This is a genomic window from Halegenticoccus tardaugens (assembly GCF_004116405.1).
Lineage (GTDB): Archaea > Halobacteriota > Halobacteria > Halobacteriales > Haloferacaceae > Halegenticoccus > Halegenticoccus tardaugens.
Genome location: NZ_SDIC01000002.1, coordinates 518,661 through 633,755 on the forward strand (window position 1 = coordinate 518,661; position 115,095 = coordinate 633,755).

A 115,095-nucleotide genomic window follows, 5' to 3' on the forward strand; every position below is an offset into this window, starting at 1 on the left:
CGTCTCGACGCTCCACGAGTACGAGATCGTGCTCGACACGCCCATCGAGTTCGCGGACGGCGGAACCGCCCGCGCAACGCTGATCGGCGAGGCGATACCGCTCAGAGAGGCGCTGGACGCCATCTCCGGGCTCGTCGAAGTACGCCTCGAAAGGACTGGCGCGTACCATCCCGATAGACGGGACCTCGGATCGCGGTTGACCGACCGCCAACACCAGATACTTTCGATCGCGGTCGACTGCGGCTACTACGAGGTACCGCGTCGGGCCACGCTCGAGGACATCGCCGCAGAAGCAGGACTCAGCCGAGCGACGGTCGGTGAACACCTCCAGAAAATCGAGGCGGCGGTTCTCTCCCGGGTCGCCCGGTAACTCGTGCGGACTCGAATCCGAACGAATTCGAACACCCGCGTTCCGTACACGCGAGAACCTTCGTTTCTCAATTAGTTCGCCCCGAGGCGGTTCACTCCCCCTTCCGGGGAAGCCACGGACGAGGCGCGAATTCGAAGTCCGCGACGACGGGGAGGTGATCCGATCGGTACTCCCCTGCCCGGACGTCGAGGGTCCGATACTCGTGAACCGAGGCTTCCTCCGTCGTGAAGACGTAATCGATTCGATCCTCAATCTCGGGGGTGAACCCGTGGAACGTCCCCCAGGGCCCGTGCACAGAGCGCGTGGTCGTTTCCCTCCGCGGATCGACGAGCGGACTCCCGGTACCGCCGGCAATCCCGGTCAGCAACTGGTACGGTTCGTCGCTCGGTTTCGAGTTGAAATCCCCCGTTATGACGACCTCCTCTTTATCGGCTGCGCGCTCGTGTGCGCGCCGCTTGAGGAGCCGCGCGGACTCGCGGCGGGCCCGCTCGCCGACGTGTGAAAAGTGGGTGTTACAGAACCACACGCGCTTTTTCGTCTCGCGGTCGGACAGGCTCGCCCAGGTCGTCACCCGTGGGAGATCGGCGTCCCAGCCGACGCTCGGCTCGCGGGGCGTCTCCGAGAGCCAAAACGCGCCCGTTTCGAGCGCCTCGAATCGGTCTTTTCGCCACGCGATGGGGACGAATTCGCCTTCGCGGTCGCCGTCGTCGCGACCGACGCCGTACCACTCGTAGTCTTCGAGCTCCTTCCGGAGGTAGTCGTACTGGTTGGGCTGCGCCTCTTGAACCCCGAGGAGTCCCGGATCGAGCGTCATGACCGTTTCGACGACTCGGCTGCGCCGTTCGTCCCACGGATACTCGTCTTCGGGATTGTCGTATCGGATATTGAACGAGCACGCCCGCAGAGCGTCCGATCGAGCACCGGTGCTGGGCCCGCGAGCGCTCGCGCGAGTCGTCGCTCCGAGTGTCGTTAGTCCCCCGAGTATGAACCGTCGTCGTGACGTGGTAAGCGCGAAACGCATCAATTCGTCCAAAACGAGTTTATTATATTTAATTTGCTATGAATAATATATTATACTCTGTACGGCTCTTCTTCGCCCGGGAGCGGCTTCGAAACGGCCGGACGCCTCTGTGAACCACCCTGCCCTGTCCCTACTCACACTCCTCACGGTCTCTCTGAGTTGGTGTTGTGAGTGAATAGGTGAATAGACGTATAGGCGCATAGTTGTCTTGTTGATTTATTCACCTATGTCTGACATACGTTTTTGTCGATGGATACGAACAGTCGTCTATGCGCCTATGCGTCTCAAACCAAAAAGGCGGGACGGGAAAGACGACCGTCGCGGTCAACGTTGCAGGAGCGCTTGCAAACCGTGGCAACGACGTCCTCCTCATCGATCTTGACCCGCAAGGCTACGCTACTGAGGGGACTGGACTCGGCGATGCGTATGATGAAGACTCGTTGACGCTCCATGACGTTCTTCTTGAATTGGACAATATCGGGCGTCTCGGCGAGCTCATCCGCGAAGGTGTCGAGTTCGATGTTATCCCTTCAAACGCCACACTGACAGCAAAGAACACACAAACCCAACTGCAACAAGCAAAGGGAGGGGAACGTCGCATCGGAATGGCTCTCGATCGCCTCGACCGAGAGTATGACTTCATTGTTATCGACTGTCCTCCTGGTCTTGGCGCGCTCACTGACAACGCGTTACTCGCGACCGGTCATGTCTTGATTCCAGCGGAGACGAAAGGGACGTCCATGCGAGCACTTGAGCTGCTTCGCGATCAGATCGATAGTCTCGCCCTTGTCTTCCCTGACAGCGAGATCGAGCCAGTTGGTGTCGTTGCGAATGAAGTCCGAACGGATGGCGTCTCTGAACAAATGCTCGAGTGGTTTAGCGAGGTCTTTGGAGATGCAGTCCCGATCTACGAGGTTCGAAAGCGTGTTGCCCTTCAACGAGCGCTAATGGCAGGACGGTCGATTCAGACTCACGACGAAGAGTGTGATATGGAAGCGGTTTTTGATGAGATTGCCGCGGATTTGGAGGTGAAAGTACATGAGTGATAACGACCGCGCCGAGAAGCTTGCTGGTCGGTGGGGTGGCAGCAACACGCCCGATGACTCAAGCGTTGAAGACGCCGCAGACGAACAGGCATCACAGACGAATAGTCGAATAGACGAACAGGCGACTCAGTCGAATAGGCACATAGACGAACAGGCAGACGGTTCATCTCAGTCGTCTTCTACTCCCTCACAGACGGCTGAGCAGCTTTCGACGCGAGAAATGAAGTCGCAGATGGTCTATCTTCACCCCGACTTCTACCAGGAGCTGGATCTTGCGTTCGACGAATTGAACCTTCGATACAAGCGCGAGCACGGCGAGACACTTGAGAAGAACCGCCACTACTTCGCAGGTCTCCTCCGTCTCGGGTTTGAACAACTTGGTGATGTTCGTGAGCGTGAGCTTGCTGAGCTCACTGAGGATCTCAATATCCCACATCGCTAGGCACAAATCGCAGCCGATCCTTTCACCGAAGCCGTCTGCTAGGAGAATCCAGGTTAGGCGTGTGGAAGGGCCGTAAAGCCGAGTGTGCGGAAGCCTGCGTCGTAGCTGAAGATATGATCGATCCCATAATCATCTGCCTGGACTGCAATCACATGATCGGTGAGTGAAATGGCTTGGTCCTCATACTCGCGGAATTGATCGAGTGCACGGTCGACCAGTGATGGTTCGGCGTCGAGAACGCGAACGGTCTCGGTTTCAAGCACTCGTTCTACCGCTTGATGGGCAACGCGCGCGTCCGCGTGTGAGAGTAACAACGAGATGATTTCATCGAGCACGTACTGATTCGTGACTAATGGATAATACGGGAGGTCGTTACTTCCGATCGCTTGGATTACTGGCCGAACTTCCTCGTGCTTTGCTGAGCGGGCATAGAGATGAGCGACGATCGCGTTTGTATCGATGAAGAGTGGAACGCGCCCATGAAAGTCGTCTGCCGGTTCAAAGCGTGGAAACTTAGATGACGTCACGACGCTCCCTCACTCGTCGAACTCGCTGAGCGCATCGCCAAGTATCTCATCAGTATCGGCGACCGGAATTGGCTCGCCATGATCACCTTCGAGGCCAGATTCAGCAAAGAAGGGATCATCACGATTGTGCTCGCCACCGTCATTGAGCAGTGGTTCTTCTTCTGTGAGCCACCAGACGACCGCTCGAGCCCCGACTTTCCGCCGAGCAACTCGGCCCTGGTCGTGGAGAACAGTGAGCTTCTGCCTGACGGCTTCTGGCGTACAGTCAAGTATCTCCGCAATATCTCCTGCGGTGGCGACTGGATCGTCGACGGTGCGCAGTACCTGTAGAATGCGCTCTGGCGTGACCGTCTCGACGAATTCACCGGCGTCGTTCCGCACTCGTTCACTCATGCTTCTGTCTTTGAGTTCAGGCGACTTAGGCCTATTGGTACGTACGAACAGGAAATTGCTTCTTACCTATTGGCACGTACAAATTGGTAAGAAGGACTAGTCTCTCGGGGCGTGGAAACGTCCAGGTGCGCCAACACCCGAACTGGCTTTCTCTATGGCAGGAAGACCATGTCAACGAACCCGTCCACCACAAAGAAGCTGGGAGTAGCGGTGGGCTCAGTGGGCGCCATGTGGTTGGATTGTGGTACAGTGTGGGGGTAGATAAATTCACTGTACATTACGCGTCTAACGCATAGTACCATCTCAAATATCCCTTCTCCCGATATCGCCACCTACAGGCGATCTACCTTCCTTGTAGCCAACTATAAATACAATAATGATATATGGAATCTAAACGTCTAAGACGCAGAGTTTCGGAGGATGAGGTTCTGATGCGTGCCTACCAGCATGGTATGTAGGGTATTGTTCGAGTGGAGAATCAACAGACATAGACCAAATCATGCGACGAGCTATGAAAAGAAGGCAGGCATCATCCGGCCAAACTTCGAACTTGTGGTTCAGTCAGTGGTTACGTGTGGAGAGGAGATAGTTCACATCTCTAGTTCTGGTGCACCGCGGAACCAGTAATAGAGTGGTCCCCCAGCTAGCGCTGTGATACTGCCAGCTGCAAAATACGTGACTGGATTCATAGAATTGGTCCCATCCCAGTTCTCTCTCTTAATCGATGGCACCATCGGAGGTGAGGTAATTGGCCTTGACTCGGTTAACCTCACTTCCCCATTACCATTCGTGTGTACGATGGCTCCGACTATACGTGTACCACGACGCGTGCGGCCCGCCAATTACGAAGCAGGACGACCACAGCAAACGGTGGGTGAGTATGCGTTCAACCTGTAAGCCATTGTTTGGTTGGAGTTCCGACTCCGTTTCCAGTCTGTATCGGTGTATCGCCGACACCGAATACTTATTTAGCTCTTGGTTCAGTATGGTACCATGTGGCACGCAGAAACATGAGCCAGCAGTATTACGATATTGTCGTGGTAGGGTGCGGTATGGCCGGTCTCACGGCCGGACTTCGAGCAGCGGAACTTGGACAGTCCGTGGCGGTTTTGGAAAAGTCTCCAAAAGCGGAGCGCGGAGGACAGACAGGGTACAGTGAGTCGTTCCGCGTCCCATCGGCTGACACTGACCTCACTGAATTTGGCTATGAGTTTGCAGTCCCCGACTACACAGCCGACCAGTTTTACGATGATATCATGGCGCGTACCGACGGTCAAGCAGACCCCGACATCGCACGCACACTCGTTGACAACGCAGGTAGGACAATCGAGTGGCTGACTGAACACGGCGTCGAGTGGGATATGGAGCCGCTTGCGGTTGGATATACCGTCGGCCGGACCTGGTTCGACAACGATCAGCTGGTTGCTCACCTCATCCACGAAATCCAGGACCACGGTGGTGACGTCTATTACGAGACGAGCGCGAGGCGACTGCTTCAGGATGATGCATTTCGGGTAGTCGGACTCGAAGCAGCAAGCGGAGACGAGTGTGTCCGTTTCGACTGCGGAGCAGTTGTCCTCGCTTGCGGCGGGTACGAGTCAAGCCCTGAGAAGCGCGCACGGTATTACGGGGCCGGATTTGACGACATGAAAGTTCGCGGCAGCGGGTACAATACTGGTGAAGCCATTGAAATGGCGCTTGCTGCGGGCGCCAACGCCACCGGCCAGTGGAGCGGGGCCCATATGGCGCTCATCGACGCCAACTCGCCCGACGTCGGCGGAGGTGCGAATCGTGTCGATGGCTATCAATACGGCGTTATCCTGAACGTTGACGGAGAACGCTTCCTCGACGAGGGCGAAGATGCTCGCGCGCACACCTACGCCAAGTTCGGCCGAGAAATTTTCAAGCAACCGGAACACCTTGGGTTCATTGTCCTTGACTCGAAGACGCACGGCCTCGTCCGGGCGACAGGTCCCTCTGAGCCAGCGGTCGCAGACTCTCTTGAGGATCTCTTTGCGCAACTCGCTCTCGATGCGTCTGTTGCACAATCGACCATCGAGACATTCAACGCCGCCTGTGCTCCCGACGAGTTCGATCCACATGTGCTCGACGGCAATGCGACCGAGGGCGATCTCCGTCCGCGAAAGTCGAACTGGGCACTGCCGATAGACGATCCGCCGTACTACGCCTACAAGGTCACCGGCGGTATCACCTTCAGTTTCGGTGGTGTTGAAACGAGCAGCAATGCGGAGGTGCTTGACGACCGACGGCGAGTCATCCCTGGCTTCTACGCGGCCGGCAACGCCACTGGAAAGCTTTTCTACAATAACTATCCTGGTGGGACAGGGCTGACGAATGCCGCCGTCTACGGGAAAATTGCGGCCGAACAGGCCGACACATATCTCGACCAGCGAACCGGCTCCAATTGACGTTGTCCGTCGGTTGGCTCCCCACCATCGGTTTTGTGTCGGTTCGTTACGTTGCGTCTCGATTACAGCCTCTGATCCTTCCCATTTCAGTTGGTCGATACGGACTGCGAGGTTCAGTGACGGGCGTGGTCAGACGGTGGAGCCGACACCTAGGTCTTGGGTCACAGATCAAAGATCGAGATCGGCTAGCTGGTTCACTACGATGAGCAGTACGGAGAACGCCAGGAGTCCGGCAACGACTCCGTAGGCCATCATCCAGCCCTGCGTTTGGGCAACAGTGCCAGTGACGAGGCTGCCTAGTGCACCGAAGAGCATGTACACCGTCCGAACCAATCCAAATCCTTTGCTTCGATCGGTGTCTGGGAGGACGTAGAGAAACCGGCTTAGAACAACAGGGAACCAGCTCAGTCCGATTCCCAAGAGAAGCACCGCGCCGGCTACTCCGAACCAGGGCGTCTCATACAGCAGGAGTAGTAAACCAGCCATCGCAACTAGCATTGATCCGGCGATGACGATGTCGTGACCGACTTTGTCCGAAAGACGACCGGTGAGTGGCTGTGCCATAGCTGACAGAAGAAAAATTACTCCGAATAGCAATCCGGCACTCTGCGTCGTTAGGTGTCGCTGTTCGACGAGAAAGGTTGGGAAGAAAGAGATCACAGCCTGAAACGCAAACGTTCCCGCGGCGGCAAGGAAGATAGTGTAAACAACGCTTGGAGCGGTGAGAAACCCGACCATCGTCGAGAGTGTGACTTGCCTGCGAAGCGACTCGTTTGGAGATTCAGGTCTTGTCGGACGGACGCGCAGTCTGAACAGAACTAGGAGTGGAAGCGCGATCGCTGCACCGAGTAGCGCCGCGACCCGCCAGCTGTACTGAGTGCCAACGTACGCTCCAACAACCGGCGCAACGAGCCCAGCGAGGGATCCAGCGGCAGTTGTAAACCCAATGGCCTGCCCGTGCTTCGAGAAGAGCTTCGAGAGGAGGTTCGCTGCTACCGAGAAGTATAGCCCCGCACCAGCACCCAAGAAAAATACCGCACACCCGAAAAACACGAACGACGGAGAGACTGCCAGCCAGATGCTGCCGACGGCGATTAGGCCGAGCGAGACAGCGATTACTCGCCGTTCACCAAACCGAGCACCAAGCACTCCACTAGGGAACTGAACCAGCGCGTAAGCCACCCACATTCCTGTAAGCGCAAGTCCCACAGCGGCCTTCGACGTTGAGAATGTGTCAAGGATGTCTGGGACAAGTGGACTGATGACGAGTCGGGACGCCATCTGACCGAGGTTTGCGAGCACAACGAGCGACAGAACGGTATTGCGGTATTGCCATTCCACAGATGCCACTGGTTATCTACCTCGGATCTTAATGCGCACGATGGATCCTTCTTCGCCGATGATGCCGGCAGCCGCATGCACATGAGCGATGTATCGTGCTTTCAAGGGCGTATGAACTCGATAGCAGCGCCCTGACCATATCCAACGCACTGCGTCGAAAGGCCACGTTCGGCGCCAGAGCGGCGCATTGCGTGAATGAGTGTCACTGGGAGGCGGGCGCCACTCGCTCCGAGCGGGTGGCCGAGAGCGATGGCACCGCCGTTCACGTTAAACCGCTCATCGGAAATCCCGAGTTCGCGCTGGCAGTAAAGCGTCTGCGATGCGAACGCCTCGTTCAACTCCACAAGATCGTAGTCAGCAACTGTGGCATCTGAGCGCTTGAAGAGGCCTTTGCAGGCTGGGATTGGGCCAATACCCATGACTTCGGGTGGGACGCCAGCAACGTTGTTATTGCCGATCTCGGCAGCGATGTCGAGCCCATAGTCGTCAGCAAATGCACGAGAGGTGATCATGAGGGCCGCTGCGCCGTCGGAGATTTGGGAGGCATTCCCAGCGTGAACCGTTCCGCCATTCTTGAATGCGGGGGGGATTTCCGCCAGTTTTTCCTCGGTGGTGTCTGGGCGGAGCCCCTCGTCCTCGGTGACAGTGCCACCGTCTGTCTTGATGGGAACGATTTCATCGTGGAAGTAGCCCGCCTCTGTAGCCTCAACGGCGCGCTGCTGCGAGCGGGCGCCATATGCATCCTGTTCCTCGCGGGTAATACCATACCGCTCGGCGACCGTCTCCGCGGTCATTCCCATCTCTAGGTGTTCGACAGTGTAGTTGTCTTGCATCCCGGGAATGTCGCAGACGTTGACGTCACGCTGGACACGCGTCATCGATTCTACTCCTCCAGCAATGAGACAGCGCCGCTGGCCAGCACGGACCGCGTCGGAGGCCATCATGAGCGTTTGCGCAGACGAGGCACACATACGGTCGACAGACGTCGCCGGGACGGATTCACCGAGGTTAGAGAGCAGTGCGATGATACGCGCCAGGTTATTCCCTTGTTCCTTGACCTGGCGAACGCAGCCCCACATGAGGTCATCGACCTGCTCGCCAGCCAGTCCAGTTTCATCGAGTATTTGGTTTATCAACGGTATCGAAAGGTCCTCGCTGCGGACATCGGCAAAGACGCCATTGTACTTCCCCTGTGGGGTTCGATACGCCTGGACAATAACCGGATCAGTGTCTAACATGTGAGGGATGGTGAACGTGATTATTTGAAGGAAGATATTCCAGTAAGATCCTGCCCGAGGATGAGCGAGTGGATGTCGTGAGTCCCCTCGTAGGTGTACACCGTCTCCATGTTCGCCATGTGGCGCATCGGCGAGTAGTCGACGGTGATGCCGTTGCCACCGAGCATCTCGCGGGCGACCCGCGTTTGGTCCCGCGCCGTGCGCACGTTGTTTCGCTTCGCCATCGAGACGTGCTGCGGGCGCAAGTCTCCCCGCTCTTTCAGCTCAGCGAGACGGTAGGCGAGAAGCTGGGCAGTCGTAATCTGCGTTGCCATCTCTGCTAGCTTCTCCTGCTGAATCTGGAAGCGCGCAATCGGACCGCCGAACTGCTCGCGGTCCAGCGCGTACCGGCGGGCGGTCTCGAAGCAGTCGCGGGCCGCGCCGACGGCGCCCCATGCGATCCCATAGCGTGCCTGCGTGAGACATGAAAGGGGCCCCTTCATCCCTTTTACGTCTGGGAGCACGTTCTCCTCCGGGACGCGGACGTTTTGAAGAGAAATTTCACCCGTGATCGACGCCCGCAGCGAGAGTTTTTCTTTGATCTCGTTAGTCGTCACCCCGTCGCGATCAGTCTCGACGAGGAAGCCGCGGACTGGTGCCTCCGGTTCTGATTTGTCCCGTGCCCATACGAGTGCTACGTCTGCGATGGGTGCGTTTGTGATCCACGTTTTGGCTCCCTGCAGTACGTAGTCACCGTCGTCGCATTCGGCGAGCGTCTCCATGCCTGTGGGGTTCGATCCATGCGCCGGCTCAGTAAGCCCGAAGCAGCCAACAACATCTCCCGTCTCGAGGACTGGCAACCACTCTCGTTTCTGCTCTTCCGATCCGTATGCGTGAATTGGATACATGACAAGTGCTCCTTGCACGGACGCCATTGAGCGTAATCCTGAATCGCACGCTTCGAGCTCCTGCATCAACAGACCGTAGGCGAGTTCTGAGACGCCCGGAAGGCCGTATCCCTCTAAGTTCGGTGCGAAGAAACCTATCTCTCCAAGCTCGGAGATGAGGTCAGTCGGAAACGTCCCACTGAGCCAGTGGGCGCCAATATTGGGGCGCGCGCGTTCGGCGACGAAGTCGCGGGCCGTATCGCGGATCATCCTCTCCTCTGGAGAAAGCTCCGCCTCTAACCCCACGTAATCGAGCATACTGTTAGCACGCGCCGAAGCAGTCTTAACGCTGTGGAAATCGGTGATTCTGGCGTTTCTTTCGCTTCTCGGCTCCGCGCGTGATCTACCTCACCACAACCGATATGGATGCGTCAGTTAATTCGTAGATGATGTACTCCATTCACCCGATCTGCTGTGGAGCGCTGACCGCACCGAAGTCGTCGCTTACGTATCGAATAGATCGGGGGCGTACGTTCACATTCCCCGTTTTCTCGTTCCTTGTATTACCTGCTGATCCTGACACCGATTCGGTCGTTTTAGTCGACACCGGCCTTAAGGGAACTGACTCCGAGTATATGCGACGCCGGGGGCGGACAGTTGGGGCTCCGGGTGGCGGGCCGGAGCCACTCTGCGCTGGGCTCGACCATCACGGTGTCACCCCGGACGACATCGACATGGTCGTGCTCACTCATCTCCATCACGATCACGCGGCAAACATTGATCTGTTCTCGAATGCCGAATTCGTCGTTCAGCGGAAGGAGGTGGTAGCCGCCAGAAATCCGCTCCCTATCGTCGCGAACGCATATATCGAGGGAACGGTTGAGCGGCTCCACGAATATGAACTCCTACTCATCGACGGTGACGCTCAGCTTCGAAAGGGGATCGAACTGCTGTTCACTCCCGGCCACACCGAGGGAATGCAATCTGTTGTTGTTGAGACGATGGATGGGCCGTACGCGCTGATCGCCGACCTGGCGTACAATCAGCACAATCTCGCCCCGTCTACGTCGTCGATACCTGACGCTGATGGCCGCATGCAGGCGGTGACCTCGATGGACATCGACTATATTCCTCCAGGGACGCATATCAGTATCTTGGATTGTTACGAAAGCATAGCGAAGGTACGGGCGCGAGTCGACAATGTATCAGACCGACTGCTATCGAGTCACGATGCCGAAGTGGTAGACGTACCAGGCTGAGAGCACGCTACGGCTACTGTGTCTAGGAAATACTTATTGAGATTGCTGAAGCAGAGGACTTTGAAAGCCAATGACACGCCATGGGCTGCTAGACGGAGACGTAGCGATCGTGACGGGAGCGGGGCGAAATATTGGACGTGCGATCGCAGCGACATTCGCTACGGAGGGTGCGAAGGTTGTTGTCGTCGATCTGAATGAGGAGCGTGCACACCAGACGGCTGAGATCCTACGTGGTGACGACGCCGAGGCGATGGCCGTAACCGCTGATGTGAGTTCAGAGGCTGATGCTGAGGCAATGGTTGAGGTAGCAGAGGAGGAGTTCGGTGGCGTGGATGTCCTGGTCAACAACGCTGCAGTCACCGAGCGGACGGATTTCTTCGACCTCTCGGTGGAAGAGTTCGAACGGACACTGCGTGTGAACCTTCTGGGGACATTCCTGTGTACGCGCGCAGCAGCCGCGTCGATGCGGTACTCAAGCGGTGGTCGGATCGTGAACTTTGCCTCTACCTCCGCTCACGTTGCACGGCCGAATGCAGCTGCGTATGCATCCTCGAAGAGCGGAGTGCTCAGTTTCACGAAAACAGCTGCTAACGCTCTGGCTGAGCACGGCATTCGGGTGAACGCTATTAGTCCGACGCGAACAGGGTCCCGCGTCGGTAATAACGAGCGGCGATCGGGAGACCCAGATGCTGATATTCTAGTCGGGCGGTGGGGAAGACCAGAAGACCAAGCGAATGCGGCGCTTTTCCTGGCTTCGCCCATGAGTGCGTTCGTAAACGGCACTGAACTCGTTGTGGACGGCGGTGCGCAAGCGAGCACCTACGATAGATGACTGGTTGGTCTCCGTGAGTATTTGACCCTGAGAACGTGACGAACGAATTGAGTTCTTCGAGAGACGACGGGGCTCATAGGTGTGCCAGGTGTGAGGATATATACCGTCTGATCGTCGTATGCGTGCTCAATCGCGTGGTTCAACTCTGTGAGTGTCTTTCCATCCACCGCGTTGAGCACGTCCGGTCGGTCAAGAATGATCTCAGCTCACACGCCAGCGACTGATACGCGACATTGTCAAACGACGTCACGCCCTCGCTTCTGCCAACATTGGTATTAATCTTCCTCGAGAAAGGTGGTCTTTGCAGCAGTCTCAGAGCTACGCCACACTCCGAAGCTATTCGTCCGAGAGAGCGACGGTGCCATCGTGCTCTGGATCTCGGATGACGATAGAAATGTGCCTGAACTCTTCAGTGTCAGTTGCGACGTGCCAGTGTGGTTCGTCTGGAGGGATCGAAACCCAGTCACCTTCGGAGACGACGAATTCCTCGTCCACAGTGGCAACAATGCCTGTCCCGCTAGTTATATAGATCATCTGACAAACTGTGTGCTGGTGGATATTTGTTCGCTCCCTAGGGGCGAAGACGACTTCCCCAGTTGAAAGCACCTTATCGTCAAACGGTTCAGAGAAACCAGCCCGCTTGTGGGCCTGTGTTTCGAACACTGCACCTGTGCGACGCTCGGTCTTGAGATTTGCTGCTCGCCTGATCTCCATGCGCCGGGTAACTCATTCCATTGCCATATAGATAGTCAGTAGGTAGGACCTCACTTGAACGGATCAGTCGTCGACGCGGCCTCCGGTCCAAGTTCGCTGAACTATTAAGACGTCGCTCGTCTTGGTGGCGGTCATGAACGCAACCAACGACTGGTACGAGATCCGAGTGCTCGATGATGGATGCTACGCCATCTGGGAACTCGATCGGTACGCAATGTATCTCGTTGAGGGCGACGAGGAGGCACTGCTGATCGATGCTGGATGCGGGGTCGGTGATCTCCGCGGACTGGTCGACCAGCTGATCAACGTCCCGGTACGCCTGTTTCTTACCCACTCACACTGGGATCACATTGGCAATGCCGCCCAGTTCGATGATGTGTCGGCACACCCCCGCGAATGCACACCAGACGGGACGATCGCCGTCGATGGCGTCTCTGATGACCTCGCTCACCGTCCTACCCAAGCGATCGTCGGGTGGGAGAAAGAGCAAGACGTGACGTTCCCGGACGGGTTTACCCCCAGCGAGTATCGTATCCTCCCAAAGCGTGACGTTCAGCCTGCCTACGCAGGTGATATTGTTGACCTCGGCAATCGGCAACTTGAATTGCTCGCGCTAGCCGGCCATTCGTCGGGCCAACTCGGTGTTCTCGACCGGGATCGGGGCCTGCTCTACGGTGCAGACGTGATCGGTAATGATCGGCGGCTCCTTGCCCACTTTGGTACCGCGTGTCTCCCTGAGTACCTCGGATCGATGCAGCGTGTCCGCGATCTCCACGAGGCTGGAGCATTTGGTAGGCTCGTTACCGGACACAACCGACCTATGGGGAAACGTGATCTGTCGGTGCTTCAGCCGATGGTTGGTGGATTGGAAGCGGTCGTAAACGGCGATGTGAGTGGTGACCGGGTAGACACACGGTATGGGTCAGCGCGCGAATTTGCATTCGCGGAGTTCTCCATTGTCACTCGTGACTGACTGCGTGGGAATGGCCGCGGTAGACACAATACCGGGTGATAAGGTTCTCATCAGAAATAAAGTCAAACTCGCCGACAACTTGGCGGGAAAACGGACCTGACGATGATTTTCCACGAACCTCGACGGTACAGAGCGTGGCGGTGTCGCCGTGATATCGCTGCTGGATGCGGTGATCAGTGTGTGCCACCGATCGCTCTTGCTCATAGTATTCACGGACGGCGCCTCCTCCTATGAGGAGGCCCTGACCAGGCCGCACATGGTGCGCATCGTCGCTGAAGAGCTGCTCAAAAGCGTCGTAGTTCTCTTGGTCGACCGCCCGGTAGTACGCGTCGATAAGTCGGTCGCGATTGTCAACGTTCATACTTCGTTAAAGGAGTGGTGTGGTGTAATCGTTTCCCGATCAATAGTTGCGCGTTAATTCGAGCCGATCGACGGCTGTGTAGTAGGGCCCTCCGAGGCGACCGACGACGTCGAGCTTCTTCATGTCAATCTTACCGTCGGTTAGTACGTCTTCAGAGATGTGGAAATACTCGACCTCGCCGAGAACCATCAACTTATCGTAGATCTCAATGGAGTCGTAGAGGTTGCACTCCATGCTTACGACGGCGTCGGCCACCCGTGGCGGTGACACCCGCCTGCTCTTCGCTCGTTCAACCTCAGCGAAGTCGAACTCGCTCTCCTCTGGCGGAAGTGTTGCCGATGTCTGGTCCATCTGCCGTGCTAGTTGCTCGGTGACGACATTGACAACGAATTCACCCGTGTTCAGGGCATTTCGCGCCGAGTCTTTTAACTCGCCATTCTCCCGGTATTGGGCGTTGAAGAGTACAACCGGGTGCGACGAGGAGACGTAGTTGTAGGAGCTGTACGGCGCAAGATTGTCGACACCGTCTTCGCTCACGGTACTTACCCAAGCAATGGGCCGTGGGGTCACCGCGGACTTGATAATGCGACCGTTCTCGCGGAGAGTAAGTTCCTCAACATCGAATTCTTCCATTTCTACTGAGGATGGACGCGGCGGCTATATGTACGTTTAGGTGGTCAGTCCCCAAGACTCTCAATATGTGCCGGCTCTAGTGTACCCCTTGTAAACCGAGGAGGATGAAGGAATTTTGTCGGCGGAAACGCCGGCTATGCCTTCTCACCGATGGGGGAAACCGCCCGATTGCGGAATATCTGCAAGAAGAAGATGGCCAAAATCACGGCAAATGCGGTGACTCGAAGGCCGTATAGTTGCATATTAGGCAGTGGAAGCGCCGTTCCGAGGCTTGCCACGACTGAGCAAACCACGAGGACGACCCGTTGCACAAGTGAAAGACTGCCGAAAAAATAGTCGATGCTGGCCGCAGAGAGTGCGAGGAGCGATACAAACAAAATGACGAAATTGATTGCTGTCAGCGGAAACTCCCAGTAGAGGATATCTGGATTGATGACGAACAGGTAGGGGAGAATGAAAAGCGGGATTCCGATGAGGACCGATTTATAGCAAGTTCTAAAGAAGTTCGCTCCACTAATTTCTGCAGTGATAATATTAGCGATAGCGACAGGGGGTGTGAGCGCTGAGAGGACTGCGAAGTAGAGGACGTACAGGTGGGCAGTTTCAACACGAACACCGAGATCAGTCAGTGCTGGAGCAATTAGTAGCACAGCAACAATGTAGGCCCCAGTAGTCGGCATGCCGAGTCCGAAGAGGATGGCCGCCAGCATCGCAAGCGGCAGCAACAATAGCAGCATGCCTCCCGAGAGTGCGACAAGCTGTTGGGTGAGTGTGGTAGTAAATCCAGTGACGCTGAGTACCTCAACAAACAGGCCCATCAAGGCCGCAGCCATGGCGATGCCGGCAGCGTTCTGCGAGCCAAGCCGCATCCCTTCTGCGGTATCTGCAACGAACTCGACGAACGCTTTGCGGTATTCGTCGGCGAAGTACATCTTGTGAAACAGCCCAGACACGATAGCGGCACCAATTGCCAAGACGCCGGCATACAGAGCTCCATACCGAAGGAAGACCAATGTATAAACGAGAACCCCGACAGGGAACCACAAGTAGATGCCGCGGATGAGCGTGTTCAGGATCGAGGACGACTCTTTGGTAGCCTGAGTGATATCTGCCAAATTGATTTTATTTGAAGATCCAATGGAGACCTCGTTTAGCCAGTCGTCAGTGTCTGCTCTGCTCGCGTCACTGTCGGATGGTTGATCAATATCACCTTCGAATATCGCCTCGGCGTTCGCCCCCTCCTTATCGGTGATGAAGTAAACGGCTGTGGCGACGGTGAAGTAAAACAGAAGCGCGGGAAACAGACCAATGGTGATGACGTGAAGATAGCTTGTTCCTGTGATTTCCGCCATTAAAAATGCGGACGCTCCCATGATTGGCGGCATAATCTGTCCGCCGCTAGATGCGACTGCCTCGACCGCAGCGGCCGTATCCTTCTTAATCCCCTGCTCCTTCATTAGGGGAATTGTGAGCGCACCGGTCGTTGCGGCGTTGGCGGCTGCGCTTCCATTGACCGAACCCATACCGAGACTTGAGATAACGGCTGTCTGTGTGATCCCTGATTTCATTCGCTTGCCAACACGGGCGCCGAGCCGGATAAAATACTCAAGTGCGCCGTAGGCTTCGAGAAAGCCAGCGAAGAGGATGTAGATCAGGATATACGTCGCGGCGACCTCAAAGATGATGTCGTATAGTCCGGAGAACTGTACGGTGAGCGCGGCGATGAGCGACCGAAGGTCAAGCGACGAAGATTGGAAGATGCCAGGCCAGTAGCTCGCAGTCAAAGCATAAAAGATGCCAAAGAAGCCGACCAATACAAGTACCCAGCCGAATGTTCGTCGAGAAAGGTCAAATACTAGAAACAAGAGTATGAATCCCACCAGTATGTCGATATCGGTGAAGATGCCAAGGCTCTCGATGTAGAGTCGCTGGTAGTTGGTGTACATGTAGACAGAAGCGACGACCGCAGCCACGAGTTCAACTGGGATGAGGCCGTAGTTGTCGAGTACTGTGAGCAGTCCATCATCGCGAGAAATTCTAGGGTTGAATGAATAGATTGCTGCTACGCACATCATGAGCCCCAAGCTGATGACAAGATGGAGGTTCATTTGTAGGGCGTACGTGTAGGCGAACCAGATGTGGTATATCGCTGTGATTATTCCGACTAGAAGAAGCGCCCAGTACTTGACCACAACTAGGCGTTCCTCGGAGGAAGTACTCGCTAAGCCTGTCACAGAGTTCAGCATGAAGTTGGATAGTGTGCCGTATGATCATTAACGTTCTGGTGGATGTCAACATACAACATGAACGCCGACCTCGTGGAGCACCGATTCTACTAACCACCAAAATTGGTCGTTCCGTACACAGATTTATCCCATTCGAACCGCTCACTCCCCCAATGGACGTTATTGACGGTAGACGGGAGTGAACGGGCCAAAAAGATACTCCGAGAGGCTGACCGCCTGGCCAATGCCTTCAACGACGAACTGCATGTCGTCCACGTTATCGCGTACGACGATACTGACCTTGATATCGGCGTAACCTCGACGGCAACCGGTGAACGGCTGATCGACATTGCGGTCCAGCAGGTCCAGGACATCGTGGGCGACACGATCTCCGAGTATAAGGCGGTCGGCCTTGTCGGCAAGGATGTGAAGGTGGAACTGAATGATTACTTGGAGGGAAAAGATGTACGGTACGCCGTCATTGGCGGACGCCGTGTTCATCAGTTGGAAAGGCACTTCTCGGAAGTACCACGCAGTCGATTCTGTTGAGTGCTCGGACCCCGGTCGTCATCGTGGTGTGACTGTTCGGGAAGAACTCTTTCTCGAATATCATCGAATGTGGGCTGGATAGGTTAGTTCGAGAACTCGGAATTCTCAAAGTCTTTGAGAGTTGCAAAGCTATCGTCCCAGACATTCTCCTCCTTCATCCACTTCTCGGAACCAGGGTGGACAGGAACCGAGGGATCCTTGACTAACCAGGCGGTAGCAAATTCGGGACCGAAGGGCTCAAGAGCGCTGTGATAATCACGGACCTCTTTCTTATTATCCATCAAGGTCTTTACGAATTCGTAGGTAGCTTCCTTTGGGTGATCCGGGGTGAAATATGTGCTGTACCCCGTGGAAAGAGCAGGGAACTCCTCGTAGGAGAGGTCATTGCTGAACCCTTCAGCAGAGATCGTGGCGTACGATAGCGGTGTATTGTAGTTCTCGACTGCCTGCTTATCCCATGGCCACCTGATTACGTCGATTTCGTTGGTTGAGTCGAGATCTTGGACGTAACCAAGCAGGCCATCCTGGTTGACGGTCAGTGACATGGCGATGTCGATGCGGCCTTCCCGCATCGCTGCTGGCATGTCGCCAAAGTCCATATTCTTGAGATTGTAATCATTTGGACCTCCAGCTCCAGCGATCTTGAAGCCGGTTTGTGCAACCGAATACCCACTGGCACCTGGCGGACCCCATGTCATCGAAACGTCCGAGGGAATGTCATTAACCGTCTCGACGTCGCTCAGCTTGTCGCCCTTTCGCTTGAACATTATAATGTCGACGGTCATCCATGAAATAGATTGACATAGCGTGGTCTCCAGTTTTGGGTTCGTATATGGGTCCAATCCGCGGTTTCCACGCCAACCGTTCATATCGGTGCTTTGTCCGATATCAATTTGTCCTTCGGACATCATTTGTGGATTTGCGGTTGTTCCGGGCGTTGTCCGTGGATTGACCGAGACCATATCGGAATGTTTGTCGAGGACGGAGCTAAACGCGACACCGACCGCATGCGTACCCGTTTCCTCGCCTGAGGTACCGAGTGTCCACGAGTATGTACCATCGCCACCGCTTCCATTGCCACCGTCACCTCCACCGCCCCCATTGCCACCGCCTGTACATCCAGCTATTCCCAATACCCCAGCAGCTCCTACCGTCTGGAGCACATTTCTGCGGCTAATCCGCTCTTTCGAAGGCATACGAATGCGTGTGATTCCCACACAAACATATAGCTTTCTATTGCTTCCTTTTCTTTTTTGGGGAGCGGGTGTGAAACTATACAGTGGACCTGAAAGTCACGGCTTAATCATGAGCTTTCCGACGAAGCTGTCCTCCATAACCGCCCGGTGGGTCTCGCCGACCCCGTCAAGATTGTAGGTTCGAGCGACTTCGATGGTAAGGGCGTCACGTTCGAGGAGGCGGGCGACCTTCCTAAGTACTGTCGTCATTTGGGATAGCTCCCCCGACACCGCAAGATTCGACATACTCATCGTTGAGACGGTGAGTTCCTTTCCTCGCGCAACCGCGGAGTCGGCAATAGTAGCGGACCCTCCACCGTAAATAACAACAGATCCGCCAAAGGCGGCGACATCTACGTCCAACTGGAAGTATTCATGGACTCGATGGTCGAACACTACATCCACACCGGCTGGCGCTTGGTCACGGACCGCCTCGGTTAAGTCACCGCGGCCGTAATCAAATACGACGTCGGCGCCCAGCTCCCGCACAATATCCCGGTGAGACTGAGTACCCGCCGTCGAGATGACTGTTGCACCGACTTCGGCAGCAAGTTGCACCGCGACGTGGCCGACACCGCCGCTGCCCCCGTGAATAAGACAGGTGTTTGCTGGATCGAGACTCGCGTGATCGAGTAACCCTCGCCAGGCCGTCACGCCGACAAGCGCGGCGCCCGCGCCTGTTTCGAAGGAGACTCCCTCAGGAAGCGGAGCGATGATATCCACGGGAACGGTGACGAACTCTGCGGCAGATCCCTGGTGAAAGCGTTCTGTGTGGAGGCCCGTTCCAAATACTCGGTCACCCACTGAGTACTCCGAAACGTCATCACCGACCTCTGCGACTACGCCAGCGAAATCCGAGCCAGTAATCTGGGGAAGAGGATTTGAACTCCCGCGACGGCGCTTGGCATCAACGGGATTAATGCTGGCTGCTCTGATCTCAACGAGGAGTTCCCCGTTACTGGGTGCTTGCTTTTCGACGTCTTCGACCCGAAGAACCGAGGGATCACCGAACTCGTGGTAACGTACAGCACGCATGTCTGGGTGGTTCCACCAAATACAGCTTATATCTATCGTTCAGGTCCCCGAAACCTACTTTGTTGTTGCATGCTCGCATACTCATATGGCCGACCAGTTCGAAGTGAGCGACACGTACGGACACTTTATCGACGGAGAGATGCAACCGGCTGACGGCGGGACGTTCGAAACGATCGATCCAGCAACGGAGGTCCCAATAGCTGAGGTAGCTGCCGGCAATGCTAATGATGTGGATGACGCCGTCGCAGACAGCATCGCAGCACTTGATGAGTGGCAGAAGATGCCTCCGGCAGAGCGTGGCCGGATCGTCAGTGCAATCGCTGAGGCGATTCAGGCCGATGAGGACCGACTCGCCTATATTGAAACCCTTGACAGCGGCAAACCGCTTTCCCAAGCGTTGACTGATGTCCGACGGTGTGCTCGTTACTTCGAATACTACGCCGGCGTAGCCGACAAAATTCATGGAGATTCCATTCCCCGGACGCGAGAGTACGTCGATTACACCGTTCGCGAACCACTCGGTGTGACAGCTCACATCGTTCCGTGGAACTTCCCTATTGGTATCCTCGGTCGCGGAATCGCCCCTGCGCTGGTCACCGGAAACGTCGCGATTGCCAAGCCCGCAGAGCAAACGCCGCTTACCGCGGTCGAAGTTGCGAAACTCGCTGTTGACGTAGGGCTCCCCCCTGGCGTATTGAACGTTATCACCGGGTTTGGTCCAGATGCGGGTGAACCACTGGTGACTCATCCTGATGTTGAGGGGATTACGTTCACTGGATCCGTTGAGACAGGCCGTCAGATAGCCAAGCAGGCAAGTGAAAAGCTAGCACACGTTCACCTCGAACTTGGGGGCAAGAACGCGAATGTCATCTTTCCCGACGCTGACCTTGACGACGCTATTGAAAACACAGTTCGGTCGATCTTCAGCCGAAATACGGGCCAAGTGTGTACCTCCGGGTCGCGAGCCATCGTCCACCAGTCGATTCATGACGAGTTCATCGAACAGTTGGCTCGGCACACAGATGAGTTGACGATCGGCCCTGGGGTCGAAAATCCTGATGTGGGTCCGCTCGCCTCGGCAGCTCAATTCGAGAAGGTAACGAAGTATATCGACATCGGGCGAGCAGAGGCTAGCGATCCGGTCATCGGTGGGTCCATCCCTGATCGCAAAGGCTACTTCGTCGAACCGACCGTGTTCACCGACGTCAACCCTGAAGCACGCATCGCGCGAGAGGAGATTTTCGGACCGGTACTGGTCGTCATTACCTTCAGTGACGAACGGGAGGCGCTCGCCATCGCCAACGAGAGCGACTATGGGCTCGTCGCAGGAGTCTTCACGTCAGACATCGGGAAAGCCCACCGGTTCGCCCGAGATGTTGATGCAGGCCAAGTGTACATCAATGAGTGGTTTGCCAGTGGCATTGAAACGCCCTTCGGCGGCTACAAGCAGAGTGGCCTTGGTCGGGCGAAGGGGCTTGAGGCACTCCGTGAATATACGCAGGTGAAGACCATCTGTGCGCGAATCGACGATTAGACAGTGGACGTCTGCAACTTCGAATCGATTTTAGCCTGATCTTTCAAAGTTATCATCCATTCGGCTGGTTTGAGTACCTTTATAATAGATCCTGAAGATTGTGAACTCGTCGCATGGTAGATATCAATTTCACGAACCTCCCTCCGCAACAGGGGTTCAAGGTAGACGTGCGTAAATTAGGCGGATACAGCCTCCATCCTGAAGGAGAAGAATACGAACTCGCGGGTGACGAACCGCAATTCGATATCGTCACACGCCCATTCGGGTCGAACGAGTTCCACATTGCCTACATCGAAGGTGATCCTGGCGCCGCAATTCCGTGGCATACTCACACCCCGATTATGTACCAGACCTACATGCCGCTCGAAGGCCACGTAGAAGTCTCGTATAAAGATCATGACGGAGAGGCCCATAGCATCGAAGCAGGCCCATTTGAGGTCGTTTACCTCCCAGCGGGCGCTCACAACAAAATAAAAGCCATTGGTGACGAGCGGCTGAAAATGTACGTAATCGAGCGCGAGACGCTTATCACGCGGGTCGAACACCTCGTTGGCGAAGCAAAGGGGATCTACGACCCAAAGTCGGATCCTGAGTACGGCCTCGAATTAGACACGCTGCGCGGGAACGTGCTTGAAGTGGACGAGGAAGCCGTTAAGGAGTACTGAGCACGCTACGCTCTTTGCTACCATCGGATTTTTTATGAGTGTCGCCTCCCTGCATACTCTCATGGATCTTACTCACTGGAGTAATCCGTTTAAAAAAGAAGAAGCGTATGAGGGCATCACTCGTCGAGTACTCTCGTTCGACGAGACGCTCATGTTGGTTCACTACACGGTCGAGGAGGGGGCTGTCTTCCCTGCTCATACACACGATGAGACACACCAAGGGGTATTCGTTATTGAAGGACGCATTGAACTGTTCGGCGATCACGAAGCGACGCTGGAAGCCGGCGATACATTCGTCGTTGGTCCAGAGGTTGAACATGGAATCCGTGGTCTAGCGTCTAAGTCTACGCTGATTGACTCCTTCACACCGCCTATTGAGGCATACAGGTAAAAGTCTGAGTGAGAGGCCAGTTCCTGATTGTTAGGTCCCTTCCTCTAGGTACCCTCGTTCAAGCCCTCCAACAAGACTCGTCACAGCGGCATTGCAGGGAACCTCGATATCCTCCTCTTTCGCAAATTTCACGATCGCACCATTCGCATCCCCAATCTCCGTTTTCCGTCCCGAGTTGACATCTTGAAGCATACTCGACCTGTGCTGTGGATTTTGCCGTCCGAGAGCTCGAACTTTCTCAAAGACATCGTCTGTCGGGATGTCGATGCCACGAGATTCAGCGACTGCCAGTCCTTCCTCGACGAGTTCCTTCATTAGCGCAGCTATCAATTCGTCTGCTACCAATTCGCCGTTCGGCAGGCCTGTGAGCGCGGCAACCGGTTTGAATGCGATGCTCACGAGTTGCTTATCCCAGATGTGGGGGCGTGGATCGCTGACGGCGGTAACGTCGTTGAACCCTGCCCTCTCAAGACCTTCGGCAACCTGCCCCGTGAACAACTCATTCGGTCCTCCGACGACTGTCTCCCCTGTTCCGGTACGCTGGACGATTCCTGGTGAGACTACCTTCGCACTCTGATAGGTTACTCCTGTGAGGATGCGATCGCCAGAAACAACCACTTCAAGCGTGCGTCGGAGCGTTAGACCATTCTGTAATGTCAAAACGTACGTTTTTGGGCCTATACAGTCTTTATGTTGTTCCACTGCCGTTATCGTCTGATAAGATTTCACAAACACAAGCACGAGATCGGCAATGCCAACGTCGCTTGCCTCCGTCGTTACGTTGAGGTTATCTTGCCCAGGCCCGACAGAGAGCTCTTCACTCCCATCCATGCTACGGATTTGGACGCCCTCTTGTCTCATCTTCTGCGTCACTGATTCGTCGTGGTGGAGCAACCAAACGGTCTCTCCACTGTCTGCGAGCATCCCACCGAACAACGTACCAAGTGCACCAGCACCTATAATGGCGATTTGCATATTGTTTCCAAGAAGTGAGGTATCGTATATGTTGCGACAGGGGAGAATCCAGCCGAACGTCGCCTGCACAGCTCCTTCCTCCCTCACTCGCGTGGCCTTACTCAAGAATATCTTCGAATACCGGTGTGAGTGCTTGCCTGAACACGTCGGGGTTCTCGATCTGGGGGAAGTGGCCGACGCCCTCCATGATGTCGAGGTATGCACCGTCGACTTTCTCCGCGGTCCGACGCGTCTCCTGGGGAGTAGTCGAAAAGTCATACTCCCCAGTTAGGAAGTAGACGCCGCACTCGTCGGTATTGACGGTCTTTATCTCTTCGCGGATGTCCATGGTTCCACTATATGGGAGGTCACCGACATAGACATCGGTGCCACCCTGACTGTAAATCCACCACGATTCACGCTTGTTTCGTTCTGGACTTTGAGGCGCCTGTAGCGCGTAGGTCCACTCTGGACGGACGACTTCTTGATTGATGTCCGGACGGGACAGGTAGCCGAAGTCCCGTGATCGCGGACGGTGGTCTGCTCCTTCAACGCTTATTACCGCCTCGAGTTCGTCGGGGTATTCAATGGCGAGTTCAAGGACGACCTTCGCTGCCATCGAACAACCCATGAGGATTGGCGAATCGAGACCGAGCGTTCTTACGAACGTCATGATGAAGTCTTTGAAGAACGGACCAGTGAGCGTATAGTCCTTGATCCACCACTCTCTTGATAGAGGGGGATAGGAGTTACCATGCCATGGCATATCGAACGCGTAGATCGTCAAATCATCGTGGAGGCTGGCGTCGTTTAGCAAATGACGCCATTGACGGACATCGCCGCTGGCTGTGTGCAGGCAGACAAGGGGAATATCGCCGTCTCCAGCGACTTCGTAGTGAGTCCGGTAGGTTTCATCGTGGACATCAAGCCAGACGTAGCGCCCGGTGATTGGCTCGTGGGTCCCATGTGGTGGGAGCGATGCCTCCTCTTTGGGACTATCTGATTCGCCGTTTCGAACGCGTCTAAATACGGTGAACAGTCGCTTTATTGCGGAGGTGTGTCGGAGCGCGAGCGGCAGGTCGCCCTCGATGTTGAGATCTCCAGCCTCTAGCCAGGTCGCAAGGGGGTCGTGGTACAGCGGAGGTGGCGTCTCGTCGAGCATCTTTTCCCAGGTTTCAACCGAGGCACGTATCGCGATGTCCCAGGCCGTGAACCGGGGGTCAATCTCGCGAAGGTCGATGGATCCACCCGTAGCATCGACAATGTATTGATCGTCACCGAATTCCAATAACAACGTCGCGTTGAAGTGCTTGCTAAGTCGGGCGAATTGATTGTCGTCATTTACTGCGTCGCAGGCCGTTGCGAACCACTCGTTATCGAGGGGCGTTAGCATGTGACTCGAAGATTCCACCCTGGCGTATTAAAGAATTCGTCACTCCGGAGTGAGTACCGTGACCAAACGTACCACCTGACCCCATGTATGGGGTGCAAAAAAGTGTGTGCGACCGCCGCGTACACGAGACGAAGAACTAATGACGAGTCTCATCGTTGCTTCCGTATGGTTCGTCCATACCGTGCCGATAAGGTTCCGTCAGTCTACAACATCTCCAAGATGCCCGTCCACGAGCGGAGCAAGGGCGTATCGCAGCGTTATTTTCGCGGGATCGATACGTTGATCGGATTCACAACGATCACCTCGGAAAAGACGGCCGAGCCTCACTCCCATCCGTGGGAACAGATCAACTTCGTTCTTGAGGGGGAGGGGGAGTTCCGGATCGGCGACGAGACTGTTTCAGTAACCGAGGGCGATGTGTTTCTCGTCCCTCCGAACGTCCCCCACTGTGCAGAACCACCCGAGGAGTCATGTACCGTCATGTTCGTTGGCCCGCTCCGTGAGGACTATGCCGACCTTACGGACTATCAGTCGGAGTTTTAAGACGCACTCTGTCAATTGATTTGCCGTTCAGCACCCTCCCAGTATGCATCTCGAAGCTCCTTCTTGTCGACTTTGCTGTATGGCGTCTTCGGAAACGACTCAAGGAAGTCGACGCTCTTTGGCTTCTTGTAGCGGGAGAGCCGCTCGTCTGCGTACGAGATGACAGAGGCCTCGTCGACGCTGTGTCCGTCCTTGGGGATGACGAGAGCCTTTACAGCTTCTCCCCAATCATCGTCCGGAACGCCGATGACAACGACATCTCGTACCGCGGGGTGGTCCGCCAATACGTCTTCAACCTCATTGGTGTAGACGTTCATTCCACCGGTCACGACTACGTCGCTCATTCGGTCGAGTAACGTCACATACCCCTGTTCATCCTGCTTTCCGATGTCGCCCGTCCGCACCCACTTGCCGGCTAACGTCTCTCGCGTCATCTCTGGCCGCTCAAAATATTCTTCCATTACATACGGGGCGGTTGCTAGAATTTCGCCCGGACTTCCTGGGGTTTGTGGTTCCCCGGTATCCGGATCTACGATTTTCACATCTGCCATGAGACACGGCTGACCGGCCGAGGAAAGACGCTCTTCTTCGTCGTGCCTGATGGCGGTCTTATGTTCTTCTTTCCCGAGAGTAGTGATGAGATTTGGAATCTCGGTCTGGCCGTAAAATTGCTTGAAGATTGGGCCCAATCGGTCGAGCCCTTCTGTGAGTCGAGCCGGTGTCATGGGTGCTGCACCGTATACAACCGTCTCAAGTGTGGAGAGATCGCGTGACTCGATTTCAGGATGATCGAGCAATCGATAGATCATTGTCGGTACCATGAATGTCCAGGTAATCCTATGCTGCTCAATATCGTTGAGGATCTGATCCATGTCAAATCCGGATCGCACAACTGAGGTCGCCCCTATGAGAAGCGAGCTCCGAAAGAAGGAGCCCGCCGAATGTGGAAGTGGGGTGGTGAAGAGTAGGCGATCGTCTTCAGAGATATCGAGCTCAGCGAGAGCAGAATAGTACAGCATTGCCCGACTTCGATGGGTGTGTAATACGCCCTTTGGATTCCCAGTTGTTCCGCCTGTGTATGCGTGGAATACAACGTCGTCTGGCGAGACATCTACGTCTGGAGGGACGTCTTCGGTGTATCCTCTGTAGAATTCATCGAGTGCGACGAACCTGTTCGGTTGGTCTTCCACGTCGTCGTTAACGCAGACGACGGTCTCAAGATGTTCGAGCGAGGAGGCAAGCTGCGAGATAATCTCGACAAAGTCTGGGCCGCAGATGAGGATGTTCGCACGCGAGTCGTTGAGAATATATTCAATCTCATCTCGCTCGAGCATGCTATTCAAGAGCACCTTTGTCATGCCAGCCTTCGTGACCGCAAGTTCAGATATGACGTATTCCGGTCTATTTTCCATCAAAATAGCAACGCGCTTCTCTTCTTCCTTCCCTTCGTATTTGGCAACCAGCGCGTTCGCGAGAGCGTTCGACTGCTGGTCGAGCACCCCATAGGAAAGGTGGATTTCGTCGAAGATGACCGCGGTCCGGTGTTGATATTTGCGCAAGCTCTTTTCAAAGAGTTCTTTCAGGTTGAACGCACCGTCGGCTCGTGATAAGGGGGCAATCATGGTAACTGTGAAAGTGGTGTAGCAGTGGTTCGCCTATATTCTATTGTACTTTTCGGTGAATTCAGCAAACCCACCGTCAAGCAAGCGTTTCAACCTTTTCGCCGATAGTCGCCACCAGTTCTGTGTAGTCTGGGCGCTCATCGTTGCACCGGACCCATCGATATTGAATTGTCCCGTCGGCGATGACGAACACGCTACGTCGTGCGACACCGCGAACACCATACAACTCCTCACGAATAGTTCCGTACGCCTCAATTACATTCTGTTCGAAGTCACTCAAGAGGGCGAAATTCAGCCCCAGCTGCTGGATAAAGATGTTCTGCGCAGGCGGAAGATCTACGCTGATCCCATATACCTTGGCGTTACATTCGTTGAAGCGCCTCATCGAGTCTCTAAATGAGCACAATTCCTCGGTGCAGCCACCAGTGAATGCGGCTGGAAAAAACGCTAAGACGACTATGCCCTCGTCTATCACTTCCGCGAGGTGGAACTCACTCACGTCGTTGTATGCGTTACCGCAAGCCATGGGGACCGTAAAGTCCGGTGGTTCATCGCCTATCTCAAGCATGTGTTGATTCAGGGTTTCAGTCGGTATAAGACCGTGTGCTTCGAGTAGATGTTTCGTTTCGATCCTTGCTGGCTATGAGAACTGGGCGAGGATGTGGTCGTTCCAGAGCTCCAGTTGCCGATCAAGTTCACGAGGTTCATTGGCGGCGGGGTGGAGGATGACCTGATCGGTACCCGCGGCCTCGTACTCACGCAGCCGTTCAACAATCTCGTCGATCGTCCCCATTGGATGGTACTTCTCCGCCCACTCAACGCCGCGTTGAGGCGTCAAGAAATCTGCAAACGCTTTGCGTTGCTTTTCCCGTACTATGTCTCCATCATCTCCAGGCACGACGTGGATGTGTTGGAGAGCAACGCGGTCTGTGGCACTCGGGTTCCCACCATTCTCTGCGATGTATGTGGAGATCTCTGCCCAGTCTTTCTCTACGGAGGCACTTGAGGACGCAACCCAACCGTCAAGGGTGTTGATACGCTCTTTCACCGCCCGTGAAACCTTCCACTCCCCATCACGTTCTCGCCCTCCGCCAGCTGAGAGGATCCGTGGAGACCGCGACGACTTCGGTTCGATGCGGAGATTCTTGACTTGATAGAACTCACCATCAAACGTGACTTCATCCTCGTTCAATAGTCGGTACAACAGCGTGAGTGCCTCAGTAAATCGCCGGTGTCGCTCCTTGTAGGGAACGCCGACCGCGTTGTACTCCTTCTCAATGTACCCTTGACCCAGTCCGAGCGTTAGCCGCTGTTCGGAAAAGTACTGAATCGTGGCGGCGCGTTTGGCAACGAGGACCGGATGACGCATCGGAAGGATGAGAATGCTCGTGCCGAGGTTGATACGCTTTGTCTCTCCTGTGAGCGTCGCGAGCGTCGTAAGTGGATCGTGGAACGATGTCTTGTACGAAGGCGGGCGCGTCAAATGTTCAAGTGCCCACGCTCCGTCGAATCCGTACTCTTCGGCCTTTTTCACAAACCGCACTGCGCGGTCCGGGGGGATGCGGTACTGGTCGGTCGCCTTGGCTGGAATGCCGACTCCCAACTTCATACCTATGTCACTGAAGAGAACCCTCTTAAACTGTCGGATCCCGCCGATTCTCGTCTTGTTGAGTCCTCCTTACAGTCAATGAGAAAGCAACCAGCGCGAAACTCTGTATCTCTATGTTCGACCATGGAAAACTTTATATTTGAACACCCAGACTAGCCCCACGAACAATGATGAAGGATGATGAGCGCTCTCGGACGAATGGAAAAAAGCGAGATACTATCAAATCCGTCGAAACGACGTTCACTATCGTCGAATCACTAAAAGCACGTAACGGTGCTCGGGTAACGCAGATCGCCGCCGATACCGGGCTCTCGAAGGGGACAGTTCACAAGCACCTAACTACTCTTATGCGACTCGGCTTCGTAGCGAAGGAAGGCGATATCTACCGCGTTGGATTCCGTTTCCTTGATCTCGGAGGATTCGTCCGAAGTCAGGTCCCAGCTTACCGTATCATCAAGGAGAAAACACGAGAACTTGCTGAAGAGACGAACGAAATAGCGTTCTTCACCACCGAGGAGAACGGACGGCCCGTTATCCTCTTCCGTGAAGTCGGACAACAGGGTGTTCCCACCCGGTCGCGGGTTGGTCAACGGTTGTATATGCACCAAATCGCCGCGGGAAAAGCGATCCTAGCGGAGTATCCTCACGAGCGTGTACGGGAAATCATTGACCAGCACGGTTTGCCGAAGGCGACCGAGAATACAATCTCCGATGAAGAACGCCTTTTTGAGGAATTAGAAAGAATTCGTGAACAGGGATTCGCCTTGAGCATTGAGGAGGCAACGATTGGCCTCCAAGCTGCCGCTGTAACCGTGTCTGACCCCAAGGGAGACGTGTTGGGTGCCTGTGCGGTTGGTGGCCCCGTTCACAGGATGGATGGTGAATACTTCGAGATCGAAATCCCGGGTTTGCTTCGAAGCATCGCTAACGAACTTGAGCTCAGCATTGCATACGCGTAACTCGCCCAAGTCTCTAATTGCCTAGAAATCTGGAACTCACACTCTCAAACCGAATGCACATGAGTACCGTTTCTGCTTCGTTCGAGCGTTGCCGATACCAACTCATATTACCATTACAGACCTAACTTTGTAATCTCTTGCTGACTAAGCGTTCGATCTAGTGAACGAGTAATGATAACATGATCGAAGCAGGCTCGTGCCTCTCGGTTAGGCTTTTGCTCCAGCGGTAACTTGTAGTAATTCTTAATCCTGATTGAATATTATGAATGTGACGTATTTTCTCTGTCGAGAGGTCTCGGATTCTCACCTTCGTTCTCGCACTCAACAATTCAGTACCTGAAACCCCGTTTACTATTAGTGAACGGGATCCTATCATTTTTTCAAACAAATGTATTACTGTCATGGCTTGAGGGACAATGTCTAGGTAAGGAGTAAGCAGGTCGAAGAGCTAGTTGTTCTGCTGCTTGTAGACATGCTCAAAGAGAGTTTAGAACAGCTTCGCTTGAATGTTGGCAGCGTAAGCAGACGGCGAACGCCCTAACGGGCGTCGCCGTCCGCTCGGTCTCCTAAGATTCTTTTAAATCCGCATCGCAGCTTTCGCTGAGCAAACAAATGAGCATTCGAGCCAATTTACTCAACGACTTGTTCGTTCCTCAAGCTGACTCAACTAAACAGTGGCTTTACCAACCCACTATCGCGTCGGACTACATATCGGAACATAATCCTCCCAAAAATAACTATTTATCTGATAGTCACAATATTGAACTTAATAAAGAATTTTCTAATAGTTTCGAAGGTTCAACTCAATCCGGTTTGAAATCTGTTGTAGAATATTTGGAATTTCTGATGAATATTTTTCATCAACTAATTCAGTAGCAGGACCGGACACACTAATTGCACCGATGACGACCCCACCTTGGTCGAGGATTGGGACTCCGACACACCGCAATCCTTTACCGTACTCTTCGTCGTCAAATGCGACGCCGCGCTCGCGGATCTGCTGTAATTCAGCGAAAAGCTCCTCCCTATCGGTAATAGTATTTTCAGACAACCCCGGAAGACCATGCATTTTGAGAATCGACTCAACTCGTTCCGTGGACAGCTGTGCAAGTATTGCCTTTCCAGTTGCAGTGCAGTGGAGTTCGTGTACTTCTCCCGCTCTCGTCGAAAGTTGAACCCCGTCATCAACTCTCGTTCGATACAGATAGACTCCACGACCATGCTCTTCAACGGCAATGTTCCCAAGGAGTTGGGTTTCCTGCGATAGCGCATCAACGTGCTGCCGCGCGACGTCATAAATCTCGGTGTCCATTCGAACACTCTCACCGAGTTCTAAAAAGCGTAGACTGAGTTTATAGCCCCGATCGCCTTTGACAACGTATCCATGTTGACGAAGTGTGCTGAGGTGGTTGTGGACGGTGCTCTTTGAGACGCCTACTTTCTTAGCCAAATCCCCAATACTCGGCTCGGTCGCCGTCTCGAGTGCTTCAAGTATCGAAAGCAATGTTTCGTCTGACTGTATCGGCCGGGTCGCTTTTTGGGTCATATTGTCTTTTTCGTGGTCGGACCCAATAGAGCGTTACTCAACCGGCAATCGTTCGATGCCGTAGAACGCTCAGTGGACTCCCGAACTCAGGGTACCAATCGCTAATCTTGCATGTCTATAAGACCACTCTACTCAGAGCCCATACGATGGTTACATCTATAGTACTGTAACGGCGTGAGGTTTCACCGAAGTTGACGTAGAAATGTAAGCCGTTCGTTGTCGTAGAACGAGAGCTGGAGTAATGCGTACGTGCCAAAAGTGATGTCTCAGTTCGTCAAGAAAATGGAAGAAGATGGAGGCGCTACCCCTGAATAGAGCGCTAGTAGTTGAGATACACTGTCTTCGTGGTAGTGAAGAAATCCATCCCTGCGTCGCCCTGTTCACGATACGTCTCACTCGAAGACGCTTTCATCCCGCCGAAGGGAACGTGGAGTTCGAGCCCAGTTGTCTTCTCGTTGACTTTGACGACACCTGCTTCGACATCGTCGACGAACCGGTGAGCCTCCCCGAGTTCCTCAGTAACAATGCTCGCAGCCAGGCCAAATTTCGTATCGTTCGCAACGGCGACACCCTCATCATACGAACTCACGGGGATAACGGCCACGACTGGTCCGAAAATTTCCTCCTGGGCGATGCGCATCTCCGAGGAAACGTCCGAGAAGACGGTCGGTTCGACGTAGAACCCCGACTTGTGGCGTTCGTCCTGCGGCACGGATCCGCCAACCTCAAGTGTCGCACCCTCGGACTGACCGACGTCGATGTACTCGAGCGTCCCGTTCAGTTCGTCCTGACTGATGTGTGGCCCCATATCGTATCCATCGAGTGCTGGGCCGATACTGATGTTCTCCGCGTGTTCGACCAGCGCCTCGACGAATGTTTCGTAGATATCATCGTGAACGATAGCTCGCGATGTCGCGGTGCAGGCCTGTCCAGTGACTCCGAACGCGCCATCAGAGACGATTTCGGCCGCGGTATTGACGTCCGCACTCGGCATTACGAGAGTCGGGTTCTTCCCACCCATCTCAAGTTGAACGCGCTTCCCACCAGCCGCCGCTGTCTCGCCGACCAACTGCCCAACGGACGTGCTCCCCGTGAACGAAATGGCGTCGACGTCCTCGCTCGTTGTGAGGGTCTGGCCGACCTCGCTTCCGGGGCCGGTGATAACGTTGAGAACGCCGTCAGGGAGACCCGCTTCGTCGAGACACTTCGCGATAAGGGACGCAACAATTGGTGCCTGCGATGCAGGCTTTAGAACGACGGTATTACCAGTTGCAAGCGCGGGCGCGAGTTTCCACGTCGGAATTGCAATCGGATAGTTCCACGGTGTGATGAGCCCGACGGTCCCAAGCGGTTCGGTCTTCGTCTGGAGGCGGGTATCTCGGGAACTCGACGATTTGACCTCACCGCCGAGGTCGTTGGCCTTCTCACCGTAATAGTAGAGGATATCGACTGCCCGAGCGACTTCACCGGACGCCTCCGGGAGTGCCTTCCCCTCCTCGCGAGAGAGCGTTTCAGCGAGTTCGTTGGCTTGACCTCCAAGCAGGGACGCAGCACGGCGAAGAATCGAGCCGCGCTCCGGTGCTGGCGTTTGCTCCCATTTCGGTTGTGCTTCGACTGCGGCTTCGATAGCGCGCTTTGTGTCGGCAGCAGTTGACTGGGGGAAGGTCCCGACCACGTCGCTCGGGTTTGCTGGGTTGTGTACCTTGAACCGCTCGCCTGATTCTGAGTCCATCCACTGACCGTTACAGTAGTTCTCGTAGGCTGGCATCAAAACGAACAATCTGAGTTCGAACACTAATAGTTACTGGTGAAGACAACATCTGCAGGAAGCGCGGCAGGAGTATTTTAGCGAGCGTTGTAGTTGAGCTCGATGATGTTTACAGACGAGAGTAACTTGTCTCGGAGTTCTGCCTCCACTTTCGGCTCCTCTAACCGATGCGCGGGCCCCGACACACTCAATCCGCCGAGTACCCGTCCGTTATCGTCCAGTATCGGGGCTGAGATGGTCTGCATCCCGGTATTGTACTCACCGCGTTCGAAGCTGACACCACTTTCGCGGACCTCTTCGAGCTCCTGTGAGAGTTCTTCTCTGTCAGTAATGGTATTGTCGGTACGTGCAGGAAGCCCGTGCGTGTCGAGAATATCTTCGACTCGTTCGTCAGAGTAGTTCGCCAGCATCGCTTTGCCAGCACCTGAGCAGTGCATATGAAAGTACGACCCCGGACTCCAGTCGTACTTGATACTCTCGTTACTCTGCACAGCGTCGAGGGCGACGCACCTTCCGTTTTCCTCGACGCAAAGCGTCACACTCTCACTACTCGACTCTTCGGCCAGTTTCTGGATCTCCGGACGCGCGACTTGATAGAGCGGAATGCGGTCACGAACTCTGCCGCCAAGTTCGAGATAGCGGAGCCCCAGTTCGTACTTGCCGTTCGTCCGGACGATGTACCCCAGCTGGGCGAGTGTACTCAGGTAGTCGTGAACTACACTCTGTGGGCGGTCGATTTGCTCGGCAATCTCGGTCACGCCCGCTGTTCCGATAGTGTCTAGCGCACTGACGATTTCGTCCATCGTCAATAACGCTTTCACGGGCCTGTTTGCGTCGTCGGTCATGAAGGTACCCATGCGATGATGTCACAAAAATCATTCGGAATTATCGAATTCGTAGATTCTCGATTTCCACACTACACGGGGGTTGGCCGAGTTTCGAACTTTCATATTGCCTGAATCGGGCATACTTCGGGGCTCTCTGTCGAATATCGATTATCCTCAGTGTCGATTCGGCTATCGTGAATTACGTAGCTATGATTTAAGTATGGATCGAGGATTCAGCGATTCTCGAACCGACCGAATTCTCGGTCAGTATCTCCTCTCCCCACAGAAATCGAAATCGAGCTATGCCAAGATTTATATGGAAGATCATGTAATAGGGGAACGGAACCATGGGAAAGAGTAACCTAGGGGAGATTGTCCATCCAGACTCGGGTACTGAGATGATGCTAGTCGATGCAGATATCCATCAACGGTGGGCCGACGACGAAGCTATCGTCAAATATCTTCCCAAACGGTATCAGGACGACGGAATCGTCGCTCCGGAACTACTCTACCGGAATCCAGGGGGATTTTTAAAACAGGATGAAATACCGGAAGATGGTGGAAAACCGGGGTCTGACATCGAGAAAATTGTTGAGGATCACCTCGACAAGCACGGTATTGACTACGGGATTTTCACCGGTAACTCGTGGTTCAACCTCGCAGCACTCCCAAACCGTGACTATGCCAACGAACTAGCACGGGCATACAACGAATGGTTGATCGAAGAATGTCTCACGGTTGATGAACGGTTCCTCGGCTCGATGTACGTGGCCCCGAAGGCGCCAGAGAAAGGCGCCAAGTTAATCAGAGAGTACGGGTCTCATCCACAAATTCGTCAGGTGATGCTCCCGGGTGGTGCAGAAGTTCCATACGGTCGGCCACAGTACTGGCCGCTGTACGAGGCCGCAGAAGAGATGAACCTCGCGATTGCTGTCCATCCCTTCTCCGAAGGCCACGGGACGAGTAACGCACCAACCGGTGCAGGCCACCCGAATTCGTATATCGAGTGGCATACACTTCTCGGGGCGTACTACATGGGCCAGCTCGCGAGCGTCGTCACTGAAGGTGTGTTCGTCGAGTATCCCGACCTCCGCTTTGCGTTCATCGAGGGCGGTTACGGGTGGCTTCCGCACTTTATGTGGCGTCTCGATAAGAACTGGAAAGGCCTCCGCTCACAAGCCCCCTGGTTAGAAGAGAGACCGAGCCACTACATCCGCAAGAACGTCTGGTTCGCGACTCAACCTATCGAGGAGCCCGAAAAGCCAGAGTACCACGACCAGATCCTCGAGATGATGCACGCGGACGAAACTCTCATCTTCGCGAGCGATTACCCCCACTGGGACGGCGATGACCCGATGTGGGGGCTCCCGCCCATGGATGAGGAGATGGAACGCGCCATCAAATACGAGAACGCGATGGAACTTTGGGACCTTCCCGCCGACCCCTCAGAGCTGAACTAACGATGACGAAAAAGCGCTTCGAACTCTGTCCGGCAGACGAACTACCGCCCGGCGACCGTCGTATCGAAACCCTCGATGGGTTCTCGGTTGGCGTATTCAACGTCGATGGCGAGTACTATGCGATGAAGAACGACTGTCCTCACCAGCGTGCTCCTCTCTGTGAGGGGAAGCTAACAGGAACGAACAGGTCTGACACCGCCGGCGAGTACAACTGGGAACGTGACGGGCAAATCGTCACCTGCCCGTGGCACGGCTGGGAGTTCGACGTGACTACCGGTGAGTCCGTGTTCAACCCCCACCGCGTGAAGGCCAAAACGTTCGAGGCAACAGTCGAAACATCCGAGGAGGATACTGGATATAGTGCAACCTCGACCAACGGGAGCGTGTCCGACAGCAAGGCTGATATGGTTTCCGATGGGGGGAGCTGTGACGGATGCGGTCACCATATCGAAGGGTCGGAACCTCCCGTCGAAACGTATGACGTCGAAGTCGAACAGGGTACCGTGGTGGTGTACGTCTGATGTCGAGAGAGAATCGCTCACTCATCAGTACGTTCCGTGAGGAGACAGATGGCATCGTCTTCGGCATTGGTGCCCTGTTGACCATCCTCGCAATCGGTGCAATCGCAATTCGTCCGACGGCGACTGGAGACGTACTTACCGCCGCCAACACGTTCCTGTGGAAGGAAGTTGGCTGGCTGTACCTCTGGGCGATGTTCCTCGCTGTTGCGTTCTGCCTGTGGCTCATGATCGGGCCGTGGGGGAAAATAAAGCTGGGAGGCCCCGACGAGAACCCCGAGTTCACGTTCTACCAATTCTTCGCGATGCTGTTCTCTGCGGGGCTATCGACCGGTCTCGTGTTCTATGGGCCCGCGGAGGCGCTCTTCCACTACGCTTCGGGCCCACCGTTCCTGTCGGCAAGTGCGGAGAGCGGTGCGATAATCCCCGGCGCGGTCCAGTACACTCTGCTCCACTGGGGTATCTCCCCGTGGTCTGCGTATCTTACGATCGGTGTTACTATCGCGTACTACGTCCACCGCCGCGACGCCCCGATCAAACCCTCAACCATCTTCGCACCCTTCATTGGCGTCAGTAATCTCGACAAAGACTGGGTGAAGTTCCTCGACATCGGCATTGTTGTCGTGAGTGTCGGCGGCGTCGCCGTGTCGCTCGGGTTCGTCGTCACGCAGTTCATGACCGGACTATCGTACAACTGGGGATTACAGTTTGGTGACCTCGGAACTATTCTCATCACGGTCGGGCTGACCGTCGGCTTCACCGCCTCGGCAGCCCTCGGGGTCAAGAAAGGCATTCGTCGCGTGTCGTCGTTTAATATGTACCTGTTCGCGGCTCTGCTTGCGGTCGCGTTCATTTTCGGTCCCACCGCGTTCCTGCTTAACCTTGGGTCGGAAGCGTTCGGCGGCTACGTCACCGAGTTTATTGAAATGAGCCTCTATTCGAACGTCGAAAACGGCTCAGAGTGGGTCGGTGCGTGGACCGTGTTCTACTGGGCGTGGTGGTTCTCGTTCGCTCCCATGATCGGTATCTTCATCGCCCGTATCTGCCGCGGACGGACGATCAGACAGGTCGTGTTTGCCGGCATAGTCGGGACGAGTGCAGCGTCCTTCCCGTGGTTCGTCGTCATGGGGGGCTCGTCGCTGTGGGCACAAAACAGTGGGCAAGTGAACATTCTAGGAGTCGTCTCGGAGTACGGCATCGAAGTTGCAGGGTTTCCTCTGTTCGAACACATAATGCCGTTCGGGCAGGTGTTCTCCGCGCTGTACCTGCTGTTGGTGCTTACGTTCCTCATCACCACTGTGGACTCGACGACGCTCAGCCTCGCGATGTTCACCACGGGCGGTGACTCGAACCCACCGACTGCGAACCGAATCGCGTGGGGTATGCTCGTCGGCCTTCTCACGTCTGTTCTCCTCATTACGGGAGGTCTCGCCGCACTGAAAGACCTCGTGGTCCTGGTGGGCCTTCCCATCGCAATTGTGGTGGGGTGCTGTATCGTCGGACTCACGATGGAGTTGGAACAGCAAAACCCTGTTCTCTTCACAGAGCGATACGGCTCAGACACGGGTGAACAGCCTGAAAGCGTCAGCCTCGTCGACTACCTGTCGACGCGACGATCCGAGAGTTCGAGCGATTGAATGCTCACCTTCGTATCGCACTTGTTATTGGCCCTCTTCGATGGAAAATTCGAGCGATGCCGATTGGGTCGAATCAGCAGAGTCGTGCTCGGTTGAGCTACGACACACCGGATGTCGACAGCGAATCCGATGCTAACGGCCTTCGTTGAGGGCAAATTAGCACGAAACCGTGCCGTCTCCAAAGATTATATACCGTTTTGCATGAACATTATATGTGAACCGCTGACAGCCAACTGGATCCGTGATGTGAGCGTCCCTCACGTGCTGACAGATGTTCAGATGCTCACGAAGAGTATACTAATGTCGGTGATAGCCACCACTACGAATTCGATGAATAGACGAAGCGTTCACCAGAACAACCAGCACAGGTCTCAAACAGGAGGTCGAGTATGCAAATAGAATCGATTGATGTTTACCAAGTTGATCTTCCCTACTCGGGTGGCGTCTACCACCTTTCCGGCGGCCGAACCTACTCGGAGTTCGATGCGACCGTTGTCCGACTCGTCACCGACGACGGCTTGGAAGGGTGGGGAGAATCGACTCCGTTTGGGCCGAACTACATCGCCGCCCACGCACGCGGCGTCCGGGCTGGCATCGAAGAGATGGCAGACTCATTGCTTGGGTGTGACCCACGTCACGTTGACCGAGTGAACGAGACGATGGACCGGTCGTTAGTGGGCCACAACCATGCAAAGACTGCTATCGACGTGGCGTGTTGGGACCTGTTCGGAAAAGCGGTCGATATGCCGGTATGTGACCTTCTGGGTGGCAGTACGAACGCGAGTATGAACCTTATTTCCTCTATTCACGCTGGCGACCCGGAAGACATGCGTCAGAGAGTCGCCGAATACCGCGACAGAGGGTACAAGGGCCACTCGGTCAAGATTGGTGCACCGCAATCGGAAGGTGGTCCCAGTCTGGATGCAACTCGGATCGAGCAAGCGCTGGCGGACGCCGAGAATGACGAGTTCTACATCGTTGACGGCAACGGCGGATTGGCAGCCGAACATATGCTACGCGTACTCAATCTCGTACCTTCAGGCCTTGACTTCGTACTGGAGAATCCCTGTGAGACGTGGCGAGAAAACCTCTCTCTACGGCGTCGAAGTAACATTCCGATGTTCTTCGACGAACTGGCGGACGGCGACGAGGCGATTATACGGGCGATCGCGGATGACGCGGTCGACGGTATCGGGCTGAAAATATCGACGAGTGGCGGGTTGACGCGAGGTCGCCGACACCGCGATATGTGTCTCGCCGCCGGTCTCCCAGTCAGTGTCCAGGCAACGACGGGCTCAGAAATAGCGTTCGCTGCGCTCGCCCATTTGGGTCAGACTGTGCCGCCGGATATGCTGCGGTGCGTTCTCGATTCGAGTGACATGGTGACTACCCAAATCGCTGAGTTCGATGCCAACGTATCTAACGGCGAAGCGACGGTGTCCGAGACGCCCGGCTTAGGGATACAAGTCGACCGGAGTGTCCTCGGTGAGCCGACGGCTTCGTACTCATAGATTATCGTAGGCGATCGAATTGTGATTCGAGAAAATAGTTTTTCCGAATAATCTTCGGTGATTTGTCCCCAGATCGTTCTAGGTTAGAAGCTCCCAAATTACCGACTCACATAAGAATTATTGCGCCGGAGCGAATGTCGTGAAGCGTATGGTATCAGAGACCATGGCAGCAGTATTACTCACCGGACACGGTGGGCTAGACAAGTTGGAGTATCAACAAAACGTTCCAGTACCCCGAATTGGAGCCGACGACGTTCTAGTTAAGGTTGAAGCATGTGGGCTAAATAACACGGACATCTGGACACGAGAGGCGGCATACGGGGAGAATGATGCTGGCTGGAAAGGGTATCTCGACTTTCCAATCATTCAGGGTGCAGATATCGCAGGGGAAATCGTTGATATCGGACCAAACGTCTCAGAAGACCGAATCGGAGAGAAAGTTCTCGTCGATAACGCTCTCTACGCCGATGCCGCGGACGAGTTCCAAGCTCTCGTGAACGCAGACCTCATCGGGAGCGAGCGGAATGGTGGATACGCGGAATATGCGGCTGTTCCTGCTGAAAACGCACACCAAATCGACAGCTCTTTCTCCGCTACTGAACTCGCAACCTTTCCGACAGCGTACGTGACCGCTGAGCGGATGTTGAATCGCGCGAACGTCGGCGCTGGCGACGACGTCTTCGTCACCGGCGCCTCCGGAGGAGTTGGTACTGGACTCATCCAACTCGCACGGCGGCGCGGTGCACATGTGCTCGGACTAACTAGCAGCGAGAAAGCGGACTCGGTTCGTGAGTTAGGGGCAGACGAGGTCGTCGCACGTGACGAAGAAACTGTTCCAACAGTGATAGAAAACTGGACAGGTGACGGGCGAGTTGACGTCGTGGCCGACGTTGTCGGTGGTGAGCTATTCCAAGAGTTTGTCGAGACGCTTCGACCGGGTGGCCGACTGGTGACTGCTGGTGCCGTCGCCGGCCCAGTCACTGAAATAGACCTTCGAACGGTGTACCTGAAGCAAGTCCATATCGTTGGGTCGACCATGGGGACACGGAGTGAGTTCCAAGACCTAGTTCGCTACATCGAAGACGGGGACATCGAACCACTACTAGCTGAGACGTACCCTCTCCCCGAGATTCACGAGGCACAGCGTCACTTCTGCCGAAACGACTACGCTGGGAACATCGTCGTAGAGCCGTAAACGGATACTCGTACCCTAGTCGACCGAGCAGCTGCATTGCATAGACTAGGCACCGGTCTCCGGTCGAGTACAATCTTGGCCGATTTTCAGCTAAGTCAAAAATAATCACATCGATCCGCTCACGGCGAGTTTCACGGGGATTCGGTCAGCACCTCGGCTCGTATCAGCGGTTTGGGATTGGGACGTTGAGCACAGGCACTGACGCAGTGAGTATTACTCGCTGTGTAACGCTCCCAAACAGTGCTTTTCCGGTCGGCGTCCGGCGACGGCCACCGACGACAATGTACCGGGCTGTGACCTCTTCTGCGTACGACCGGATCTCTTCTGCGGGATCGCCAACCCGGACGATGGTCTCGATATCTTTGTGGTCGTGAACAGTGCCTTCGGTAGCTATTGCTTTCATGACGATTCTCTCTCCGGTGTACTTTACCTCATAATTCTCGGTGACTGCTTGTCCTTCGACCTCCTTTTCGAGGACGTTTACCAGGTCAGCGCGGCGGAGGACGTAAATCGCATGGAGTGGTTCGCTGAGATCCGATGCGAGTGAAGAAGCGTGTGCTAACACCGTCGACGCTCTCTCCGAGTCGTCAACCGCGGCCACGACTGTCATACAATCGTATGGGGAATCGGGACGTCAAATTTCCTCGGAAGGCGGTGTCAGTGGCCGCGACTCACTGAGCGAGAAGAACTACCGCCCCGACCGCCAGCGCGATTCCTACAATCTTGGTCTGACCAAGCGGCTCGTCGAGGAAGACGACCGCGAGAAGCGTGGTCCCAAGGAGATACAGCCCACTGATGCTCGTCGCGACGGCTACCGACCCCTGACTGAGGGCAATGTAGTACGTAATCGTCCCTAACCCGAGTAAGAGACCGCCGGCGAGTGCGAGTCCGATTCCTCTGGTGGAAATAACGACTGGGCCGTCTTGCCAGAGAAGATACCCGGTCGCGGCGGTGAGTCCGGCGACGTACGTGTAGATGACGGCCTGTTCTGCTGGCAGGGTTCGTGTCGCAAGTTTGGCGAAGAATGCCCATCCAGCATACAGTGCCATCGCTGCGAACGCAAAGAGCGCTATTTTCGACATGGTGTATGTATATCCACTACGTCACTGAGGGACACTATAGCCTCTTTGGAACCTTCCATCGTGTCGCCGAAAACGTGCACTTTGACGGATAAACTCCCGAAAAGCAGGCGATGGATGGTACGGTGACATCCCATAGTATTAAGACGGTCAATCATGTGTATCCATTCGTATCATGAGCGGCAAGACCGTTGTCCTCGGTGGGTCAGGAGCAATGACCTCGGCCTGTGTGTACGACCTGTACCAGACAAGCGACTTCGACGAAATCGTCGTCGCGGACGCTGATGAGAAGAACTCTCGTCGGCTCGTCGAACTGATCGATGATGATCGTGTGACGTTCGAGCCTGTCGATGCAACCAGTACGGAAGACATCGTGCGCGCGCTCAACGGCGCAACGTACGTGGTAAACGGACTTCCGTACCAGTTCGAAGAGAACGTCCTCGACGCCATCGTCGAGGTTGGGGACCTCCTCGGCGTCGACCTGAACGCCTTCGACTTCGACGAAGTGCTCAGTCGATCCGACGAGTTTGCGGAGTCAGGATGCTCGCTGTGGTTCGCTAACGGTGGTCTCGTCAGTACCATCGCGCTCGGAATGGTCGGGTGCGAAGAGTTTGAGGAAGTCGAGGACGTAAACTTCTACTGGGGTATGTGGCGGTTGCTCACCCAGACGACGGCCGGCCTCACCGATACCGTCACCTACGAACACGATCCGAACGTCGACGAACGCGCTCGCTGGGAGGACGGCGAAGTCATTAATGACCTGCCTCCATTTTCGCAAAAGCGGATCTTCGAGTTCCCCGAGCCGATTGGCGAGCAGGAGACATACGTCATCTCTCATCCCGAACCAATCACGTTCCCGAAGGCTCCTATCGCACAGGAAAAGAACGTCGATCGTATTATCACCCGTGGTGTCTGGCACGATGAGTGGACCGAATATGAGCGGACGCTCCATGCGATGGATGCGTTCGACGCGGACTCACTCGATATCGAGGGCGGAACAGTCGACCCACTCGAAGTTGCTCAGACGCAAGTCAAGCGTGCCGGTGACGAACGAGACGCCGAGTGGCGTTCGCCTGAGAAATTGTCGAGTGAGACGGAGTGGACCCCACAAACGGTTCTCTCGTCGGAAGTCACCGGGACGAACGCCGGTGAAACTGGGACTGCCATCTTCCACTTCACTCAGCCGTTTCCCTTCTTTGACGGCAATGACATTTCAATGATGCGTGAGTACGGTTGTTATGTCGGTGTCCCACTCTCGGTGACGTTACAGCTCATGGCAGACGGTGCCGTCAACAAGGACGGAATCTTCGTAACGGAGACCAGCGAGTTCGATGTTCAACGATACTTCGAAGAGATGGAAGCACGAGGCTTCGAACTCATTGAAGAACAAACACCAACTCAGCTAACCTCCACGCCGAGGTGAGGAGATGGAAATCTACTGCAATTCCGTTTCTCTGGAATGGTGAATCATGGGTAACTGAAGGAGAAAGTGGAGTGACAAACGGTGGTGGTAGTAGCAAGTGATTCATAACAACCACATCGATAGGAGAACCCGTTCCTCACTTACCAGCCGAAAGAAATCTTTGTCCGGATAGTCAAGCCGAACCTCTATGAAGGAAATATTCACACGAACTGCAGATGAACTCTCTATCATGATATTCTTCTAAAGCAATGAGGCTCTCATCGCACTTAGTGCATCGCATGTAAGCCTATGCGAGGTGTTTGACTGCCTGGATATGGCTGTCTGGTGAGTGCTTCTTAATCTCTTCGTGTCCTCCCCTCCGACGAACGGTGTCGTCGACATTGACGCGTCGGGCTTCAACTAGGGTCATGTATCAAAGCACTACACGAAGAAAATCAAGAGTAGGAGGTATTCATGTGGTTAGCGTCCTGCACCTGCCCGACGAGGTTCATCACGTCCTCTCTCGCAGATGCCGCCCCTGGCTTTCCCGACAACCGGTGCGAGGAGGATGCGAATCTGTGCTTTGCAGCTGGTACCTCTATCGAACACAATCTGGTATACTAGTAGGTGGTAGTACCACTCTCCTTTGGCTGATTCCTGCTTGACGAATAAAAGTAATTGAATAAATCTCTTCACCGCTCTCGGATTTCGCAGGATGGGTCTCTCCGTTTTCAGGACGGAGCGTCTCATCGATGAGAATTTGTGTGGCAAACACCTAGTGAATCCTACACTGAGAATGAGCACGAATGCGGATTTATCCCTGACCGAAAAGCAAGCGTACGACTGATTGTTGCCGAAGGCGGTCTCCTCCAAAGCCAGTTGTGGAAAGAGCTCGACGTGTCGAGCCGCACAGGCAGCCGCATTGCGACAGCTCTTGAAGAGAAAGGACTCCTCTCACGAGAACAAACGACCAAGAAGGGCCAACGGACCTACCTGCTGGAGCCGACGAACGGGCACGCGACAACGCCTTCGGAGACAGCAAGCGAATACGCAGAGGAAGAAGTCAAGGACGGTCCGGACACTGCCCTCACTGCTCGTGAAACGCGTGCGTTAGCACTCATTCGCGAGCGAGGAGGACTCTACCAGAGTGAGTTCTGGAAGGAACTAGGGGTGAATAGTCGGACAGGAAGCCGTCTGGCGACCGGTCACGAAGCAAAGGAGTTGATTCGCCGAGAAGAAACCACGTATAATGGCCAGCGAACCTACTTGCTCCTTCCAGCGAAGAAGGAGCTTGACTTCTCGGTACTGATGGCTGGGGACATGTTCTCGCCGCTAGTCGGCACCGAGGAGATAGATCCAATCACTTCTGATGCGTTTACTCAGTGGATTTTACAACTCGCACAGGAAGAGACCTAACTGCTCAGCTACGAAGGGCCAGACATCTCCCCGACTGGTGATTATCACTGAGAATCGATCAAGAGAGGCACTTGACTGAGCTACCCGACCAACGAACATTGGGTCCAAGTCGTAGGCTGATGTCACACGGTGATATGAGTGAATAACAAGTATTGTTGTCTATCTAACCTCTTTTCAATGGTTGAGTTGAGTGGGTTCCAACGAGACCTCTTGGTCGTCATCGTCGGTCTCGACCAACCATCAGGCCAAGACGTCAAAGAGGAGCTTGAACAAGTGTACGATAGGGAGATCAACCACGGGCGGTTGTACCCGAAGTTAGATACGCTCGTCCAGAAGGACTACGTCGAAAAGGGGACGCTTGACCCGCTGACAAACTCCTATGAGATCACTGAGCAGGGCCAAGACGCGATGGATGAGTGGATTGAATGGAGTCAGAACGAGATGCCACAGCTCTCTCAGTAAAACCCTCAACTATCTGATTCTGCGTTCCGTGAATGCGGGGGATTGAATCTCTTTATACGAGTGACCAGCAAGATGGTAAACGTCTGGGTCGAATAGTAACTGAAATCGAGGATTCTTCCGCTACTTGGATTCCGTTGTCGACCTCCTAATATGCGGACTCAGCGTTTCATCGAGTAGAAATCTAATTCGCTAAAACTGAAGCGAGGTGCCTACTTTGCCGTTGGGAGGTGGTCTTATCGAGCCCGGAGCTCGAGCCAGCCAGCGCCAATCGCAAGCGCAACAACTCCGAACCAGACCAGAAGTAGCCGGTGAAGAGAGTTGTGGATTCCCGACGACCACTACGTAGCCAGTGAGTGTGAGTGGGGCGACGAGAGCACCGACCACGGCTGCACGCCGAGATATACTCGTTTAGATGATGATCCATCCTAAATATCTAGGCACCAATACGCTACGAGAGCCCCCAGAGGACATCTCCTACCTTCTCGGATGGACTACCGAGTCAAGTGCTCTCCGGAAGGAGCAGCGCTTCGGCTTCTAGCCTCGAGTGGATTCGAGACAAAGCATTTACCGAAAGCGCGATAGGTGGGGGTAGATGTCGTTCACGTCCACGTGGTGTCGAAATCTCTGCGTTGGGAAGAACAGAAAGCTCCTCGGCGCGGCACTGATCGGAGCTCTTGGAGGGCTGATCGTGACGTCTAATCCGATCATTGCGTATGATCTACCACTGTTTGGCCTTGTTCTCGCGCTGGCTTTTGGCGGTGCTGTTTTCTTTTCGTATTCAGGGGGCGGCCTCCTCGAAGCAGTCACTCTCTTGTTTGGCCCAGCAGTTGGGTTCTATGCGTACAATTGTTCTGGGGGATGGGGCGGTGACGTGTATCTCCTTCCGTTCCCGGAACTGCTTTTTATATGTCCTGTCGCCTATGCTCCCCCACCAGCGCTTGATATCGTCGCAAGTATCTCCATTGGAATCGCACTCCCACTCGGTGCTGTAGCGGTTGGTTGTGGACGGTACCTCCAGAAACGACACTAGGGGTGCAGAGGTAAGTCCTATCCTTTGGAGCTGCGATATAACAGTCAGAAGCCCCGCTTGCGGTTCATTTCAGCTTGATCAGCCCATTACGTTTGGACTCCCTATGGTGGATTTCGGAAACCATTTCGGAAACCGACAGAAAGTGCAAAAAATCGCCTGACTGGGCGACGAAGTCCCATCGCCGAGACGGATTTCGGAAGCATTGGAACTGACACGCTGAGGCTTATTCCACACTCCGTTGTGGTCTCGACCATGCAATCGACGACTGATCCCCCGCCAATCCCCGAATTACCGGCACTTGAACCCGGTCTCCAACTCCTCGAAACCCCAGAACAGCTACTTGGACCGCTACACGCACTCGTCGTCGATCATGTCTCACTCAACAGCGGGCCGGCCTATTGGGTGGACACCCATGGCCACGCCCGAACCAATCCGCTCGCCCAACTCGCTCTTGATCGCCGTGTGCGTGAGCGGATTCAGGTCGCGCGCGCCTTTACACCGTTCCAACACACTGCCCTCGTAGAGACCCTTACCGCAACGGTCGATTCCAACACGTCGCTCCTCGTTCTGCCGGCGTTGGATGGCATATATCGGCACGATTCACTGCGAGCCACCGAGGGAACAGAGATGCTTGTGCGTGCGCTCGCCATGCTCGCTGGCGTTGCTCGCAAGTATGATCTTCCGATACTCGTCACTCGGAGTCAAAAAGACGAATTTTCAGAGCCGATCAAGACAGCAGCCACGGAGATCATCGAATGCGAACAAACGCAATTTGGCCCACGGTTCGTCGCGGACTCGTTCGAAACGCTCGTCTATCCGGTTGGTGGCGGCCACCTCCAGACGACGCTTGCATTCTGGGAGCGCATCCTCCAAGCGAGACAGCCGTTGTACGAAACGGCGCAGACTGGACCGCAGACGCCGGGAGTGATCGCGAATGGGTCGAACTAACCCGACGTACCGGGATACCATTCGCTCCCTTGAACACGAGTGGGCAGCATATCGACGCGGACTCCGTCGCGAAGACCAACAGCGATTCGACCAGTTATTCGAGCACATCCGGGCACACGCAGACGCCAGTGGCTATCTGAACCACACGAATCCGTTCTATCCAGCGATGATGTCGATCGGCTCCTTCCCGGAGTTGTCGGCGCCTTCCTCGACGATGTTTACGTGCGTGCTGAATGCGCTGGCGTACTGGCGTGGGTCGAGCGCCCACGCGGCTTGTTGCTGTTGGGTCGGTGCGTCGGTGTCTCCCGGTGAGGGACCGGCGAGACTGCCACCGCCCCCGCTGCCGGTACACCCGGCGAGGGAGAGTGTCGCGGCGGCACCGAGGCCGCGAAGGACGGTCCGGCGGCTCGGCGTGCGTGCGTGGTCGGTCATGGCTCGTTCTGCGGAAATGTGGTGTTTGGTTCGCTGACGGTACCGGGGGGATTAGTAGGCGATCGCGACGCCGGCGCCCCAGAGGGCGATTCCGGCGCCGAGGACGTCCATGAGAAACCCTCGAACCCCGCCGTTGTTCTGTGCGGTTCGGGTGAGCAGGATCGCGCCGCCGAGGAGCAAAAACGGCGTGGCGTACCAATCGCCGTCGCCAATCACGAGGATCCCCGCGACGATGGCCACGACACCGAATATCTGCGAGAGCCGCGCGTTCGTTCGGCGGAAGTAGACAGCCATCGGTCTACCCGTCCTCTTCGCCGATATCGCCGCTCCCGCGGTCGGCTTCACTGTCGGCGGCCGGGTCTGGTTCGGCGATCTCCTCCGGCTCGACGTCTGGTTCCTCGCCTTCGTCTTCACCTTCGCGCTGCTCAACGGCCGCGAGTCGGCGTTTGATCTCCTCGATTTCGTCCTCGACGTGATCGAGTCGCTCCTCGAGTGGCTCTTCGCAGACGGCGCGCTGAAGCTCCCCGGCTAACTCCGGTTGATGCTTGCGAAGGAGCCGCGCGTCTTCTCTCATGATCTGGATCTTTTGCTCAATCCGAGACATGAGCGTTGACCGTGTGGTCCGATTCACGTCGTCTTTCTCTTCTACAACGTCGCGCTCGCGGTCCGTGAGGAGTGCACGCGGCATGTTTCGTACCTTGGGTGCCGTATACATATTTGATTTGATGGGCCCCTTGTATACAAGTTTATTGCTCAACAACTTTACGACTCTTACCGCAACGTATTTGTATACAGTAGTCGCACAGAAATGTATGCCACAATCAACAACAAATGTCGTGGAAGAAACGGCGGAGCGGCTATACGCGCCCCTTTCGGGGGTGATCGCGGCTGTCGGGTGTCACCGCGCACCGGCCGTGACGATCGCTGTCCTCGCAACGATGTTGTCTACATTCGTCGGGACAGCGGCGGCGACCTCGGTGGCCGGGAGTGCGGTGCTGTTGCAGGCGGGAGGGGACTTTTGCGACACCGGCGCCGGCCAGCTCATGTCGTCCTCCATCGGGATCATCATGGGAATCACGGTCGTGCTGCTGCTCGCCGGAATCCTCGTCGGCATGGCGCTCGAGGCGCTCCCGCTGACCGGAAGGATCGCCGCGATCGCGCACCGGATTGTCGGCGGCGTGTTCGTCGCGCTGTTCTTCGGTGTGATCGCGCTATCGTTCCTCCAGTTCGCGCTTGGATTCTCGGTGATTGATCCGAGCATGGCGTGCACGCCGGTGACGAACTAACCCCGCCGGAGCCTCGCACCGGCATTCACCCATGTCCCGATTTTCGACGGCTATCACGCTCCTCGCGCTCGTCTGCCTCGTTAGCGGCGGCGCCGTGGCTCCTGTCCTCGCGCTCGCGCAGCCGCCCGATACGGCCGGCGAAGAGCCGGCGACAGCGCTCCAGGTCGGCCAGCCGACAAACGAGACGGATAGCAACAGCATTGCGAACGCCAGCGACCCGCCGACGGGTCACTGGCTGAGTAACGGAACGAACACAAGCGCCGACGGTGGTGGGTCGTTCCCCGGACTCGGCGTCTCTTCCGGGTTCGGTATCGGGAACGGCCAGACGATGATGGACGACATCGTTGAGTGGATTCAGGAGACGGCCGTCGACGTCATTAGCGGGCTCCTCGGCGGGACGATGCACCTGCTTATCGGCACGCCCGTCCCGGATAACAGCGGCTGGATGGGAATCTTTGGGACGCCGACGAACCACCCCTACCAGAGCATTCACGAACCGATCTACGAGAACCAGGTGTTCCCGTTCGCGCTCGCGATTCTCGTCCTCGCGATGATTCTCCTGACGGGCTTTCTCCCCTACTCGTCGATCATCGGCAGCTACCGCGCGTATCTGTGGATTCTGCGGACGCTCGTCGCTATCTTCGCACTCATCTTTGCGTGGCCGCTGGCGACGTGGCTACACCTGATCGCGAACAATGTCGCGCACGCCTTCGCGCCGGATCCGCGGGCGATCATTACGTCGTTCGAAGGTGCGTTGACGATGGGGACGACGGCTGTGCCGATCGCGGCGACGATCTACCTCTTCGGGTGGATGAAGGTTGCCATTTATGCGTTCATCTACCTCTTCCGCTATCAACTGCTGTTTTGGGCGCCGTACGCACTCGGTCCGCTGCTCGTCCTCGCACTGATCGGTCCGCACAAGAAATTGCGACACTTTGCGAGCTTCGGTCTGTGGCAGTACGTCGGCCTGTTGATTATGACATGGCCGAACGCACTACTGTTCGGCGCCGCCTACGAATTGGGGTGGTCGTTCAGCAGCGACGCGCTCGTCAACGTCGGTCTCATTATGGGGATGTTTCTGACGGGGATCTTCCTCCCACTGTTCATCATGTACGCGATGAGCCACGGTCCGGGGCTCATCTCCGGCATGGCGACCGGAATCGCGACCTCCGCAGCGCACGGCGTTTCCCGGCGGAGTGAACAGGGCTGGCGGCCCGAAACGCCCCGCCGGGCGTGGCAGGGAGCGAAACGAGCACGTGCCGGCGCCCGGACGACTGTCGAGCGGACGCGGGAGCGTCTCTCCGCCGCTCGCGAACGCTTCCCCTCGCGCCGGCGGCTTGCGACCGACGGCGGCACAGACACGGCCAAAAGCAGCAGCTCGTCCTCGAGCTCGAAGGAGATCAAGGAGCGCGACCGCGCTCGCGACGCTGACGATTCAAATCACATTTCACCTCAGGAGCGACGCAACCATGCGAAAGAGCAGCGACGCAAGCGCCAGGCGAAGAATTGGAAGGGAGGCGCCTGAGCATGGCGTCTGAACCCGACGAGCCGAGACAGCGCCAAGTACTCGGCAGTTTCTCGGAGAAACCCGACTGGATGGGCTTCTCGATCTTTGGGCTCTTAGCGTTTCTCTCGCCGGCACTCGCGCTGTTTGTCGCGTCGTCGTTCGCGTTCCCCGACGGGCCGTGGCAGATCATGCTCGTTCTGACCGGGCTCGCTGTCGTCGGCGCGTTCGTCGCGATCGCTATGACGCCGGATCATCTCTCTGCCGGTCCGTACGTCCGGAAAATCGTCGAGCACCACACTCAGCAACCGACTGCTTTGCACGACATGAATCCTGAAACCAGTACTATCGAACAGCCAGAACCGAACAGTCTCATCAGAAGATTCGCTCGTCTGCCTGCGGTCCGCGGCTATCCGATCATCGGCAGCGGCGAGTATGAACCGACACAAGAGCTTGTCCCGGTAAAGAAACCGTATCGCCGTCGCTACGCGGTCGAACGCGACGACGGAGCGCTCATCGGCGCCGTTCGAATCACGCCGGCGAACATGAGTCTGAAGGAAGAGGACGAGTGGCAGCGGCAGGTCGATCGCCTCGCTCGCGTGCTCGCCTCGACCGTCGAGTATCCGGCACAGTGGTACAACCCCATGCGGTCGGTCGACTTTTCGGACCGCCGCGCTCGGTTCAAGCATCGTGAGCGCGATCTCCTCGAGGCCGCGACCGACGCCACGGACGCCGATAGTGAACTGTCCCGGCGCTTGCTCGCCGACGTGGCGGGCGAGAGAGCGGCGGTCATCGGCTTGCACCAGGATACGACGATGCAGCGCGAGCACTACTTCCTCGTCGCCGTCGAACCGAAGGAAGCGGTCACAACAGTCTCCAGCGACGGCGGCGGAATCGCGAACGTCCCGGGTGTCGGCGCGATCGTGGAATGGCGAAAGCTCCGGAAACAACGGGGGGACCCGGAACACGTCCGCGAGCTGCTCGACGAGCTTCAGCGGCGCGTCGAGGACGTCGCGACGAGCGTCCAAAGCCTCGAGGGAATCAAAGCCACGCCGCTGTCGTCGACGGAGTTCTCCCGCGTGCTCGCGAACTACTATCGAACAGACGACGTCTACGAGTTCGCCGACTTTAGCGCGACCGTCCGGGAGAGTCCCGTCCCGCTGCTGGAGGACGACGTCGACAGGGGGGACGTCCTCGCCGGTGATCCGGACCCGAACGTTTCGTATGCTCACCTCGCGAAGAACGGAACGGGGGACGACGCCGGCGGCGACAGTGTCAGTCATTCCTTCGCCGCGGAACGGGCAGCCCGTAACGAACGTCCGTCCCCCGACGCCCGGCGCCCCATCGCCGGGCCAGTCTCTCCGCCTTCCGACGCGAGCCCGGACATGATCGCCGCTCTCACCCCGGGTTCGACCGCCGAGGATGGCATTGCACTCGACGACGATGCACTCAAGGCTAACTACCGGTCCCTGCTGGCGCCTGAGATAGTCGACCGCTCCTCGCCGTACCACCTCGCGCTCGACGGCGATACCTACTCGGCGACGCTCGTCATTCGTGACTGGCCGGCCCGGCCGCCGATCGGCATGCTCGAAAGTCTACTCACCTACGACGAGCCGGGCGTGCAAGTGACGGTCAGCACGCATTTTGAAGGGAAGAATGTCGCCGACGAGCTGCAGAAACTCAAATCGGCGGAGACGTCACTCAGACTGAAAGCCGAACACGCCGAAGAACGCGACTCGCCGCTCGCTGACCGCAAGCGCGACCAATGGGAAGCGGCGCGAGACGTGAAGCGATCCGTCGAACGTGCCGATACGGGACTCTTTGAGACGAACACCTACATCGAAATTCGCTGCGGTGACACTGACCGCCTTCGCGACGTCGTCCGGAAGACGAAGAGCCGATTGAAGGAGTTGAATGCCTCCGCGAAGGAGTTGACGTACAACCACCTGAAAGGGTGGCAGACGGCCGCTCCCGCGTGCAAGAACGATGTGCACGACGATGTGAAGATGACCGGCGACGGCCTCGCCGCACTCCTGCCGTGGGTGTCGGATAACCTCGTCGAGCCCCGCGGCGTCGAGATCGGCACGCACGCCGAACGGAACGAGCCGACAGTCGTCGACCTCCGGCAGCGCTCAACCGGCTACAACATGGGAATCTTCGGAACGATCGGCTCCGGGAAGACAACGACGCTCAAAACGTTCCTGCTCAGACAGAAACTCCTCGACGAGGACGTCCGGCTCGTCCTCTGTGATCCGCTCCAGGAGTTCGCCGGACTCACGGAGGCACTCGACGGTGAGCGCGTTATCATCGGCGGAAACACGCACATCAACCCGCTACACATCGAAGCGGAATCGGAAGAGGCCATGAACCGCCGCGCTGCGGACGACGAGTACACGCCCGTCAGCGACGCGAAGGTGCGCGCCATGACGTTCGTGAAGACGTTCTACGGCAACGAGGCCGGACTCTCACTCGGTCGGAAACAAGGCGTGTGGCGGAAGGCAATCAAAGAAGCGTACGACCGGGCCGGGTACCGCGAGTACGAGGACGGAACGGTCACATTCGGCGAGGACCCGCCGACGCTCCAGGATGTCTTTACGATCATTCGCGAGATGGTGAGCGATCCGGGGAAGTTCGTCGACGATACACTCGACGAGGACACCGAGACGGTGTCTGATTGGAAGCAACGCGCCATCGACGTGATTAACAACGATATTCAGGCGTTCGAACGGGGCGAGGTCTACCACAATCTGACGAAGCCGACGGATATCGACCTCGAGGGCAACGACGTCGTCTACCTCGACCTCCAGCGGTACAATTCGGACGCCAATCGCGGGCTCATGATGCAGTTGCTCGTTTCGCAGATTTACGAGCGCGTCAAGTCCTCCAGCGTCCCGACGCTCTTTGCCATCGACGAGTCGCATTATATGACGAAACACTCCTCCGACCTCGCGTTCCTGAAGCAGACGGTCCGCCATTCTCGGCACTACAATCTGTCGGTGATCTTCTCGACGCAAACGGTGAGCGAGTTCTTCGCGACGAACGAGGACGGGGGACTGACCGATACCGCGGAAGTGATTCTCGACAACATGAGCATCCAAATCTACCAGTACCTGAAGGAAATGGACGCCGGGTTCGCCGACGAACTCGATCTCACCGAGGCGGAGGTCGACTACATCAAAAATGCTGCCTCCGGGAAGGAGGGACAAGGCTACTCCGAGGCGCTGCTCCGCGTCGACGAGGAAGGCTCCTATCCCATTCGTGTGGAAATGTCGGACTCGCTCAATCCGTGCGAGTTCGCGCTCGTTCGCTACGACCCGACGAAGCACGGCGACGACCTCTATCGGTGGCTCGCCGACCAAACCGACGATTGGCGCTGGCAGCGACCGCCTCGAGGGGCGACCGTTGACCACGGCGGCGCCGATGACACCGACGGGCAGACAGTGGACGCACCGGAGGACCGCGCCGATCGCCGCCCCGTCGAGGCCGACGACTAACCGGAGGAGCGAGCTATGGGACTCTTCAAACGCAACACACCCGACGCCTACAAGGTCGACGAACAGCTTTCTGAGAGCCTTCGCGAGCACGTCGAACGGGAGAATCGGCCAGTGCTCGGCATTCGCCCGTACCGCGGCGAGGACGGCATCGAGCGCGGGGAGCGCTTGCTCAATTCCCTCCACGACGTCCGCCGTTCCGGCTTTCTCAATCGGAAGAACGGCTCACCGCCCCAAACGTTCGAACTGCACTATACGGACGACAGCGAGATACTGCAGTTCCGCTTTGTCCCGGGGGACACGGAAACGAAGCGTCGCCTGCTCCGGCAGCTCAAAACGTACTATCCCGACTCGGATATCCTCGAGGCCGCGCCGACGTTCATGGACATCGAACCGGGGATGTACGTCGCCGGGGCGCGCCTCTCACTCCGTGATTCGGACTACTTCAAGCCGATCAAGCATTTCCGAATCGACCCGGATCACTTTGCTCAGGACCCATACGACTCGATTACATCGGAAATGGTGGGGGCTCCCGAAACGCCCGACGCCGACGTCCTCGTGCAGTTCGTCCTTCGCCCGGCCTTCTCGACGGAAGGCCGTGAGGGGAAGAACTGGTTCGCCGGAATCGAGCAGACCGTCGAGCGCATGACGAAGCCGCAGACAACGTTCGACAAAGGAGCGATCCTCGACGAGATCGGCCGTGCCTTCACGCCGGGCGAGAGTGAGGGCAAAGCCGACTTTTCGAAGCACATGCCGGCGACGAACGGACACAAGAAAGCCGCTGCTGTCGTCGCCGACCAATACGGGAAGAAAGGCTACCACTTGAACATTCGAATCCTCGCTGTCTCGGAGGACGCCGACGAAGCCGTCTCTCGCGTGCAGGAAACGGCGGGGATGTACCGCAAGTTCTACAACTCGAAATATGAGCAGGGCTTCGAACCGACGTTCTACTCGGCGAAGAACCTCCCCGGCCTGTTCGAACGCGCCGCAGCTCGCGAGTGGCGCGATCGTGGAATGGTGTTCGCGACGGACACCCTCGCCGGCGTCTGCCACGTGCCGACCGATCTCAACACCCAACAGGCCGACTACTCGATGACAACCGCCGGGAAGGGCGTGCCACCGCGCACTCCCCGGTTCGACTTTGACGCGGTCGGACTCGACCGGGCGACATCGCCACGGCAGGACAAGCAGCGGGCGCTCCTTTCGGATACGGACCCGTCGGCGCCCGTGTGGTACGGCTTTGGGACGCGGAACGGCGTCGAGGCCGGCGTCTACCCGGACGCGCTGTCGGTGCACCAGTTCATTGGTGGGTCGACCGGGATGGGGAAGACGACGCTCCTGAAGAACTACTTCCGTCAGATCATGCAGCGAGGACACGGCGGGTTGTTCTTCGATCCGAAGGGCGACGACGCCGACGCGGTCGTTTCACTCGTGCCGAAGGGTCGTGAGGACGACCTGATTTTCCTCGATATTGGTGCGGACGCCGAGTACGAGGTCGGCTTCAACTTCCTCGAGGTGCCGCTACGCGACCCGGACCCGGATTCGCAAGCGTTTGAGTCAGCGGTCGAATCACTCGCCGACGACCTCGAGGCGCTGCTCGCACAGTCGACCGGGCCAGACGCGGCATGGGGAGCACGTATGTCCGGCGTTACTCGGAACGTGGTTCGCGGGCTCGCCGAGTGGCAGGTCCGGACCGCAGAGGACGTGACGCTGCTCGACATGTACTACGCACTCCTCGACGAGGACGGGCGCCAGCAGTACGCCGACATGCTGAGCGACGCACGCATTCAGTGGATCGAGGACTACGCCCAAGACGTCGTTGCGGACATGAGCCAGGACGAACTGGAGCCGCTCATTCGCCGACTGAAAGAGTGGGTCGAAAGTGGAACGACGCGCTCTATCGTCTCACACCCGAAGAGTACCATCTCGATCGAGGACGCCGTTTGCGACGGGAAGATTATCGTCGTCCGGAATCGCTCGTCGTCGGAATCGGCGAAGCGGATGATCGCCACGGCGCTCATTCGCCGGATATGGGTCGCGATTCGGGAGCAAACCTACTCCGATACCGAACCAGACCCGCCGAACTTCTACGCGGTGATCGACGAGTTCGACAAAATCGTCAGCAAAGAGTCGAAGATTCACAACATCCTGCGAGAAGCCCGGGCGTTCGGGCTGTCGCTCACCCTCGCTGCGCAGAACCTCGAGACGGGCGGCGACGATACGATCGGCATTCCGGAGGGGATTCGCCGGGCCATCCACGGGAACTGTAAGACCTTCCTCACCTTCGACCCGGGCGACCCGATGGACGCGAAGGCGATCGCCCCACAGCACTCGACGGACATTACGCCGGAGGATATCGGCGAGCTGTCGAAATACCGGATCTACATGCGGACGTACGACGAGAACGACGAGAAGACGGATTCGTTCAAAGTGCAGACGCTCGAGCCCGCGGTCGACGTCCTCGACGTTCGCGACGAGGCGGAGACGGAGGCACTCATCCACGCGGCTCAGAAACGCTACGGTCGAAAGCGACGGTCGAACGAGGAGATCAAACGAGATCTCCTGCTACACGGCGACGGCCGCGTGTCGACCGGCACAGTGCTCCGCAGCGAGGCCGTGCAGCAGGCGGCCTGTAAGGCGGTGTACGACGCCGCGCTTCGCACTCCAGGGAATGACTCTCGGGTTCCCCTCGTCGATTGTGCCGACGCCATACGGGGTGCTGTCGATGCCACCCTCGATGGCGAGCTCCCGACGAGTGTCGACATCAGCACCGACGAGAAACTCTGGCGGCACGTCCTTCAGCCGATACCTGACGGGATGCTCGCCGAAGAGGAGCGAGACGGCGCGCTGTGGCTCTCCGTTGGCGACGCGACTGTCTCATCAATCCACGACGTCGGCGACGACGAGAGCAGCGGCGGGGCGCTTCACGCGCTTGTCCTTCGCGACGCCTATCCCGCGCTGACCGACCTCGGCGTCGACGTCGAGATCGCAAAGCAAGGCGACGGCTCCGTGAGCCTTCCCGATGGCACCATCGACCCGACGCCACTCCTCGATCTCCCGGCGGACGCTGACGCCGTCGACGCCGCCGCAGCGCTCGCCCGCTTCGAAGATGAACATCCACTCGTCGCACAGCTCACCGGCGGCAGAGAGGCCGTCCTCGAGGCCGAGAAATCGACCGGGAACACGAAGCAAGGCCAGACTGTGCGAAACCTCGCCGCCGCCTATCGCGACGGAAAGCGGTGTCTGTTCATGTGCCGCGAGGACGTAGCGCCGGACGTGTGGCAAACACTCGTCTCGGAGCCCGCGTTTGCTCATAAGAATCACTCGGCACCCGGGGAGACGCGCTTCTACAACCTCCGCCCGCTCTCGATCAATGGCGAGCGCGCCTATCGTACCGGCGCCAGGGAGGACGTGTGGGTCCGCACCGAAGCGGGCGAGTACATCCTTCGCGATGGCGACGGCACCGAGCACGCTCGATTCCCCGACGCTGAGAGCATCTTCACCGACGCCTCGGCGTACGACGTCGTCGCCAGCGAGGCCGCCGCAGCGGACGACCGCGAGCTCCGCACAGTGAAGACGCCGATCATTCCCGAACGCGAGTTCGACGGCGAGGTGCCGACGCCTGGAGAGGATTGGATCATCCTCGTCGTCCCGACGGTCCGCGAGGACAGGGACGAGGACGAGACGCTGACCGCGCACGATCTGTCCGTGTTTGTCGATGGCGTCATGGTCCCGCTCACAAGTCTCGGTCAGCACTCCGACGAGGAACAAGAGAAACAGAAGGAAAGGTTGCAACAGACGCCAGCGCAGCGCGACAGCGATGACACCTCGCCATCGGCCGACCGCCGGCGGGCGAGTGGACACCTCGATTGGTGACAGATCAGATATCTCGGGGACCGGACCGAGCCGCCGTGGGCCGCATAAAAGCTCTATGGACTTTGTTGAACCATTTCGTGGTTGATACGGTCGGTGTGCTGAATAGAGAGGATGGGCCTTGTTTAGACGCGGGAGAGAGCGGCTCTCTCGGTGGATAAGGTCCGGGAGTATGGAAAATCATCGGGAGTGCTGGCCTGGCACCGAGGCAGTGACAATCCACTGTTCTCGGTAGAACGGCCAGGCCGTCGGAATCAGGTGACCGATGGGTTCTCTCTCACTCGCTTTTCCAGAATATCCGAGCTGTTCTTCGTCGGCACCAGCTCTGACACGCTCGAATTGGAGCGTCTAAACAAGGCCGAGAGGATGCATTCAACAACGTAGTATCTACAAGCGGTGCAGCTCTCGCTAAATTCGTCATCGGTGGTCCTGCGACAGTCGGATGAGACAAGAGCGATTCGTCTACCTCTGTCGCCGCCTACGAGATGAATTCCTTGATAATCCGGCCTTCAGCTCGATGGAGGACACCACTAGCTGCCGATTGATTGACCCCCAATGTTTCTGCAAGTTCGACGAGCGTACAGCCGCGAGGACTGTCGTAATAACCCCGTTCAACCGCTTCAGTGATGACCTCCCGCTGGCGCTCGGTCAGAAGCCCGTTCGAGTCGTATGAGTGGGTTAGCGACAGTATCTCGTACGGAATGTGAGCCGCCGCCAACTCGGTAGTTAACTCCGACAACTGCTCCTGTGAGGTAGTTTGTTCACCGGATGCCCATCCGTCTCGGATGCTAATAGGAAATCGCGGAAGGATCTCCATCGAATGCCGCGCCTCATACGTTGACGGCATCGGAAACACTAACTGAATCAGTACCATCCCGTCGTCGGAATAGAGCACTTCGTACGAGCGTACCTCTGGTGCGTCGTCGAACCGACGAACGATGGCGTCCCCATCCGATGTCGTTACTTCGATCAGTTCGAGCACACCATCGTCTACGGGCTGGCTCGTCAGGATCTTGAACTCGGCGTCCGAGAAGTCGGTCGAGACACCAGCCAGCCAGTTGTCGTCGTCTGCCCCGATCTCGACCTTCAGGTGTACACGGACCATACCATCGGAGTTGGCTGGCGAGTGGCTTAACAGACTTCCTAGTGCCTAAAAAGGTGAATATATTCACGGGGAAATCCGTAGTCTCAACCAGCGTAGCAGATCCATACCTCTCGTCGGAGAGAGGAGTAGAACGTTATGAATGAACACCCGTCCGAATCGCGTGAGAATAGTAGACTATGAGCACAATTGCAACAGTCATCCCCCTCGTGCAAGGGCTGCTCGGACTCATTATGCTGGCTGCGGGCATTGCGAAGCTCATCGGCATTGACTTGGTGGTAGAGGATTTCGACCGGTATGGCTATCCAGAGTGGTTCCGATCCGTTACTGGGGGCATCGAGGCTTTTGGGGGTCTTGGCTTGCTTATCGGTCTCGTGTTCGCGCCGATTTTCGCTGTTCTCGGCGGACTGTTAATCGTCGCCACGATGGCCGGGGCCATCCTGACACATCTCTTCCGGGTTGACGATCCACTCTGGAGATTTATCGGGCCAGCGATTTATCTCACCGCCGGACTCCTCGTGACGAGATTCCACCTGCTGTCGTTCTAGCCATCGATGTACGAGCAGCAGTACTTGTCCCGGTTGCGGTAAGGACGGGAGTCGTAGGCACGATTCAAGCGGGATAGTCGCCCTCGATAACTACGCGGGCGTAGATATCGGTGGGTTCGGTATGGCTTCGGATGCAAGATACGCGCCTTGTATTCAGCACGACTCCTAAGCATATCATCTCTTGAGAGTTTCAACAAGGCCGCAATATGAAGTATTGCACCCTCTCCGATCGCATTTCAGGCTATTCCTGCTCGCTTTGAATCATATCTTCCAGATCCTCGATAGCTCGCCGTGTGCTCTCTTTGAGCCTCTCGACCGTCTCCTCTAACTCGGCATTCTTCCGCTCCAGGCCGTCAACACGGCGTTGCAGCTCGGCGATCTCTGCATCCCGCGAGGCTAACGGTGAGTACGGTGTCCCGTCGGTGTCCGTCTCCCGGAGGTGCGTCACAAAGTCCTCGCCGCGGTCGGTCAGCGCCCATACCTTCGCCTTCGATCCGCCCCGGCCGTGGTAGGCACGATCGCCCGTCTCCTCGACGAGTCCCCACTCGACGAGCGTCTCTAAATGGTGCGTAACGCTCCCCGATGGGACGTCTGTCGCCTCTCGCAACTCCGCTGTGTTCGACCGATTCCCCCCGGCGCGAGACAGTGCCATCAGCAAGTCATAACGGTGTTGCCCGAGCCGGTCGACCAACTCGGTGAATCCCGGCTCGTCCGTCGATGTATCAGATTCGTGTGGTTGGGACATACAAGCCATAATGAGTCAGAAGAGCTATAAATATATCCCTTGATATAGCCTGATTTGATTCTACCGAATACAATAGCTACCCAATCAACCGTCGGTAAGCAATAGCGGGGAAATCCCGGATCCTATAAATCTATCAGAAGATAGAGAATTATAGACACCAGAAAATACAACTCGAAAACGCGGTGAGCAACCGACGACAGAGGACGCCGAAGGACTCACACCGACAGAGACAAACACCTCGGTATGAGCGCAGGGCCAGAGCAAACAAGCCGGGAATCACTTGCTGAAATCGCGTGTACAGACAGTAAACACCAACTGAGTTGGAAATCAGGATTCATTCTCACGTGTGACCGCTGCGGACTCGACTCGTCGACGCTGACCGATATCCTCGGTCACTCACTCCGTAATTAGGCCACACCCATCAGATACCCACTGCTGTCGAGGATACTCTAGATGCGGTGAAGTGACCCTTCATTACGATCCAAGTGCTCTCCGCAGCGTATGGGAGAGTGGAAAAGTCATAATGTGACGGTGACTGGTCGGCGTGTTGGCGTAGTTCTTACCAGCAGGAACGGCGATCAAGAATTCCTCATTAATATCCCGCCAGAGCAAGCACGTTTTCTCGGCAGATCGATCTTGAACGCAGCAGATCAAGCCGAAGCAAATCAAAAGAGACGCTTTTGAACTGAACTTTGTCGCTAGTATGAGACTTTGAGAAAACCTGGAGCAGCCATTTGAATTCTGGTAATTAACAGTATTAGTCGTAACCAGGAAAATCCAAAGCTCTGTAATTCGCCTGAGATTCACCTCTGAGTGCCAAGAGAGTGGTGAATCAGAGTAAGACATTATATCGTTCAACCCTTGAAAGAGATAATGCGAGCGACTCCGCCAGGTCCGAAACAAGCCCCCCTCCTTGGCAACACGCGTCAGTTTTTCCGCGATTCGCTCTCGTTCATGACGGCGTGTCGAGAAGCATATGGCGATGTCTCTCGGTTTCGAGTCGGCTCAACTGACCTCTATCTCATCGCAAATCCCGCTGATATCCAGCGCGTACTCGCGACTGAAGCAGCGCACTACCGGAAACCGACGTTTCAAGACAGCCTCAACGAGGTTCTCGGCGACGGACTACTCCTCAACGAAGGGAACGACCTTTGGGAACGACAACGCCGCCGCGCTCAACCTGCCTTCCAAATCCAACGAGTGCTCCACCCAGAAGCAACCGCAGCACTCACGCGATACACCAAGGAACTTCTAGCAGAGTGGAGGCCGGGTGAGACGATTGACATCCATTCTGAGATGCTCACGCTGACTCTCAAAGCCATTGGCAAACTGATGTTCGATGTTGAGTTTGAGAATGCCGAGATACAGCGTATCAGGAAGAACTTAGAGCCGCTCGGCCAGGAATTCGAGCCAAACTTTCTCCAAGCACTCCTTCCTGACTGGGCACCTACCCCACCGAATCCACGGTTTCAGGCCGGGCTGGAGGGACTCCGGCAAGACATGCTTGATCTTGTTGATCAACGCTTAGAGACCACCAACCCCACTGCCAACGAGACAGAAGAGCCAGCGGACTTTTTGACGGTCATGCTCCGGGCATTTCAGCGCGAAGCAGACGTTGACGAAGACCTGCTTCGTGACGAATTGATCACGATTCTGCTAGCCGGGCAGGACACAACCGCGTTGGCACTTACGTACACACTCACTCTCCTCGCAGAACATCCAGAGATCGAGGTACGTCTCCACGAAGAGCTCGTGAGTACTTTGGGTGAGGGGCCGATCATGCCAGAGACGCTCTTTGAACTGTCGTCTCTTGATCGGATCATCAAAGAATCTCTCCGGATGTATCCTCCAGTGCACGCGATGGCACGCGAGCCTCGTCTTGATGTCCGTTTAGGCGGGTATCGAATTCCCAAGGGGGCAGGTGTACTCCTTTCCCAATGGGTAACTCATCGTGATCCACGCTGGTACACTGAGCCCGAAACGTTCGACCCAGATCGATGGCAGACAGAACGACGAGCGACCCGACCTGGCTATGCATACTTCCCGTTTGGAGGCGGTCCACGGGTCTGTATCGGAAAGACAATTGCGGTCATCGAGATCAAACTCATCCTCGCGACGATTCTTCGCCAGTATCGCTTCGAGCGAGCTTCGGACGAGCCTATAGAACTTGAACCGGTCGTTACGATGCAACCGAAAGGTCCGGTAGAGATGGTCGTAAGAGAGTGGACATAACGGCGAGAGCTGCCAATAGGTACCTTCCTCTGTCTGCTAAGGCGCTACATTTAACCTGTAGCCATAGTAGAATGATATATGTGCTGTAACTATGCCCTCCATGTCTGTGCCCCCCTGGAGGATCGGTGGTGAAGTGGTGTATGGATCCTCACGATTACCTTGCGTTTCTCAGCGAATCACAGGCGCGGATGGATCTACTCCGAGACTTGGCAGATCAAGAGGTGCCCATAACAAAAAGCGAGCTCGCCTCGATACGCTCTACGACTCGGGTGACCGTTCATCGGAATCTAGACCACATGGCCGAGTGGCGATGGGTCGAGAACGATACTGAGGCGAAAGTCCGCCTCACGATAGCAGGTCGGCTCGTTTTTCGTGCATATGAGAAATTCTGCGATCGGGCAGGGAATGAAGCTCCGAAGTTCCTTGGAGGGTCACCCCATCGACCAGCGTTGCTTCGGTATCTTGCTGACTTAGACTCCACTGTTGGGTATTCGACGCTCCAAGCAGCAATCACCGCGTCACAATCAACCCTGACCCGGATTCTCGACGGATTCACGACCCGAAACTGGGCCACTCAGCCCTCAAGAAATCAGTACAAGCTAACGGATCTCGGGGCTCAAGTTGCCCAGGCATACACAGCATTCACAGGAGCGCTTGACTGGGTGACAACCCATGCCAAGTTGGTCAATAGACTAGGGACCATTGGTAGGATACTTCCACTTGACGCGTTAGCGCATGGAGATATGGTTGCTGTGAAAGCCCGTCCCGCAGATCCAGATCGGGCGATAGAATTCTACGCAAACAGGGTTCGTGAGGCAGACCCGGACACTCTCGTCGGGATCACACCAGTGGCGAGTCCATATCTGAACGAGATCCACAAGACCCTTCTTGAAACTGGCTCGACGATCGACCTTATCGTCGACACAACAGTTCTCGAGACGGCGAAAGCCCGCTATCCCCACTCATTGAAAGCCGCTCACGACCTCCCGATTGAGTTGTATTGTCATCCTGCCCGGCTTGAGTTCGGCCTTGCGATTTTCGACGATCAAGCAATCCTTGGCGCGTACAATGAGCACTCAGGTCATTTGTGGGCCTGCCTTAGTAGTACAGATAGACGCTTCCGCGACTGGGCAGAGGACCTCTTCTCACAGCACAGGAGCCGAGCTACGGAATATAGAGCTGAAGCCTAAGATCAATCTAGGGCTTATCCTCGTTCTTCAAGCTCGAGTTTTTCTACGATCTCGTCTCCAGAGCCGTTGACACTCACGAGATGGTGCTTCCGCCAAATAAGAGTTCCGTCGTCGATTTGGTACGGGCGTGGAGAAGTGACAGCCTCTCGTTCCCATTCAATCGATCCTGGTGACGGGCTTCTCGTAAGCTGGTAGTACATCACCTTCTGGGTCGAATCCCACCCAGCACACTCCCATCGACCAGGTTCGATGGGGAGACCAGGATCAACGATTGTCTGTGGGAATGCCGTTGGGTCATCACTGATTGAAGCTCCCTCTTGTACAGTTCCCAATTCGACGAGTCGATCCCTCAATTTCGTTGCGACGTCAGCGGGGAGGGAAAGGGACTCAGTAGATTTGTCAAAGAGCGTTGGACGCGCACCACCGAACCGACCAAAGACAAGCGTCGGTTCAGCTACCTCGAGAGTTTCATATGGCGCCGGCGATGGCGATCCTGCCTCGTCGGGAAGTTTCAGAGAAGCCCATTTCCCGGCTACGGATCCATGTTCTGCGCGCCATCGGATACGAGGCTCACTGATCGCGTTTTCACAGTGGACACTGAGTTCTATGAGATCCTCGCCAGTAGCATTCTGGTGAGCATGAAACGAGGTATCGTACTGTCCCTGTTTACTGTCTTTCCTCATACCCGCTCCCTAACGGAATACGGTGAACCGCCGTGATAGTTCTTTCTCTGGGAGAGTTCACCGTGAAACCTTATTGGCCGCGTCTGCTGTGACAGAGCGGAATTTGTAGACTAGGTGTTCTAATGGAGCACGAGCACGCGACTGGTAGTCGTCGAATAGCGCATGTGCCCACTCGATAACCTCTGGGTCTTCAACAAAGATCGTCCCAGAAACAGTGCTCGCATCTTCAATGATCTTCGGCCCAGCAACAACCCACTGAGAGTCGATAATCATGAGTCCCAGCGGTAATTCGCCGGGATAAATCGACCACTCGACGTTGTCAGCTTGCAGCCCTTTTCGGATGTATTTCGTGCTCTGCGGATCTGACGGTGGATTTTTACTCGCCTCCTCCGAGATGACGGTCTCTAAACGGACACCAGCATCCACGAGCCGGAACACCGCTTTCGTGTACTGCAAATCGAAGTACGAGGAGAAGCCGCGGATGTGGGTTACTTCATTCTCATCTACTGAATTGATGAAATTCATAAACGCGTGTACCTCGCGGAGCGGATCCGACGGGCGACCGATCACAAGTCGCTCGTCTTCTAACGCGCGGACGGGGAACGTCTCGCACTCAGCGTCGAAGTCTTGGAGACACGCGCTTTTCTCTATGAGTTGCTCAAAGGCTGCGAGTAGCTCATCGTACTCCTGGAGAACGTGCTCTCCGTGCTCCGTGAGGTGATACTGCCCGCCGTTCTCTGCGATTAGATCGTGTTCGCGGAAGGTTTGGAGCGCGCGGTACACAGTCGAGCGAGACGGGAGGTCTGGGTTTGAGGCGAGGTCCGCGAGATCACACGGTGCGGTTCCAATCCTTCGCAGGACAGCTCGTCTACTCGGTGATTTGGTCAACGAAGTGAGGACCTGAGCGCCGATCGTTGTGTGGGCCTCAGAGTAGACGTTAAGAGCGATTGCACCGACACCCGTGAGACGATTCCCATCCTTTGTTTGCGTCACGAGACGTGCAGCAGTGAGCTCCTTCACAAATTGACTGGCTGACTTACGTGCAACACCACATTGAGTAGCGAGTTCTGCCTGCGAAAGGGCGTCCTCGCGAAGAAGTGAAAGAGCTTGGAGCGGATCAATTGATTGGGAGCCCGTTCCCGTCGTCAAGTACCCGACAAGCTCCTGCGCGTCCATTACACCCACAGTCTGTATCGATGTATTAATAGCTGACCATGCCTAAGTCAAGAATGTCAATTATATCATCACAGGATCACAGATTGGAAACAGGATTTGGGAAATCGATTTTCCAAATTGTCACTCATCAGTCATTCCAAGATTTAGAAATCGCACGACGGCTCGCTGTTTCACGAGGTTACACAGGTGTGTACCCCGGTGAATTATTGATCCATCCGCTCATCAGTGGCTCACATGAATACAGGTCCACTGACGACCCTCACGCTCGATATGCCACTCCCGCTGAACCGGCGAGTGTGCGCTGAGATCTACATCGAGACGGTTGAAACAGCAGACGGAACGCGCCGACTATACACCGAGTCAGTGCTCGAACTCGCCTAGAAAGTCTACTTCAGTGTTCTATGCGCTATCCACCTCTCTCCGGGCCGGCATCATTCGCGAAAAGTGGAGCTCAGCTTACCGCAAAATCAGGTGAGTCCCAATGAGCGTCGCACGAGGCAAGAAGACGAACCAGATCAAGGTCTACGGTGATGACCGCGATAAGACGATGATCGAAGCAGTTGCGGCCGGGCTCGACTGTTCGGAAGCCGCTGCTGGACGTGAAGCAATTGAGCGTCTTTTCACCGAGTTGTATCCCGACCTGGAGTGGACGGACGTCGCAGAGGGTCGTGTTTCTGCTGCGGACCTGCAGGCGCTCGCGCAGGATGAGTTCACCGTCGACGACCTTGAGCTTGGAAACGACGGTGACTATGAGCCGACTGACCGAGATCCTGCCCGCTACTCGACCCCTGTCACGCCCGATCAACTCGCCTCGCCTGGGGCCAAACTGACGTGGCAGACACTTCGCGATGCCGTTGCGGACCCTGTTGCTGGCGGACTCTGGTCAGACGAGCTCGTGATCCATCCGGATCGCGTGGGTGCACGAACACTTCGCCAGCGACACGTTCCCGCTTCTCGGATCCTTGCTGGGCTGGCGCGTTCTCAAGCGGTGAATGGCGTTGTACGTGCGGAGACGCTCGATGAGCTTGTCGAGACCTACGCGATGCATCTGACGAATCGGATGGACGATACACGCGGTCGCGAGCATATTCGCACAGAGTACGGTCGCATTCTGCGCACACAGTTGTGGGCGGACCCCCGGCCGACGTCGGATCTATACTATACGTCTGAGGAACGGTATTTGACCGCGCTTGCGGTGGTATGCGATGAAGCGACGGAGGTTCTTCGAGAGACAACGCCGGCAATCTTTGATCGGCGAGTGTGGGCAGAAGCGACTGACACGCAGAAATCCGAGCGTGAGTGGCACGCGGATGTTGGGTGGGTGCTGAATGCTGTCGCGACGGCACGGCAGATCGTTGATGACGTTGCGGCCCGGACGCTTCGACAACTCGAGATCACCGTCGATGAGGATGCAAAGGATCCGTGTCATCACTTCACTCGGCTGGCCGTCAGTGTGGTGAAGGCGTATCGGTCGACCGTTGATCCGGTCGATCGGCAGCGGATCGAAGCGCACCATATCGCTGATAAGACACGAACGCACCTGTAGGTCCTGTGGCGGTGTCGGTGGGCCTGGTCGAGAGCGGCAGCGCTGGGTCTCTGAAGGGAGTGAGTTGTTTTTGAGCCGTTGTGTGGGAGTGTGAGGTGAGTGAGTCGCTGGAGAGAGCGGTTGAGTGGGATCAGGAGGGTTGTTGCCGGTCGGTGGTGAGCGGGACAACAAGACGAGTGGGGAGTTGGCTTGATTTCGAGGGGTGTCTCGACCAGAGTGGTACTACGTTGTGTCGGCGAGAGGTGTGCTATTTGGAGTACACCCGTGCAGTCATGCGATTTCGAGAACACGCAGAACAAGTGGTACTACAATCGCGTGAATGATTATCGTCGTGGCGAGACAGATACTTGTACGGGGGCGGTGCCATCTCCACGAACAGCCGGTGAGACACGGCTGAAAGCACGATACGATGAACGGCGAGAGAACGCGGCCAAAAGTCGCTGCAACGGCCGGACGGTGTCCGTCCTATGCTTCGCGTTCGCTGCTACGGGTTCGTTCGTAGAATACAATTATTAATGTTTCGATTTGTAGGTGCTACTAAATGGGGAGGTTCCGTGTTTCTCAGCGTGAGTGTTCGCGAGATGACGGACGAAGAACCGCCAGAGCAGGCGGATTCACGGGTGGGTCGGTAGGTTTTCTGGGTTTCAGTCGACGACGATAGTTTGCGTGATTGTAGTACTAGACGTGGTGAGATTCGGTCGCGGGTCGCGGTCGGGAGGGGAGCGTCGGTTAGACAGACGTCGCGTGCTGTTGGGCGTCGTGTGCTCCCCACACCGTCTCTTCGAGGGCTGCGACACCGTGTTCGTGGACGAGATCGCCGACAACGACCGTGTCAGCGACGGTTGCCATCTCGTACGCCGAGTCGTACTCGTCGATCCCGCCTCCATAGAAGAGCGTCGCTGAAGAGAGCGCTTCTCGTACCGCAGCGACGAGAGCTGGAACACCAAGGACTCCATAAATCCCAAAATAGAGATGAAGAGTTATGTAATTCTTCCTGACGTTTCTTGACCAGCCGCAGGAGTTGTTATTGCCGCAAGCCCGCCTACTCCAACAGCTTGGAGAAACTTCCGTCTGCTTGTAGTCCCGCTCTTGAAGTTCTGTTTCTTCACGATTTCCACCTCCGATGGTTTGCATTTCTTTGCTTGGTAATGACATAGCATAAATAAATATGAAGAAAATTAATAAAGTCTGACCAATCGTCTTGTCCTTTCAGCATGGTCAAAGAAGGGATCAATTAGTTCATGGTCAGAATGGTTCTCAAGGACACTCCCCCAAGTAGTTCGTGTGTATTTAGCCAAGAGGCAGAAAAAGTGGTGCCTAAGAAATGACACACGAGCATTAGAACCACCCCTTTTCACAAGAATGATTGGTGAAAAAGTAAGACAGACTTTGTATGACCTACTGCTCTCTCCTGCGTCATTCGTATGAAACAACCTTTTAAACGTACGTAATTTGGCGTTCGAACGTCAAATTCGGGACAAACTTTGTTAAGTAGTTAGCCAGTTTGAAATATACTGCCACTCAGATTCGACGTGTACTGGTAGGTTCCTGGCTCAATGAACCCATTTCCGATCAAATTGATAGCGCCCACCACGGTGTTCCCAGCATCTGCGAACTGCAGCACTATATCCCCCTGGATGATTTGATACACGCCGGCGGTAAGGCCGGTGCGGGAGTTGAACACGTTGAGGACAGTGCTTCGCGCCGCAGGAAGCCCCCAGACTTGCCCATCGACAGTGATACCAAGACCACTCTGGGCTGGGTCTTCCTGAACGAAAGCGACATCGATGAATGACTCATCAATAGTCGATGGAATACCGACTTCGTCGTACAGGCTCGTATTCGTGGCAAACCAGATCGCGCCCCCCTCGGGGGTGCCCGGTGGATTCCCTGATTGAATTGCGATCTCTCGAGCATTCACGCCGTTGTCGAAGGAGTCTTGCTTCGGCAGCGGTGGTGAGACGAGAAGGAGTGCTTCTCGACTGAATTGTTCGTGCGTCGTCGTACCCTCTAACAGAACCCGGTAGTACGCTGGAACGGTCGGAACCGCTGAGGTCTGCGCATGAACAGGGATTGTTGATCTAAGTGTAAGGCCAGCTGCGCCAAGCAGGCTGAGAAAGGTACGTCTGGTAACATGTGATGGCTGTGCTATTCTACTGATAGGTGTCATGATGGCTGCTCCGACTCGCCCTTAATTGGGAACGGCAACGTTACTCTTGGAGTTGAAAGACGATAAACATGTAGTCCGAATCGGCTGAGATTTGGTGCTATTGGTTTGATCCAGTAAAATCACCTGAAGATGGAATCTTTATGGCAGCGACCTCTAGACATATTCAGTGATGAACTCTCGAACACCACTCCCACCGCGGGCCAAAGAGGCGCTTGAGGTGCTTCGGTCGCCGGTCGAGAACGCGGGTGGTGAACTTCCTCGTGAGCAAGCTTTCTCAGTGATTGCTTCAGAGTTTAGCGAGGAGTCTGCGGAGGGGCTGTTGAATATCCTGCACAACCGTGGCTACATCTACTATGTTGGCGAGAAAATCCGCATTACGTAGGCTCGGTGTCTCGTGAGGGCTCAGGATTCACTCTGACCGAGGGGGGGGGTTCTCTGGTGTGACGTTCGAGGTTAGGCGAGTGCGGTCTCTTGGACGTACTGTGCTTCCCACTCGCGACGCTCTCGGAGGGCGGTGTGACCCTCGTCGGTGATCGTATAGAAGTTGGTCCGCCGGTCGATTTGGCCCTTCTCGACGTAGCCTTTGTTGACGAGGACGTCGAGATTGGGATATAAGCGGCCGTGGTTGATTTCTTCGTCACGGGCGTCTTCGAGTGCTGTTTTGATTTGTTGGCCCGAGGGCTGGTCGTGGCCAGCGATGACGATCAAGAGGTCGCGCTGGAAACCGCTGAGGTCGAAGAGGGTCATCACTGAGAAGGGACATCAGCAACGGATATAATCGTCAGCATTGTGTGGTGTGAGTGAGTGATCGGTGGAGGGAAGTGTCTTGAACCTCTGTTGGTTGGCTGGGAGGTCGGGAAACTGTTGTCACGCCGAGTGAGGGGTGATATGGGGTGTTTCTCTCCTACCCCACATTGAGTTGGAGGGGGAGGTGTGGGTTAGTTAAGCGATGGATGCGTCTCGGGTACGGGAGCTTCGTAAACCTACATCACCTGCTCTGTTAGTTTTAGGATGAGGTGTAATCCGTTATCAATGATAGCTTCTGACGGTCGTGCTGAATAGAAGGCGCGTGTTCAGCACCTCACAATACCGTCAGCCGGAAGGAATTCTCTCTGGTCAGACTTACAATCGATCACGCTCAAATACCGATATCCGGGCAAAATGTTTTTGCCAAATTACTTGAGCGAGGGATGTGTAGAATCTGTATGTGCTCTCTCACATCTATTGATTCCAGATTAGTTCTACCCATACCGGTGGCCTTCGGACTGGGTGAGTCGTGAATCCGAACCGCGTCGACTCTCTCATCGATCTGACCTACGGCCTGTTGATCGCGGTCTCGGTCGGACTGATCGTCATCGCCGGAACCGCTGTCGGGTTGGCATTCGGATTTGGGGTACTGGTCTCTTATGTCCTCCACGTCGTCTGGAAGATGGCCCGTTTCGATCCGAACTGGATGACGACGGCGGTCAAGGAGACCGTCGAAGAGACGGTCAACGAGACGGTCGGAGAAACCGTTGACGAGACAGTCAACGAGACGGTTGAGAAGACGGTAGAGGAGACGGTGGGCGAGACAGTGGAAAGGACAGTAGACGAGAAGGTTGGGGAGACGGTAGAGGAGACGGTCGGTAAAACCGTCGAAAAGACCGTCGGAGAGACGGTGGAGAAGACAGTCGAGGAGACGGTGGGCGAGACAGTGGAAAAGACGGTGGATGAGAAGGTTGAAGAGACGATAGAGGAGACGGTCGGTGAAACCGTCGAAAAAACAGTTGGGGAGACAGTAGAGAAGACTGTCGAAGAGAAAGTAGGCGAGACAATGGAGGCGACCCTCGAAGAACAGCGTGCGGCCGAGAGCGCGAACGGCGAGACAGAGGACCGATGACCAGCCTCCTGCTCATCGCTGGCGTCCTCGTCGCGATGTTCGTCGCCTACAACATCGGGGGATCAACCACGGGGCCGGCGTTCGGGCCGGCCGTCGGTGCCGACGCCATCTCCAAGCCTGTCGCCGCGGCGCTCATGGGCGTGTTCTTTTTCATCGGTGCCTGGACGCTGGGGCGGAATGTCGTGACGAAACTCGGTACCGAACTGGTCGTCAACACCAGTGTCTTCACGCTCGAATCCTCTATCGCCGTGCTGTTTTTCATTGGGCTCGCACTGCTGATCGGGAACCTCTTCGGCGTCCCGGCCTCAACCTCGATGACCGCGGTGGGGGCAATCGCCGGCCTCGCACTGGCCGCTGGCGTGCTGGATTTCGCCGTGATGGGACAAATCGTCATTTGGTGGGTCGTCTCGCCCATCATCGGCTTCTGGGTCTCGCTGGTCATCGGCCGGTATTTTTACGCGCGGCTGAACAGGCTGATCGCGATAGAGCGCAGTACGGGGTCCCTGTTCGATCTTGACCGGTCCGGTGTCGTCCCCATCCCACGTGTCCACAAGACGACCAATCGTCGGGAGCTGGTCGGGACGGTTACTGTCGTCGCGATTGGCTGTCTGATGGCCTTCGCTTCAGGCACCTCGAACATCGCTAACGCCGTTGCACCGTTGGTTGGCAGCGGCGAACTGGCGATGAACCCGGCGATCATCTTCGGTGGGATCGCCGTCGCCATCGGCTCGTTCACCATCGCTCGACGAACCCTGGAGACGATGGGCAGTGGCCTCACGGAACTCCCCCTCACTGCGGCCATCGTCGTCGCGTCGATTTCCTCGACGCTGGTCGTCTTCCTCTCGGCGCTCGGCATCCCCGCGAGCTTCGTCATCATCGCGACGATGTCCACCGTCGGGCTGGGTTGGGGCCGAGCGACCCGACCGAGAACCGCCCCCGAAATAGTCACTGGCAACGGAGGGCCTCCGGTCACGGTCGACGCGCTGGCGGCCGACAAGGAGGGCGAGACGCTCCCTCCAATCGGCGCGGAGGACGTCGAGGACATCCCCGATCCGGGGGCGTTATTCAACCCCGTGATGACCGCGCGAGTCGTCCTGATGCAGAACGTCGTGCCGGCCATCGCGACGGTCGGTGCCTATCTCACGTTCCGGTTTGTCCCGATATCCGGGTTCTGATCCGGGGCCGACTTGAACCGCGTTACCGTTGCCGTCCCGGACGGTGTCATCCCTCGTGTTCACGAGGGAATATCGGCGACTCGATTGTGTTACCGGTCAGTATGAATCTCGCTCCTGTTGTTCCATTATACTATTCGGTAGCGCAGCTGTTGTCTCAGTGGTCCGTCAACCGTGGATTTGTGGGTTCGTATCCCCACGAACGTACCTGTTTCATATTGGATAGTGCTACCGACGCGTACAAGATGGAGAGCGCGAATCGGTCGCAATGGGGTATCTTTGTTCAGTGTAGTAGGATGGTTATCAACGTGCTTTCAATTGTGTTAAAATCCGTGAAACGACGGCTCCAGTGGAGTATCCGACTAATCCGATGAGTATTGCGAGTAGGAGACCGAATTTAACTCCGTATTCAATGCCACCAAGGAGTTCGGCGTGTGCAGAAGTATATCCGAACCCCAGCATCCGAGGATGGTGATACCGGGTGGAGTTCTCCCAACTGCTAGTAAGGTATCCTATCAATGGTGGAAAAATGAACCACCAGAGGCTGACGACCCACAGCGAACCGATAGTCGGCCCGAGACCCGCACCTAGCACTCCTGCACCAAGAGCGATTCCGAATACCAGTATGAGCCAACCGAGAGAAAGACCGACATTCAGCCCAATCACGAATCCACCAGAGGCCAGTACTAAAAGGCCAACCACTGTCACGAGAAGAATAGCCCTGCTCTGGGCCTTTCCGACGATGTGCTGCCGCCAAACCCAACCATCGTCGGAATAGTTCATTATGATTAAGTTTGCAGTTGTAGTCAATAGTTGTTTTGGATAGGTTAGTATCCACTATCTGTACGAACTAAGTGCCAGTCTTGTGGCGGGCTGTCGTGCTGAATACATTCTCTGTATTCAGCAGGCTGTTTGTATCAACTACTGACTGTTTCGATCCCCTCCGATTTTTCCGACTGCTAAAGCTCGCTCGGTACTCGACGCCGCGGCGAACAATCGAGAAAATTTTGCGAACGAAAAACGCCGACCTCGTGGTGGCCGTCTCGGTGACGGCGATCCTGGTGGTGGAGGCGTCGAGTCTGATGTACTCTGTCGAGAATGCCGCACAGCCAAAAGTGTGTTCGAGCATTCCAGCAACGTTGTGGAGGGGGTCGTGACGCTTACGACGGTTGAGGACGGGGATGTCTATCCGGTAACGGTGCTGGGGAAGGTGCTGAGTGCGGTGATTGCGTTCTTAGGAATTGGGTTGTTTGCGCTGCCGGCGAGCATTCTGGCGTCTGGGTTTTTGAGGAGACAGGCCAGAATCTCATACACTGTCCGCACTGTGGGGAACAATTGGATGACCCGTAGAGTATTGATCTCGATCTAGATCCTAATCTTGTACATCAGAAATATACCACCATTCGGTTTCTAAAACACTGTTTGAAGCGCTCCTGCTCGCTCTACGGTCTGATTTTTCTCCCGAATCTCTTCGAACGAGAGGTACTGCAGCGAACAGTGCTCAGCACGAGCTAGCACATGGCGAAACGTCGGTCGATCCATTTCCCTCCGTACTTTCTCCATATCAGCCAGTGGAGCTGCAATGTACATGTCGACGGCAAGGTTGGGCACCTTCACAACGAAATCAGTCATCCGTAGAATACCGCTGTAGACGTTTGTCGTGCTCTCAACCTCGAACAGCTTCACGATATAGTCTCCATCCAGCCAAATGACGTCAACATACTCGATAATCCGCATTGCAGCGTCGCTAAACCCCGTGAGATGTAGGCTGTCGACGCACTCTTCACCGAGTCGCTGACCCTCATAGACTAGATTGCGGTCGTTCTTGGCGACATAGACATCATAATTGTGCTTCAACCCTAGCTGGATGAGATACCACTGAATTTCAGTGTGCTCACGGACCTCTTGATCCTCCTCTTCGACATCGGGTGCTGAATGTGGCATTTGATCCCCCGCTGTTGGCGGATCAACTGTGGAGTTCCGAAAGTCCTGAAAGGCTTCCTCAACAGAGGTGTACTGCTGAAGGAGTCGGTTTATCGCCTGTTCAGAGACTTGCATAAATCCCTGTGGGATGTAGTTGTCACTGTACCCCAGTATCCTGTTGAGTTCTGCGCGAGGAATGGAAATGCGTTGAAAATCAGTAACGGTGTAGATGAACCGGCTCGAAGCACTGTTCCAAAGCCAATTCCCGGCCTCAGGATTCTCAAATGTCTGGCTGACTCTTCCTGTTGCAAAGAATTCTCCTTCGTTATAGAAGAGGAGTAGATCGCCAGATTCCATCGCTTCGAAAAATCTGCGCTTTCGTTTGCTTTTCGTGGTCCCCCAAATACGAACCTCAGAGAAGTCTTCGAGTTCTGGAATTGGATGATCTTCGGGAAGGTGGATGGGTGTACTCACCGTGCTCTCAAAGTGGTCAATCCAATCCTTACCGACTGGAACAAGATAGAGCCTGGTCATGTAATGCATTGGTTGAAGAAGTAGAACTTAGAGGTTTAGGATCGACAGCACTGTCTTCTCGTCCTTCGAGGTTGAGCAAATAGGGACCGAATAGTAGATAGCCAAATCCAGAAATCGTACCCCAGCATGAACCCCATGAAGAGATTTCTCAATCACCAGATCAGATCACAGTTTCATTCTCCGATTTTATAGCGTCTGTAGCACTTTCTCGTATTGAGTCAATAACGCAACTACCTCTTCTGCGTCCAAGCGTTCTTGTCGGATCTCGCCTTCAGCAGTAAAGACTAGCGTCAGGACGACCTCGCGTGACGGATCATGCTGGTAGAGCGCACAGGCATACGAACGAAGCTGCGGCCAATAGTGGTCGGCAAGATCCTCTATAGACTGACTGGAGAGATCATTCGTCTTGTAATCCGTCACATAGAACGCATTAGGTGTCACCGTCAGATGATCAATATCACCGACGACCCGGCCTGAATCGAGACGAAGCGTCACGGACAATTCATCGTGAGTGGCTTCGACGGTTAGGTCGCGCTCGATGGCACGGAGCGCGTCGATACCTCGCGTTGTATGCTCAGTGATACGTCGAATCTCATCCTCCGAAATCATCTGCGGATCACTACACAGACGAGTAATCAACGTTGGCCACTGACTAGGGGATTCTCGGAGTTCGCACAGTCGATGGACGAGTGTCCCGAACTCAGTGGGAGATAAGGAACGATCAGATGTGTTCCTCGACGATCTCGGTTCTCTCTCAAGGGCAAAGCTGTCACTCTCAAATCCAGAGATGAGTTGAGCGAACGCTGTCGCAGTAAGATGTTGTGCTGGCGACTGTGCAGGTGGATTTGGAATTTCGAGAGACGCAGCATCTCTGTCAGCACTCGAACCCTGCTCTCGCCAGTCGACGCTCTCTTCTGGGCCGCGAATCACATACTCACCTACCGACAACGAACGCTGTGCGTACCCATTTGTGTGGAGGTCTGTGACGACTTCGTCATCAAACAAAATCGGCTGAAGCCACTCTCGCCACGATTGAGCGTCAGCTCCATCACGAGCCTCCGTTAGCCCACTTTCTGTGTCTGCGTCGAAGTCATGGAGACTCGAGAAGATGAGATACTCTGCGCCACCAGTTAGATCGTCACTCGCAGTACGCCTCGGAGTAAGTCTTTGCGGCCATGCTTCATACGATCTATAGTCGTCACCAAACGGTGCGAAAACTTCGTCGAAGAGACCATTCAATAAGTTAAGCGTCGGACCAAGCGTCCGGAAGTTTTCGGAGAGAGAGAGAGAGCTCTCAGCTGGTTCGTCTGGAACATCCAGGCGTTTTCGCTCCGGGAGCCTACAGACCGACTTCAACCCACAATGATTTGTCTGGAACTCTGCTGTCTCTCGTCAGCGTCCAGGTACTCCGCAAGCTTCAACCCCATAAGAGTTCATCTGGAACGGGTCTTAATCGCTGTCGTGCCGCGTGGGTGCGTCTGGACCACGAGCCCGCCGAGAAAACCACCACCACCGACGACACGCTTTCAATCCCACGTGGGTGCGTCTGGAACAAAACGGAGGTCGGCAAGACCCTCGCGTCACAAATCTTTCAATCCCACGTGGGTGCGTCTGGAACTGTCGCGGCGATTGCATTGTTATTGTCGCCGGTCTTTCAATCCCACGTGGGTGCGTCTGGAACTCGCAGGCCGTCGCCTGGTAGACTGGCGTCTCGGCACTTTCAATCCCACGTGGGTGCGTCTGGAACTACTCCCACGTTATCGGTCGCTTATCCGAACACCCGTCTTTCAATCCCACGTGGGTGCGTCTGGAACCCCGACCTCCCCGACCTCGATCTCCCGGCCGAGGTGCTTTCAATCCCACGTGGGTGCGTCTGGAACGACCACCGTCGTTCACCCCGAGGTTGTTTGAGATAACCTTTCAATCCCACGTGGGTGCGTCTGGAACTCCCCGCTACCTTGCTCATGTTAGTGTTCCTCGTTCTTTCAATCCCACGTGGGTGCGTCTGGAACGTATTTGCTCGAGAGTCGGGTCGTAGTACCCATACACCTTTCAATCCCACGTGGGTGCGTCTGGAACTACCCACTCAAACTCGTCGTCTGAGAGGTACACAGTCTTTCAATCCCACGTGGGTGCGTCTGGAACCGATGTTCTACGGGGCCAGCACCACTCGATGGTTGGGCTTTCAATCCCACGTGGGTGCGTCTGGAACCTTCACGCGCGCGCGGACCGGGCAGAAATTGAACTTTCAATCCCACGTGGGTGCGTCTGGAACGGGGTTATCGAGCGTCCCGAACTCACTGTTCGCCTCCTTTCAATCCCACGTGGGTGCGTCTGGAACTTTTACGACTGGCTGGACCGGGGAGATGACCAAGAACTTTCAATCCCACGTGGGTGCGTCTGGAACTGCCATCATTGCCACCGTCCGTCCGGCGGGCGGGATCCTTTCAATCCCACGTGGGTGCGTCTGGAACTATCACCGTAACCGATGAACAGCACCGTCGTCTCGACTTTCAATCCCACGTGGGTGCGTCTGGAACTTGGTAGTCGAGGAGTTCTTGGCGCGACGTGATGAGCTTTCAATCCCACGTGGGTGCGTCTGGAACAAGACACGGATCTCGTCCTCATTTGCGCGAATCTTCTTTCAATCCCACGTGGGTGCGTCTGGAACCGTGATTGGTGACCTCGAGACGGGGCAGGCGTTCGGCTTTCAATCCCACGTGGGTGCGTCTGGAACACGGCCGTCCTCGCACTCTGCTACGTGTTCGGGGAGCTTTCAATCCCACGTGGGTGCGTCTGGAACCCAGTCGGGATGGTATCGACTGTTGGGATTTGGTGATCTTTCAATCCCACGTGGGTGCGTCTGGAACAGTCACCGAAGTGCGGTGTTCTGGGGGGCGAATTCCTTTCAATCCCACGTGGGTGCGTCTGGAACCGCTGTTGTCCATCGGCAGCGGCCGGCAATTGACACACCGTCCATGCTTTCAATCCCACGTGGGTGCGTCTGGAACCGACAGATAGGAGCCGATGCCGATTGCGATGTCCTCTTTCAATCCCACGTGGGTGCGTCTGGAACTCCGCCAGTATAACGAGTCGATCTACCGGCGGATGCACTTTCAATCCCACGTGGGTGCGTCTGGAACCTCATCGTCCCCGTCGGCGGCGACGTTGTGTCCGAACTTTCAATCCCACGTGGGTGCGTCTGGAACCTGGACGCTCCCAGCGTTCGGCTGTTCGAGACGAACTTTCAATCCCACGTGGGTGCGTCTGGAACGAGAACGGGATATCGCGGTCCTCGCACATAACATCCTTTCAATCCCACGTGGGTGCGTCTGGAACCCGTCGCGCGGCACTCCAACGGCTCTTCTGCGAGCTTTCAATCCCACGTGGGTGCGTCTGGAACCGAAACGAAGTTCGAGGAAATGGCAGCGAAGCAGCTTTCAATCCCACGTGGGTGCGTCTGGAACTCCAGGGTTCTCGTCCTCGTCGTACGGGAAGGTGCTTTCAATCCCACGTGGGTGCGTCTGGAACCTACCAGCATATCCGGGCTACAGGGCTTATATCCACCGGCTGCAAGTTCAGACATCAGTCGACCCCCAATAACCGTGATTACCCGGGGGGTCGACTGGACAAGTCACAGAATATGCTTGTCGTCCACTGGGTCGTCACCATAAGCTTCGCGGTTGAGGTAGGACTGGGACGACACTTCGTAGACGACAGCTGCGTCGTACGTTGATTCAGACACTAGCCCGTCCATCGTTTCTCTAATCTCGTCAGCAGTGCCCGCTGTTACATCCCCCTCGAAGACGGACTGTTGGAGGTGAGTGAGGTGTCGTCGGAGATACGTACGATAGTGACGAGTTCGCTCCGCTTCGGCATCGTAGATGACGATTAGATGAACCACTCACCACCACCGCCGGAATGCTTCGTATGGTTCGCCTGTTAGCACATGTTTCTTGAGTTTATACGCCTCCAATTGAAGGAGATATTTGTAACTAACATGGCGGTTCAACGTCTGATGTTCAATCGTCTCCTCAAGCTGTTCCTCAAATGTGGTAACGACCGTCTTTCGTCCGTGTTCAGTCAGAAGATGTCCGTTCACGTCATTACGGAAGTCATTCGAGGTGATTTGAGATCGATTGGCGAGACGAAATACGAGCCGGTCAGATAGGAGTGGCTTGAACACATCGGCAATGTCCAGCGACAATGAGTACCGACGGTCACCGGGCTCGTGGAGAAAACTGACCGATGGTTCGAGTGCTGTTCGTCTAATCGCGGAGACAACATTCGCGTAAACGAGCGAGTTCACGAATGAAATGAGTGCGTTCGAGTTCGATTCTGGTGGGCGATACGTTCGCGTTCGAAAGCACAGGCCAGTAAGAATGTCGTCGAAAGTAGAATAGTACGCTTTTCGTGCGGTCGCTTCGAAACCCATCAGTGAATCGATCCCCTGTGCTTCACTCAACTTCTCTGTGGTCTCGTCGAGTTCTGTGATTGCGTCGTCGAGTTGATTGCCGTCTCGACGTGACCGATAGTACACCAAATTCTTCCTCATATTGTGGATGCTCCCCGAAACCATCTCCCGGGCTACCGAGAGTCGGCGATCTTCGTCAAGGTACGTGGCAACCTGCTTGACGATGGTCTGTCCAGAGATGTATGACCGTCTGGGGACGTGTGAGCCGACATATTGACCATTCCAACCGAAAACATGGAGTTCGACGTCGTTGTCGTTCAAGAGCCCTAACAGCTGAGTGTTGTACCGAACCTGACCGTAACAATAGAGCGCATCGACAGTCTCAACCGGGAGATACGTCGAATCGTCAGCCGTGTCGAAGCGGAGCGTGTTCTGTTCACGAGAGAGGGTGCCATCACTGAATATGTGGTAGTTCTCGTCCATCGGTCAAATTTGGCAAAAGTCACGGTACGCACACGAACCACAGTACGGCTTCTTTTCGAACGCAGGTGGTGTGTCTCGTTTAATAATAGCCCGTATCTCATGGAGAGCTGTTTCCACCCGGTCTTCAGCATCAGGAGTGAGTTCAACAGTCTCCCGAGTACGCTCGCGCGGCACAGCCAGAACCCCCGTGGTATCGATTCCAAGCTTGTGTTTGAAGTACCACAGGTAGTACAACAGTTGGAGTCGACCACCTGACGAACCCGAAGACGGTTTTACCTCTACGATACGCCCGTCGTCAAGGAGGTCTGGGGCAATAGTCCCATGAATCTGGATGGATTCACTATTCTCTGCATAGGACTGCTTATCAACGCGCGTTCCTCGCATGATGTGTCGATTCTCACGGTCAATATCAACATCGTGGGCGGCGAACCAGAGTTCCCGAGTACACATTTCGTAGTACTGCATCATTACCCCAGTCACACGTTCATCGAGATCGTTTGCATTATCGCATCTATTTTCCCGAGTCATGTTAACTACACACAAACAATGATTGAGGTAGTATCATATAAATTTAAGGTCATGGGCGACTCCGAGCGGGAGACAACCAAGCGTTGAGATTAGGGTTTGGGAACTGACTGCTCTGCCTGTGACTCTTCGTCAAAGAGGTTCCCCTGGGCACTCCCGTCAACATTTCAATCCGATGGGGGTGCACCTGAAACTGTGAGCAGCCAGGGGCTGTCGATAGATTGGAGCGCTCTCGCTTAGTTGTTATCACTGTTTATTCAGTCATTCACATTGTGTGAACTTTCCCATAGAGTTATACTCAACAACTTCGTTGAAGGGAGTGCATGAAGAAGGAGGTAGAACAATGACATGAGGGTCCTATTCGACGTTGAAGCACGGACAGATGCCGCCTATGACTCAACATATCACCACAAGCTTCGGGGGGCGATATGGAACGCACTTGAGGGCAGTTCTCACGTCGCGCTTCATGATAGTGAAGAGCGGACGGGGCTGTGCTACTCAAATCCATTCCCATGGGGGGGGATGGATGCTGGCGACGAGCGCCACATACTGGTTTCCTCGCCCCGTGACGAACTGTTAGCAACAATCGCTGCAGAGTGGTTGGACGCGAACGAACTCAATGTAGGCGAGATGCCGTTTCGAGTCACCGAGATGCGAGATCTGTATCCCGATGTGGGGGAACCGGGGTCGACGGGGAGGATGCGGACGGAAACCGGTGTCTATGCTGTTCTCCCACCACAATACGAGGATGATGATTCGGGCGAGTACGAGACGTACTGGCGGCCCGAGCACTCACTAGAGCCGTTCCAGAAATACGTCGAAGACCAACTCCAACTTGACCACGACCAATTCCAGCCGGGCTACCTGCCGGGGCCAGCTGAGGTGGCTGCGCCATTGTTCGACGAATGGAACTGCATGAAGACGTTTTCCATTCCACTGACGGTTACGACGGGGACGACGCTCACCGTCGTATTGAGCAAGTGGGAATTCACCTACGAGGTGCGTGACGACAACCACCGTCGACATCTGAACCTTGCGCTTGATACAGGAATCGGCGGGCGCAACGGCTACGGACTCGGATTCCTCAACATCGTCGAGCGAGAGGGGTCGGCGGTATGAACCTCTCGCTAGATGAGATCGGGCGAGAGCAGACAGACCTCGCGGCCGTGTCTGACGAGGAGATTGAGGCTGCGCTGCCTGATAGACCACCGGCTTCGTTGTTCGACATTGCGTATCTCTACACGACGCTCGACACGCTGGCGCGCACCGCCACTGTCGAGGGTATCGACCGATCGTATGTCCCGTACATGACGCCCGGGTCGAAGACAGAGGTGTTTGTGCAGATCGACGCTGACGGCGACCACGCCGGGAACCCGAACGTGCTCGCTGCCCGCATCGTCATCGAAGACGGTGAGGCACGGCTGGACGATGACGAACCTGTTGTCGCCAAGCAATTCGCCGAGGATGACGTATATCGACTCGGCTACTCTACAGTCGCAAGCAAGAGCAGTCACACAACCGTTTATTCGGCGACGTTCCACAAGTCGGGGAATGCGCTGAAGGTGACTGACGCACTGGTCGACCAATTGGTGAAGTGGACAGCCAAAGACGGCGTGGCCGAAGCGCGAGCAGAGGACGAGTACGCGGAGGTACTCAGCCCACTCAGTGACCTCGGCGACGACGAGGAGGCCGCCGAGACGCTCCGCGAAGCTGCGTGGGAGTTGTTCGGACTTGACGAAAACTCAATAAAGGGTGACGAACCCACTGACAAGGAGATTTCCAATGCCGGTGACGGTATTATTGGTGATGCGGGGATGTTCGTCACCCTCGCAATCCGAACCGAGGGTGACGACGAGTTCCGCTACCCTGGTGAAGTGCCAGCGATGAATGAGGCGATGGCACGGAACCGCTCGGCAAAACTCAAAGAGGGTAAGTCGGCGACAAAGGGGATGGACGCATACGGTGCGGGTGTCTGTCTCGTCCTCGACGAGAAGGAAGAAGTCTACGGTGGCTCCGGAACACCAATGGCAACTTCTGCCGCTAAACAGTGGGGTATTTTCGACGACATGAACCCCGGATCAGCTCATCGGACGCGCCCTCTCTCGCGGGACACAGCCAACGCGCTCGCCGGAGCACAGGGGCTACTCGACAAGTTTCGGACCAAGTTGGATCTTGGACAGCACCTCTACCTGTTGCCGTACCCTGATTCGCTGGACGTCGACGCTGTTCGCGACTTGTACGTTGTATTGGACGCTGTTCGAGACGGCGACGGCCTGACCGAAGTAGACCTCGTGCCGCACGTGACCGACGAAGACGAATTGTCACTGTACGCTTACCTGCTTACCTTTGAGAATAATTCCGTCCGCCTCCCACAGTTCGAAGCACCGCGTATCGTCAAGACACGTGGGCGAAAACTGTCTGAGGCACACACAAAGGTGGTTTCCGAGTGGGTGTTCGCTGACCAACAGGGACCCTTCGCTCGCTACCGACGATTCTGGGAAAAGGATGACAACAAACCCGGGTGGGTCTACAGCACGAGTGGCCCCCTGGTGCTGTCTGTCCTCGCTCGCCAGCAATATTTCGCACCGACGGTCACCCGTCCCGATTTGGACGCTGGAACGGATGCAACAACGATGACGTATTTCCCGCACCTCGACTTCTCATTCCGGCTGTTCGAGGGGGACGCCATCGCGGCAAGCGAACTATTCGACCAGTTCGCGCAGAAGTGTATCGACTACCAACGAACGGCGTTCGAGGAGGGGTGGGACGCCACTCCTCGAATCGCCACGACACAGTACCTACAGGCGTGTGCGGTCGCGGCCGTCGACGGACTCAACGGCTACGCCCCGCGCGACCACGACTACGACTACAATATGACAGACAGAGACTCTCGACTCGACTCGTTCATCAAATCGCACGCCGCGCTGCGGGATGATGAGGAACGCCAGTCAGCGTTCCTACTGGGTGGCCTCGTCGGCCGATTGTCGGCGTTCCAACGGAACAACGGTACGTCGAACACGCTGATGCGCCGTCATCCAGTCGCCTCGCTCACCGAACGTAGTTTCGCCGACGTAGCAGCGGACGTCATGGAACTCAACAACGTCTACTCAGAGACTGAGAGCGACGGGAAAGGCATCATGAATCAACGGTACACAGAGCGTCTGATGGACGTCGGTCAAAAAACTGCGCCTGCTGATTGGGACATCGACCGGTCGGATCTTCGGTATCACTATGCGCTTGGGTTGACCTACGGTGCCGCCGATACGTTCGTGGACGGTGACTCCGACGAGAACAAACAGGGCGACGACTAACACACCGACAACAACACAATGAGCAATATATCCACTGACGACGGCACCGACGACGCAACCATTTCCAACCGTTCGGAGATTCTGATGCTGACTGACGCCCGTAACGCCAACCCGAACGGCGACCCACGGCGTGACGACCGGCCGCGCCGGGACGACAACGACATCGGCATCGTCACTGACTCACGGTTCAAACGATACGTTCGAGACCAACTTACCGAAGACGGTTTCGGCGTGCTGCTGGAGAGTCCCCGATTCATCCCTGAGGGGGTTTCGACGCGCGAGGAACTCTACTTGCGGCTCATGGATATGGACCCCGAGGAAATCGCAGAGTCTGACGCCGAAACCATCGCTGATCGGTTCCTTGAACAATCGACTGACACACGCCTCTTCGGTGCGACGGTCACGATTAAGGGCAACGCGGACAACGACGACGCTGAGCTCACTGAGGAGGAGTCAGATGCTGTCGATGCGATTCGCTCCAGCCTGCCGCGCCAGTACATCGGTCCAGTCCAGTTCGGTCACGGAGAGTCGCTCCACCCAGTCACACTCAACGACGAGTCCAGTCAGTTAGCAGTCACGCTCTCGTCCTCGACAGAGAATGAGCAGGGGACGTTCGCCGATGACCACCGCGTGCGCTTTGGTGTGTACTCATTCACGGCCGTCGTCAACGAGAACGCTGCCGCGAATACCGGGTTGAGCGAGCGTGACGTCAAGCGCCTCGACTCGGTCGTCTGGCGGGCATGGAAGAACCAAACGATCACACGGAGTAAGGTTGGACAGGAGCCCCGACTGTACCTTCGCGTTGAATACGCCACCGACTCATTCCACCTCGGTGACCTGGACCTCGGTGTTAAACTCGTCGACGAGGATGCCTATCCAACCTTCAGTGACATTACGGATGCAACGTTAAACGTCGACGGCTTAGTTGAACAACTTGCTGCCCACGAATCGCACATCGATACGGTTCATCTCGTTGAGAGCCCGTATCTCTCATACGAGGACGGCGAGACGCTGACTGAACGCCTCCAGAGTGAACTCGGTGACAACCGTGTGCGTGTAGTCGACCCGTACGATGAACGGGACCTCAACAACTGAGCCAACCACTATGCCAGGCTACACTGCATGACCGACTTACCCGCGCGTGAGCTACCCGACGACGAGGCCGTGTCGCTGACCGTATCTGGGCGATGGGCGCACTTTCGGAACATCGAAGGGACGCTCTATCGGACATATACGATGTTCCCGAGAACTACAGTCGCGGGGTTCCTTGCTGCCATCGTCGGCCGCGGTCGTGACACGTACTACGACGTGTTCCACCCCAACCGAACGCGAGTTTCGGTGACCCTTGACGACTACGAAGGGACCCACACCATGTCCCGGCTGTATCTTGGGACCCGGAACAGTAGCGACGAAAAGGAGCTCACGCTATCTGAGACAGGCGACCCGGCGGCAAAGGCACTCACGGAGGCCGTCGGTGGCCTCCCAAATGCGAACGCCATCTATGGGAGTCGCCAGCGGCCGGTCATCCATATGATCCGGAGGCCCACGTATACCATCGACGTCGTCTTCGACCGCACCGACGAGCGGACCGCTGCCTTCCGTGAGGAACTTGTTGACCATCTCTCGAACGGGACGAGCGTCTTCACACCGTATCTCGGCACGGCGGAGTGTCTTGCTCGAATTGAGTTCAACGGAGAGGTGCACGTCAAGTCAGTCACAGACGACGCACCCGAAGTCGAGTCCGCACTCCCGTTGTCTGTGGTCAACCCTATTGAGTCCGGACCATTCACCGTCGAGAAGCACCCCTACAATATGACCCGCGTCGCCAACGGACGTCGTCTGAATGGCACGGTCTCGGTCGGGTTTAGCACCGATGAGCCACTGATCGCTACCGAGGCGTGTGGATTCGATGCAGGGAACCGAAAAGTGGCGTTCTACTGATGGGCGAGGACGAAATCAACCCGGCTCTGTGGTCACACCCACCGGAGAAACTCTCGGATGGGCTACTCCGCCCGGCGACGCCACTTCAGACCCATCTGTGGGACGTAGAGCGACGAATGAGAGTGTTGGGTACTCTCAATGACCCGCTTGTCGTGGCTGTCGCTGGACTGCACGATATCGGCAAGTTGACCACGTGGTTTCAGCAGTACATCCGAGACGAGATCCCTCCCGGAAACAAAACGCACCATTCGCATATCGGCGGGGCGGTCGTGAATTACGCCCTTTCGGAACATGGCGATGCCGAGCTCGACGACCAACTGGTGGGGGCACTCGCTGTCCTGAAACACCACGGCGCGCTTCCTGACATGCAAGGCGGGGCCGGTGCGTTCGCCCAACAGTTTGGCGACCCCCACGGCGGGAACGCCGAAACCTACGACGCCATTGAACAGAAACTCGACAACATCGACTCAAACTCCGATGCCCGAGCGGTCGCAGAATCGCTCATCAATCGGGCGACGGCTGGTCAAGGGTCTTGGACGAGATGTAAAAAGCATATTAAAGCACGAGAAAACCTGCCGAAGCTTGCCAAAAACGCATCACACGTCGTCTCCCATGTGAATGACTCCGGGGGTGACTTCTACGCCCATCTCGTCGATACGTGGACAACGTTGACGCTCGCTGACACCACCTCAGCGGCGCACATTGCTCTGGAAGAACTCTCTTGCGGGACTCTGGACTCAGAAGCCGTCGACCAATATATTGAGAACTTCGACGCCGCGACGGACGCTCGCGAAGCAGACTTAAACGAGATACGTGATTTGGCGCGGGAGATTGCCCTCGGGAGAGTCGAGTCGTTCCTCGAAGCCGACACCCAAGTGGCGAACCTCACCCTGCCCACGGGCTTCGGAAAAACACTGACGAGCACACAGGTTGGGCTGACACTGGCCGGCCGGAAGGCAACCCGCACAGGGAGACCGTCCCGTGTCGTGTATGCCCTCCCCTTTACGTCGATTATCGACCAGACGGCCGATGAACTTGCATCGGTGTTCTTCGACGCCGGGGCGCTGGATCTCGCGGTGCATCACCACCTCGCGGACGTGTCGCCCGACGAGGAACCGTTCGAGACGGACGCACTCGCTGAACGCGACCGGATGCTCATCCGAGATTCGTGGCGACAGCAATTCACACTGACCACCTTCGTCCAACTGTTTGAGAGTCTCGCTGGGCCGCGCAAGTCACAGGGGCTCAAACTCCCCTCGTTGCGAAACGCGGTGGTCATCCTCGACGAGCCACAGGCACTCCCTCCCGAGTGGATGAACCTCGTCAGTCGCCTCTGTCGAGTGCTCACTGACCGCTACAACGCTCACGTCATCTCAATGACGGCGACGCAACCGAAGTTGTTCGAACTGTTCGCGCATACGCCCGACCCGTTCGCGCTTGTGGAGGCTGACGATTCGGCGTTTTCGACGGCATCCCCCATGTCGTTCATCGACGCCCATCCTCGAGTTCGGTACACGATTCATCCTTCGGCGGATTCTACGACCGCTAATTCTCCGTTCCCACCGGAGGATGCTGCTGCTACGCTGATGGATGGGATCGAGTCGCCGACGCTTGCCATCTGTAACACAGTCAGTAGCTCCCGGACGCTCGCAACACACGCGAGCGATTATGTTGGTGAAGAGACGCTCAACGAACAGTTCGCCGAGTGGGTTGCAGAGCAGGACAAATCCGACTTCGATGCAGATGGATTCGTTGCCTCTCTTGATACAGACCGACCGTTAGTGGCTCATCTCACAACCCGGCACAGACCGTTTGATCGCCTTGCACTCATCGGCGTCGCCAAGCGGCTTTGTAAACTGAATGCGCCATTCCTGTTCGTCTCGACGCAACTGATTGAGGCCGGTGTTGACGTCAGCTTCGACCGACTGTACAGGGATTTCGCGCCAGCCCCATCGATTGTACAAGCGGCGGGTCGTTGTAACCGCTCCTTTGATAGCGAGCGTCAAGACGTGTGCATCTGGAAACTCGCATCAGCCGAGGACAGCCAACCGCCGTCAGAGGTGATCTACTCAACCCTTGCATTTGGTGATCCACTCGCTGCCACAGAGACAGCACTTGAAGAACATCGAGAAGGGAAACACGTCGCTGAAACGGCGATGATTAGCGAAGTAGTAGACAAGTACTATTCCGCCTATCACACCACATCGGGGACTACTGAAACGTCGCTCCCCGTACTGGTAGACGAAGCCAACTGTGCGACACTCAGTACGAAGCATATCATTGACCAGCAATCCTCAATAGATGTGTTGGTCCCACGGACAGACACAGAAGCAAAGAAAATTGCTCAGTTAGCGGTCCAGGCTGATGTGAACAAACAGGCAGTTCAAGAAGCACGGGGAATGCAATCGATTACGGTCAGTATTCCTGCGTATCGCTCGAACCAAGACAACCTCAATCGTCTACGAACGCACCTGTTGCCGGTCGATGAGGACATTGGATTGTATGTACTCCCACAACGGTCTACATATGATGCGTTTCTGGGTCTGCGAACACCGGATTCAACAGTCGGCTCTCGTATCATTGGGTAGTCTCTGCACAGGTACCTTCTCAGTCGACCCCCTAGGGTTTCCAGCTGATTGAGGGTCGACTGTAAGTCGGAATCAATACCGGTGAAGATAAGCCTCAAGCGTCCAATATTCGGGTAGGTTCCAGACGTACCCTCGTGGGATTGAAAGGATCACATCGACGTCGACGACAACCCCGAGACGGTGTTCCAGACGTACCCTCGTGGGATTGAAAGATCCGACCGACGATGCCGGGGATGGTCGAGGTCTCCTGTTCCAGACGTACCCTCGTGGGATTGAAAGTCCCATAGCGATTCAATTGCGCCTAAGAGCGGCGGTTCCAGACGTACCCTCGTGGGATTGAAAGCTCCATCGGCGATCGGCTCATAGGGCCTAAATGAGTGTTCCAGACGTACCCTCGTGGGATTGAAAGCTCGGTGAAGTGGTCCGAGAGCGCCGTCGCGAGTTGTTCCAGACGTACCCTCGTGGGATTGAAAGATCAGACGGGACACCCGCATCGCATCTACAATTCGGTTCCAGACGTACCCTCGTGGGATTGAAAGGAAGCAGAGGACTGGGTCTATGGTGTCCTCGGATCGAGTTCCAGACGTACCCTCGTGGGATTGAAAGCGCGAAGGGAGCGCCCAGGGAAGCCAGAGCCCCGTGAGTTCCAGACGTACCCTCGTGGGATTGAAAGGACGTCGAGAAAGAGCGTATCGGCGAGGATCGCCGGTTCCAGACGTACCCTCGTGGGATTGAAAGGACGGTGGGGGGTCTGACACCCCGCGTCGCGAGCTCGTTCCAGACGTACCCTCGTGGGATTGAAAGGATATCGTCTTTGACCGCGGCCGTGATGTCGGCCAGTTCCAGACGTACCCTCGTGGGATTGAAAGGCCCCCGTCGCTCAAGATCGGCGAGGTCGACATGGCGTTCCAGACGTACCCTCGTGGGATTGAAAGCATACTGTCGACGATTTCGCGCACAGATTTTCCGGGTTCCAGACGTACCCTCGTGGGATTGAAAGAACGAACTCCAGAATCGTGTAGTCGGCAACAGTATCGGTTCCAGACGTACCCTCGTGGGATTGAAAGTCGTGATACTGGAGGTACGCGGCGGCCTCACCACGGGTTCCAGACGTACCCTCGTGGGATTGAAAGTAAGCAATACTCTTAATGCTCGGGACGGTCACGTCCGTTCCAGACGTACCCTCGTGGGATTGAAAGGACGAGAGCGTGATAATCTCGATCGGGATCTCATGGCGTTCCAGACGTACCCTCGTGGGATTGAAAGCATTCGGCGCGCTGTTGATGGGTTTGACGCTTTGCGTGTTCCAGACGTACCCTCGTGGGATTGAAAGCCCCACGTGCGCGTCGAAGCGGGGTGTGGCGTCCTTGTTCCAGACGTACCCTCGTGGGATTGAAAGGCTATCGTCTGCTCCTCTTGGACGGTCGTGACGAGTTCGTTCCAGACGTACCCTCGTGGGATTGAAAGACGCGTTGGCCGTCTCATCACTCCTCAGACGACCGGTTCCAGACGTACCCTCGTGGGATTGAAAGTCCAGGTGCGTGTATTTTGACATGCACAAATACGAGTTCCAGACGTACCCTCGTGAGATTGAAAGATCATGGCGCGACCCATCGACTCGGTGATGGTCTCCAGTTCCAGACGTACCCTCGTGGGATTGAAAGGAACTCACCGTGTCGTTCGCGACGCTCGATCGTGTGTTCCAGACGTACCCTCGTGGGATTGAAAGGGCGATTACGTCCGCTCTTCGTGGCGATACGTCTCAGAGTTCCAGACGTACCCTCGTGGGATTGAAAGCTCAAGGGCACGGACGATCGCGTTGAGTTGGCGGTTCCAGACGTACCCTCGTGGGATTGAAAGGTTTTACGACTGGCTCGACCGCGGGGATGACCAAGAAGTTCCAGACGTACCCTCGTGGGATTGAAAGAAAGACTCCGCACTCGCCAAGCAAAAGCCTGACAAGTTCCAGACGTACCCTCGTGGGATTGAAAGTGCTCTCCGTCGTCGACCGAGGAGAGGAGCTCGTGTTCCAGACGTACCCTCGTGGGATTGAAAGCTCTTCGACCCGGACGGATACATTTGGCATGCGGGCGTTCCAGACGTACCCTCGTGGGATTGAAAGCGTTGCTCTCGGAGCTTTGATAGGATTTCGTCCGTTGTTCCAGACGTACCCTCGTGGGATTGAAAGCGCGTTGCTGCTCGTCGGCGATTCAAAGCGCTCCTCGAGTTCCAGACGTACCCTCGTGGGATTGAAAGATCGAGCGTGGCGAGGGTGTCGACGCGCAGGTCGGTGTTCCAGACGTACCCTCGTGGGATTGAAAGACCATTTCTCGAATGATATTGAAGACGTCCGCGAGCGGTTCCAGACGTACCCTCGTGGGATTGAAAGTACAATCTCCGGAAAATCTCTATCGCCTGCTCACCCGCGAATTCGACGACTGTACGCTCTCGAAAGCCAACGCCCACGAGGCCGCTAAAAAAGTCACCGAGGCGTTTGCCTCATGGAGATCTAACGGCTATCCCGGCAACCGCCCCCGATTCGGAAACGGTGACTACCTCCGCCTGCGCGGTGACCAACTCATCATCGAGCCGAACGACCGCGGCTTTGGTGCGAAACTCAGCCTCGTCCCATACCACCCGGAATGGTTCCATCTGAGGATCGGCGACTATCAGCGTGAGTACTTGCAAGCCGTTGTTGACGGTGAGGCAACGACTGGCAGCGCGGAGGTCCACCTTCGCGACGATGGGACTGCCAACCTGCATCTCACTGTTAAAACCGACGTGAGAGTGTACAAACCGGGGGACCTCTCCCGCTGGGTTGGCGTCGACCTCGGCGAAAACGTGCTCTACGCCGCCGCCGTCGTCCACTCCGACGGCACTGTTGCCGCCGTCGATATGGAGTCTGGCCGCGAGAGTCGTCACTACCGCGATCGCCTGTCTCGCAAGCGAGCAGAGTTGCAATCGAAGGGGGACCTCCGCGGCGTCAAAAAGTGCCTCAACGAACACGAACGATACACCGACCACATCCTCAACGTTGCGTCTCGGCGGATTGTCGACCTCGCTGCTGACCACGCCCCCTGCGGCATCCGAGCCGAGAAACTGACTGGCTATCGTGACACCGCTGACGACCCTATCCACGACTGGCCCTACGCCGCCTTCCAAGAGAAAATCGCGTACAAGGCCACCGCCGCCGGCATCCCGGTAGTGTTTGTCGACCCCGCCGGTACCAGCACCACCTGTCGGAAGTGTGGACAGACCGACCCCGAATACCGGTCAGGGACCGAATTCGCTTGCCGGCGCTGTGGCTACGAAGTCCACGCGGACGTAAACGCCGCCATCAATATTGCACGGCGCGGGTCTGCTCCCGCCGACTAGTCGGTCTCGGGCGAGCGCTCGCGTCGACGACAGACGACATCCCGGGCACTCGCGTAGAGCGCCGGGTGGTGCTCATAGAGGATTTGGATGTCTCGATCGAGGCGATCGGGGTGCTCGATCCGCCGGTGGACGACTGAGACAACCTTTCGTCGATAATTGTCGCTGACGACCTTTTCGCCCGAGAGGATCGCTCGCTCGGTGTCCGTCAAGAGCGCTCGTCCTTCGTCGCCTCGGGCGGTTCGATCGGCGGTCTCGGTGGTTTCGTTCGCTGGTGTTGGTGTCGTGGGTGACATGGTGGTGTGTAGTGCGCGGTGTGGGGTGTGGTGTGTCTGTCCACCACATCGCTTGGATTACTCTATGGCGTCACGGATAACTTAAATGTAACTTATTCGCACCTCTATGGAGTAACGTTTATCTCCTTGAGAGTCAATATACTTGATATGGCAAGCCAAAAACCTACCAAAGGTGCGCCTGCGACGATGGAAACGGAAACGGAAACAGAGGCGGTGGTGGGGGCTGAAACGGAGACTCCCGAGAAGACGGCTGGCCCGACCGACCCGTATGATCGGGAGGCGTGCGTGGGGGCACTCCGTGAGGCGGCAGATCTCCTCGGCCACAGCCCGACCATGACCGAGTATCAGAACCTCGGGATGATCCCCTCGGTGGCCACGATCACGATGCGCTTTGGCTCGTGGAACGAGGCGAAAGAGGCCGCCGGCCTCGAACAGTACGACCGCGGTGGGCGGCCATCCCAAACGGACGCGAGTGCGGGTACGGATGCGCCCGCCGGCCCCGATGTCCACCAGATCTTCGAGTTGACGGGCTTCCAACGCGATCTCCTTACCGTGATCGCCCAAGTGGGCCCTGCAAGCGGCCAAGAGATCAAAGACGAACTCGAAGGGGTCTCGGACGACGAGATCAACAACGGCCGACTGTACCCCAATCTCGATCGGCTGATCACGAAAGGACTCGTCGATTCCTCGGAGCGCGATCGCCGGACGAACGACTACCACCTCACCGACGATGGGCGAAGCGCCCTGCGGGGCTACCTCTCGTGGGTGGCGGCCGGCCGCTCGTCTGTGGCTGTCGGGGGCGACTAAGCTCGTACCAATGTCCACGTCGTCGACCCCCGGGGGGTTTCGGGGGGATTGGGGGTCGACGGAAAGCTTAACTACTCAGCAGGCGTTAGAGTCAGTAAGGCCGGTGTTTCCGGCATGGTTTCAGCCGAACCCTTGAGGGGTTGCAGTACCACTACTCGATGGAGGACGGTATCAATGACGACGTTTCAGCCGAACCCTTGAGGGGTTGCAGTACAGCGTCGCGGGCGATCTGCGTCTCCGAGACGGTTTCAGCCGAACCCTTGAGGGGTTGCAGTGAGTTGGGGCGAGCTCGCGAGTGAGTCATCGGTAAGTTTCAGCCGAACCCTTGAGGGGTTGCAGTGACCCGTCGCTCGATCTCATGGAGGAGAAACAGCTGAGTTTCAGCCGAACCCTTGAGGGGTTGCAGTCTGCCGCTTAATTGACGGAGCGTAAAGACGGATGTTTCAGCCGAACCCGTGAGGGGTTGCAGTGCCCGGGAGTGGCATGACGTGAAGATGGTGATGAGGTTTCAGCCGAACCCGTGAGGGATAGAACACCCGCTCACTCAGCGCTGGCTGGGCCGCCGGTCTGCGGATCCGGAGCCTCACACTCCGGACAGTAACAAATCGGATCACCCGGCTCGTACGGCTTCTCCAGAAACATCGGCGCGTGCGACCCACGCCACCCGCACTCTGCACACCAAAACCCCTCGTCGTCGGCGAGATCCTCGGGATCCTTCTCGTAGAGGATCTCATCGACCCGACGAGACGTGTCATGCGGTTCGCCCGCCGTGTAGGTTTCGGCGGAAAAGAACGGATCGTCTGGATTGCTCCGACTCTCACGATCCGATGGGCCCTCTCCGATGTCCTCGTCTTTCTCACGATCACGATCAGCCATAGAATCGTCTCTATGGCGTCGAGAAGCATCAATGTTCGTCGCGATAAACGTTTTTAACGATCAAATCGGTTGGAAATGGTTGCGCCCCCGGGTGACGAGGCCGAGTCGCAACCTCGATCTGCACGAAGTTGACCGCCCTCCAGACACCTAACCCCGATGGGGCCCCTGGAGGCCGCGCAGATCGCGTGTACCGCTGTGGTCCTCCAACACCCAGCCACACGACGGCAATTGGTGTTTTGGTGGGTGGACCGGGCCGCGCAGGCTGCCGGCACTTGCTTCCACGCGCCCAAATCTCTTAACCGTTCGTCTTCGCGGAGTGTTGCCTGTCCGGGACTAACCCACTTCGCACTCCTTGAGCAATTTGTGGGTTAGTCGGAATCAGCTGTCCTTATTTGTATATTTTCGAATCATGTATATAAACTATTATTTTAATACTTTAAAATAGTTAGTGATCGTAATAGTGATAGGAAGACTCCTCACCGGCAGTACGGGCATTCAAGAGGATTATGGTGTCGTGCGTCGACAGGCTCGGTCCTTCACGGAGATCATGAATGACGGTGGTCGTACTGTCAACCTCAATCTTCGAAGTGACGTGGAACTCGCTAGCCAGGCATGGCGCGAGTACAGAGACAGGAAGACATCAACGAAGAATTCGTAATTACGCGTCAATTGGTCCACATCGACAACCACTAACTGATCTGTGAACTCACGACTCAGACTCAACCTCAGAAAGCGATGGTCTCATAACCGATAGCGGTTGCTAACTCAATTTTATCGGCCTTTCAGCGGTGCTCTGGATCACAAGTCGGAGTTTCTCGGCTCTTAGTGTCATGGAGGAAAGCGCGAATGAACGCTCGAGGCACTCATCTGTCGTCTTCGTCACACCAGCAATAGGAGTGCAGCGTTTTCCGAACGATGTCATCGTGAAGAGAATGTAGAGATACCGGTGCACAGGACCAGACGGCTCATTGGAAACGGTTGCTAGTCGGAGACGACGATGGTCTCGACGAGCTCCGGGTAAGAAAATGGTCCACCGCGGACCGTGAAATCACGACCTGTTTTCGTCGACCCCCAGGGGTTCACACAGAATTGAGGGTTGACGGAAAACTTAACTGCTCAGCCGGCGTTAGAGTCAGTAAGCCCGGTGAATCCGGCGTAGTTTCAGCCGAACCCTTGAAGGGTTGCAGCATATACATTCCGTCTTGAAAAACAACAGTTGAATTCAGACTCAAGAATTTCACGGTTGTAGGTCATACAGGCTCTGTTGAAACCCTCTTGCTGTCTTTCGGTTTGCTGAGAAGCTAGTTCTGCATCGGATCCGCGAAATTCGGTGGGAAGAGGAACTCTTCTCAATGTAAACTTGGGATAATTCCAACATATCCGTCATACACTATCCTTTTCCCGCGGATCAGAAACGAATGCGAATAACCGCGTTGGGGGATGAATAAGGCGAACGTGTTCATGCGCTTCAAGCACTTCTAAGCGGTTGTAAACGCTGTTTCGAGAAAATCCAGTCTCATCAACAAGATACCCTTTTGTCGCGAGTCCCCACGGCTCATCACCATCCCGACCGCGTTTAAGCACGTCGAGTATCGCCCTATCCGTCCGGGTCAAATCGGACGCATCCATATGCTCTACTGCAAGGGCCATATGCCTAATAATATTGCCTACGCAAAAAGAATTGGCACACTAGGGCTTCTTTTTGAATGTGCATTATGCACAACTTTTAAGATGCGGGGAGAATATACTCAAGTTGAGGCAGTGGACGGCCGCCAGAACGCGGTCCGGTGTTGCAGCACCGAACCGCTGCCTTGGAGAAGGCACCAATGAGTACGATTTGCTCCCGACAAAACAGTACCGACACACTCGCCACAGAGATCGCCGACGCACTCGCTAACTCGTTCACAATCGGCGTCGACAAACAGGGCCACATTCACCACTACTACCGACCGGCTGATTCAGTCATAGTCTACGACGCAACTGGTGTTCGTTTTCGTCAACACCTCAACGGACGGACTGTCCGAGAATGGTGTATGTTCGTCGCCAAAGATCGCGGCTGGAAGCACACCGGTCAACTGGCTCACATTGGAGAAATCGTCGACACGCGGCGAAAGGAGGTCGAGGCCTGATGCTTGATCTCTGCAACTCCCGTAAGCCTAGCGCTTCCACCCACATCCAAACGCAACTCCCCACAGCGTGCGACACCTGCGCCGAACTCGGCGCACTCCCCTGCTTTGAGTGTTTCTGTGTCATGGAGGGCCACAAATGAGCGTCCTCCACACTGAGTTCACTCTCCCCTTCAGCCGAACCCTCCGCATTGAGATCTACCTCGAAACCACCGAGTTCCCCTCGGGTAAGCACCGCGTCTACACTGAATCGGCGCTCGAACTCCAGCGCAACTAATCCCTCCTCAGTATTCCAATGTCGCTTGAGCAATTGCTCTGTGGCCTGCGTATCGACACCGGCACGACCACTACTTGCACCGAGTGCGATCGCGAACTCACCGAATGCGATCCCGTCACCGTCCGACTCCACCAGAACAGACAAGACACCCAGTGGCACCTCGCGGCGTGTTACTGTCTGAGTTGTGCACCGATCTCCCTCGAGGAGCTCCCACCCACGCTGGGCACCCAACTCCTCTGCGAAGGACGCATCGGCATTACGCAGGACGGCCAGACCCAGCAGAGCTGGCCCGTCCTCATTAGCCCGACGATCATCGAAACCACTCGGCGGACGCACGTCACCTACCACGCTACCCAGGAGGTGCCTGAATGAGCGCTCACTCGTCCGCTGGCCACTCGAACTCATCCGTCAAGATCGATCTCCAAACTATCACGGACCGACTCGCCGAACTCGAAACGACGGTCGAACATCTCCAGGCCGAAAACGAGCGTCTACGAGAGCAACTCGCCGAGAAGCACGCCCAACTCGACGCCTACGAAGCACGCCTCGACGACCTCGAAGCACGCCAGCACGTCGAGCTCCGCGATGTCGACGACGACGCTGACGCAGCACTTGAGAACATCTGGATCGCCGGCCAGCCTGTCGGTCGACTCCTCGATTCGAGTTGCAAGCGGTCCAAATCGCTCTCCACCCGCGTCGATGACCTCGAAGCAGTCGATCCCGAGCAACTCACAGAGGACCTCCGCCAGGAGCAGATTACACGGACGAAAGCCGACGCGCAAATCCGCGCTCGGCTGTCCCAATGTGAGGATGACCTTGGTATCCAAAAGCCCGACGCACTCTCGACTGAACAAGGAGGTGAGGACGCCCAGCACCTTTCGAAATTAGAGCGGTTCATCCGCCATGGTGCAGAGGCGGTCGTCGATCGCGTCTATCCCGTCCATGAACGCGCGCGTGAGATCGCGCTTCACTTCGGTGAATGGGGCACAAAGATCAGCGACGCCAACGGCAAGCGCGTTCGCTTGTGCTCGAAGAAGGATAAGTTGAAGACGCATCTGGAAGCGGCGTTCGGCCAGCGCTTCCAGTGGGTCGAAGTGTACAGAGCGATCGAAAAGCTCGCCGAACTTGCTCACGGCTCGCCGCTGCAGTGCAAGCGCGGGCAGCAAAGCGAGGGCAAGTACGTGCTTGAGCTGCGGTTGAGTGAGGGTCGCGGTCCATCGTTCGCACGGGGAGACGGCGCATGACTTCGAGGCTTACAGCTGTTGTAAGTCGGGCGCACCCTCGTGGGTGTAATCGCGGTCGCATAGTCGGCCGCTTCACGTCACGCTAGGTTCACGTTCCCTCGCGGTGGGAGGACTGGGCGGTTGGGTTGGTGGGGTGGGTAGTGGTGAGTGCGGCTTCTCGAACGGCAGTCGACGGCAGTCCAAGCGACAGCCACGGGAGAATGGTTGCTTACAGCAGGTGTAAGAACGAGTTACAAGGATCAGGTAATGAATCGTCTCACGAAAACGCAGGCTCGGCTTCGTTTTCACCACTAACCGAGAACGGATGGCTCCTATTTTTCAGTCTTCTTCGCGAAGCTGATTCGCAAGCGTCTCCATCCGACTAACGAAGGCGTCTGTTCGAGAACGAAGCGTACTCAAATCGAGATCGAGCGGTTCGTAGCCATAGTCAGCCTGCTCACGGAGATCCCACAGTTCAGACAGAAATCGACCATCATCTCGTGGTGCATCACCTTTGAGGACGATTTCCTTGCCGAAAAGGGTTGAAACACCTCGGTGAGAAGTGGGCTCAAATCCTTTTGCATAGAGTACTGCTTGTGCGGCGTGAAAACACGCATAATAGAGCCGATTGACATGAATCAAGCGGAAGCCCACGACTTTAGTCGTGGGTCTACGCGATAGGAACGGCCCATCTACCGCAAGATTTAGCCCGTCTGGGGCCGTTTGTGAGTCTAACTCGACCGGAAAAAGTGGGCTTGAATTGGGGTAGCCCGTTAACAAAAACCAGTAACCCTGCCCGCTCGGGGACTGCCGAAGTGGCTTCGATGGCAGTCGGGCCGATGGCACGGCCTGTGTGCCATAAGCGGGGGAGTCCGCAAGGGACTGGCGTCGCCATGCGCTCACCGCCCCGACGTGGTTCGCACAAACCGGCAATAAACTCTCCGACGGGTCAGCGCGATCCCGAGCGAGGGAATCCCACGACTGAAGTCGTGGGAGGATGTCAAGACCGCTGTATTCGATCCCTGTCCCTCGTGGAGGATTGTCGCGTCGGTAAGGGCTGTCCGTGCCTGTTCGAGCTCTTCAGCAACGTAGTCCTCATCAGGCATACGAGCGGCCTTCTGTAAGTACGTGTCTGATGAATGGATGATTCTTCCGTTCGGCAAATCGCTCGGTGGTTTGAATATGCAGAGACACTACAACAGAGTAGTCGAGTTGGACGTCGTATGCTACATCTCGGAGGTTGTCTGCGATTGTGTCATCGGTGACGATCACGAAGATGTCGACGTCCGAATCAATCCCACGAGTTTCACCACGGACAGTGCTCCCAAAGACGATGAGATCCTCAATTTGATCACCATATGCCTCTTGCGCAGCAGCTGCAAATGCCTCTGCAGCTCGTTCATGGGGTGAGGGATCTCCACCGGACATATACGGAAGTCTTTGCGGGGCTTAATTAATAGACTTGCGTCGAGGGGTGACCTTCAGAACAGTACCGCTAAGACGAGACAAAAGCGGACGTGTCTCAATCCGCTTCCCTCAGCACGCCGTTAGAACGGATCGTTGCACTTCCGAATACGATGGCCGACGAGGAGTTGACGGCAACCCAAGAGTGCGCGGTTCGTCGCGAAGAACGTGACAGACTAGGCGCGAAAAGTGCCGGCGGACTTTTATAATCGATTCGAGTTCGCTCTGTCGCGTGCTAGCGGCGAAGGAGGACGGGAGTGTACATACGGAGACGGTTAGCCGCGTCATGGAGTTCCTCGATCGGGTTGGCGAGGACGACGTTGAGCTCGTGAAGCGACGCGGAACACGGCGCGTCGTCTTCTCAGCTCGGCTTGTCGAACGGCTTCGTCGTCTCGGTACACAGTCACAGACCGCGGGGGTAGACAGTGCGAGAGAGAATCGAAGCGTTGTGATCGGGAGCACGTAGGAGGGGCGTGATAGCCACCACGGCGAGAGCCTTCACGTCTATTGGACCTCCCACACCCGGCCTCTGGTTGCCCTTGCTTGAGTGGTGACACTGGAAGAACCTTCCGTGGTTTCAGAGTAGGAGAAGAGAAAGAAACGGATTAAGAGCGAAGCGGTCGATTTCGCGGATTACACACGCTGTAATGAGCGAGGAAGAGCATGTAGAATATCTTCCGAGAATCAATGTTCGGTGAACGAGTAGAAGCAAATAACCTGCTGGGTGTCATGATTTGTCGAAGCCGACCGAGTATCAGGAATAAAATCTCGTGAGTGGAATTGAAAGGTGATTAGGAGTGACAAGCGATAAAATCCAATTCATAATGTCTATGTCAGCGGATTTCAAACGTTAAATCGCTACTATGTGTAACAGAGTTCTTAAGGAATCCTATTTTTACGTCACTTGAATTATCTTCGTAAAATACTATAGAGGCTCTTCAGTGCCAGTACTTAGCCATTCTCACCCGCTAGGGAAAATAATTCACTAAATTTATGAACTATATCTGAGTACCGGTAGTTAGAAGAGTTATCGGATATATCTAATTACACTCTTCTTACGTATATCTCTTACGAGCGGCTAGTATTTTCACAGTTCGTAATCGGAGCGATTATACAACACCAATTGCGGTGAACAGAACACCATTTACACGAGACTGTCGTCCCTCAGTTCCTCATCAAGGGACCAACCACGGAAGAAAGGCTATGGAGAGATATGCGAACCACTGTATGAGCCACGAGAAACCGAGCCACATCAAGCCCCATGGGCTGGAGAAGATGGTAGGTTTGATGGGCCATGAAGAGCCATCATTTGACATACCTTTCGGATAGACGTAGTCGAGGAGGAAGTGGAAAAACATCCCAATAGTCACGAAGTGAATGCCGGTGACGAAAGGTGGATAGCGGGTACCAACATTAGAAATCACCAGCATCTGGTACGCGATCGCGGAGGGGAGGAACGTATGGAAGACCCACGATCGGTGGAACCTAGGATCCAATGAGTCGACATCTGGTATAATCAGACCCAAGCCGAACGCGAGGATAAATACAGGATGATATCCAATGGTGATAATGAGGATTGAGACCGATACGAAAAAAAGCGCACGGAGTGTTCTAGAAGTCATTTTGCCGTACATATCGCGTCAACACTACTTGTGGGTTATTACCAGCTAATTCGTCGTAATAGACAAACTCGAACAACGTGATCGCAGCAGGAATAATTAAAACGAGAGCGAGGGGAATCAATACTGTAACCAGCACCGCGATCGTCACGATTGTCACCTGCAAGACGGTTAAAGTAGGTTGTGCCGCCCATGTCGAAGCAGCGGACCGTAATGATGTCCACCAGTCAACATTTCTGACCACATGAAAATTGACCGTTCTGCAAATAAACACCGCCAATAGAAACAAAGCGTATAAACCCAGGAGGCCTCCGACGATAAAACGGATGTTGGCGCCCGACAGAGCGATTGAAAAGTACCAAGCGGTGTTGATGACGACGAAGGTGATCAAAAGTGAGAGAATCAACCCGTCGGCTAAGTGAACTTTGACCGAGCTGAAAAACCGTCTTAATCGCCTGCGCTCTCCGCGTGGCTCATCACCATCATAAATGCCGCGAACAATGTCAAACATCGCGAGGACCGCAGCGCCGAACGTAACGACTGGGGCCGACACGACCCAAAAAGCAATGCTAAGCAGGATGAGAGACGCCATTTCGTAGTACAGGAGTTTAAGCCACACTTTGATAGAAAGCATCACATTCGGAAGGTGTTGGTTTGTCATTGGCTAATTTGTGTCTCTCTATAGAACGTCCGGATCACCCTTTAAAACCACTGAGCGTCATTCCACGGATAAAGTACTTCTGTGCAGACAGGAAGGCAATAATCGGTGGTAGGACAATAATAGTTGCAACCGCCATTACTAGCCCCCAATTGTTGGTGAACTCTCCTCGCACCATGTAGAGCGCGACAGGGAGCGTGAACATATCCTCGGACGTCGAGATAATAAGTGGCCACTCGAAATTGTTCCAGGTGAACATAAACGTGAAAATACCAAGCGTGGCTATCGCGGGTTTCGCAAGGGGGAGATAGATGTGGTAGAAGGTCTGAAACTTGTTACATCCGTCAAGCCTTGCGGCTTCGCCGAGAGCCTCCGGAAGCCCCAGAAAATGCTGTCGAAGTAGAAAGATTCCAAACGGACTGGCGATGAAAGGTGCGATCAACCCTTGATAAGTATTGATCCATGCTAAGTTGGAGAGGAGGATGTAGATAGGAATAAGTGTCACCATACCAGGGATCATCATTGTGGCAATAAAGAGGAGGAACAATTTCTCCCGGGCGAAGAAGTCTAACCTCGCGAACGCATAACCAGCAAGGGTATCGAAGACAATATTAAATGTAGTAACTAACCCTGCGAAAATAAATGCATTCAGGAACCATCGTCCGACGGGCACTTGGTCGAACAATTTGACGAAGTTTTCGAACGTAATGGAACGCGGAAAAATCGTTGTGATTCCCGCGCTAGGGTCCTGTGCCAACGCCGTAGTGATCGTCCACCAGAGCGGTGCAATGGCCCACATCGCAGCGAAGGTTATACCGCCGTAGAGCAAGATCGTCTTAACCCAGTACGTGACGCCGGCGTGTTCGTAACCAGGGTACTCATAGTCGGACCGCGCCATCAGTACGTCACCTCTCCCTGTCCGCGGATCCGGTACTGGTAGTAACTGAAAACAAACATGATGGCGAAAAGCAAGAATGCCATCGCGCTAGCTAGTCCCATTTTGTTGTGTTGGAACCCTTCTTGATAGATAAGGACGACGATTACCGTCGTAGCGTAGTACGGTCCACCGTCGGCGAAGGCGATCGCAATGCCAAATACTTGAAACGAACCGATAATTGCTAACACAAGGACAAAGAAATACGTGTTCTGGAGATTTGGCCATGTGACGTGGCGGAACCGGTGCCATCTGTTCGCTCCGTCGATACGTGCTGCTTCGTAGAGTTCGTCTGGAATATTTTGTAGACCAGCGAGGAAGATGATCATATTGAAGCCGATACCGCCCCACGTGGCGATAAAAATGATCGAAAAGAGTGTGAGATTTGGATCACCGACCCAGTTCTGTTCGAGACCGACAGGCGATAAGAAGTTATTGACGATTCCCTCCAAAGAGAGGATCCACCGCCAGATGACTGCACTCACAGCGCCAGAGAGCATGACCGGCATAAAGAAGGCCGCTCGGTAGGCCTTGCGAAACCGAATCCGCTTGTCAAGGTTAAGGGCGACACTGAGACCACCGAGGATTCCCAACGGAATCGTTCCGATGGCATAGACGGACGTGTTTTTCACAGCGTGCCACCAGAGATTTACCGTTGGATTTGAGAGAAAGGCCCAATCATTATGCCAGGGTAACGGGAAGATAATATTGTGATAGTTGTCAAGTCCGACCCACGTATACTCTCCAGTGAGAATATTATACTCATTGAATGAAAGATAAAACGCAAAGATGACCGGACCGAATAAAAACACCGAGAATACGAGGAGATTGGGAAGAATGAAGAGGAATCCTGCTACATTGTCCTCGTGCTTGGATGTTCTATTTAACATTCTCTGTGGGCTACGTAACCGTTGTGCGACTTCCCCGAATGTATCGAAGACCATAGATTATGTGTGAATTTTAGTTCTCAATTTAGAATTTCGCCGTTGACTGTTCTTTCAACTTCTTCGAGAGCCTCTCGGGCGGACACCTCACCGTGAAGAACACCTTCAAGTTGAGGATTGAGTGTATTCATGATTTCTACGGTGTTCGGACCCCACGAGGGGCTCCCAAGTCTTGGATCCTCTCTCATCTCGGCGATCTTTTGGTATCGTTCGTCCTCAGTATAAAGGCTGATCTCCTGCAGCTGGGATTTTTTCACTGGAACGGAGACACCACTTTCCAGATACGGAACGATCCCCTCGTTGAGCATATATCTCACGAGTGCGAGAGCAGCATCCGTTTGATCGGAGTTCGCAGAGATGCTGAACCCGGCTCCGGCGACTTCGTTCCCAAACTCCCCATTCGGAGGGCGGGGGGGACGGGCGACGTCCATCTTGTCATAGAGGTCCGGGTAGTCGGCGTTAATGAGAGAGAGAACGCTAGAACCTCCAGCTGTCATCGCGACCTGCCCATCGTTGATGCCGGCTTCAGCCGAATCGGTTTGGATCTCGTCTAAAGTTCCGATCAGTTCATCTTCGCGGAGTTCCTCGAAGAATTCGAGTGCCTCGACTGGTTCGTTTTCGGCAACGATGCATTCGGTGTTATCGTCGTTCATGAACTCTCCACCGTTTCCGTATACCCAGGCGCGCCAAATCCACGCTGGGACACTATCCGAATCTATGAAAGGATAATTGACGTCGGTTTCGTCTCTGATAGCTTCAAGTGCCGGCTTGAAGTCATCCCATGTTTTCGGGAACTCGTTGACTCCAGCTTCTTCTAGTAGCTCTGCATTATAGGAGATAGCAATCGGTGAGGACGCAAACGGGAACATATACAGGCCACCATCGGAGGCTCTGTATCGATTCACGACCTCGGTTATGAATCCCTCCAGGTAACTGTCGTCAAACTTCTCGCCGAGATTGAGAAGAACGTCACTATCTGCGAACGTCCCCATGTAGCTCAGGTCGACGTAGAAAACGTCTGGTTCTTCGTTGGCGCCAAACTGAGTCTGGAGCCGGTCGTGGTAATTGCTGTAGGGGACAGTCTGATAGTTCACAGAAACGTCTGAGTTCTTGTTCGTGAACCCAGTTATGCCCTCTTCGAGAGCTTTTCTTTCAGCGCCTTCACCCCAGCTAGCAAATTTTAGGGCACTATTGGTGTTCTTTCCTCCAATTTCTTTTTCTTCGACTTCATCGTCTCCATTATTACCGTTGCCAGCGTTGCCACTGTTGCCTGTGCATCCTGCAAGTGCTCCAATGGCGAGAGCGGTCGAACTGGTAACTACACTCCGTCTGCTCACGTTACGCCGTGGCATGGGAGATGCTCGGAGCGCCTTTGTAAATATGTTTCGGAAATGTGTCCATTAAATTAGAGTAAAGGTGAGCGCGGTAACCCATCGGAAGACGTTTTTTCCGGAACTTGGCGCTTACCTCTCACTACCTCACAGGACCCGCCTTGAAACAAAACAATACAGCGCGCAGCCGATGCCCAAGGTCGGAATTGCCGCGCAAAAGATCGATACGATGGTGAATCATCTACGCGATTAGTAGGGTGACAACGTTGTCAGGGCTGCCAGGAATGACGACCTCACAGAGGAAACGGATCGCCTTCGAGTGCAGAATCTGGTCTCCGACGTACTCATACGTGGCAAATCACACGATTGGATCGTTCATTGAGCACATTATCACCGCCGCTTCTCATGAGGATCATCGGCCGCTGCGTACGGTTCAGCAATTCAAATTAGTGTAGACACTAGAGACTGCTGATTTCTGAGCTAATCTGAATCGAAATTTAACTGGAGATGGGCTTCAGCTCAACGATGTTAGCGATGTTCGGAATTAACGGAATCGCGGGCACGGTGATCTTATTGCCTGTTCATACACAGAGTCACCGTCGTCGCTACGAGTTGTGCGGCTCACCGTCAACTCATAGACCGAGAAAGTTTTATTCCGATTCGACGTGGTTACGCTCCAATGGCAGGAGCAAGTTACGACGCCTGTTGGCTTAGATACGAACCAGCTACCGAAGAACAAATCTCGTCCTATCGCCGTCTGTTTTCCCACGCCTATGTCTCCGACGGTGCACCGGAACTCGTCGCCGTTCGCGAGGAACTGCGTCACGGAATCGGTGGTGTGACCGGTCGGGAACCACACGTCTGGCACCATCCACCACAGTCTGTGGAGGCGTTTCTTACCATTGGTCTCCCCGACGAGATGCGTCCGATCTCCGAGACGGTTGACATTGCTGCCGTCCAGGGGCTTAACCCAGACGGCTACGTGATTCGTTCTGTAACGTGGGAAGGGATCGACTGCACCGTCGTAACGGCCCCGAACGATCGGGGACTTGTCTATGGGACGTTCCATCTCCTCCGGCTCCTGACGACGAGCGAGCCCGTTGACGACCTCGACATTGTAGAAGAACCGGCGAATGAGGAGCGAATCATCAATCATTGGGATAACCCGTTTCATCGGTCGGTCGAGAGAGGGTACGCTGGTCCGTCGATCTTCGATTGGGAGTCCTTGCCGGACCGTAGAGAGCGATACGTCGACTACGCCCGACTGCTAGCATCCGTCGGTATTAATGGCATCTCCGTCAACAACGTCAATACGAAAATCTCAGCGCGTGAAGGAGCAAACGAGGCGGTCTCGCAGTGGGCAGGCTGGCAGCTCCTTGAATCTGCAAACCTCGAGAAGGTTGCGGCACTGGCATCGGTCTTCCGCCGATACGGCATCCGAACTTACCTGTCGGTCAACTACGCAGCGCCGATGCTTGTCGGTGACCTTGAGACAGCAGATCCCCTCAACTCAGCGGTCGAACAATGGTGGGCAACGAAAGCCGACGAGATTTATGACCTGATTCCAGACTTTGGGGGGTTCGTCATGAAAGCCGATTCTGAAGGACAGACTGGCCCCTATGACTATGGGCGTGACCACGCAGAAGGGGCGAACGTCATCGCGCGAGCCCTTGCGCCGCATGATGGACGCGTTTGGTGGCGTGCGTTCGTCTACTCCGACCATAACGACCGTGCCGTCCAAGCATATGATACGTTCGAACCATTAGACGGTACGTTTGAGGATAACGTGACGGTCCAGGTAAAGAACGGACCCATCGACTTTCAGCCGCGTGAACCCATCTCAACGTTGTTTGGTACCATGCCGGAGACCACCCTCAGCTGCGAACTCCAGATCACGCAGGAGTACACCGGACAAGGTGTCCACACCAGCTTTCTCGTCCCCCAATGGAAGGAAGTTCTCGAATTCGACACCTACGCTGACGGTGAGGGGACGCCAGTCAAGGACGTTCTGAGAAGCGAACCTGGCCAGGGCATCGTCGGCGTTGGTCTCGTCGGGGAGGACCCGAACTGGACCGGCCACTACCTCGCCCAGGCGAATCTCTATGGGTTCGGCCGCTTAGCCTGGGACCCTGACCTCATGGCAGAGACTATCGTCGACGAGTGGATCCGTGGGACCTTCGGCCATGACCCGAACGTCGTCAAGACGCTTTCTTGGATTCTGCTTGATTCCTGGGGCGCCTCGATTGACTATCACACTGGCGGACTGGGCCTGATGCACCTGATGTACAACGGGAGTGCGGCACTCGAGAATCACTATGACCCCGCTCCTGAGGAGTGGCCAGTGTACCACGGAGCAAGTGCAGAGGAGATTGGGATCGACCGGACGTCGACAGGAAGCGGGTACGTTGAGCAGTATCGCGAACCGATTGCCGAGCGGTACGAGTCGGTCAAGACATGTCCCGAAGAACTCTTGCTATTCTTCCACCGCCTCCCTTGGGACCACGAGTTAGCCGATGGGACGACCGTAGTCCAACGCCTCTATGACAACTGCCACGCCGGTGTGGAAGCCGTCCGATCGTACCGTGATGCGTGGAAGTCACTTGAGGGGAATGTTGATGATCACAGACACCGTCATATTGCTGAACGTTTTGACGAGCAGGTCGTCCAGGCCGCCAAGTGGTGCAACGTTCTCTGCCAGTTCTTCTATGACCACTCGGACATTCCCGACAAACGCGAACGCCTCGAGAACTGATCCATCTATGATTATCCATTCGACTACCACATCGACACCATCGGCCAGAAAGCAGTCACATCGTTTTCGCGAAAGGGCGAAGCACGCTACGACGACGAATGGGAGGTAGGGGGTTCGCTTTCAGCGGGCAACGCATTTTTTAGCGCATTGCCCGTGGTTCCGTCAAAGATGTGCACGGATTCCTCTGGGAAGGTGATGGCTAACTGTTCGCCCTCGCTAATAGGCGTTCCACTGGATACGCTTGCCGTATAAACGACGTCGTCGAGATCGAAGTAGACGTACTTAATGTCACCTAGCGGCTCAACCACATTGACGCGCATTTCGATGCTTCGGGGATCGGATGCATCTGCGATCTCAATGTCTTCTGGTCTGATCCCAAGTACGAGATGGTTACCGTTCGAGGCGCCAAGTTGGTCCATCGTCTTAGTAGACAGTGAGTACACAAACGATTCGTTCCGGAGTTTGTCCCCCTGGAGTTCCACATCAAAAAAGTTCATCGCGGGTGACCCAATGAAGCTGGCGACAAACTGGTTATCCGGCGAGTAATAACATTCGAGTGGTGTGCCGATCTGCTGGAGTTCACCGCCATCAAGGATGGCTATACGGTCGCCCATCGTCATCGCTTCCGTCTGGTCGTGCGTGACGTATATTGTGGTCACGTTCAAGCGTTGTTGGAGTTCCTGCAGTTCCGTGCGCATCGTAGTCCGTAGTTTGGCATCGAGGTTGGAGAGTGGTTCGTCCATGAGGAAGACCGCGGGTTCGCGCACGATTGCTCTCCCGAGCGCGACGCGTTGCTGTTGTCCACCGGACAGTTCGCTCGGTGTCGATTTGAGAAGTGTTTCAATTCCCATCATCGTGGCGGCTTCTTCGACTCGTTTTTCAATCTCTTCGTCCGAGAGATCTGTCGACATCTTCAGCCCAAACGACATGTTCTCTCGAGCGGTCATATGCGGATACAGCGCATAGTTCTGAAAGACCATTGAGATATCCCGGTCTTTCGGTTTCTGGTCCGTTATCGATTCACCGTTGAGAGTGATCTCACCGTCGGTCACGGTCTCCAAGCCAGCGACGCACCGCAGGGTCGTCGATTTCCCGCAGCCGGACGGTCCGACGAGTACGAGAAATTCACCGTCACGTACCGTGATGTTCAGATCGTCGACTGCGATTAATTTCCCATCATCACTGTCGAAAACCTTCGATAGCTCACTAAGCACTAACTCGCCCATATAGAGATACCACCGTAATGCGTCCTCAAGAAGGTTTCTCTACCAAAATGACATTCATTTAGATTAATCACGACGATACGAATGCAGCACTCCCTTGTCCACATAAACGTCTAGGATGCGCACCTCTCCACTCGTCAGATGTTCGAGGGTGCTGCACCTAGTCGATAGCCCCAAACGGCTAACTCACCACCATTGTGTAACCGCCTTCGGTGGGCGGAACTTCGATCTGCTTTTCTTCTGTATGGCATTAGACCGCGTCAACGTTGACGGCTCGCTTATCTTTGCGGGCTCGTAGATAGTGGCTATCGATTGCATGTCAAGGGAATCGTGCCCCGACGTCGCCGTCGGCGTTCGATCCGTGAGAAAACAGTCCGTGAATAGTCGAATTCCTGTTCCATTTTGTTGACCCAGGAGACGTCGACTTTTAAGCCTCAAGGCGATCTGGTCATCAGCGTTTGTCATTGCCTCGTTGAGTTCTTGAAACCAATTTCCAAAACGGATGTTCTGTGGGACGCTCACGTAATGCTCATCATAAAGACGCACCTCCCCATCGGAGAAGAATGCGCCAGGTTCTGAATAGGTTTCATCGGCAACTTGCGGCTGCCCGCACTGAGGTAGGTGATTTCAACGTCGATTGAGAGTACAGTAATGATCAAACCGATTTGGTGACCTCGAGCGTGCTACCATAGTATGCCGGCTTAGATACACGCCTACACCAACAATTTCTGGATCTCATCCTTGATCCAAGAATATAGGATTTATATCCGATTATATAGTAAAACCAACGGTTAAAACTGGAAAATACACGAGAACTATTCTCATCATCCAGTATAGTTACAAACCTACGGTTGTAACGGTGGGAATTGGTTCCAATATTGGAGGATCAGTTGTCGCTACGAGGCTGTTGTCTGCGATTGACCACTGTGAATGGAACCAGTTAGTCATCAAACGTTACGACGTTGATCGTCGGTTTGCTTTAACGAGATCCATGATTCGTTCTGTGTGATGGCGCGCAGCAATGGTGAACCGGTGTTCAGCTATTATTGAGGGATTCATACAAGAGGTCCCTATCCAATATAATCGGAGAAACATATCGGAAGGCGAAAAAAATATTCAAGATAGTTGGGAACAGATCCGAAGTATGGTATCTACCGACAAACGGAGTTCGAGCCGACGGATCAAATCACTTGAACGCGGATTAGAGATTGTTGACTGCCTCCGCGAGGCCGGGGAACTCACTGTCTCGGATTTAGCGGCACAAAAGGACATGCCAACTAGCACCGCCCACATTTATTTGAAAACGCTTTCCGATCTCGGATATGTCCTCCAGGACGGTTCATCGTACCGGCTCGGGCTCAAATTCCTCCAGCACGGCGGGCAGGTTCGCCAGCAAACAAAGCTTTACCAGATTGCTCGAGTTGAGATTGACACCCTCGCGGAGGTAACTGGAGAAGTGTCCGCTCTCGGCGTTTCAGAGAATGGGAAACGAGTTCTGCTGTATAAATCTGAAGGGTCGGAAGCTGTCTACGATAATCCACCGATCGGAGAGTATACGCACATGCATTGGACGGCACTCGGGAAGGCTATTCTCGCTCACTTACCCCGAGACGAGATTGACCGGATTATCGACCGTCACGGACTCCCGTTAGGAACCCAACAGACAATCGACGACAGGGAGGAACTCCATGAGGAGCTCTCGGTCACGGTTGAGCGGGGATACGCAATTGAGGACGAAGAGCGATGGACCGGAATTCGTTCAGTTGCCGTCCCGCTGTTGGATGGGACGGACGTCGTTGGATCTATCTCAGTCTCTGGACCGAAACGGAGATTCGAGCGTGAGTGGATCGAGACTGAACTTCTCGAGCATCTCACTCGATCGAAAAACGTCATCGACGTTCGGCTGGCCCATCAGTAAGCACAAGAGTTTTCTTCAGATGTACTGACGAATAGTTATGAACGGAGAACAATACGGGAAGGTCACCGTGAACGGACGAACCGCGGTTATCATCGGCGGTACAAGTGGCATTGGCTGGGGAATCGCACGCGCGTTTGCCGAGGACGGCGCCGACGTAATCGCGACAAGCCGAAACGACGCGAAAGTCGCAGACGCGACCGAGAAGCTTCGTTCCCTCGGGGCAACAACGCGAGCAGTTGCTTGCGACGTCCGCGATTCGACGTCGATCGAACGGCTATACGAGCAAGCGGCCGACGTCCTCGGCAACATCGACGTTCTCGTCAACTCTGCGGGTTCCGTCGCCAGGGCGTCAGTCACCGAGATGACTGACGAACAGTGGGAGCGCGACATCGACGTCTGTCTGACTGGCGTATTTCGCGCGTGTCGGATCTTCGGCCGGAGGATGGACAGTGGGAGCATCATCAATATCTCGTCGATGTCAGCGGGACAGGCCCGGGAACGGCGAGCAGCATACTGTGCGGCTAAAAGCGGAGTCAATGGACTGACGCGTGCCGCCGCCGCTGATCTCGCGCCTGATATTCGTGTCAATGCGATCTCTCCCGGATTCGTTAAGACGCCCCTCTCCGGTGACGCTTTTGACGAGGGGACCAAAACGCGTACGGCAATCGACGAACGAACACCGATGAGCCGTGTGGCGACGCCAGAGGAGATTGCCGGCGCGGCGGTCTACCTCGCAAGTGAGGCATCTTCGTTTACCACTGGCGAGGAAGTAATTGTAGACGGCGGATACAGTGACAGCGCTTTCTGACGCCTGAAACTTCACCAAGAAAACACGGTTTGCAGGCATTTACTTTCAATTCTCAACGAGTACGCTTATAACGTCACGTCACCGTGTTCAAAGTACATGTCCGAGCAGGTAAGCGAAAAAAGTGCTAAGAGTTTGGAATTTGACGATCTTCCAATTCGCGTCGGCCTCGGCCAATTTATGCAGCCGACCTCTGAACGGCTCACATTTATTAAGCAACTCGCTGTCGACGACATCCTCCTGAATATGTATTCCACTCCCCTACTTACTAACGATGAAATACCGCTGACAGGAGACGAGGAGTGGGACGTTCAAGAACTCGTTCAACTCCGAAACCGGGTTGAGAATGCTGGATTACGGTTGAACGTGATCGAAAACATCCCGATCAAGTTTTACGACGAAGTAATGCTCGGTGGACCGAATCAGGAAAAGCAACTCGAACATGTCAAGAACACGATTAGGAATCTGGGTCGTGCTGGCATTCCGATTCTCGGTTATCATTGGTCGCCAAGTGGCGTCTGGCGGACGTCGACCTCGGATCCGGTTCGAGGCGGCGCTATCGCCACTTCGTTCAATGCCACGCAGGTGGGCGACGTTCCTCTAACGTTTGATCGCACCTATACAGAAGAGGAACTGTGGGAGAACTACGAGTACTTTGTTCGTGAAGTCGTTCCGGTCGCCGAAGCGGCGGGCGTGACACTCGCGTTGCACCCAAATGACCCACCGGTAGAAGAACTCGGGGGGGTTCCATTCCTCTTCCGGAACTTCGAGAATTTTAAACGTGCAATGGACATTATGCCGAGTGACAACCACGGACTCGACCTCTGTCTAGGAACGTGGTCGGAAATGGGAGAGAACATCTTTGAAGTCATCGACTACTTCGGCAATCGTGATGAGATTATCTACGTTCACTTTCGAGACGTCGAAGGAACGATCCCATCGTTCACCGAGACGTTCCTCGACGAGGGCAATTATGACGAGTATGCGGTCCTTCAAGCGCTTATAGACGTCGGCTTCTCTGGTCTGATGATTCCGGATCACGTCCCCACACTTGAGGGAGACGGGGACTGGAAACACCGTGGCCGAGCCTATACAGTCGGATATATAAAGGGCATGCTCCGTAGTTTAGCCAATTCCTGAGGCAGCAAAGGACGACGAACCGGTCAGCCATGGGTGAAAGCATAGGTCGGGAACATCTCAGCACAGAGGCGTCAACCAATCGGATCGTCGTTCCGTATATTCAAGCATATTCAACGTTACTCTCCAGGTCAGCCAGATTCATCCTTCACGATCATATTTCCGTGACAGCGGCCCAGAGAATGGGAATCCAGATTGCGTTTCTCTTGACGGAACGCCGCAACCACCATCGAGGAGTTTGTGCATCCTTCGAACGGTTCAGATTCCGAAGAGTTCCTTCGGTCGATCGTACGCGATGTGTTCGATCAGATCGTACGCTGGACCCTTCGGGATCTGTCCGCGGCCGAGCTGTCTACCGACAACGTTTGCCAGCGACCGTCGGAACATTTCAAAGCGCGAACCGTAAGAGAGCAATTTTCGCGAGTCGCTCACCATGCCTGCGTAGTTTGCTATCAAGCCAACCGTCCCCGTGTATTCCAGCTGTTCTTCTATCCCATAGGGACTGTCGTTGAACCACCACGCCGGACCGACGCTCACGTTTGGGAACACGCGCGAAAGGGTTGCGAGAGTCGGATAGTGAGTCGGATCCAACGAATAGAGAACAACCTCAAGGTCGCCGTCGAATCGATTGAGGAAGTATTCGAGGTTTTCTGCCACATCGAGACGTTGTGTGGAAACGTCGCCGCCCGCAGCAGGCCCCAGTCGATCGTAGAGCGCTTGCCGGTAGTTACGTACTGGGCCAATGTGCAACTGCGTCACCCAACCTTTCTCGGCGTTCAATTCGCCGGCGTACTCAAGGAGGTACGCTTGGAAGTCGGTCACCTCCTGTTCGTCGAGGGAGCCACCCTCAAACGCTTTCCGGTAGATTTCACGCGCACGAGCCGTCTTAACCGAGCGCGAAACGGGTTCTTGGATACCAAGATCGCTCGCGACGCAGCCACGGTTAGCGAAATAATCGTGTGTAGCTGCGAGGGCGTCAAGAAATCCCTTCAGATCGGTAGTATCAATTCCTGTCGCCTGGTTAAGCTCGTCAACGAAGCCGTTCCAATCTGGCTGCGTGATCGTCATCGCACGATCAATGCGCCAGGTCGGTAGAATCTCCACACCAGACACTTCATCGGCTGCGCGTTCATGATAGTGGAGTGACGAGGTCGGGTCGTCCGTCGAGCAGATTACCTCAACATTCATCTCTTCGAGTACTGCCTGCGGTCGCATTTCGGACGTCTCAAGCTGTGTAGAGGTCTCTTCCCAGATATCGTCAGCGGTCTCGCTCGAGATGAGCTCGTCAATCCCGAATCGGCGTTTCAGATCAAGGTGAATCCACTCGTAGGTTGGGTTACCGGCGAAGTCAGGGAACACCTCTGTTAGGGCGTTCCATTTTTTTCGGTTTGAGGCACTGCCGGTAATTAACTCTTCATCGACGCCACGGTTTCGCATCAACGCCCAGACGTAGTGATCAGTCGCACCCTCGACTTCCCAGATGTCATTCCAGCCCTCGTTCTCGACGATCTCGGTCACGTCGGCGTGTGTATGCGGATCGACGATCGGCAGGCCTTCGATCGCTTGGTAGAGATCTCGAGCGGCGTCCGTTTCGAGCAGATACTCGTCGCTGATGAAGCCCATTTCGGAGAAATCAAGGGATGAGCGACGAATAAAACTATTGATTTGTCTGCTCTGGGCGGGAGAACTGTGTGTACAATTGCGTCGGCCACCGACGTCCGAAGAGGAATGTTATCAATCCAACTTAGTTTCAGCACTATAAACATCCATGCAAAAGGTCGAACGACGCATGCTGAATTAGTGAAGTCTCCGTTGCTCGAACGCGAAGTATACCATGCGAGACCTCCTCGTGGAGACGATGAATCGCACCGCCGACCGGGGCGCTCCGGTCTCTAATGTCCATTGACTATGATACTATCACACGAAACACTAATATAAAGTACTTCCTTGAGGTAATAGTGACACGAAATCAAGACAAGCCCATGTATCTGGACGAGAGTGCGTTGATCAAGAATCGTGTTGAGTCCCTCCTCGAGCGCATGACTCTCGAGGGGAAGGCTGCACAACTCGGATCAGTGAACGCCGATCGACTACTCGAAGCCGGTGAGCTTGACCATGACGCAGCAAAGGAGTTGCTGGCCGACGGCATCGGTCACCTGACACCCTCGAAGACATCATCGAGTACGCACAGCAACTCCACGACGACAAACACCACTAGAACGCCATCGAAGACCAGCGCCGCCGAAACAAGAGCGACCAGTACAAAGATCAACTCCAAGAGCAAAACGCCTCGGCAGATCCTGACGATCACGATGCAGTCCCCGCCAACGCATACGTGACGATCAAACGAATCGACGATCGGCAATACTACTACTACTGGCAGTGGCGCGAAAACGGCGACACCTGGGTCTCAAAGTACATCGCTCCCGTAAACACCAGTGACTAACCCCGAGACGAGACGCGAAGAGTTGCCTACAATCCCCGAGTGGGGATGAACAGCTGTATCTTCTTTCTCTCCTCTCCCAAGCTACCAAGCATCAGCTCAATTATGTAGGCGCCGAGCAACTCTATCCGAACTTCTTCGGCGAGTCGTCCCCCGGCATCCCCGTCGAGGACCAACTGTTCGACCGTGAGCGTGTGGCGGGCATCGTGAACAGCGACTTCTCATAAGCAGATATTATTTTCTGCACTCCGTCCTTTTGTAGCTGGTGGACGTTCTTCACCGCTTCATCGGATAGAAACGCTATAAGACAGCTCACTACGTAATCGTTGGCTTGAAAATAACGTGTGAGAATATATTGAATAATCATCGCCTAACTCGACCTTGAACCGCCACTCAAAAGTTTATCACGGCGTTTTATTTATATTTCCACATAATATAGCTATAATATTGAAAATCTGAAATTAGATGTTCAGAGTAGAGGATACAATTTATTATGTACCTATTCGTTCACCAGCTCCCGCGCGAGCGACGTGAAGAACGCTTCATTCACCTGCTGTAGTACTGCTCGTCGTAAGCGTCGTACTCCTCTCTGTGAAGAACGAAGAGACCGATTGTGCCCATCACGCCGAGGATCGTCTCCGGAACGAGGTCAGCTATTGGCCCGTCACTCCGGTTCTGGACCTCCTCGACGAGAAGGAGGAAGTCGGTGAGTGCTGCTCGCGCCGACGCGGTACTACGACCCGACCGCCGTCCTCGTCGAGGGGACGTACGACCTCGGCGCCGCGGTCGCTCTCGCGGTCGCTGCCGTTTCGCTCGTCGTCACGAGCGAACTGTGGTTCGGCCGGCGGGACGTCAACTGACCGCTGCCGACCGTCCGCCACGCGATAGCTTCCGTCCGTCAGTAGTCTTTTAATCATGTGGGTCGCGCGTGTGGATATGGCAGACAAGTCACCGTACCAAGACTCGTCAGTGTCGATGGACCGGCGAGTCAAGGACCTGTTGGATCGCCTTACCCTGGAGGAGAAAGTCGCGCAGCTCGGATCGTACGGCCCGGAGCATCTGCTCACTGACGGGGAAGTCGACCACGAGCGGGCGGAGGAGCTGCTCGAACACGGCGTCGGCGAACTCACTCGGATGGGTGGCGCCAGCGACCTGCCCCCGGAACAAGTCGCAGAAGTGACGAACGAGATCCAGTCGATGTTGGAGCGCCTCGGACCGGGGATACCAGCGATTCCGCACGAGGAGTGTCTCAGCGGCTACATGGGAAAGGGCGGGACGACGTACCCGCAAGCGATAGGGCTCGCGAGCACGTGGTCGCCAGAATTGGTTCGGGAGATAACCACTGAGATACGGGCGCAGCTGCAGGCGATCGGTGCGGTGCACGCGCTCTCGCCGGTGCTGGACCTCGCGCGCGACCTCCGGTGGGGGAGGGTCGAGGAGACGTTCGGGGAGGACAAATACCTCGCGGCGCGGATGGCCTGCGGGTTCGTCGAAGGCCTGCAGGGCGATGGCCCCGAGGATGGGGTGGCGGCGACGCTGAAGCACTTCGTCGGCCACGGCGCGGGCGAGGGCGGGAAGAACCGCACGTCGGTTGATCTCGCACCGCGGGCGCTGGCAGAGCACGCGTTCCCGTTCGAGGTGTGCGTTGAGACGGCGAACGCGGAGGCGGTGATGAACGCCTACCACGACATCGACGGCGTTCCCTGTACCAGTTCGGAGGCGCTCCTCACGAAGACGCTCCGCGAGGAGTGGGGGTTCGACGGGGTCGTCGTCTCCGACTACGAGAGCGTCGCCTTCCTCAAGGACGAACACGGGGTCGCGTCGTCGTACGAAGACGCGGCGACGATGGCACTCGAGGCGGGGCTCGACGTTGAGCTGCCGGCCTCGGAGTGCTACCCGACACTCGTCGAGGCCGTCGAGAACGGCGACCTCGCGGAGGAGACCGTCGACACCGCCGTCCAGCGCGTCCTCCGCACGAAGATCCGGAAGGGCCTGCTCGACGATCCGTACGTCGATGTCGACGCTGTCGAGAAGGTGGTCGAGACGGACGAACAGCGGGTGCTCGCTCGTCGGGCGGCCCGGGAGTCGGTGACGCTGCTGCACGACGACGGCGTGCTCCCGCTCGACGATGCGGCCGACGTCGCCGTCGTCGGCCCGAAGGCCGACGCCTCAGAGGGACTGCTA

Annotated in this window: 103 protein-coding genes, 5 pseudogenes and 3 CRISPR repeat arrays (2 of these 111 running past the window's edge); of the genes and pseudogenes, 57 read left to right on the plus strand and 51 right to left on the minus strand. The window is 55.7% G+C overall.

Going from position 1 to position 115,095, the window contains the following annotated elements; genetic code table 11:
* Positions 1-370, plus strand: partial view of a helix-turn-helix domain-containing protein gene (locus tag C3L37_RS06605; RefSeq protein WP_129113812.1) — the 3' portion only. It extends 365 nt beyond the left edge of the window; only the last 370 of its 735 coding nucleotides appear in the window; its start codon lies off the left edge, out of view; the stop codon is at positions 368-370.
* Between the two features lie 91 nt (positions 371-461).
* On the opposite strand, the gene C3L37_RS06610 is transcribed toward C3L37_RS06605, so the two are convergent.
* Positions 462-1,274: an endonuclease/exonuclease/phosphatase family protein gene (locus C3L37_RS06610; protein WP_394345787.1), complete on the minus strand. Its 813-nt coding sequence runs from the start codon at positions 1,272-1,274 to the stop codon at positions 462-464.
* 386 nt (positions 1,275-1,660) lie between these two features.
* Here C3L37_RS06610 and C3L37_RS06615 point away from each other — a divergent pair, with 386 nt between their 5' ends.
* Together C3L37_RS06615 and C3L37_RS24755 are read left to right on the plus strand one after the other, a co-directional pair.
* Positions 1,661-2,437 (plus strand): ParA family protein, encoded by a 777-nt coding sequence (locus C3L37_RS06615; RefSeq protein WP_129113814.1) that lies wholly within the window; start codon positions 1,661-1,663, stop codon positions 2,435-2,437.
* Positions 2,430-2,879 carry a hypothetical protein gene (locus C3L37_RS24755; RefSeq protein WP_228546140.1) on the plus strand — a complete coding sequence of 150 codons (450 nt, stop codon included), beginning with the start codon at positions 2,430-2,432 and terminating at the stop codon, positions 2,877-2,879. The genes C3L37_RS06615 and C3L37_RS24755 overlap by 8 nt, the downstream gene beginning before the upstream one ends.
* Positions 2,880-2,932: 53 nt before the next feature.
* Here the strand turns inward: C3L37_RS24755 and C3L37_RS06625 are convergent, their stop codons facing one another.
* Together C3L37_RS06625 and C3L37_RS24760 are read right to left on the minus strand one after the other, a co-directional pair.
* A complete protein-coding gene (locus C3L37_RS06625; RefSeq protein ID WP_129113815.1) occupies positions 2,933-3,406 on the minus strand; it encodes a type II toxin-antitoxin system VapC family toxin in 474 nt (157 codons plus the stop codon).
* Between the two features lie 9 nt (positions 3,407-3,415).
* Complete coding sequence (locus C3L37_RS24760) at positions 3,416-3,799, minus strand: HTH domain-containing protein (RefSeq protein ID WP_228546141.1); 384 nt, start codon at positions 3,797-3,799, stop codon at positions 3,416-3,418.
* 995 nt (positions 3,800-4,794) lie between these two features.
* On the opposite strand from C3L37_RS24760, the gene tcuA reads away from it, so the two are divergent.
* Entirely contained in the window at positions 4,795-6,228 is a 1,434-nt protein-coding gene (gene tcuA / locus C3L37_RS06635) for an FAD-dependent tricarballylate dehydrogenase TcuA (RefSeq protein WP_228546142.1), read from the plus strand.
* Positions 6,229-6,396: 168 nt separating this feature from the next.
* On the opposite strand, the gene C3L37_RS06640 is transcribed toward tcuA, so the two are convergent.
* From C3L37_RS06640 to C3L37_RS06650, 3 genes are all read right to left on the minus strand, one after another.
* Positions 6,397-7,578, minus strand: a complete 1,182-nt coding sequence (locus C3L37_RS06640; protein ID WP_129113816.1) for an MFS transporter — start codon at positions 7,576-7,578, stop codon at positions 6,397-6,399.
* A gap of 92 nt (positions 7,579-7,670) precedes the next feature.
* Positions 7,671-8,807: a thiolase family protein gene (locus tag C3L37_RS06645; protein ID WP_129113817.1), complete on the minus strand. Its 1,137-nt coding sequence runs from the start codon at positions 8,805-8,807 to the stop codon at positions 7,671-7,673.
* Positions 8,808-8,827: 20 nt separating this feature from the next.
* Positions 8,828-9,991, minus strand: a complete 1,164-nt coding sequence (locus tag C3L37_RS06650) for an acyl-CoA dehydrogenase family protein (RefSeq protein WP_129113818.1) — start codon at positions 9,989-9,991, stop codon at positions 8,828-8,830.
* Between the two features lie 131 nt (positions 9,992-10,122).
* On the opposite strand from C3L37_RS06650, the gene C3L37_RS06655 reads away from it, so the two are divergent.
* Both C3L37_RS06655 and C3L37_RS06660 read left to right on the plus strand, forming a co-directional pair.
* Positions 10,123-10,932 (plus strand): N-acyl homoserine lactonase family protein, encoded by an 810-nt coding sequence (locus C3L37_RS06655; protein WP_164974693.1) that lies wholly within the window; start codon positions 10,123-10,125, stop codon positions 10,930-10,932.
* A 70-nt stretch (positions 10,933-11,002) separates the two neighbouring features.
* The gene (locus C3L37_RS06660) at positions 11,003-11,764 is read left to right on the plus strand and encodes an SDR family NAD(P)-dependent oxidoreductase (RefSeq protein ID WP_129113820.1); all 762 of its coding nucleotides are present in this window, start codon (positions 11,003-11,005) and stop codon (positions 11,762-11,764) included.
* 336 nt (positions 11,765-12,100) lie between these two features.
* Here C3L37_RS06660 and C3L37_RS06665 read toward each other — a convergent pair whose 3' ends face one another.
* Positions 12,101-12,478 (minus strand): cupin domain-containing protein, encoded by a 378-nt coding sequence (locus tag C3L37_RS06665; RefSeq protein WP_129113821.1) that lies wholly within the window; start codon positions 12,476-12,478, stop codon positions 12,101-12,103.
* Between the two features lie 133 nt (positions 12,479-12,611).
* Here C3L37_RS06665 and C3L37_RS06670 point away from each other — a divergent pair, with 133 nt between their 5' ends.
* Positions 12,612-13,451, plus strand: a complete 840-nt coding sequence (locus C3L37_RS06670) for an MBL fold metallo-hydrolase (RefSeq protein ID WP_129113822.1) — start codon at positions 12,612-12,614, stop codon at positions 13,449-13,451.
* Here C3L37_RS06670 and C3L37_RS06675 read toward each other — a convergent pair.
* The 3 genes from C3L37_RS06675 to C3L37_RS06685 all read right to left on the minus strand — a co-directional run bounded on the left by C3L37_RS06675 (position 13,438) and on the right by C3L37_RS06685 (position 16,691).
* Complete coding sequence (locus tag C3L37_RS06675; RefSeq protein ID WP_129113823.1) at positions 13,438-13,812, minus strand: YybH family protein; 375 nt, start codon at positions 13,810-13,812, stop codon at positions 13,438-13,440. The genes C3L37_RS06670 and C3L37_RS06675 overlap by 14 nt on opposite strands.
* A gap of 39 nt (positions 13,813-13,851) precedes the next feature.
* The gene (locus C3L37_RS06680) at positions 13,852-14,445 is read right to left on the minus strand and encodes a flavin reductase family protein (RefSeq protein WP_129113824.1); all 594 of its coding nucleotides are present in this window, start codon (positions 14,443-14,445) and stop codon (positions 13,852-13,854) included.
* 134 nt (positions 14,446-14,579) lie between these two features.
* Positions 14,580-16,691 (minus strand): TRAP transporter permease, encoded by a 2,112-nt coding sequence (locus C3L37_RS06685; protein WP_129113825.1) that lies wholly within the window; start codon positions 16,689-16,691, stop codon positions 14,580-14,582.
* A 162-nt stretch (positions 16,692-16,853) separates the two neighbouring features.
* Here C3L37_RS06685 and C3L37_RS06690 point away from each other — a divergent pair, with 162 nt between their 5' ends.
* Positions 16,854-17,219 carry a universal stress protein gene (locus C3L37_RS06690; RefSeq protein WP_164974694.1) on the plus strand — a complete coding sequence of 122 codons (366 nt, stop codon included), beginning with the start codon at positions 16,854-16,856 and terminating at the stop codon, positions 17,217-17,219.
* Positions 17,220-17,302: 83 nt separating this feature from the next.
* On the opposite strand, the gene C3L37_RS06695 is transcribed toward C3L37_RS06690, so the two are convergent.
* Positions 17,303-18,415, minus strand: a complete 1,113-nt coding sequence (locus C3L37_RS06695) for a TAXI family TRAP transporter solute-binding subunit (RefSeq protein ID WP_129113827.1) — start codon at positions 18,413-18,415, stop codon at positions 17,303-17,305.
* A 96-nt stretch (positions 18,416-18,511) separates the two neighbouring features.
* Positions 18,512-19,489 (minus strand): quinone oxidoreductase family protein, encoded by a 978-nt coding sequence (locus C3L37_RS06700; RefSeq protein ID WP_129113828.1) that lies wholly within the window; start codon positions 19,487-19,489, stop codon positions 18,512-18,514.
* Positions 19,490-19,574: 85 nt separating this feature from the next.
* On the opposite strand from C3L37_RS06700, the gene C3L37_RS06705 reads away from it, so the two are divergent.
* From C3L37_RS06705 to C3L37_RS06715, 3 genes are all read left to right on the plus strand, one after another.
* The gene (locus C3L37_RS06705; protein ID WP_129113829.1) at positions 19,575-21,023 is read left to right on the plus strand and encodes an aldehyde dehydrogenase family protein; all 1,449 of its coding nucleotides are present in this window, start codon (positions 19,575-19,577) and stop codon (positions 21,021-21,023) included.
* A gap of 113 nt (positions 21,024-21,136) precedes the next feature.
* Entirely contained in the window at positions 21,137-21,688 is a 552-nt protein-coding gene (locus tag C3L37_RS24765; protein ID WP_228546143.1) for a cupin domain-containing protein, read from the plus strand.
* Positions 21,689-21,749: 61 nt separating this feature from the next.
* Positions 21,750-22,079 carry a cupin domain-containing protein gene (locus C3L37_RS06715; protein ID WP_164974695.1) on the plus strand — a complete coding sequence of 110 codons (330 nt, stop codon included), beginning with the start codon at positions 21,750-21,752 and terminating at the stop codon, positions 22,077-22,079.
* A gap of 30 nt (positions 22,080-22,109) precedes the next feature.
* On the opposite strand, the gene C3L37_RS06720 is transcribed toward C3L37_RS06715, so the two are convergent.
* Together C3L37_RS06720 and C3L37_RS06725 are read right to left on the minus strand one after the other, a co-directional pair.
* On the minus strand, positions 22,110-23,123 hold the full coding sequence (locus C3L37_RS06720; RefSeq protein ID WP_129113831.1) for a ketopantoate reductase family protein: 1,014 nt from the start codon (positions 23,121-23,123) through the stop codon (positions 22,110-22,112).
* 28 nt (positions 23,124-23,151) lie between these two features.
* A complete protein-coding gene (locus C3L37_RS06725; RefSeq protein WP_129113832.1) occupies positions 23,152-24,426 on the minus strand; it encodes an alpha/beta fold hydrolase in 1,275 nt (424 codons plus the stop codon).
* A gap of 165 nt (positions 24,427-24,591) precedes the next feature.
* Here C3L37_RS06725 and C3L37_RS06730 point away from each other — a divergent pair, with 165 nt between their 5' ends.
* Positions 24,592-24,969, plus strand: coding sequence for a cupin domain-containing protein (locus C3L37_RS06730; protein ID WP_164974696.1), 378 nt, complete (start codon positions 24,592-24,594; stop codon positions 24,967-24,969).
* Positions 24,970-24,980: 11 nt separating this feature from the next.
* On the opposite strand, the gene C3L37_RS06735 is transcribed toward C3L37_RS06730, so the two are convergent.
* The 3 genes from C3L37_RS06735 to C3L37_RS06745 form a co-directional block, all read right to left on the minus strand.
* Complete coding sequence (locus tag C3L37_RS06735; protein WP_129113834.1) at positions 24,981-26,591, minus strand: AMP-binding protein; 1,611 nt, start codon at positions 26,589-26,591, stop codon at positions 24,981-24,983.
* Positions 26,592-26,667: 76 nt separating this feature from the next.
* Positions 26,668-27,159, minus strand: a complete 492-nt coding sequence (locus tag C3L37_RS06740; RefSeq protein WP_129113835.1) for a redoxin domain-containing protein — start codon at positions 27,157-27,159, stop codon at positions 26,668-26,670.
* A gap of 72 nt (positions 27,160-27,231) precedes the next feature.
* The gene (locus C3L37_RS06745; protein ID WP_129113836.1) at positions 27,232-28,200 is read right to left on the minus strand and encodes an LLM class flavin-dependent oxidoreductase; all 969 of its coding nucleotides are present in this window, start codon (positions 28,198-28,200) and stop codon (positions 27,232-27,234) included.
* 167 nt (positions 28,201-28,367) lie between these two features.
* Between C3L37_RS06745 and C3L37_RS06750 the strand changes: the two genes are divergently transcribed.
* Together C3L37_RS06750 and C3L37_RS25690 are read left to right on the plus strand one after the other, a co-directional pair.
* Entirely contained in the window at positions 28,368-29,159 is a 792-nt protein-coding gene (locus C3L37_RS06750; protein ID WP_129113837.1) for an IclR family transcriptional regulator, read from the plus strand.
* A 472-nt stretch (positions 29,160-29,631) separates the two neighbouring features.
* A pseudogene (locus tag C3L37_RS25690) lies at positions 29,632-29,717 on the plus strand (IS6 family transposase); the annotation flags it as partial.
* A gap of 223 nt (positions 29,718-29,940) precedes the next feature.
* On the opposite strand, the gene C3L37_RS06755 reads toward C3L37_RS25690, so the two are convergent.
* The 3 genes from C3L37_RS06755 to C3L37_RS06765 all read right to left on the minus strand — a co-directional run bounded on the left by C3L37_RS06755 (position 29,941) and on the right by C3L37_RS06765 (position 33,318).
* A complete protein-coding gene (locus C3L37_RS06755; RefSeq protein WP_129113838.1) occupies positions 29,941-30,705 on the minus strand; it encodes an IclR family transcriptional regulator in 765 nt (254 codons plus the stop codon).
* A gap of 319 nt (positions 30,706-31,024) precedes the next feature.
* The gene (gene xacF / locus C3L37_RS06760; RefSeq protein WP_129113839.1) at positions 31,025-32,473 is read right to left on the minus strand and encodes a 2,5-dioxovalerate dehydrogenase; all 1,449 of its coding nucleotides are present in this window, start codon (positions 32,471-32,473) and stop codon (positions 31,025-31,027) included.
* 77 nt (positions 32,474-32,550) lie between these two features.
* Positions 32,551-33,318 (minus strand): IclR family transcriptional regulator, encoded by a 768-nt coding sequence (locus C3L37_RS06765; RefSeq protein WP_129113840.1) that lies wholly within the window; start codon positions 33,316-33,318, stop codon positions 32,551-32,553.
* 329 nt (positions 33,319-33,647) lie between these two features.
* Here C3L37_RS06765 and C3L37_RS06770 point away from each other — a divergent pair, with 329 nt between their 5' ends.
* The 5 genes from C3L37_RS06770 to C3L37_RS06790 all read left to right on the plus strand — a co-directional run bounded on the left by C3L37_RS06770 (position 33,648) and on the right by C3L37_RS06790 (position 39,621).
* Positions 33,648-34,760, plus strand: a complete 1,113-nt coding sequence (locus C3L37_RS06770) for an amidohydrolase family protein (RefSeq protein ID WP_129113841.1) — start codon at positions 33,648-33,650, stop codon at positions 34,758-34,760.
* Between the two features lie 2 nt (positions 34,761-34,762).
* Complete coding sequence (locus C3L37_RS06775) at positions 34,763-35,281, plus strand: Rieske (2Fe-2S) protein (protein ID WP_129113842.1); 519 nt, start codon at positions 34,763-34,765, stop codon at positions 35,279-35,281.
* Positions 35,281-36,915, plus strand: coding sequence for a BCCT family transporter (locus C3L37_RS06780; protein ID WP_129113843.1), 1,635 nt, complete (start codon positions 35,281-35,283; stop codon positions 36,913-36,915). Before C3L37_RS06775 ends, C3L37_RS06780 begins: the two co-directional genes overlap by 1 nt.
* Positions 36,916-37,304: 389 nt before the next feature.
* The gene (locus tag C3L37_RS06785; RefSeq protein WP_129113844.1) at positions 37,305-38,426 is read left to right on the plus strand and encodes a mandelate racemase/muconate lactonizing enzyme family protein; all 1,122 of its coding nucleotides are present in this window, start codon (positions 37,305-37,307) and stop codon (positions 38,424-38,426) included.
* Positions 38,427-38,574: 148 nt separating this feature from the next.
* Complete coding sequence (locus C3L37_RS06790) at positions 38,575-39,621, plus strand: zinc-binding dehydrogenase (RefSeq protein ID WP_129113845.1); 1,047 nt, start codon at positions 38,575-38,577, stop codon at positions 39,619-39,621.
* Between the two features lie 163 nt (positions 39,622-39,784).
* On the opposite strand, the gene C3L37_RS06795 is transcribed toward C3L37_RS06790, so the two are convergent.
* Together C3L37_RS06795 and C3L37_RS06800 are read right to left on the minus strand one after the other, a co-directional pair.
* Positions 39,785-40,231: a universal stress protein gene (locus C3L37_RS06795; protein WP_129113846.1), complete on the minus strand. Its 447-nt coding sequence runs from the start codon at positions 40,229-40,231 to the stop codon at positions 39,785-39,787.
* 61 nt (positions 40,232-40,292) lie between these two features.
* The gene (locus tag C3L37_RS06800) at positions 40,293-40,703 is read right to left on the minus strand and encodes an EamA family transporter (protein WP_129113847.1); all 411 of its coding nucleotides are present in this window, start codon (positions 40,701-40,703) and stop codon (positions 40,293-40,295) included.
* A gap of 172 nt (positions 40,704-40,875) precedes the next feature.
* Between C3L37_RS06800 and C3L37_RS06805 the strand changes: the two genes are divergently transcribed.
* The 8 genes and pseudogenes from C3L37_RS06805 to C3L37_RS24770 all read left to right on the plus strand — a co-directional run.
* Positions 40,876-42,123 (plus strand): saccharopine dehydrogenase family protein, encoded by a 1,248-nt coding sequence (locus C3L37_RS06805; protein ID WP_129113848.1) that lies wholly within the window; start codon positions 40,876-40,878, stop codon positions 42,121-42,123.
* A gap of 283 nt (positions 42,124-42,406) precedes the next feature.
* Positions 42,407-42,523, plus strand: a pseudogene (locus C3L37_RS25505) (IS5/IS1182 family transposase); the annotation flags it as partial.
* A 341-nt stretch (positions 42,524-42,864) separates the two neighbouring features.
* A pseudogene (locus tag C3L37_RS25510) lies at positions 42,865-43,059 on the plus strand (helix-turn-helix transcriptional regulator); the annotation flags it as partial.
* A gap of 129 nt (positions 43,060-43,188) precedes the next feature.
* Positions 43,189-43,518: pseudogene (locus C3L37_RS06810) on the plus strand (helix-turn-helix transcriptional regulator); the annotation flags it as partial.
* 177 nt (positions 43,519-43,695) lie between these two features.
* Positions 43,696-43,980, plus strand: a complete 285-nt coding sequence (locus tag C3L37_RS06815) for a helix-turn-helix transcriptional regulator (protein WP_129113849.1) — start codon at positions 43,696-43,698, stop codon at positions 43,978-43,980.
* A gap of 592 nt (positions 43,981-44,572) precedes the next feature.
* Positions 44,573-45,010 carry a hypothetical protein gene (locus tag C3L37_RS06820; RefSeq protein WP_129113850.1) on the plus strand — a complete coding sequence of 146 codons (438 nt, stop codon included), beginning with the start codon at positions 44,573-44,575 and terminating at the stop codon, positions 45,008-45,010.
* A 252-nt stretch (positions 45,011-45,262) separates the two neighbouring features.
* The gene (locus C3L37_RS06825; RefSeq protein ID WP_129113851.1) at positions 45,263-45,958 is read left to right on the plus strand and encodes a hypothetical protein; all 696 of its coding nucleotides are present in this window, start codon (positions 45,263-45,265) and stop codon (positions 45,956-45,958) included.
* A pseudogene (locus C3L37_RS24770) lies at positions 45,945-46,136 on the plus strand (hypothetical protein); the annotation flags it as partial. The gene C3L37_RS06825 and the pseudogene C3L37_RS24770, both read left to right, overlap by 14 nt.
* Here C3L37_RS24770 and C3L37_RS24200 read toward each other — a convergent pair.
* The 3 genes from C3L37_RS24200 to C3L37_RS06840 are packed head-to-tail and all read right to left on the minus strand — an operon-like array spanning position 46,115 to position 46,964.
* Positions 46,115-46,390, minus strand: coding sequence for a hypothetical protein (locus tag C3L37_RS24200; RefSeq protein WP_164974697.1), 276 nt, complete (start codon positions 46,388-46,390; stop codon positions 46,115-46,117). The pseudogene C3L37_RS24770 and the gene C3L37_RS24200 overlap by 22 nt on opposite strands.
* 51 nt (positions 46,391-46,441) lie before the next feature.
* Positions 46,442-46,684, minus strand: a complete 243-nt coding sequence (locus C3L37_RS06835; RefSeq protein ID WP_129113852.1) for a hypothetical protein — start codon at positions 46,682-46,684, stop codon at positions 46,442-46,444.
* Positions 46,685-46,688: 4 nt separating this feature from the next.
* Positions 46,689-46,964: a hypothetical protein gene (locus tag C3L37_RS06840; protein WP_129113853.1), complete on the minus strand. Its 276-nt coding sequence runs from the start codon at positions 46,962-46,964 to the stop codon at positions 46,689-46,691.
* 262 nt (positions 46,965-47,226) lie between these two features.
* Between C3L37_RS06840 and C3L37_RS06845 the strand changes: the two genes are divergently transcribed.
* Genes C3L37_RS06845 through C3L37_RS06860 form a run of 4 tightly spaced genes read left to right on the plus strand, consistent with a single transcriptional unit; the run spans position 47,227 to position 56,547 of the window.
* Positions 47,227-47,676, plus strand: coding sequence for a hypothetical protein (locus C3L37_RS06845; RefSeq protein ID WP_129113854.1), 450 nt, complete (start codon positions 47,227-47,229; stop codon positions 47,674-47,676).
* Between the two features lie 31 nt (positions 47,677-47,707).
* The gene (locus C3L37_RS06850) at positions 47,708-49,201 is read left to right on the plus strand and encodes a hypothetical protein (protein ID WP_129113855.1); all 1,494 of its coding nucleotides are present in this window, start codon (positions 47,708-47,710) and stop codon (positions 49,199-49,201) included.
* Positions 49,202-49,203: 2 nt separating this feature from the next.
* On the plus strand, positions 49,204-52,674 hold the full coding sequence (locus C3L37_RS06855; protein WP_129113856.1) for a VirB4 family type IV secretion system protein: 3,471 nt from the start codon (positions 49,204-49,206) through the stop codon (positions 52,672-52,674).
* A gap of 15 nt (positions 52,675-52,689) precedes the next feature.
* Positions 52,690-56,547 carry a type IV secretory system conjugative DNA transfer family protein gene (locus tag C3L37_RS06860; protein ID WP_129113857.1) on the plus strand — a complete coding sequence of 1,286 codons (3,858 nt, stop codon included), beginning with the start codon at positions 52,690-52,692 and terminating at the stop codon, positions 56,545-56,547.
* A gap of 475 nt (positions 56,548-57,022) precedes the next feature.
* Here C3L37_RS06860 and C3L37_RS06865 read toward each other — a convergent pair whose 3' ends face one another.
* Positions 57,023-57,649 carry a helix-turn-helix domain-containing protein gene (locus C3L37_RS06865; RefSeq protein WP_129113858.1) on the minus strand — a complete coding sequence of 209 codons (627 nt, stop codon included), beginning with the start codon at positions 57,647-57,649 and terminating at the stop codon, positions 57,023-57,025.
* 176 nt (positions 57,650-57,825) lie between these two features.
* On the opposite strand from C3L37_RS06865, the gene C3L37_RS06870 reads away from it, so the two are divergent.
* Entirely contained in the window at positions 57,826-58,194 is a 369-nt protein-coding gene (locus C3L37_RS06870) for a DoxX family protein (protein WP_129113859.1), read from the plus strand.
* Between the two features lie 241 nt (positions 58,195-58,435).
* Here C3L37_RS06870 and C3L37_RS06875 read toward each other — a convergent pair whose 3' ends face one another.
* On the minus strand, positions 58,436-58,939 hold the full coding sequence (locus C3L37_RS06875; protein WP_164974698.1) for a MarR family transcriptional regulator: 504 nt from the start codon (positions 58,937-58,939) through the stop codon (positions 58,436-58,438).
* Positions 58,940-59,812: 873 nt separating this feature from the next.
* On the opposite strand from C3L37_RS06875, the gene C3L37_RS06880 reads away from it, so the two are divergent.
* Positions 59,813-61,171 carry a cytochrome P450 gene (locus tag C3L37_RS06880; protein ID WP_129113861.1) on the plus strand — a complete coding sequence of 453 codons (1,359 nt, stop codon included), beginning with the start codon at positions 59,813-59,815 and terminating at the stop codon, positions 61,169-61,171.
* A 140-nt stretch (positions 61,172-61,311) separates the two neighbouring features.
* The gene (locus tag C3L37_RS06885) at positions 61,312-62,361 is read left to right on the plus strand and encodes a helix-turn-helix transcriptional regulator (RefSeq protein WP_129113862.1); all 1,050 of its coding nucleotides are present in this window, start codon (positions 61,312-61,314) and stop codon (positions 62,359-62,361) included.
* 14 nt (positions 62,362-62,375) lie between these two features.
* Here C3L37_RS06885 and C3L37_RS06890 read toward each other — a convergent pair whose 3' ends face one another.
* Complete coding sequence (locus tag C3L37_RS06890) at positions 62,376-63,044, minus strand: hypothetical protein (protein ID WP_129113863.1); 669 nt, start codon at positions 63,042-63,044, stop codon at positions 62,376-62,378.
* A gap of 57 nt (positions 63,045-63,101) precedes the next feature.
* Complete coding sequence (locus C3L37_RS06895; protein WP_129113864.1) at positions 63,102-64,220, minus strand: transcriptional regulator FilR1 domain-containing protein; 1,119 nt, start codon at positions 64,218-64,220, stop codon at positions 63,102-63,104.
* A 481-nt stretch (positions 64,221-64,701) separates the two neighbouring features.
* Between C3L37_RS06895 and C3L37_RS06900 the strand changes: the two genes are divergently transcribed.
* The gene (locus tag C3L37_RS06900; RefSeq protein ID WP_129113865.1) at positions 64,702-65,766 is read left to right on the plus strand and encodes a hypothetical protein; all 1,065 of its coding nucleotides are present in this window, start codon (positions 64,702-64,704) and stop codon (positions 65,764-65,766) included.
* A 729-nt stretch (positions 65,767-66,495) separates the two neighbouring features.
* Here the strand turns inward: C3L37_RS06900 and C3L37_RS24775 are convergent.
* From C3L37_RS24775 to C3L37_RS06910, 3 genes are all read right to left on the minus strand, one after another.
* Complete coding sequence (locus C3L37_RS24775) at positions 66,496-66,750, minus strand: geranylgeranylglyceryl/heptaprenylglyceryl phosphate synthase (RefSeq protein ID WP_267195307.1); 255 nt, start codon at positions 66,748-66,750, stop codon at positions 66,496-66,498.
* Complete coding sequence (locus tag C3L37_RS25695) at positions 66,747-66,926, minus strand: twin-arginine translocation signal domain-containing protein (RefSeq protein WP_394345780.1); 180 nt, start codon at positions 66,924-66,926, stop codon at positions 66,747-66,749. Before C3L37_RS25695 ends, C3L37_RS24775 begins: the two co-directional genes overlap by 4 nt.
* Positions 66,927-67,261: 335 nt before the next feature.
* Entirely contained in the window at positions 67,262-67,936 is a 675-nt protein-coding gene (locus tag C3L37_RS06910) for a hypothetical protein (RefSeq protein ID WP_129113867.1), read from the minus strand.
* Positions 67,937-68,105: 169 nt separating this feature from the next.
* Between C3L37_RS06910 and C3L37_RS06915 the strand changes: the two genes are divergently transcribed.
* On the plus strand, positions 68,106-68,318 hold the full coding sequence (locus C3L37_RS06915) for a hypothetical protein (protein ID WP_129113868.1): 213 nt from the start codon (positions 68,106-68,108) through the stop codon (positions 68,316-68,318).
* A gap of 71 nt (positions 68,319-68,389) precedes the next feature.
* On the opposite strand, the gene C3L37_RS06920 is transcribed toward C3L37_RS06915, so the two are convergent.
* Positions 68,390-68,683, minus strand: a complete 294-nt coding sequence (locus C3L37_RS06920; protein WP_129113869.1) for a PadR family transcriptional regulator — start codon at positions 68,681-68,683, stop codon at positions 68,390-68,392.
* 529 nt (positions 68,684-69,212) lie between these two features.
* Here C3L37_RS06920 and C3L37_RS06925 point away from each other — a divergent pair.
* Together C3L37_RS06925 and C3L37_RS06930 are read left to right on the plus strand one after the other, a co-directional pair.
* Positions 69,213-69,815, plus strand: coding sequence for a hypothetical protein (locus C3L37_RS06925; protein ID WP_228546144.1), 603 nt, complete (start codon positions 69,213-69,215; stop codon positions 69,813-69,815).
* On the plus strand, positions 69,812-70,990 hold the full coding sequence (locus tag C3L37_RS06930) for an inorganic phosphate transporter (protein WP_129113870.1): 1,179 nt from the start codon (positions 69,812-69,814) through the stop codon (positions 70,988-70,990). Before C3L37_RS06925 ends, C3L37_RS06930 begins: the two co-directional genes overlap by 4 nt.
* Positions 70,991-71,290: 300 nt before the next feature.
* On the opposite strand, the gene C3L37_RS06935 is transcribed toward C3L37_RS06930, so the two are convergent.
* Entirely contained in the window at positions 71,291-71,770 is a 480-nt protein-coding gene (locus C3L37_RS06935) for a hypothetical protein (RefSeq protein WP_129113871.1), read from the minus strand.
* Positions 71,771-72,197: 427 nt separating this feature from the next.
* Here C3L37_RS06935 and C3L37_RS25700 point away from each other — a divergent pair, with 427 nt between their 5' ends.
* Positions 72,198-72,356 (plus strand): hypothetical protein, encoded by a 159-nt coding sequence (locus C3L37_RS25700; RefSeq protein ID WP_394345788.1) that lies wholly within the window; start codon positions 72,198-72,200, stop codon positions 72,354-72,356.
* Positions 72,357-72,397: 41 nt separating this feature from the next.
* Here C3L37_RS25700 and C3L37_RS06945 read toward each other — a convergent pair whose 3' ends face one another.
* The 5 genes from C3L37_RS06945 to C3L37_RS06965 form a co-directional block, all read right to left on the minus strand.
* On the minus strand, positions 72,398-73,444 hold the full coding sequence (locus C3L37_RS06945; RefSeq protein WP_129113872.1) for a hypothetical protein: 1,047 nt from the start codon (positions 73,442-73,444) through the stop codon (positions 72,398-72,400).
* A gap of 186 nt (positions 73,445-73,630) precedes the next feature.
* Positions 73,631-74,374: a PD-(D/E)XK nuclease family protein gene (locus C3L37_RS06950; protein WP_228546164.1), complete on the minus strand. Its 744-nt coding sequence runs from the start codon at positions 74,372-74,374 to the stop codon at positions 73,631-73,633.
* 593 nt (positions 74,375-74,967) lie between these two features.
* Positions 74,968-76,975: direct repeats of the CRISPR family, unit length 30 nt; unit sequence CTTTCAATCCCACGTGGGTGCGTCTGGAAC.
* 103 nt (positions 76,976-77,078) lie between these two features.
* The gene (gene cas2 / locus C3L37_RS06955; RefSeq protein ID WP_129113874.1) at positions 77,079-77,348 is read right to left on the minus strand and encodes a CRISPR-associated endonuclease Cas2; all 270 of its coding nucleotides are present in this window, start codon (positions 77,346-77,348) and stop codon (positions 77,079-77,081) included.
* The gene (gene cas1b, locus C3L37_RS06960; RefSeq protein WP_129113875.1) at positions 77,349-78,341 is read right to left on the minus strand and encodes a type I-B CRISPR-associated endonuclease Cas1b; all 993 of its coding nucleotides are present in this window, start codon (positions 78,339-78,341) and stop codon (positions 77,349-77,351) included. It abuts the gene before it with no gap.
* Positions 78,342-78,344: 3 nt separating this feature from the next.
* On the minus strand, positions 78,345-78,809 hold the full coding sequence (locus C3L37_RS06965) for a CRISPR-associated protein Cas4 (RefSeq protein ID WP_267195305.1): 465 nt from the start codon (positions 78,807-78,809) through the stop codon (positions 78,345-78,347).
* 405 nt (positions 78,810-79,214) lie between these two features.
* Here C3L37_RS06965 and C3L37_RS06970 point away from each other — a divergent pair, with 405 nt between their 5' ends.
* The 6 genes from C3L37_RS06970 to C3L37_RS24780 all read left to right on the plus strand — a co-directional run bounded on the left by C3L37_RS06970 (position 79,215) and on the right by C3L37_RS24780 (position 90,081).
* On the plus strand, positions 79,215-79,985 hold the full coding sequence (locus tag C3L37_RS06970; protein ID WP_129113877.1) for a CRISPR-associated endoribonuclease Cas6: 771 nt from the start codon (positions 79,215-79,217) through the stop codon (positions 79,983-79,985).
* Entirely contained in the window at positions 79,982-82,177 is a 2,196-nt protein-coding gene (locus tag C3L37_RS06975; protein ID WP_129113878.1) for a TM1802 family CRISPR-associated protein, read from the plus strand. Before C3L37_RS06970 ends, C3L37_RS06975 begins: the two co-directional genes overlap by 4 nt.
* An 18-nt stretch (positions 82,178-82,195) precedes the next feature.
* A complete protein-coding gene (cas7b, locus tag C3L37_RS06980) occupies positions 82,196-83,272 on the plus strand; it encodes a type I-B CRISPR-associated protein Cas7/Csh2 (RefSeq protein ID WP_129113879.1) in 1,077 nt (358 codons plus the stop codon).
* Positions 83,273-83,299: 27 nt separating this feature from the next.
* Entirely contained in the window at positions 83,300-84,118 is an 819-nt protein-coding gene (cas5b, locus tag C3L37_RS06985; RefSeq protein ID WP_129113880.1) for a type I-B CRISPR-associated protein Cas5b, read from the plus strand.
* Positions 84,118-86,706 (plus strand): CRISPR-associated endonuclease Cas3'', encoded by a 2,589-nt coding sequence (locus tag C3L37_RS06990; RefSeq protein WP_129113881.1) that lies wholly within the window; start codon positions 84,118-84,120, stop codon positions 86,704-86,706. The genes cas5b and C3L37_RS06990 overlap by 1 nt, the downstream gene beginning before the upstream one ends.
* Before the next feature lie 117 nt (positions 86,707-86,823).
* A CRISPR array of direct repeats spans positions 86,824-89,095; the repeat unit is 30 nt; unit sequence GTTCCAGACGTACCCTCGTGGGATTGAAAG.
* 26 nt (positions 89,096-89,121) lie between these two features.
* Positions 89,122-90,081: an RNA-guided endonuclease InsQ/TnpB family protein gene (locus C3L37_RS24780; RefSeq protein ID WP_228546165.1), complete on the plus strand. Its 960-nt coding sequence runs from the start codon at positions 89,122-89,124 to the stop codon at positions 90,079-90,081.
* On the opposite strand, the gene C3L37_RS07000 is transcribed toward C3L37_RS24780, so the two are convergent.
* The gene (locus C3L37_RS07000) at positions 90,078-90,374 is read right to left on the minus strand and encodes a hypothetical protein (RefSeq protein ID WP_228546145.1); all 297 of its coding nucleotides are present in this window, start codon (positions 90,372-90,374) and stop codon (positions 90,078-90,080) included. The genes C3L37_RS24780 and C3L37_RS07000 overlap by 4 nt on opposite strands.
* Before the next feature lie 186 nt (positions 90,375-90,560).
* On the opposite strand from C3L37_RS07000, the gene C3L37_RS25705 reads away from it, so the two are divergent.
* The gene (locus C3L37_RS25705; RefSeq protein ID WP_394345781.1) at positions 90,561-91,181 is read left to right on the plus strand and encodes a helix-turn-helix transcriptional regulator; all 621 of its coding nucleotides are present in this window, start codon (positions 90,561-90,563) and stop codon (positions 91,179-91,181) included.
* Positions 91,182-91,298: 117 nt separating this feature from the next.
* Positions 91,299-91,716: direct repeats of the CRISPR family, unit length 30 nt; unit sequence GTTTCAGCCGAACCCTTGAGGGGTTGCAGT.
* A gap of 5 nt (positions 91,717-91,721) precedes the next feature.
* Here the strand turns inward: C3L37_RS25705 and C3L37_RS07010 are convergent.
* Both C3L37_RS07010 and C3L37_RS07015 read right to left on the minus strand, forming a co-directional pair.
* On the minus strand, positions 91,722-92,057 hold the full coding sequence (locus C3L37_RS07010; RefSeq protein ID WP_129113883.1) for a hypothetical protein: 336 nt from the start codon (positions 92,055-92,057) through the stop codon (positions 91,722-91,724).
* 1,383 nt (positions 92,058-93,440) lie between these two features.
* Complete coding sequence (locus C3L37_RS07015; protein WP_228546146.1) at positions 93,441-93,707, minus strand: ArsR family transcriptional regulator; 267 nt, start codon at positions 93,705-93,707, stop codon at positions 93,441-93,443.
* Positions 93,708-94,322: 615 nt separating this feature from the next.
* Here C3L37_RS07015 and C3L37_RS24215 point away from each other — a divergent pair.
* Genes C3L37_RS24215 through C3L37_RS07030 form a run of 3 tightly spaced genes read left to right on the plus strand, consistent with a single transcriptional unit; the run spans position 94,323 to position 95,704 of the window.
* On the plus strand, positions 94,323-94,460 hold the full coding sequence (locus tag C3L37_RS24215) for a hypothetical protein (RefSeq protein ID WP_164974700.1): 138 nt from the start codon (positions 94,323-94,325) through the stop codon (positions 94,458-94,460).
* 18 nt (positions 94,461-94,478) lie between these two features.
* Positions 94,479-94,832 (plus strand): hypothetical protein, encoded by a 354-nt coding sequence (locus C3L37_RS07025; protein WP_129113884.1) that lies wholly within the window; start codon positions 94,479-94,481, stop codon positions 94,830-94,832.
* Positions 94,829-95,704, plus strand: a complete 876-nt coding sequence (locus C3L37_RS07030) for a hypothetical protein (protein WP_129113885.1) — start codon at positions 94,829-94,831, stop codon at positions 95,702-95,704. Before C3L37_RS07025 ends, C3L37_RS07030 begins: the two co-directional genes overlap by 4 nt.
* 318 nt (positions 95,705-96,022) lie before the next feature.
* Here C3L37_RS07030 and C3L37_RS24220 read toward each other — a convergent pair whose 3' ends face one another.
* Both C3L37_RS24220 and C3L37_RS07040 read right to left on the minus strand, forming a co-directional pair.
* Positions 96,023-96,337, minus strand: a complete 315-nt coding sequence (locus C3L37_RS24220; RefSeq protein WP_164974701.1) for a HEPN domain-containing protein — start codon at positions 96,335-96,337, stop codon at positions 96,023-96,025.
* Positions 96,338-96,781: 444 nt separating this feature from the next.
* Positions 96,782-97,111, minus strand: coding sequence for a nucleotidyltransferase domain-containing protein (locus C3L37_RS07040; protein WP_129113887.1), 330 nt, complete (start codon positions 97,109-97,111; stop codon positions 96,782-96,784).
* Between the two features lie 268 nt (positions 97,112-97,379).
* Here C3L37_RS07040 and C3L37_RS24225 point away from each other — a divergent pair, with 268 nt between their 5' ends.
* The gene (locus tag C3L37_RS24225; RefSeq protein WP_164974702.1) at positions 97,380-97,613 is read left to right on the plus strand and encodes a hypothetical protein; all 234 of its coding nucleotides are present in this window, start codon (positions 97,380-97,382) and stop codon (positions 97,611-97,613) included.
* A 1,145-nt stretch (positions 97,614-98,758) separates the two neighbouring features.
* Here C3L37_RS24225 and C3L37_RS07045 read toward each other — a convergent pair.
* The 4 genes from C3L37_RS07045 to C3L37_RS07060 are packed head-to-tail and all read right to left on the minus strand — an operon-like array spanning position 98,759 to position 102,654.
* Positions 98,759-99,427 carry a DUF624 domain-containing protein gene (locus C3L37_RS07045; RefSeq protein WP_129113888.1) on the minus strand — a complete coding sequence of 223 codons (669 nt, stop codon included), beginning with the start codon at positions 99,425-99,427 and terminating at the stop codon, positions 98,759-98,761.
* Between the two features lie 34 nt (positions 99,428-99,461).
* The gene (locus C3L37_RS07050) at positions 99,462-100,322 is read right to left on the minus strand and encodes a carbohydrate ABC transporter permease (protein WP_129113889.1); all 861 of its coding nucleotides are present in this window, start codon (positions 100,320-100,322) and stop codon (positions 99,462-99,464) included.
* Positions 100,322-101,302 (minus strand): carbohydrate ABC transporter permease, encoded by a 981-nt coding sequence (locus tag C3L37_RS07055; RefSeq protein ID WP_129113890.1) that lies wholly within the window; start codon positions 101,300-101,302, stop codon positions 100,322-100,324. Before C3L37_RS07055 ends, C3L37_RS07050 begins: the two co-directional genes overlap by 1 nt.
* 23 nt (positions 101,303-101,325) lie before the next feature.
* On the minus strand, positions 101,326-102,654 hold the full coding sequence (locus C3L37_RS07060) for an ABC transporter substrate-binding protein (RefSeq protein WP_129113891.1): 1,329 nt from the start codon (positions 102,652-102,654) through the stop codon (positions 101,326-101,328).
* 658 nt (positions 102,655-103,312) lie between these two features.
* Here C3L37_RS07060 and C3L37_RS07065 point away from each other — a divergent pair.
* Complete coding sequence (locus tag C3L37_RS07065; RefSeq protein ID WP_129113892.1) at positions 103,313-105,385, plus strand: alpha-glucuronidase family glycosyl hydrolase; 2,073 nt, start codon at positions 103,313-103,315, stop codon at positions 105,383-105,385.
* A gap of 86 nt (positions 105,386-105,471) precedes the next feature.
* On the opposite strand, the gene C3L37_RS07070 is transcribed toward C3L37_RS07065, so the two are convergent.
* Complete coding sequence (locus C3L37_RS07070; RefSeq protein ID WP_129113893.1) at positions 105,472-106,611, minus strand: ABC transporter ATP-binding protein; 1,140 nt, start codon at positions 106,609-106,611, stop codon at positions 105,472-105,474.
* Positions 106,612-107,752: 1,141 nt separating this feature from the next.
* On the opposite strand from C3L37_RS07070, the gene C3L37_RS07075 reads away from it, so the two are divergent.
* From C3L37_RS07075 to C3L37_RS07085, 3 genes are all read left to right on the plus strand, one after another.
* Entirely contained in the window at positions 107,753-108,526 is a 774-nt protein-coding gene (locus C3L37_RS07075) for an IclR family transcriptional regulator (RefSeq protein ID WP_129113894.1), read from the plus strand.
* Positions 108,527-108,563: 37 nt separating this feature from the next.
* The gene (locus tag C3L37_RS07080; RefSeq protein ID WP_129113895.1) at positions 108,564-109,334 is read left to right on the plus strand and encodes an SDR family NAD(P)-dependent oxidoreductase; all 771 of its coding nucleotides are present in this window, start codon (positions 108,564-108,566) and stop codon (positions 109,332-109,334) included.
* 96 nt (positions 109,335-109,430) lie between these two features.
* Positions 109,431-110,471 (plus strand): mannonate dehydratase, encoded by a 1,041-nt coding sequence (locus C3L37_RS07085; protein ID WP_129113896.1) that lies wholly within the window; start codon positions 109,431-109,433, stop codon positions 110,469-110,471.
* 255 nt (positions 110,472-110,726) lie between these two features.
* Here the strand turns inward: C3L37_RS07085 and uxaC are convergent, their stop codons facing one another.
* Positions 110,727-112,091 (minus strand): glucuronate isomerase, encoded by a 1,365-nt coding sequence (uxaC, locus tag C3L37_RS07090; protein WP_129113897.1) that lies wholly within the window; start codon positions 112,089-112,091, stop codon positions 110,727-110,729.
* 359 nt (positions 112,092-112,450) lie between these two features.
* Here uxaC and C3L37_RS24230 point away from each other — a divergent pair, with 359 nt between their 5' ends.
* A complete protein-coding gene (locus tag C3L37_RS24230; RefSeq protein WP_164974657.1) occupies positions 112,451-112,807 on the plus strand; it encodes a hypothetical protein in 357 nt (118 codons plus the stop codon).
* A gap of 133 nt (positions 112,808-112,940) precedes the next feature.
* Here the strand turns inward: C3L37_RS24230 and C3L37_RS24235 are convergent, their stop codons facing one another.
* Positions 112,941-113,087, minus strand: coding sequence for a hypothetical protein (locus tag C3L37_RS24235; RefSeq protein WP_164974703.1), 147 nt, complete (start codon positions 113,085-113,087; stop codon positions 112,941-112,943).
* Between the two features lie 534 nt (positions 113,088-113,621).
* On the opposite strand from C3L37_RS24235, the gene C3L37_RS24240 reads away from it, so the two are divergent.
* Positions 113,622-113,771, plus strand: coding sequence for a hypothetical protein (locus tag C3L37_RS24240; protein ID WP_164974704.1), 150 nt, complete (start codon positions 113,622-113,624; stop codon positions 113,769-113,771).
* A gap of 76 nt (positions 113,772-113,847) precedes the next feature.
* Positions 113,848-115,095, plus strand: the 5' portion of a protein-coding gene (locus C3L37_RS07100) for a glycoside hydrolase family 3 N-terminal domain-containing protein (RefSeq protein WP_129113898.1). It continues 1,050 nt past the right edge of the window; 1,248 of the gene's 2,298 nt are visible here — the first part of the coding sequence; it begins with the start codon at positions 113,848-113,850; its stop codon lies off the right edge, out of view.

Excerpts from the sequence above, each read along its gene's own strand:
- C3L37_RS06615 (WP_129113814.1), top strand. The coding sequence starts at position 1,661 with ATGCGCCTATGCGTCTCAAACCAAAAAGGCGGGACGGGAAAGACGACC.
- C3L37_RS24755 (WP_228546140.1), top strand. The coding sequence starts at position 2,430 with ATGAGTGATAACGACCGCGCCGAGAAGCTTGCTGGTCGGTGGGGTGGC.
- C3L37_RS24760 (WP_228546141.1), bottom strand. The coding sequence starts at position 3,799 with ATGAGTGAACGAGTGCGGAACGACGCCGGTGAATTCGTCGAGACGGTC.
- C3L37_RS06645 (WP_129113817.1), bottom strand. The coding sequence starts at position 8,807 with ATGTTAGACACTGATCCGGTTATTGTCCAGGCGTATCGAACCCCACAG.
- C3L37_RS06650 (WP_129113818.1), bottom strand. The coding sequence starts at position 9,991 with ATGCTCGATTACGTGGGGTTAGAGGCGGAGCTTTCTCCAGAGGAGAGG.
- C3L37_RS06655 (WP_164974693.1), top strand. The coding sequence starts at position 10,123 with ATGTACTCCATTCACCCGATCTGCTGTGGAGCGCTGACCGCACCGAAG.
- C3L37_RS06660 (WP_129113820.1), top strand. The coding sequence starts at position 11,003 with ATGACACGCCATGGGCTGCTAGACGGAGACGTAGCGATCGTGACGGGA.
- C3L37_RS06665 (WP_129113821.1), bottom strand. The coding sequence starts at position 12,478 with ATGGAGATCAGGCGAGCAGCAAATCTCAAGACCGAGCGTCGCACAGGT.
- C3L37_RS06670 (WP_129113822.1), top strand. The coding sequence starts at position 12,612 with ATGAACGCAACCAACGACTGGTACGAGATCCGAGTGCTCGATGATGGA.
- C3L37_RS06675 (WP_129113823.1), bottom strand. The coding sequence starts at position 13,812 with ATGAACGTTGACAATCGCGACCGACTTATCGACGCGTACTACCGGGCG.
- C3L37_RS06680 (WP_129113824.1), bottom strand. The coding sequence starts at position 14,445 with ATGGAAGAATTCGATGTTGAGGAACTTACTCTCCGCGAGAACGGTCGC.
- C3L37_RS06685 (WP_129113825.1), bottom strand. The coding sequence starts at position 16,691 with ATGCTGAACTCTGTGACAGGCTTAGCGAGTACTTCCTCCGAGGAACGC.
- C3L37_RS06695 (WP_129113827.1), bottom strand. The coding sequence starts at position 18,415 with ATGCCTTCGAAAGAGCGGATTAGCCGCAGAAATGTGCTCCAGACGGTA.
- C3L37_RS06700 (WP_129113828.1), bottom strand. The coding sequence starts at position 19,489 with ATGCGTGCTGTACGTTACCACGAGTTCGGTGATCCCTCGGTTCTTCGG.
- C3L37_RS06705 (WP_129113829.1), top strand. The coding sequence starts at position 19,575 with ATGGCCGACCAGTTCGAAGTGAGCGACACGTACGGACACTTTATCGAC.
- C3L37_RS24765 (WP_228546143.1), top strand. The coding sequence starts at position 21,137 with ATGGTAGATATCAATTTCACGAACCTCCCTCCGCAACAGGGGTTCAAG.
- C3L37_RS06715 (WP_164974695.1), top strand. The coding sequence starts at position 21,750 with ATGGATCTTACTCACTGGAGTAATCCGTTTAAAAAAGAAGAAGCGTAT.
- C3L37_RS06725 (WP_129113832.1), bottom strand. The coding sequence starts at position 24,426 with ATGCTAACGCCCCTCGATAACGAGTGGTTCGCAACGGCCTGCGACGCA.
- C3L37_RS06730 (WP_164974696.1), top strand. The coding sequence starts at position 24,592 with ATGGTTCGTCCATACCGTGCCGATAAGGTTCCGTCAGTCTACAACATC.
- C3L37_RS06735 (WP_129113834.1), bottom strand. The coding sequence starts at position 26,591 with ATGATTGCCCCCTTATCACGAGCCGACGGTGCGTTCAACCTGAAAGAA.
- C3L37_RS06740 (WP_129113835.1), bottom strand. The coding sequence starts at position 27,159 with ATGCTTGAGATAGGCGATGAACCACCGGACTTTACGGTCCCCATGGCT.
- C3L37_RS06745 (WP_129113836.1), bottom strand. The coding sequence starts at position 28,200 with ATGAAGTTGGGAGTCGGCATTCCAGCCAAGGCGACCGACCAGTACCGC.
- C3L37_RS06750 (WP_129113837.1), top strand. The coding sequence starts at position 28,368 with ATGATGAAGGATGATGAGCGCTCTCGGACGAATGGAAAAAAGCGAGAT.
- C3L37_RS06755 (WP_129113838.1), bottom strand. The coding sequence starts at position 30,705 with ATGACCCAAAAAGCGACCCGGCCGATACAGTCAGACGAAACATTGCTT.
- xacF (WP_129113839.1), bottom strand. The coding sequence starts at position 32,473 with ATGCCAGCCTACGAGAACTACTGTAACGGTCAGTGGATGGACTCAGAA.
- C3L37_RS06765 (WP_129113840.1), bottom strand. The coding sequence starts at position 33,318 with ATGACCGACGACGCAAACAGGCCCGTGAAAGCGTTATTGACGATGGAC.
- C3L37_RS06770 (WP_129113841.1), top strand. The coding sequence starts at position 33,648 with ATGGGAAAGAGTAACCTAGGGGAGATTGTCCATCCAGACTCGGGTACT.
- C3L37_RS06775 (WP_129113842.1), top strand. The coding sequence starts at position 34,763 with ATGACGAAAAAGCGCTTCGAACTCTGTCCGGCAGACGAACTACCGCCC.
- C3L37_RS06780 (WP_129113843.1), top strand. The coding sequence starts at position 35,281 with ATGTCGAGAGAGAATCGCTCACTCATCAGTACGTTCCGTGAGGAGACA.
- C3L37_RS06785 (WP_129113844.1), top strand. The coding sequence starts at position 37,305 with ATGCAAATAGAATCGATTGATGTTTACCAAGTTGATCTTCCCTACTCG.
- C3L37_RS06790 (WP_129113845.1), top strand. The coding sequence starts at position 38,575 with ATGGTATCAGAGACCATGGCAGCAGTATTACTCACCGGACACGGTGGG.
- C3L37_RS06795 (WP_129113846.1), bottom strand. The coding sequence starts at position 40,231 with ATGACAGTCGTGGCCGCGGTTGACGACTCGGAGAGAGCGTCGACGGTG.
- C3L37_RS06800 (WP_129113847.1), bottom strand. The coding sequence starts at position 40,703 with ATGTCGAAAATAGCGCTCTTTGCGTTCGCAGCGATGGCACTGTATGCT.
- C3L37_RS06805 (WP_129113848.1), top strand. The coding sequence starts at position 40,876 with ATGAGCGGCAAGACCGTTGTCCTCGGTGGGTCAGGAGCAATGACCTCG.
- C3L37_RS06815 (WP_129113849.1), top strand. The coding sequence starts at position 43,696 with ATGGTTGAGTTGAGTGGGTTCCAACGAGACCTCTTGGTCGTCATCGTC.
- C3L37_RS06820 (WP_129113850.1), top strand. The coding sequence starts at position 44,573 with ATGTCGTTCACGTCCACGTGGTGTCGAAATCTCTGCGTTGGGAAGAAC.
- C3L37_RS06825 (WP_129113851.1), top strand. The coding sequence starts at position 45,263 with ATGCAATCGACGACTGATCCCCCGCCAATCCCCGAATTACCGGCACTT.
- C3L37_RS24200 (WP_164974697.1), bottom strand. The coding sequence starts at position 46,390 with ATGACCGACCACGCACGCACGCCGAGCCGCCGGACCGTCCTTCGCGGC.
- C3L37_RS06835 (WP_129113852.1), bottom strand. The coding sequence starts at position 46,684 with ATGGCTGTCTACTTCCGCCGAACGAACGCGCGGCTCTCGCAGATATTC.
- C3L37_RS06840 (WP_129113853.1), bottom strand. The coding sequence starts at position 46,964 with ATGAGAGAAGACGCGCGGCTCCTTCGCAAGCATCAACCGGAGTTAGCC.
- C3L37_RS06850 (WP_129113855.1), top strand. The coding sequence starts at position 47,708 with ATGTCCCGATTTTCGACGGCTATCACGCTCCTCGCGCTCGTCTGCCTC.
- C3L37_RS06855 (WP_129113856.1), top strand. The coding sequence starts at position 49,204 with ATGGCGTCTGAACCCGACGAGCCGAGACAGCGCCAAGTACTCGGCAGT.
- C3L37_RS06860 (WP_129113857.1), top strand. The coding sequence starts at position 52,690 with ATGGGACTCTTCAAACGCAACACACCCGACGCCTACAAGGTCGACGAA.
- C3L37_RS06865 (WP_129113858.1), bottom strand. The coding sequence starts at position 57,649 with ATGGTCCGTGTACACCTGAAGGTCGAGATCGGGGCAGACGACGACAAC.
- C3L37_RS06870 (WP_129113859.1), top strand. The coding sequence starts at position 57,826 with ATGAGCACAATTGCAACAGTCATCCCCCTCGTGCAAGGGCTGCTCGGA.
- C3L37_RS06875 (WP_164974698.1), bottom strand. The coding sequence starts at position 58,939 with ATGTCCCAACCACACGAATCTGATACATCGACGGACGAGCCGGGATTC.
- C3L37_RS06880 (WP_129113861.1), top strand. The coding sequence starts at position 59,813 with ATGCGAGCGACTCCGCCAGGTCCGAAACAAGCCCCCCTCCTTGGCAAC.
- C3L37_RS06885 (WP_129113862.1), top strand. The coding sequence starts at position 61,312 with ATGGATCCTCACGATTACCTTGCGTTTCTCAGCGAATCACAGGCGCGG.
- C3L37_RS06890 (WP_129113863.1), bottom strand. The coding sequence starts at position 63,044 with ATGAGGAAAGACAGTAAACAGGGACAGTACGATACCTCGTTTCATGCT.
- C3L37_RS06895 (WP_129113864.1), bottom strand. The coding sequence starts at position 64,220 with ATGGACGCGCAGGAGCTTGTCGGGTACTTGACGACGGGAACGGGCTCC.
- C3L37_RS06900 (WP_129113865.1), top strand. The coding sequence starts at position 64,702 with ATGAGCGTCGCACGAGGCAAGAAGACGAACCAGATCAAGGTCTACGGT.
- C3L37_RS25695 (WP_394345780.1), bottom strand. The coding sequence starts at position 66,926 with ATGCTATGTCATTACCAAGCAAAGAAATGCAAACCATCGGAGGTGGAA.
- C3L37_RS06910 (WP_129113867.1), bottom strand. The coding sequence starts at position 67,936 with ATGACACCTATCAGTAGAATAGCACAGCCATCACATGTTACCAGACGT.
- C3L37_RS06915 (WP_129113868.1), top strand. The coding sequence starts at position 68,106 with ATGAACTCTCGAACACCACTCCCACCGCGGGCCAAAGAGGCGCTTGAG.
- C3L37_RS06920 (WP_129113869.1), bottom strand. The coding sequence starts at position 68,683 with ATGACCCTCTTCGACCTCAGCGGTTTCCAGCGCGACCTCTTGATCGTC.
- C3L37_RS06930 (WP_129113870.1), top strand. The coding sequence starts at position 69,812 with ATGACCAGCCTCCTGCTCATCGCTGGCGTCCTCGTCGCGATGTTCGTC.
- C3L37_RS06935 (WP_129113871.1), bottom strand. The coding sequence starts at position 71,770 with ATGAACTATTCCGACGATGGTTGGGTTTGGCGGCAGCACATCGTCGGA.
- C3L37_RS06945 (WP_129113872.1), bottom strand. The coding sequence starts at position 73,444 with ATGACCAGGCTCTATCTTGTTCCAGTCGGTAAGGATTGGATTGACCAC.
- cas1b (WP_129113875.1), bottom strand. The coding sequence starts at position 78,341 with ATGGACGAGAACTACCACATATTCAGTGATGGCACCCTCTCTCGTGAA.
- C3L37_RS06965 (WP_267195305.1), bottom strand. The coding sequence starts at position 78,809 with ATGATGCAGTACTACGAAATGTGTACTCGGGAACTCTGGTTCGCCGCC.
- C3L37_RS06970 (WP_129113877.1), top strand. The coding sequence starts at position 79,215 with ATGAGGGTCCTATTCGACGTTGAAGCACGGACAGATGCCGCCTATGAC.
- C3L37_RS06975 (WP_129113878.1), top strand. The coding sequence starts at position 79,982 with ATGAACCTCTCGCTAGATGAGATCGGGCGAGAGCAGACAGACCTCGCG.
- cas7b (WP_129113879.1), top strand. The coding sequence starts at position 82,196 with ATGAGCAATATATCCACTGACGACGGCACCGACGACGCAACCATTTCC.
- cas5b (WP_129113880.1), top strand. The coding sequence starts at position 83,300 with ATGACCGACTTACCCGCGCGTGAGCTACCCGACGACGAGGCCGTGTCG.
- C3L37_RS06990 (WP_129113881.1), top strand. The coding sequence starts at position 84,118 with ATGGGCGAGGACGAAATCAACCCGGCTCTGTGGTCACACCCACCGGAG.
- C3L37_RS07000 (WP_228546145.1), bottom strand. The coding sequence starts at position 90,374 with ATGTCACCCACGACACCAACACCAGCGAACGAAACCACCGAGACCGCC.
- C3L37_RS25705 (WP_394345781.1), top strand. The coding sequence starts at position 90,561 with ATGGAAACGGAAACGGAAACAGAGGCGGTGGTGGGGGCTGAAACGGAG.
- C3L37_RS07010 (WP_129113883.1), bottom strand. The coding sequence starts at position 92,057 with ATGGCTGATCGTGATCGTGAGAAAGACGAGGACATCGGAGAGGGCCCA.
- C3L37_RS07015 (WP_228546146.1), bottom strand. The coding sequence starts at position 93,707 with ATGGCCCTTGCAGTAGAGCATATGGATGCGTCCGATTTGACCCGGACG.
- C3L37_RS24215 (WP_164974700.1), top strand. The coding sequence starts at position 94,323 with ATGAGCGTCCTCCACACTGAGTTCACTCTCCCCTTCAGCCGAACCCTC.
- C3L37_RS07025 (WP_129113884.1), top strand. The coding sequence starts at position 94,479 with ATGTCGCTTGAGCAATTGCTCTGTGGCCTGCGTATCGACACCGGCACG.
- C3L37_RS07030 (WP_129113885.1), top strand. The coding sequence starts at position 94,829 with ATGAGCGCTCACTCGTCCGCTGGCCACTCGAACTCATCCGTCAAGATC.
- C3L37_RS07040 (WP_129113887.1), bottom strand. The coding sequence starts at position 97,111 with ATGTCCGGTGGAGATCCCTCACCCCATGAACGAGCTGCAGAGGCATTT.
- C3L37_RS07045 (WP_129113888.1), bottom strand. The coding sequence starts at position 99,427 with ATGACAAACCAACACCTTCCGAATGTGATGCTTTCTATCAAAGTGTGG.
- C3L37_RS07050 (WP_129113889.1), bottom strand. The coding sequence starts at position 100,322 with ATGGCGCGGTCCGACTATGAGTACCCTGGTTACGAACACGCCGGCGTC.
- C3L37_RS07055 (WP_129113890.1), bottom strand. The coding sequence starts at position 101,302 with ATGGTCTTCGATACATTCGGGGAAGTCGCACAACGGTTACGTAGCCCA.
- C3L37_RS07060 (WP_129113891.1), bottom strand. The coding sequence starts at position 102,654 with ATGCCACGGCGTAACGTGAGCAGACGGAGTGTAGTTACCAGTTCGACC.
- C3L37_RS07065 (WP_129113892.1), top strand. The coding sequence starts at position 103,313 with ATGGCAGGAGCAAGTTACGACGCCTGTTGGCTTAGATACGAACCAGCT.
- C3L37_RS07070 (WP_129113893.1), bottom strand. The coding sequence starts at position 106,611 with ATGGGCGAGTTAGTGCTTAGTGAGCTATCGAAGGTTTTCGACAGTGAT.
- C3L37_RS07075 (WP_129113894.1), top strand. The coding sequence starts at position 107,753 with ATGGTATCTACCGACAAACGGAGTTCGAGCCGACGGATCAAATCACTT.
- C3L37_RS07080 (WP_129113895.1), top strand. The coding sequence starts at position 108,564 with ATGAACGGAGAACAATACGGGAAGGTCACCGTGAACGGACGAACCGCG.
- C3L37_RS07085 (WP_129113896.1), top strand. The coding sequence starts at position 109,431 with ATGTCCGAGCAGGTAAGCGAAAAAAGTGCTAAGAGTTTGGAATTTGAC.
- uxaC (WP_129113897.1), bottom strand. The coding sequence starts at position 112,091 with ATGGGCTTCATCAGCGACGAGTATCTGCTCGAAACGGACGCCGCTCGA.
- C3L37_RS24230 (WP_164974657.1), top strand. The coding sequence starts at position 112,451 with ATGTATCTGGACGAGAGTGCGTTGATCAAGAATCGTGTTGAGTCCCTC.